Origin of the sequence: Ruminococcus sp. RTP21484sp1_RTP21281st1_A8_RTP21281_210402 (genome assembly GCF_040914025.1) — a bacterium.
GTDB classification, from domain to species: domain Bacteria; phylum Bacillota; class Clostridia; order Lachnospirales; family Lachnospiraceae; genus Blautia_A; species Blautia_A faecis.
In genome coordinates, this window is sequence record NZ_JBCPGE010000008.1 from 1 (window position 1) to 88,131 (window position 88,131).

Annotated in this window: 88 protein-coding genes, 3 pseudogenes and 1 riboswitch; of the genes and pseudogenes, 74 read left to right on the forward strand and 17 right to left on the reverse strand. The window is 41.1% G+C overall.

The features are described from left to right. Positions 1–208: 208 nt before the first annotated feature. From AB5170_RS05335 to AB5170_RS05365, 7 genes are all read left to right on the forward strand, one after another. Complete coding sequence (locus AB5170_RS05335; RefSeq protein ID WP_173770936.1) at positions 209–532, forward strand: hypothetical protein; 324 nt, start codon at positions 209–211, stop codon at positions 530–532. 5 nt (positions 533–537) lie between these two features. Then, positions 538–1,122, forward strand: a complete 585-nt coding sequence (locus tag AB5170_RS05340) for a hypothetical protein (protein WP_173770935.1) — start codon at positions 538–540, stop codon at positions 1,120–1,122. 502 nt (positions 1,123–1,624) lie between these two features. Next, positions 1,625–3,109: a TIGR02677 family protein gene (locus tag AB5170_RS05345; protein ID WP_173715796.1), complete on the forward strand. Its 1,485-nt coding sequence runs from the start codon at positions 1,625–1,627 to the stop codon at positions 3,107–3,109. Beyond that, complete coding sequence (locus AB5170_RS05350; RefSeq protein WP_368361356.1) at positions 3,109–4,251, forward strand: TIGR02678 family protein; 1,143 nt, start codon at positions 3,109–3,111, stop codon at positions 4,249–4,251. Before AB5170_RS05345 ends, AB5170_RS05350 begins: the two co-directional genes overlap by 1 nt. Then, complete coding sequence (locus AB5170_RS05355) at positions 4,241–8,356, forward strand: TIGR02680 family protein (RefSeq protein ID WP_227198845.1); 4,116 nt, start codon at positions 4,241–4,243, stop codon at positions 8,354–8,356. The genes AB5170_RS05350 and AB5170_RS05355 overlap by 11 nt, the downstream gene beginning before the upstream one ends. Beyond that, positions 8,334–9,632 (forward strand): TIGR02679 domain-containing protein, encoded by a 1,299-nt coding sequence (locus AB5170_RS05360; RefSeq protein WP_368361357.1) that lies wholly within the window; start codon positions 8,334–8,336, stop codon positions 9,630–9,632. Before AB5170_RS05355 ends, AB5170_RS05360 begins: the two co-directional genes overlap by 23 nt. A gap of 38 nt (positions 9,633–9,670) precedes the next feature. Beyond that, on the forward strand, positions 9,671–11,617 hold the full coding sequence (locus tag AB5170_RS05365) for a bifunctional UDP-sugar hydrolase/5'-nucleotidase (protein WP_368361358.1): 1,947 nt from the start codon (positions 9,671–9,673) through the stop codon (positions 11,615–11,617). Between the two features lie 106 nt (positions 11,618–11,723). On the opposite strand, the gene AB5170_RS05370 is transcribed toward AB5170_RS05365, so the two are convergent. Then, positions 11,724–12,056 (reverse strand): helix-turn-helix domain-containing protein, encoded by a 333-nt coding sequence (locus AB5170_RS05370; protein WP_173735011.1) that lies wholly within the window; start codon positions 12,054–12,056, stop codon positions 11,724–11,726. Between the two features lie 399 nt (positions 12,057–12,455). On the opposite strand from AB5170_RS05370, the gene AB5170_RS05375 reads away from it, so the two are divergent. Continuing rightward, positions 12,456–13,493 carry a DUF3878 family protein gene (locus AB5170_RS05375; protein WP_173770931.1) on the forward strand — a complete coding sequence of 346 codons (1,038 nt, stop codon included), beginning with the start codon at positions 12,456–12,458 and terminating at the stop codon, positions 13,491–13,493. A gap of 8 nt (positions 13,494–13,501) precedes the next feature. On the opposite strand, the gene AB5170_RS05380 is transcribed toward AB5170_RS05375, so the two are convergent. Both AB5170_RS05380 and AB5170_RS05385 read right to left on the reverse strand, forming a co-directional pair. After that, complete coding sequence (locus AB5170_RS05380; RefSeq protein ID WP_148462219.1) at positions 13,502–13,933, reverse strand: threonine/serine exporter family protein; 432 nt, start codon at positions 13,931–13,933, stop codon at positions 13,502–13,504. Between the two features lie 5 nt (positions 13,934–13,938). Continuing rightward, complete coding sequence (locus tag AB5170_RS05385) at positions 13,939–14,703, reverse strand: threonine/serine exporter family protein (protein ID WP_173715802.1); 765 nt, start codon at positions 14,701–14,703, stop codon at positions 13,939–13,941. Between the two features lie 211 nt (positions 14,704–14,914). Between AB5170_RS05385 and AB5170_RS05390 the strand changes: the two genes are divergently transcribed. From AB5170_RS05390 to AB5170_RS05420, 7 genes and pseudogenes are all read left to right on the forward strand, one after another. Next, on the forward strand, positions 14,915–16,435 hold the full coding sequence (locus AB5170_RS05390; protein WP_368361359.1) for a C69 family dipeptidase: 1,521 nt from the start codon (positions 14,915–14,917) through the stop codon (positions 16,433–16,435). A 119-nt stretch (positions 16,436–16,554) separates the two neighbouring features. Next, positions 16,555–16,908: an Hpt domain-containing protein gene (locus AB5170_RS05395; protein WP_148462144.1), complete on the forward strand. Its 354-nt coding sequence runs from the start codon at positions 16,555–16,557 to the stop codon at positions 16,906–16,908. A 145-nt stretch (positions 16,909–17,053) separates the two neighbouring features. After that, positions 17,054–17,182 (forward strand): annotated as a pseudogene (locus tag AB5170_RS05400) (AzlD domain-containing protein); the annotation flags it as partial. Positions 17,183–17,199: 17 nt separating this feature from the next. Then, positions 17,200–17,310 (forward strand): DUF6783 domain-containing protein, encoded by a 111-nt coding sequence (locus AB5170_RS05405; protein WP_368356938.1) that lies wholly within the window; start codon positions 17,200–17,202, stop codon positions 17,308–17,310. Positions 17,311–17,425: 115 nt separating this feature from the next. Then, on the forward strand, positions 17,426–18,604 hold the full coding sequence (locus tag AB5170_RS05410; protein ID WP_173770929.1) for a PLP-dependent aspartate aminotransferase family protein: 1,179 nt from the start codon (positions 17,426–17,428) through the stop codon (positions 18,602–18,604). After that, complete coding sequence (locus AB5170_RS05415; RefSeq protein WP_148462146.1) at positions 18,585–19,760, forward strand: MalY/PatB family protein; 1,176 nt, start codon at positions 18,585–18,587, stop codon at positions 19,758–19,760. Before AB5170_RS05410 ends, AB5170_RS05415 begins: the two co-directional genes overlap by 20 nt. A gap of 86 nt (positions 19,761–19,846) precedes the next feature. Beyond that, on the forward strand, positions 19,847–20,482 hold the full coding sequence (locus AB5170_RS05420; RefSeq protein WP_330382746.1) for a DUF4317 family protein: 636 nt from the start codon (positions 19,847–19,849) through the stop codon (positions 20,480–20,482). 115 nt (positions 20,483–20,597) lie between these two features. Here AB5170_RS05420 and AB5170_RS05425 read toward each other — a convergent pair whose 3' ends face one another. From AB5170_RS05425 to AB5170_RS05435, 3 genes are read right to left on the reverse strand one after another with little or no spacing between them, the layout of a single operon-like run. Further along, on the reverse strand, positions 20,598–21,047 hold the full coding sequence (locus AB5170_RS05425; RefSeq protein ID WP_118582867.1) for an HD domain-containing protein: 450 nt from the start codon (positions 21,045–21,047) through the stop codon (positions 20,598–20,600). 3 nt (positions 21,048–21,050) lie between these two features. Continuing rightward, positions 21,051–21,809, reverse strand: coding sequence for a hypothetical protein (locus AB5170_RS05430; protein WP_173770928.1), 759 nt, complete (start codon positions 21,807–21,809; stop codon positions 21,051–21,053). After that, entirely contained in the window at positions 21,785–21,928 is a 144-nt protein-coding gene (locus AB5170_RS05435) for a DUF6783 domain-containing protein (RefSeq protein WP_368356933.1), read from the reverse strand. Before AB5170_RS05435 ends, AB5170_RS05430 begins: the two co-directional genes overlap by 25 nt. A 217-nt stretch (positions 21,929–22,145) precedes the next feature. Here AB5170_RS05435 and AB5170_RS05440 point away from each other — a divergent pair, with 217 nt between their 5' ends. The 3 genes from AB5170_RS05440 to AB5170_RS05450 are packed head-to-tail and all read left to right on the forward strand — an operon-like array spanning position 22,146 to position 24,465. Next, positions 22,146–23,318, forward strand: coding sequence for a glycosyltransferase (locus AB5170_RS05440; RefSeq protein ID WP_173770927.1), 1,173 nt, complete (start codon positions 22,146–22,148; stop codon positions 23,316–23,318). Then, on the forward strand, positions 23,306–24,034 hold the full coding sequence (locus tag AB5170_RS05445; RefSeq protein WP_173770926.1) for a glycosyltransferase family 2 protein: 729 nt from the start codon (positions 23,306–23,308) through the stop codon (positions 24,032–24,034). Before AB5170_RS05440 ends, AB5170_RS05445 begins: the two co-directional genes overlap by 13 nt. Beyond that, positions 24,031–24,465, forward strand: a complete 435-nt coding sequence (locus AB5170_RS05450; protein WP_148462150.1) for a DUF2304 domain-containing protein — start codon at positions 24,031–24,033, stop codon at positions 24,463–24,465. Before AB5170_RS05445 ends, AB5170_RS05450 begins: the two co-directional genes overlap by 4 nt. Positions 24,466–24,479: 14 nt before the next feature. Here AB5170_RS05450 and AB5170_RS05455 read toward each other — a convergent pair. After that, positions 24,480–24,533 (reverse strand): annotated as a pseudogene (locus AB5170_RS05455) (DUF6783 domain-containing protein); the annotation flags it as partial. 60 nt (positions 24,534–24,593) lie between these two features. On the opposite strand from AB5170_RS05455, the gene AB5170_RS05460 reads away from it, so the two are divergent. From AB5170_RS05460 to AB5170_RS05610, 31 genes are all read left to right on the forward strand, one after another. Further along, complete coding sequence (locus AB5170_RS05460) at positions 24,594–25,412, forward strand: glycosyltransferase family A protein (RefSeq protein WP_173770925.1); 819 nt, start codon at positions 24,594–24,596, stop codon at positions 25,410–25,412. 20 nt (positions 25,413–25,432) lie between these two features. Continuing rightward, positions 25,433–26,425, forward strand: a complete 993-nt coding sequence (locus AB5170_RS05465; protein ID WP_148462152.1) for a glycosyltransferase — start codon at positions 25,433–25,435, stop codon at positions 26,423–26,425. 89 nt (positions 26,426–26,514) lie between these two features. Next, complete coding sequence (locus AB5170_RS05470; RefSeq protein ID WP_148462153.1) at positions 26,515–27,393, forward strand: glycosyltransferase family 2 protein; 879 nt, start codon at positions 26,515–26,517, stop codon at positions 27,391–27,393. 106 nt (positions 27,394–27,499) lie between these two features. Then, the gene (locus AB5170_RS05475) at positions 27,500–28,294 is read left to right on the forward strand and encodes an ABC transporter permease (protein WP_148462154.1); all 795 of its coding nucleotides are present in this window, start codon (positions 27,500–27,502) and stop codon (positions 28,292–28,294) included. 17 nt (positions 28,295–28,311) lie between these two features. Beyond that, positions 28,312–29,613: an ABC transporter ATP-binding protein gene (locus AB5170_RS05480; protein WP_148462155.1), complete on the forward strand. Its 1,302-nt coding sequence runs from the start codon at positions 28,312–28,314 to the stop codon at positions 29,611–29,613. Between the two features lie 16 nt (positions 29,614–29,629). Next, positions 29,630–31,303 (forward strand): glycosyltransferase family 2 protein, encoded by a 1,674-nt coding sequence (locus AB5170_RS05485; protein WP_148462156.1) that lies wholly within the window; start codon positions 29,630–29,632, stop codon positions 31,301–31,303. 2 nt (positions 31,304–31,305) lie between these two features. Then, entirely contained in the window at positions 31,306–32,202 is an 897-nt protein-coding gene (locus AB5170_RS05490; RefSeq protein WP_173770924.1) for a glycosyltransferase, read from the forward strand. Between the two features lie 19 nt (positions 32,203–32,221). Further along, on the forward strand, positions 32,222–33,676 hold the full coding sequence (locus AB5170_RS05495) for a glycosyltransferase family 2 protein (protein ID WP_173770923.1): 1,455 nt from the start codon (positions 32,222–32,224) through the stop codon (positions 33,674–33,676). A 17-nt stretch (positions 33,677–33,693) separates the two neighbouring features. Next, positions 33,694–34,530, forward strand: coding sequence for an NAD(P)-dependent oxidoreductase (locus AB5170_RS05500; RefSeq protein ID WP_148462159.1), 837 nt, complete (start codon positions 33,694–33,696; stop codon positions 34,528–34,530). Positions 34,531–34,630: 100 nt separating this feature from the next. Beyond that, positions 34,631–35,902, forward strand: coding sequence for a methyltransferase domain-containing protein (locus AB5170_RS05505; RefSeq protein ID WP_325064494.1), 1,272 nt, complete (start codon positions 34,631–34,633; stop codon positions 35,900–35,902). Positions 35,903–35,952: 50 nt separating this feature from the next. Further along, positions 35,953–37,008 (forward strand): acyltransferase, encoded by a 1,056-nt coding sequence (locus AB5170_RS05510; RefSeq protein ID WP_148462161.1) that lies wholly within the window; start codon positions 35,953–35,955, stop codon positions 37,006–37,008. A 451-nt stretch (positions 37,009–37,459) separates the two neighbouring features. Further along, positions 37,460–38,479: an acyltransferase family protein gene (locus tag AB5170_RS05515; RefSeq protein WP_272105099.1), complete on the forward strand. Its 1,020-nt coding sequence runs from the start codon at positions 37,460–37,462 to the stop codon at positions 38,477–38,479. Between the two features lie 111 nt (positions 38,480–38,590). Beyond that, the gene (locus tag AB5170_RS05520; protein ID WP_148462163.1) at positions 38,591–38,776 is read left to right on the forward strand and encodes a hypothetical protein; all 186 of its coding nucleotides are present in this window, start codon (positions 38,591–38,593) and stop codon (positions 38,774–38,776) included. Between the two features lie 201 nt (positions 38,777–38,977). Continuing rightward, positions 38,978–39,157: a hypothetical protein gene (locus AB5170_RS05525; protein ID WP_226836596.1), complete on the forward strand. Its 180-nt coding sequence runs from the start codon at positions 38,978–38,980 to the stop codon at positions 39,155–39,157. A 218-nt stretch (positions 39,158–39,375) separates the two neighbouring features. After that, entirely contained in the window at positions 39,376–40,323 is a 948-nt protein-coding gene (locus tag AB5170_RS05530; RefSeq protein WP_173770920.1) for a glycosyltransferase family 2 protein, read from the forward strand. Between the two features lie 275 nt (positions 40,324–40,598). Further along, on the forward strand, positions 40,599–40,835 hold the full coding sequence (locus AB5170_RS05535; protein ID WP_173770919.1) for a hypothetical protein: 237 nt from the start codon (positions 40,599–40,601) through the stop codon (positions 40,833–40,835). Between the two features lie 212 nt (positions 40,836–41,047). After that, a complete protein-coding gene (locus tag AB5170_RS05540) occupies positions 41,048–42,976 on the forward strand; it encodes a DUF2142 domain-containing protein (protein ID WP_173770918.1) in 1,929 nt (642 codons plus the stop codon). Between the two features lie 20 nt (positions 42,977–42,996). Beyond that, positions 42,997–45,201 (forward strand): Ig-like domain-containing protein, encoded by a 2,205-nt coding sequence (locus AB5170_RS05545; protein ID WP_173770917.1) that lies wholly within the window; start codon positions 42,997–42,999, stop codon positions 45,199–45,201. Positions 45,202–45,349: 148 nt separating this feature from the next. Next, complete coding sequence (locus tag AB5170_RS05550) at positions 45,350–46,318, forward strand: beta-ketoacyl-ACP synthase III (protein WP_173770916.1); 969 nt, start codon at positions 45,350–45,352, stop codon at positions 46,316–46,318. A gap of 282 nt (positions 46,319–46,600) precedes the next feature. Continuing rightward, positions 46,601–46,825, forward strand: coding sequence for an acyl carrier protein (gene acpP / locus AB5170_RS05555; RefSeq protein ID WP_118578781.1), 225 nt, complete (start codon positions 46,601–46,603; stop codon positions 46,823–46,825). A 145-nt stretch (positions 46,826–46,970) separates the two neighbouring features. After that, positions 46,971–47,909 (forward strand): enoyl-[acyl-carrier-protein] reductase FabK, encoded by a 939-nt coding sequence (gene fabK, locus AB5170_RS05560; protein WP_118578783.1) that lies wholly within the window; start codon positions 46,971–46,973, stop codon positions 47,907–47,909. Next, the gene (fabD, locus tag AB5170_RS05565) at positions 47,902–48,828 is read left to right on the forward strand and encodes an ACP S-malonyltransferase (RefSeq protein WP_173770915.1); all 927 of its coding nucleotides are present in this window, start codon (positions 47,902–47,904) and stop codon (positions 48,826–48,828) included. The genes fabK and fabD overlap by 8 nt, the downstream gene beginning before the upstream one ends. A gap of 148 nt (positions 48,829–48,976) precedes the next feature. Beyond that, positions 48,977–49,717 carry a 3-oxoacyl-[acyl-carrier-protein] reductase gene (fabG, locus tag AB5170_RS05570; RefSeq protein ID WP_118578785.1) on the forward strand — a complete coding sequence of 247 codons (741 nt, stop codon included), beginning with the start codon at positions 48,977–48,979 and terminating at the stop codon, positions 49,715–49,717. Then, positions 49,714–50,952: a beta-ketoacyl-ACP synthase II gene (gene fabF / locus AB5170_RS05575; RefSeq protein ID WP_173770914.1), complete on the forward strand. Its 1,239-nt coding sequence runs from the start codon at positions 49,714–49,716 to the stop codon at positions 50,950–50,952. The genes fabG and fabF overlap by 4 nt, the downstream gene beginning before the upstream one ends. A gap of 106 nt (positions 50,953–51,058) precedes the next feature. Beyond that, positions 51,059–51,595 (forward strand): acetyl-CoA carboxylase biotin carboxyl carrier protein, encoded by a 537-nt coding sequence (gene accB / locus AB5170_RS05580; RefSeq protein ID WP_173770913.1) that lies wholly within the window; start codon positions 51,059–51,061, stop codon positions 51,593–51,595. Positions 51,596–51,716: 121 nt separating this feature from the next. Then, positions 51,717–52,145, forward strand: coding sequence for a 3-hydroxyacyl-ACP dehydratase FabZ (gene fabZ, locus AB5170_RS05585; RefSeq protein ID WP_118578791.1), 429 nt, complete (start codon positions 51,717–51,719; stop codon positions 52,143–52,145). 36 nt (positions 52,146–52,181) lie between these two features. After that, positions 52,182–53,546: an acetyl-CoA carboxylase biotin carboxylase subunit gene (locus AB5170_RS05590; protein ID WP_148462174.1), complete on the forward strand. Its 1,365-nt coding sequence runs from the start codon at positions 52,182–52,184 to the stop codon at positions 53,544–53,546. Next, on the forward strand, positions 53,536–55,296 hold the full coding sequence (locus tag AB5170_RS05595; RefSeq protein WP_173770912.1) for an acetyl-CoA carboxylase carboxyltransferase subunit alpha: 1,761 nt from the start codon (positions 53,536–53,538) through the stop codon (positions 55,294–55,296). The genes AB5170_RS05590 and AB5170_RS05595 overlap by 11 nt, the downstream gene beginning before the upstream one ends. A gap of 99 nt (positions 55,297–55,395) precedes the next feature. Next, positions 55,396–55,833 (forward strand): MarR family winged helix-turn-helix transcriptional regulator, encoded by a 438-nt coding sequence (locus AB5170_RS05600; RefSeq protein WP_330382748.1) that lies wholly within the window; start codon positions 55,396–55,398, stop codon positions 55,831–55,833. 348 nt (positions 55,834–56,181) lie between these two features. Then, positions 56,182–57,219, forward strand: coding sequence for an ABC transporter substrate-binding protein (locus AB5170_RS05605; protein WP_173770911.1), 1,038 nt, complete (start codon positions 56,182–56,184; stop codon positions 57,217–57,219). Next, complete coding sequence (locus AB5170_RS05610) at positions 57,194–57,964, forward strand: ABC transporter permease (protein ID WP_173770910.1); 771 nt, start codon at positions 57,194–57,196, stop codon at positions 57,962–57,964. The genes AB5170_RS05605 and AB5170_RS05610 overlap by 26 nt, the downstream gene beginning before the upstream one ends. A 97-nt stretch (positions 57,965–58,061) precedes the next feature. On the opposite strand, the gene nth is transcribed toward AB5170_RS05610, so the two are convergent. From nth to AB5170_RS05625, 3 genes are all read right to left on the reverse strand, one after another. Continuing rightward, the gene (nth, locus tag AB5170_RS05615) at positions 58,062–58,700 is read right to left on the reverse strand and encodes an endonuclease III (RefSeq protein ID WP_173715838.1); all 639 of its coding nucleotides are present in this window, start codon (positions 58,698–58,700) and stop codon (positions 58,062–58,064) included. A gap of 248 nt (positions 58,701–58,948) precedes the next feature. Beyond that, complete coding sequence (locus AB5170_RS05620) at positions 58,949–61,207, reverse strand: glycogen/starch/alpha-glucan phosphorylase (protein WP_173770909.1); 2,259 nt, start codon at positions 61,205–61,207, stop codon at positions 58,949–58,951. 141 nt (positions 61,208–61,348) lie between these two features. Then, entirely contained in the window at positions 61,349–62,245 is an 897-nt protein-coding gene (locus AB5170_RS05625) for an AraC family transcriptional regulator (RefSeq protein ID WP_226836606.1), read from the reverse strand. A 370-nt stretch (positions 62,246–62,615) separates the two neighbouring features. Here AB5170_RS05625 and AB5170_RS05630 point away from each other — a divergent pair, with 370 nt between their 5' ends. The 11 genes from AB5170_RS05630 (at position 62,616) to AB5170_RS05680 (ending at position 71,026) form a co-directional block, all read left to right on the forward strand. Next, positions 62,616–63,395, forward strand: a complete 780-nt coding sequence (locus AB5170_RS05630) for an HD domain-containing protein (protein WP_325064491.1) — start codon at positions 62,616–62,618, stop codon at positions 63,393–63,395. Beyond that, a complete protein-coding gene (locus AB5170_RS05635; RefSeq protein ID WP_226814855.1) occupies positions 63,389–63,955 on the forward strand; it encodes a M48 family metallopeptidase in 567 nt (188 codons plus the stop codon). Before AB5170_RS05630 ends, AB5170_RS05635 begins: the two co-directional genes overlap by 7 nt. Further along, complete coding sequence (locus AB5170_RS05640; RefSeq protein ID WP_118578801.1) at positions 63,955–64,953, forward strand: glycoside hydrolase family 5 protein; 999 nt, start codon at positions 63,955–63,957, stop codon at positions 64,951–64,953. The genes AB5170_RS05635 and AB5170_RS05640 overlap by 1 nt, the downstream gene beginning before the upstream one ends. A gap of 103 nt (positions 64,954–65,056) precedes the next feature. Further along, a complete protein-coding gene (locus AB5170_RS05645; protein WP_330386317.1) occupies positions 65,057–66,283 on the forward strand; it encodes an endonuclease Q family protein in 1,227 nt (408 codons plus the stop codon). A gap of 60 nt (positions 66,284–66,343) precedes the next feature. Continuing rightward, positions 66,344–66,805, forward strand: a complete 462-nt coding sequence (locus AB5170_RS05650; RefSeq protein WP_173770907.1) for a metallophosphoesterase — start codon at positions 66,344–66,346, stop codon at positions 66,803–66,805. Positions 66,806–66,974: 169 nt separating this feature from the next. Beyond that, positions 66,975–67,451: a hypothetical protein gene (locus AB5170_RS05655; protein ID WP_118578805.1), complete on the forward strand. Its 477-nt coding sequence runs from the start codon at positions 66,975–66,977 to the stop codon at positions 67,449–67,451. After that, entirely contained in the window at positions 67,448–67,810 is a 363-nt protein-coding gene (locus tag AB5170_RS05660) for a CidA/LrgA family protein (protein WP_118578807.1), read from the forward strand. The genes AB5170_RS05655 and AB5170_RS05660 overlap by 4 nt, the downstream gene beginning before the upstream one ends. Further along, positions 67,807–68,499, forward strand: a complete 693-nt coding sequence (locus AB5170_RS05665) for an LrgB family protein (protein WP_173770906.1) — start codon at positions 67,807–67,809, stop codon at positions 68,497–68,499. The genes AB5170_RS05660 and AB5170_RS05665 overlap by 4 nt, the downstream gene beginning before the upstream one ends. Before the next feature lie 284 nt (positions 68,500–68,783). Continuing rightward, a complete protein-coding gene (locus AB5170_RS05670; RefSeq protein WP_148462181.1) occupies positions 68,784–69,041 on the forward strand; it encodes a hypothetical protein in 258 nt (85 codons plus the stop codon). Positions 69,042–69,051: 10 nt separating this feature from the next. After that, on the forward strand, positions 69,052–70,041 hold the full coding sequence (locus AB5170_RS05675; protein ID WP_173734981.1) for a YafY family protein: 990 nt from the start codon (positions 69,052–69,054) through the stop codon (positions 70,039–70,041). Then, entirely contained in the window at positions 70,031–71,026 is a 996-nt protein-coding gene (locus AB5170_RS05680) for a biotin--[acetyl-CoA-carboxylase] ligase (protein WP_306797064.1), read from the forward strand. Before AB5170_RS05675 ends, AB5170_RS05680 begins: the two co-directional genes overlap by 11 nt. A 68-nt stretch (positions 71,027–71,094) precedes the next feature. Here the strand turns inward: AB5170_RS05680 and AB5170_RS05685 are convergent, their stop codons facing one another. From AB5170_RS05685 to AB5170_RS05695, 3 genes are read right to left on the reverse strand one after another with little or no spacing between them, the layout of a single operon-like run. Further along, positions 71,095–71,862 carry a hypothetical protein gene (locus AB5170_RS05685; protein WP_148462183.1) on the reverse strand — a complete coding sequence of 256 codons (768 nt, stop codon included), beginning with the start codon at positions 71,860–71,862 and terminating at the stop codon, positions 71,095–71,097. Position 71,863: 1 nt separating this feature from the next. Beyond that, positions 71,864–72,358 (reverse strand): hypothetical protein, encoded by a 495-nt coding sequence (locus AB5170_RS05690; RefSeq protein ID WP_148462184.1) that lies wholly within the window; start codon positions 72,356–72,358, stop codon positions 71,864–71,866. Continuing rightward, positions 72,359–72,871: a sigma-70 family RNA polymerase sigma factor gene (locus AB5170_RS05695; protein ID WP_173718455.1), complete on the reverse strand. Its 513-nt coding sequence runs from the start codon at positions 72,869–72,871 to the stop codon at positions 72,359–72,361. A gap of 393 nt (positions 72,872–73,264) precedes the next feature. On the opposite strand from AB5170_RS05695, the pseudogene AB5170_RS05700 reads away from it, so the two are divergent. Beyond that, positions 73,265–73,915: pseudogene (locus AB5170_RS05700) on the forward strand (alanyl-tRNA editing protein); the annotation flags it as partial. Positions 73,916–74,298: 383 nt separating this feature from the next. On the opposite strand, the gene AB5170_RS05705 reads toward AB5170_RS05700, so the two are convergent. Then, on the reverse strand, positions 74,299–74,604 hold the full coding sequence (locus tag AB5170_RS05705) for a DUF6783 domain-containing protein (protein WP_325064495.1): 306 nt from the start codon (positions 74,602–74,604) through the stop codon (positions 74,299–74,301). Here AB5170_RS05705 and AB5170_RS05710 point away from each other — a divergent pair. Next, positions 74,524–74,715, forward strand: a complete 192-nt coding sequence (locus tag AB5170_RS05710; protein ID WP_325064492.1) for a DUF6783 domain-containing protein — start codon at positions 74,524–74,526, stop codon at positions 74,713–74,715. The genes AB5170_RS05705 and AB5170_RS05710 overlap by 81 nt on opposite strands. Positions 74,716–74,733: 18 nt before the next feature. Beyond that, positions 74,734–75,609 (forward strand): amidohydrolase family protein, encoded by an 876-nt coding sequence (locus tag AB5170_RS05715; protein WP_148462186.1) that lies wholly within the window; start codon positions 74,734–74,736, stop codon positions 75,607–75,609. On the opposite strand, the gene AB5170_RS05720 is transcribed toward AB5170_RS05715, so the two are convergent. Then, a complete protein-coding gene (locus AB5170_RS05720; RefSeq protein ID WP_173770905.1) occupies positions 75,590–76,747 on the reverse strand; it encodes a hypothetical protein in 1,158 nt (385 codons plus the stop codon). The genes AB5170_RS05715 and AB5170_RS05720 overlap by 20 nt on opposite strands. A 526-nt stretch (positions 76,748–77,273) precedes the next feature. Further along, positions 77,274–77,375, forward strand: a riboswitch (THF riboswitch). An 86-nt stretch (positions 77,376–77,461) separates the two neighbouring features. Between AB5170_RS05720 and AB5170_RS05725 the strand changes: the two genes are divergently transcribed. Next, positions 77,462–78,022: a folate family ECF transporter S component gene (locus AB5170_RS05725; RefSeq protein ID WP_173770904.1), complete on the forward strand. Its 561-nt coding sequence runs from the start codon at positions 77,462–77,464 to the stop codon at positions 78,020–78,022. Between the two features lie 210 nt (positions 78,023–78,232). Here AB5170_RS05725 and AB5170_RS05730 read toward each other — a convergent pair whose 3' ends face one another. Beyond that, positions 78,233–78,988, reverse strand: a complete 756-nt coding sequence (locus tag AB5170_RS05730) for an N-acetyltransferase (RefSeq protein WP_173770903.1) — start codon at positions 78,986–78,988, stop codon at positions 78,233–78,235. Positions 78,989–79,277: 289 nt separating this feature from the next. After that, positions 79,278–79,898, reverse strand: a complete 621-nt coding sequence (locus tag AB5170_RS05735; RefSeq protein ID WP_173770902.1) for a GDSL-type esterase/lipase family protein — start codon at positions 79,896–79,898, stop codon at positions 79,278–79,280. 274 nt (positions 79,899–80,172) lie between these two features. On the opposite strand from AB5170_RS05735, the gene AB5170_RS05740 reads away from it, so the two are divergent. The 10 genes from AB5170_RS05740 to AB5170_RS05785 form a co-directional block, all read left to right on the forward strand. Beyond that, entirely contained in the window at positions 80,173–80,682 is a 510-nt protein-coding gene (locus tag AB5170_RS05740; protein ID WP_118578012.1) for a prepilin peptidase, read from the forward strand. Then, the gene (locus AB5170_RS05745) at positions 80,679–81,692 is read left to right on the forward strand and encodes a hypothetical protein (RefSeq protein WP_118578011.1); all 1,014 of its coding nucleotides are present in this window, start codon (positions 80,679–80,681) and stop codon (positions 81,690–81,692) included. The genes AB5170_RS05740 and AB5170_RS05745 overlap by 4 nt, the downstream gene beginning before the upstream one ends. Further along, positions 81,689–82,882 carry a CpaF family protein gene (locus tag AB5170_RS05750; RefSeq protein WP_118578010.1) on the forward strand — a complete coding sequence of 398 codons (1,194 nt, stop codon included), beginning with the start codon at positions 81,689–81,691 and terminating at the stop codon, positions 82,880–82,882. The genes AB5170_RS05745 and AB5170_RS05750 overlap by 4 nt, the downstream gene beginning before the upstream one ends. Beyond that, the gene (locus AB5170_RS05755) at positions 82,879–83,631 is read left to right on the forward strand and encodes a type II secretion system F family protein (protein ID WP_173719046.1); all 753 of its coding nucleotides are present in this window, start codon (positions 82,879–82,881) and stop codon (positions 83,629–83,631) included. The genes AB5170_RS05750 and AB5170_RS05755 overlap by 4 nt, the downstream gene beginning before the upstream one ends. Positions 83,632–83,634: 3 nt before the next feature. Then, a complete protein-coding gene (locus tag AB5170_RS05760; protein WP_173770901.1) occupies positions 83,635–84,651 on the forward strand; it encodes a type II secretion system F family protein in 1,017 nt (338 codons plus the stop codon). 79 nt (positions 84,652–84,730) lie between these two features. Next, positions 84,731–84,910 carry a Flp1 family type IVb pilin gene (locus AB5170_RS05765; protein WP_118578007.1) on the forward strand — a complete coding sequence of 60 codons (180 nt, stop codon included), beginning with the start codon at positions 84,731–84,733 and terminating at the stop codon, positions 84,908–84,910. A gap of 44 nt (positions 84,911–84,954) precedes the next feature. Next, positions 84,955–86,454 (forward strand): DUF5702 domain-containing protein, encoded by a 1,500-nt coding sequence (locus AB5170_RS05770; RefSeq protein ID WP_173770900.1) that lies wholly within the window; start codon positions 84,955–84,957, stop codon positions 86,452–86,454. Positions 86,455–86,534: 80 nt separating this feature from the next. Continuing rightward, complete coding sequence (locus AB5170_RS05775) at positions 86,535–87,332, forward strand: hypothetical protein (protein ID WP_173770899.1); 798 nt, start codon at positions 86,535–86,537, stop codon at positions 87,330–87,332. 28 nt (positions 87,333–87,360) lie between these two features. Continuing rightward, positions 87,361–87,771 carry a prepilin peptidase gene (locus AB5170_RS05780; RefSeq protein WP_173770898.1) on the forward strand — a complete coding sequence of 137 codons (411 nt, stop codon included), beginning with the start codon at positions 87,361–87,363 and terminating at the stop codon, positions 87,769–87,771. Further along, positions 87,768–88,131, forward strand: a 364-nt coding sequence (locus AB5170_RS05785; protein WP_368365047.1) for a TadE/TadG family type IV pilus assembly protein, incomplete at its 3' end; no start/stop codon positions are given. The genes AB5170_RS05780 and AB5170_RS05785, both read left to right, overlap by 4 nt.

Sequence of the window (88,131 nt, forward strand, 5' to 3'; positions counted from 1 at the left end):
ATGTAACACCCAAACTTTTACTCAAGGATATTCCAGAGTTAGTCTCAACGAAGTCTCATGATATTTGAGACTTGGTGAGACTACATAATATGGCAGAAAAGCGATAAAATCGGCATTGGTGGTTGAATTGTATGAGTACAGTCTCAAGTCAGTCTCATTTTTGACACTGTTTGTTGAGACTAACATGAGGCTGAGGAGGTTTAAAATCATGGACATAAGCAAAAAAGATTGGAAATTATTTCGAGAAAGATTATCAGGATGGCAGGAAAATTATATGGAAGGTCTTGTTAAAGAGTATGCAAATTTTCTGAATGATGATAAAAAGCCTGCATCAGAAAGATTCTGGGAACTTGAAAAACGGATAAAAGAAGATAAGCGCCATCCGGGTGTTATCATGGAGATGAGTAAATCAGAGGCAATATGGGATATTGTTCGTCTCATTAGACTGAAAGTAATTACATATGATGATTTATCAGACTTTAGTGATGAATTACAGAATGAAGTAAAAAGAATACTTGAGATGAGCAGGTGATACATATGGAGATTGGTGCAACAAAAGCAGTTCAAGATCGACTAAAAACAACAAAGATTGAAGAAAGCAAAGGTGCTTCACTTGTGTTCTGCTGGGACACACATTTGACGAAAATAAAAGGAAGAAATGTTTTGTTTATTGTGAATGCCAGTAATCGTTATACAATAGCAATGACAGATATTGAACCAAGAAACTGGAATTACTATACAATGTATATCCGCAGTGTGATTCATGGCGTGATGCAGGAAATGGGATATTCCGAGGAACAGATAGGGCAGTATTTTAAAATGTCAGGCGATACAACTGTAACCAAAACTCATGGTAGGAAATCGGTTGGTGGCATTAACAGAATGGTAATGGATGCACAGTATTTTGGTAAGAAGCTGGAGAAAGAAGCAAAGTATCAATGGGAACTTAGTGAGTATCTGAACAGAGATATTTGCCAGCCAGAGGGATTTGATGCGTATGGATATCCGAGTGAACTTTTTAAATTAGACATGGAACGATTAGGGATTGCTGCTAAGAGAGAGCAAGCAAAGGTAATTGATTTTGCTCAGTACATAGAAAACAATCGTGGTACTAACGACTAGTACAACAAAATTTTTTCTTGCTGAAATATCGCTTGGACATTATAATTTCCATAGGTGGACAAGTAAGTCAGCAGAAAATTATTCTGTGAATAGTAAACAAACCTGCAAGCCACCAGAACTACACACAATAATGACAATATAGCAATGGTACTGGATTGGTACTAAAAATGTGTGAAACGAAAAATAATGTGTGGAAAAGATACAGTTTATCAATACACAATAGTATAGATAACTGTATTGAAATAATCTGAATCAAACCAGACTCTGCGAGTTCGAATAAAAAAGTGAAATAAACAAAAAAGCGAAATTGGCTGTAGGATAGAATTCCTGCAGCCTCTTTTCGTGCAAAAAAATAGCAGCTTTTACAGATTAGGACTGGTCGACTGGCCAACGTCTTGATACAATGTAATCGGTGAAACAATCCGCAAGTATCGTAGTCGGGGACTTTTGCCTCCGACATTATATATAAGTAACCCCATGTATAAAAAGAAGGAGAGGCCTCATGCAGGTATCAGATAAATTAATCAAACCACTGACAGAAGCGAAATATTTAAATGCAGATAATGTAAGCAGATATCGCTGTATTATGCGTATTTTTTTTGAACATTACGAGAAACTGAAATACTGGTTGTACCAGGAAGAGGTTTACGAAGAAATGATAAAGGATCCTTTTTTTGCAGATTACAGACCAGAGCAGTGTCAGCAGGATCTTACAATGTTGACAGAATGGAAGAATCTGAATACGATCCAGGATACGAAAAAGGTGGCATCGATTGAAGAATTTAAGAATAAAAAGTACCGCTATCAGATGACGGAATATAGTGTAGAGATAGAACGTCTGGTGCTTAGACTTGAGAACCTGTTCATTGAAGGTGCATCCTTAGAGCCCACATTATTGGAGCGGATACGAAGAGGTATAGAACGGTTTCCGGAGATGGTGGAAAGAGATAAAAATGAAGTATATACCTGGTGGACAGATCTGAATAATGATTTTGTACGTCTGAATCAGAATTATCAGGACTATATCAGAGATCTGAACAGTGTGCGGGCAGAAGAAATGATGCATACGAAACAGTTTCTGGTGTTTAAAGACCGGTTGATCGAATATCTGCGCAGCTTTATTAAGGGATTACAGAGAAATGTAGGTGTGATAGAAGAAAGCTTATGCATGCAGAAGGAAGAGATGAAAAATCAGGTATTTGAAAAAGTAGTTGATTATGAATTGTCGATACCGCGAATGGATGTGGAAGTATCGAAGGAAATGATCTGGCAGAAAGTAAAGGGCCGTTATCAAAGTATCTATGACTGGTTTGTAGGAAAGGAAGGTCAGGAGAATGAAGCGGGAAAGCTTTTTGATGCAACAAATGATATTATTCGCAGGATCACAAGATATGCAGCGCAGTTAAGTGAAAAGAATGCATTAGGTGCTAACAGAAAAGAAGAATACCGCAAAGTGGCAGAATTATTTTTGAAATGCCAGGATATGGAAGAAGCCCACAAAATGTCTGCAATGGTATTTGGCATGGAGTGCCCGCAGCATATTGCCGGAGATCTGGTACGTGAAACGGATAGCATGAATATCGGAGTATACGAAGAACAACCCATGGAAATCAGTTTAAAGCCAAGGATACGTACATACAGGGAGAAATCCAGAAGAAGTGCGATCCGCGAATCAGCAGAGCAAAAGCAGGAAACAAGACGTAAAATGCTGGAAAAACAGAGAGAAGAAATGGAAAAATTGCAGGCGTTGGAAGTAAATGGAAGGATTCATTTTGGAGAATTACCGGTGCTGGAACCAAGAATCAGAGAGATCCTTTTGAAATGGCTGTCGGATGCCATGGAATCTGCGGATTTTTCTGCAAGAACGGATGATGGAAGAAGATACATATTAGACAGAAGCCGGGCAGATGAGACCTGTGTTGTGCATTGTCTGGATGGTAATTTTACTATGCCTGATTTGTCAATTGTATTTCAGGAGGAAACGTGATGAAGGAACTGGAGATCCTGTTAAATAAAAGATGGGTATTAAAATCCAGAGATAAGGAAACCTATTATAAATTAAGAGATGCCCTTGGAGAACTGCGTAAATTTACTACAGAGAAAATGGGCTGCCAGATCATTGACAATTCACTTCTGATAAAGATGGAGAAGATTCCGGTGATACCGGAAAGCTTTATGGGGATCCAGAAATTTTCCTCAAAAGAAGAATATGCATATCTCTGTATTCTGCTGATGTTTCTGGAAGACAGAGATGCACAGGAGCAGTTTATCATATCACAGCTGACGGAATATATTACAGCAAATCTGCCTGGGGAAATCTCTGACTGGACATTGTATACGAACAGAAGAAAGCTGATTCGTGTAATGAGATTTGCAGCAGATCAGGGGCTTATTGGAGTTACAGATGGAAAAGACGAGGCATTCATGGACGATGAAGGAGGAGAAGTGCTTTATGAAAATACAGGGGCATCCAGGTATTTTATGAAGAGCTTTTCAAAAGACATTATGGAATATACGAAACCGGAAGATTTTCAGGAAAGTGACTGGTTTGAAGTGGATGAAGACCGAGGCTTTGCAAGAAGACACAGGGTTTATAAAAGACTGATTTTTGCACCTGGTATGTACAAAGCGGATGGCTCATCGGAGGATTTTGAATATCTGAAATATTACGGACGCAGATTAAGCGAAGAACTGGAGCAGATATTTGACTGTCATGTGCACATTCATAAAGGAAGTGCATATCTGCTATCCGGAGACGACTGCAGGATGGGAACGGTATTTCCCGGCAATAATTCCATATCCGATATTTTGCTTTTGTGTTTTCGTGAAATACGCAAGAAAATTGAGAAGGGTCAATGGAAGACCGGATTGGATGAAACCTGTCTTATAGATCAGATTGAATTTGAAAATATGATAAAAGAAATGAAACAGGAATATGGAAGTGGATTTTCGAAAAATTATCGCGAGATGCCGGAAGGGGAATTTGTAAAAAGTGTGTTGGATGAGATGGAGTTGTGGATGTTCATAAGAAAAGAAGAACTCGCTCATCAGATAAAAATATGTCCGCTCACCGGAAAAATACAGGGAAGTTATCCGGAGGATTATATGGGAGGAAGAAATGATGAATAGCAGATGGCAGGCAAATAAGATCGGGCTGATTAATTTCTGGTATTATGACGAACAGGAATTCCCATTTGTGAAGGGAAGAATGCTCCTTCGAGGTTCAAACGGATCGGGAAAATCAGTAACCATGCAGAGTGTGGTGCCCCTTCTTCTGGATGGAAATATGAGTCCGGAACGACTGGATCCCTTCGGTTCCAGGGATCGTAAGATGAGCAGCTATCTTCTGGAAGAAGATGACGGACGTGAAGAACGCACTGGCTATTTGTATCTGGAGCTTAAAAGACAAAACAGTGACACATATTTGACCATCGGAATGGGTATCCGCGCAAGAAGAGGAAAGAATCTGGATAAATGGTATTTTAGCCTGACCGATGGAAGACGTATCGGTAAGGATTTCTTTTTATACAAGGATTCAGGAGAAAAGGTTACACTTTCCAAAAAAGAGCTGGAAAACAGGATTGGGGATGGCGGCCGCGTTATTGACAGACAGGTTGATTATATGGAATATGTGAACCGCCAGATTTTTGGATTTGAGACAACAGAAGAATATAAGGAAATGATAGATCTTTTGATTCAGCTGCGTACACCGAAGCTTTCCAAGGATTTTAAGCCATCTGTAATCAATGATATTTTAAGTGATTCCCTTCAGCCCCTGTCTGATGATGACCTGCGTCCTATGTCGGAAGCCATTGAAAATATGGATACCATGACCATGAATCTGAAAAACAGGAAAGAAGCCAGACAGGCAGCAGAAAAAATCCAGGCAGTATTTTCAAAATATAATCAGAAATTATTATATGAAAAAGCAGAACGCTGCGAACAGGCTGGACTAAATTTGGAAAATGCAAGGACGCGGCAAAATGAACAGGAGAAAAAGCTACGTGAATGCAGACAGAAGATAGAAGACTTGAAAATAGAACATCAGAATCTGGATGTGAAACGTGAGTCCATGGAGAAAGAGAAAGAATCTCTGAACAAAAGCGACGCGGTAGCATTGAAGCGAAGAGAAGCGGAGCTGATTACAGAATTAAACGGACAACAGAAAAACCTGGGAGAAAAGCAGAGATTCCTGGAGCAGAAACAGACTCAATATCAGGATGCACAGAATCAGATTAAAACAGAAGAAGACAGGAAATATGAGAAAGAAAAAGAACTGGAAGAGCTTATAGAAGAGATGCAGGATGAGGCTGATACCATGGCCTTTGAAGAGCATGCATTTATGAAGGAAGAGCTGGAAAAACATCCGGAAGAACCATACAAATTCAATTTACACCAGCAGCAATTTGATAACACAAAAGAAAAAATTAATGAGGGAACAGAGATACTGGCAGAGACAGATCGTCTGGAAAGACAGAAGGATGATCTGATAAAAGAAAGAGAAAGACAGATTCGTGAACTGGATACGCTTCAGAGAAAAGTGTCAGAACTGGAATCTGTATTTGTGCAGACACAGAATGAATGGAAAGAAGCATTGTATCAGTGGAACGGTGCAAACCAGGAGCTGGCATTAGAAAAAGAATTATTAAGAGAATTAAGTATATTTGCCGAAACGTATAAGGAATCCTCTGATTTTGCCGAGGTTCGTCAGAGGATTGCAGATGTATGGATCAAGAAAAATGGGGAAATCGAATCTGAACTTTCGGTAAATGATACAGAGAGCCAAAATACAAAAAAAGAGTTGGAAGAAGTAAGGGCAGATCTGGCCGAATGGGAGAATCAGAAAGAACCACAGCCGGAACGTTCAGAGGCAGTCATATGTAACCGCAAGAGACTGGATGCTCTTGGAATTCCATATCAGGAATTTTACAAGGTTATAGAATTTGGAGATAATCTGGAAGAAGAAGCCTGTAACCGTTTGGAAGAAGCTTTATTAAAGATGGGAATTCTGGATGCACTGGTAATAGATGAGCAATACAAAGAGCAGGTTTTGAAAACAGAACAAGGATGTGAAGATCATTATCTGTTTATCTGCAAGAACAGTCAGAAGAATCTGCAGCCAGATAGAAGTCTGTTAGATGTATTGGAACTGAATGAAGAAGTGAATGACATATTTTCCAATCAGCGTCTCACCGGAATCCTGGGAAGCATTGCATATGATAGTGAGAGCTTGTTTACCGTTGCAGAAGATGGAACCTACGGAATGGGAGTGCTTGCCGGAACTGTAACAGGAGAATATGAGGCAGGATTCCTTGGAACAAAGGCCCGTGAAAAACACAGACAGGCAAAGATAGAAGAGTGCAGACAGAGAATCACAGAGTTGGAAACCGCATTACAGCAGCTGGAGGAACTGCATAGAAAGCTGTCTGACAGAAAAGTTATTCTCAGAAAAGAATACGAGAATCTTCCGAAAGACACAGATATGAGAGAAGCACTTCGGATGCTGCAGGCCGAGGAACGAGAGTGCGAACAGCTGAAGCGCGAGAGTGATAAATTGGAGTGTCAGATCCGTGAACTAGTGGAGATACTGAAAGAAAAGAAAAAGAAAGCACTGGAAATTGCAGAAGCATTATATCTGACCTGTTCTTATGATATATTTAAAGAAGCAAAAAAAGCAGCAGAGGAATATGGAAAGCATTTGATCAGCCTGATTGCCGCACACGAAATGTATCTTAGAAGTCTGATGTATCTGAGAGAGCGAAAAGAACATTTGGAAGATTTGGATGCAGATATGGAACAGATACGGTATGATCTGCAGGAGATTCAAAAAGAAATCAGGAGAAAGACAGAAGAACAGGCTTCCATTCAGGAACAATTGCGTCTGACTGATTACGAAGAAATTAAAGAACGGCTTGATGCATGTATTAACTGGCTGCAGGAGTATCCGGAGCAATTACGTGTATGCGTAAGCAGACAGACGCATGAAGAAGACGAAGTAGGACAACTGACACTGCGCTTAGATGAAAACCAGAAGAAAATTGAAGAATATGAAAAGAAAACGAAATATTTTTCAGAATGCTATGATATGGAAAAGGCTTTGCATTATGTGGAAATACCAAAAGAGATACCGGAAGATGCCGCACATATCAGAAGTTATCTGGAATCAGATGTAAAAGCGCTGGACAAAGACAGTGTGATCCGTGATCTGAATAAAGTATACTTTGAAAACAGAGGCTTTCTTACAGACTATCATTTAATGCAGAATGAGCTGTTTACTGAAGAAGAACAAACGGAATTTCCTGCAAAGCGACTGGATATTTCAGCCAGATACCAAGGTGTAAAAATATCATTTGCCAGTCTCCTTTTGCATCTTGAAGAAGATATCACAGAACTGGAGAATCTGATCAAAGATGGAGACCGGGAGTTGTTTGAAGACATTCTTGCCAATACGGTAAGCAGAAAAATCCGTGGAAAGATTAACAGTTCCAATACATGGGTACAGAAAATGAATTCCCTGATGAACGGTATGAATACCTCCAGCGGATTAAAGCTTAGCCTTAGATGGCGAAGTAAGACTGCAGAACAGGAAGACCAGCTGGATACGAAAGAACTGGTAGAATTACTGAAGAAAGATTATCGGCTGATGAGTGAAGATGAGGCAGCCAGATTGTCTGCCCATTTCCGTTCCAAGGTGGCAGAGGCACGAAGAAATGCGAAAGACAGTGCAGGAATGGTATCCTTCTATCAGATCATGAAGGATACGCTGGATTACCGTAAATGGTTTGAATTCCAGCTGTTTTCCCAGAAAAACGGGGAACGTCAGAAGGAGCTGACAAATAGCGTATTCGGAACCTTCAGTGGCGGAGAAAAGGCAATGTCCATGTATGTACCGCTATTTTCAGCAGTTGTGGCCAAGTATCAGGGAGGAAGGGAAGATGCACCGAGATTGATATCTCTGGACGAGGCATTTGCCGGAGTAGATAATAAGAATATTCGTGATATGTTCCGTCTGATGACAGAATTCCGGTTTGATTTTATTATTAACTCACAGGTTCTGTGGGGAGATTGTGATACGTTGGACGCATTGGCAATCTATCAGTTAATCCGTCCGGGAAATGCGAAATTTGTAACCGTTATGCCTTATTTATGGAATGGTCACAGGAAAGAATTGTTAGAACACGAGGAAGAAGTTGAACAGAGAGGAATAGAGCTTGGACAGGCAGAAGGAGTATAAATTTGAAAATAAAATGAAAGACTGTCTGGCTTATTTTCACCTGAGCCCAGTCTGGGAGAAGGTGCTGAAAGGCTTCCGGGAGAAATATATTTCTTACGGAAGGTTTGGTGGGAAAGTAATTCTGAAGAATCTGAAACCAACAGATATTGAAGAACTGGAAGGATTTTTTGGAAAATCTTTTCACAGTCAGAAAAGTGTAACGGTGTCCTCAGAAAAATTCAGACAGGCGCTGGAAACAAGCAGATATAAAGAGATAACGCCGGAATGCCTGTTGGAGAATTTTTTTGAAGAGCCACTGCTTGGAAGACAGGAGCAAAAATCCTTACGGGAACAGGAAAAAGAGCGTATATGGGAGATTTTTCAGAGAGACTATGAAGGAACTCCTGTAGAGACAGCCTTAGAATCGTTGCGAAGCATTGTGAAAGACAATGGGAATCAGGAGCTGGCCAAATGGGACAGGACGCTGCGGCTTGGAGCAGAAATCTATAACAATCTGCCATATCGCAACACAAAGATGTACCTTGCCGTATTTGCAGCTATGCTGACAGGTAATCCGCATGCGTTTGATATTGGAACAGCAGATGGTAATTTTTTATATCAGATCATACAGATGGATTTGGAAATACGAAGAATTACAGTAGAGACATGTGCAATATTTCCTGCGTATAAGCGTCAGAAAAGTTATCTGCTGGCAGGAATCATGCTGGATGATGTTTCCAATTATACCATGCTGTATCAGGTGCAGGCTGTGAAAAAAGATGGAAATTATCATAAAGGTATGGCAGGTTTTGCGAAAGAACAGCATATTGTACAGGTTCCTCTTGCAGTGCTTACAGAATGGGATGCACTCTATTGTCCCCAAAATGAAATATATATTGTGGAAAATCCTTCGGTTTTTGCCATGCTTTGCGGAAAAGAAGAAACAGATCATAAGGAAAAAGCATATATGTGCATGAACGGTCAGCCAAGACTGGCAGGTTTGATGGCATTGGATTTACTTGCAAAATCCGAAACACGGATTTATTATGCAGGAGATCTGGATCCGGAAGGTGTGTTGATCGCACAGAAACTGTCACAGTATTATAAGGGCGAATTTTATTACTGGCATATGGAAGCCACGGATTACGAAAGATGCAGGTCCAAAGAGGTCATATCACCTAAGCGGCTGAAAATACTGGAACGAATAACGGATGAAAGGTTAAAGCCGGTGGCAGCGCTGATCGGAAAATACAGGACAGCCGGATATCAGGAGATGCTGGCAGAAGATATGCTATAGAAATCAGATGAAGATCTTTTGAATGAAAAGGAGAAGTTATGAAGACACGGAAACGAATTTTGTCAATTGTATTAACAATTGCAACACTGCTTCTGCTTGTACTGGATATTCCTGTGACAGCAGCTGGGACGAAAAAGGTAGACGTTTTGTTTACCCATGATACTCATTCCCATTTGGACAGCTTTTCAACAATTGTAGATGGACAGCAAAAAGAAGTTGGCGGTTTTGCGAAAATAAAAACCCTGATGGATGAAAAGAAGAAAGACAATCCAGATACCCTGGTATTGGATGGCGGAGATTTTTCCATGGGTACACTGATCCAGACCGTATATGATACGGAGGCAGCGGAGCTTCGAATGCTGGGATATCTGGGGTATGATGTGACTACTTTTGGAAATCACGAATACGACTACCGGTCAAAGGGACTGGCAAATATGCTGAAAGCAGCCATAAATTCCGGTGAGACAGTGCCGGAGATCGTAGTGTGCAATGTGGATTGGGATGCTATGGAGAAAGATGGCTTAAAAGATGGGCAGAAGCAGATCAAAGAAGCGTTTGAAGCGTACGGCGTGAAAGATTATGTTGTGGTTCAAAAGGGTGATACGAGAATTGCTGTGGTTGGTGTATTTGGAAAAGATGCCCTGGAATGTGCGCCTACATGTGAACTTCTGTTTAAAGATCCGGTAGAAGCAGTAAAGCAGACGGTAGCTGAGATTAAGAAAAACGAGAATGTGGATATGATCGCATGTGTGTCTCACGGCGGAACCTGGGAGGACGAGGATAAGTCAGAGGATGAAATCCTTGCAAAAAAGGTGCCGGATCTGGATCTGATCATCAGTGGACATTCCCATACAGAGCTGAATGAAGCCATTAAGCATGGGAATACATATATTGTATCCTGCGGTGAGTATGGGAGAAACCTTGGATCACTTTCAATGACACAGAAGGAGGAAGGGCGTTGGGAAATGACTTCCTATGAGCTGATTCCTGTGTCTGATGAGATCAAGCCGGATCAGGAAACACAGAAACGGATTGATGAATTAATGGATACAGTAGACACCAATTATCTTGCAGATTTTGGGTACACCAGGGATGAAGTTCTGGCTCAGAACGATATTGAATTTAACAGTCTGGAAGAGATGGGAACAAAGCATGAAGAACTGAATCTTGGCGATATTATGTCTGATGCGTATGTATATGCTGTGGAAAATTCAGAGTATTACGATGGGAATCCGGTAGACGTAGCGGTTGTGCCAAGCGGAACGGTCCGTGACACATATACAAAAGGCAATATTACAGTAGAGGATGTTTACAATTCTTTTTCTCTGGGAATTGGAAAAGACGGTGTGGCAGGATATCCTCTTATCAATGCATATCTGACAGGAAAAGAATTGAAGCTGGCAGCAGAAGTAGACGCTTCTGTTTCGGATTTTATGACAACTGCAAGATTGTATTGCAGCGGACTGAATTTTACATATAATCCTCATCGAATGATTCTGAATAAGGTGACGGACTGTTATCTGACCAGAGAAGATGGAGAAAGAATTGAAATTCAGGATGATAAACTGTACCATGTTGTGACTGACTTGTATACAGGACAAATGCTTGGCTCTGTAATGAAAATGTCCTATGGTCTGTTGTCTCTTGAACCAAAGGATAAGAACGGAAATCCAATTGAAAATCTGGAAGATCAAGCAATCATGGAAGATGGCAGGGAATTGAAAGCGTGGGATGCTATTGCAAGATATATGCAGTCTTTTGAAGATATAGACGGGGATGGAATTGCCAATGTACCGGAATATTATGCAGTCACTCATAACCGTAAGGTTGTAGATGACAGCACAAATATTATTGATCTGGTGAAAAATCCCAATAGATTCTCAGTAATGATCGTGCTGATCTGCCTGCTCTTCCTTGTAATTATTATTCTTATTGTAGTCCTGATCCGAAAACTGGTCCGCAAGGCAAAAAAGAAAAGTATGTGATACTATCACAGAAATGGGGGGGAATAAAATCTGATATAATACTATAAACACCATAAAGTTACAAAAGGGGCTGTCAGGAAATAGACAGCCCCTTTTACGTTCAGAATCAATCTTCTTCCATCCATACCTTCATGGTTTTCAGAAGCTTTTGTTTCTCTGGAATACTCATTTTATGTACCTGCTCGGAAATCTCGCGGTCCAGGGCAGTTTCACGGTATTCAGAATCAATTCTGCCAATCAGGGAATCCAGGGAGATGTTCAGCAGTCTTGCATAATAAATAAGGATACGCAGGGACATTGCAGTACGGTTATTCTCCACGTTGCTGATGTAGCCAGGAGTTACATTCAGAGCTTTGGCAACTTCCGCCTGGGTAAGCTTCATTTTGATTCGCAGTTCTTTCATTCGGGATCCTAAGTTTTCGTAATCAATCTGATTCATATTCGTTCTCCAATCTTTTTAACAGGTGCCGAACTGGCTTACCTGTGATTTTACACGCATTTAAGCTGCTTTCCAATTTGAACAAAATCTTCTGCAAATTCTGACGCACATCTTGCAGAAAACCCTTTTCAAACAGTTTCTTCAAACATGCTCTGGCAATCTATGGAACGGTTTCACCGCTTCCTGATTGCCTGCGGGTTCTTATATTATGGAACGACAGCTTCTTTATCCATAATATAAAGTATATAGAAAATATATGAAAAATGTAAGCTGTAAATTGTATGCTATTTATTTTATAGCTATATATCTGTTGTCGTTATTTTGACATTTCTGTCAGATACCCATATAATAAAAAGTGAAATTGGAAACAGGAATCGAACAGTTTGAGGTAATCATAAGATGCAGGATACATTTGAAATGCTGGAGGAGCTTTTGGAACAGGAGCAATTTGAATTGCTGTTTCCGAAAGAAAACGGAGCACAGGCTGAATGGGAATGTTATGAGACATATGAAAATAATGAGAGAAAACAGGGCGAAAAAGACAGCCTTGCCAGAGTGGGAAAAGAGAAAAATCCAGGTGATATCCGCCTTGTTTATTTGATGAATGATGCCGTAGAAAGCTTTCTCATTTTCCGGGACGCCAGACTTACAGGCTCTTATCTGGAGAATTATGAAGGTCCTCTGAAATCATCCTTAAGTCAGGAAGGGGATGAATATATACTGGTAGTATGGCAGGGGGAGAACGTAGTCACCCTGTTTTTCAGAATGCTGGATCTGGAGGTTTATCTTTATAACTATGGGGAAATCGGTCATTTCTGGGTACCTGGGTATGAATATCTGCGTCAGCTGGAATATCGGATCGCCATTGCAAGAGATAAGCTGGAATATCTGGGAGAAGAGTTTTGCACAGAAAAAGAAAGGGCACTTGTGCAGCTGGCGGACTTTCCACCGTTGAATTATTGCTGTTATCCTGCAGTGCCGAAACAGTATATTGTGCCAAAGGAAGACCCCTGGAAGCCGTCTGCAGCAGCATTTCAAGTAATGGAAGAGCTAGCAAAAGAAGCTCGGGATTTTTCTCTGCTTCGGTTATTGCATGTTTATAAGAAATTTCCAGCTCCATTTATCGCCAGGATTTTTGCCAGGGTATTGCACAAGAATAAGCATAGTGCAGTGATTGATCTTCTTACCGGAAAAATAAAAAGCGCAGCGGCGGCTTATCCTGACCGGACTTTTGGAAATGAGGCTGATCAGCAGTTAAAAAGCCTGCTGTCAAAAGCGGGAAAACTGCAGGAAAAACTGACCCGGGACGGAATCCATGCAGAGATATTAAGAGAAGAGCCCTTTACAACAGCCAGAGACAGCCTGGATTTTCAGGTTTTTCTCATGGTTTGGAAAAAGGGCTGGCGGAATCGCAAGGTGGAAATCCGGAAACTGTGAATAAGAAATTATCGTGCTTTAACACTTCTCAGAAAATAACAGATCGCCCACGCAATACTCATCCCCGCGGCGATTCCAAATGCAAAGAGAAAGGTGTCCCTCCCATATTTAAGTGCCTGCATGGGATTTCCCTCTACAATACTGCTCATGCAGTAATAAAGGGTACTTCCGGGAATTAATGGAATCACGGAAGTAACGAAAAAAGAAGTGGAAGTTTCCTTGCAGATTCTTGCCAGGATTTCCGCATACACATCTGCAATAAAACCAGCCAGCAGTGCCGGAAGAAAAACACTTCCCCACAGACTCTTCCCAAAGAGAAAGACCAGCCAGCTAAGAAAACCACCGGCAGCAGCCAGCGGCAGATATTTAGTTTTCATGTGAAAAAGAAGACCAAAAGCCACAGATCCGATAGCTCCGGTAATCAGCTGTATAACCGTCATTGTGATCAAAGTCCAAACCTCCCAAAAAGAATAATTGCGCCCATAAAACCAAGTGCCAGTGCTGCTGCAAGAAGTAACGCGGCGATCAGCCTGATAATACCCGAAAGGGTATCACCAATGAGTACATCGCGGATCGCATTAGTTGACATAAGTCCTGGAATCAGAAGCATAATATCACCAATCATGATCTTATCCATGTGAAGGAAAGGACAGAGCAAAGTAAATCCGCAAATGGCGCAGCCTGTGAGAAAAGACGCTGCAAATTGGAAAGTAACCTCGTTCATACATACTGGTCTTAGATATTTTTGCAGGCTCCATATCAGGATTGCAGCAATGCCGGCAGTAATGGCATCCGGAATAGTGCCGCCGTAGAAAAGGGCAAAACTGCAGGCTGCAAGAACGCTTCCAAGCAGTTTCCAAAGAGGCTTAGGTCTGTTTGCATTGATCTTCTCAAATTCATTTCGCAGCTCCGCAGCAGAAACCGGATGACTGCAGAAACGGCGGCTCAGGTCATTGAGCTGCTCCAGCTTGGTGAAATCATTCCCCCCACATTCATGAATGCGCCGTGTCTGCGTCCGTGCGCCATCTCCGGGAAATTCCATAGTAATAACAATGCTGGACGTGATGACAAAAACATTCATATGGGTAGCACCACAGGCATAGCCCATCCGGTTCAGGGTGTCCTCCACCCGGAAAATTTCTGCGCCGCTGTTTAACAGTGCGTCGCCCATATCAAGAAAAACATGCAAATAATCTTTAGATGTCTGCATAAGGAATGCTCCTTTAAGTTATAGAAAAGCCCTGATGGGCAGGATTCTTTCGCGAATCATTTTGCTACGGGAATAAGATAAGTATAAAGCTTAATGGCAGGCAATACAACCGTTAAATAATTGATTTCCGGAATCTTGTATTCCATAAAATGCCCGATTGTGCTAACATAGAGCATAGTAGATTACGAAATATTTTCAGGAGGAAATTTAAATGGGTTGTACTACAATTTTAGTTGGAAAAAAGGCATCTTATGATGGTTCTACCATGATCGCAAGAAATGACGATTCCGGTTCCGGTCATTATATGCCAAAAAAATTTGTGGTGGTTCATCCGGAGGAACAGCCGCGGAAATATAAATCTGTGATTTCTCATGTGGAAATTGATCTTCCAGATGATCCAATGGGCTATACATCTGTGCCAAATGCAGTAGACGGCGAAGGAATCTGGGCAGCTAGCGGTGTAAATGAGGCAAATGTGGGAATGACTGCTACAGAAACGATTACCTCCAATCCCCGGGTACTTGGCGCGGATCCTCTGGTAACCTATCAGCCTGCAAAGGACGGTAAGGAGGAAGCAGCCGGTGGAATCGGAGAGGAAGATATTGTATCCATTGTTCTTCCATACATCCATAGCGCCCGCGAAGGGGTAATCCGCCTTGGAAGCATTCTGGAGAAATACGGAACCTATGAGATGAATGGAATTGCTTTCCAGGATCAAAACGAAATCTGGTGGCTGGAAACCATCGGCGGCCATCACTGGATGGCAAGAAAGGTTCCGGATGAGGCATATGTAGTAATGCCAAATCAGCTAGGAATTGATAAATTTGACTTGGAAAAGGCATTGCGGGATCAGGAAAAATATCGGTGCCCATGTGAGGAATATGCGGATCTGGAATACATGTGTTCCGCTGACCTGAAAGAATTTATCAGCAAAAATCACCTGGATCTTTCCATGGATGGTGTACTGAATCCAAGAGATGCGTTCGGAAGCCATGACGATTCCGACCATGTTTATAATACTCCTCGTGCATGGTATATGCTGAGAAAACTGAATCCGAAGACAAAAATCTGGGATGGCGTAAATGCAGAATTTACTCCATATTCTGATGATCTGCCATGGTGCATGATTCCGGAAAAAAAGATTACTGTAGAGGATGTGAAATATGTATTGTCCTCCCATTATCAGGGAACCTCTTATGATCCATATGCTTCCTATGGAGAAAAAGAACAGCGCGGAGCATTCCGTTCTATCGGTGTGAACCGTACAGATTTCCTGTCTCTGATCCAGATGAGACCAGGCATGGAAAAGGACTGCAATATTCTGGAATGGGTTGCATTTGCATCCAATGCATTTAATGTGCTGGTGCCGTTTTATGCCACAATTGATACCACTCCGGACTATTTTTCCAGCACCACCAGGGAAGTAACCACTGACAGCTTCTACTGGGTAAGCCGCATGATCGGTGCCATGGCAGATGCTTCTTATAAGAGCTCCATTTTCCATATTGAACGTTATCAGGAGCGTGTAATGTCAAAAGGCCACCAGCTGATTGGCAAATATGACGCTCTTCTGGAAAAAGAGTCTGACGCAGCGAAGCGAATGTCCCTTCGCCATCAGGCCAACCAGGAAATTGCGGATATGGTGAAAAAAGAGGCTTCTGACACACTGAATAAAGTGCTTTATGAGCTGAGTAATCAGATGAAGAATGCTTATTCCAGGTCTGATGCGTAATGTCAGAGCCTTTTTCAAACACGCTCTAGAAACCTGTGGACAAATTTCTTTCAATTTAATATAATAAAGTGCAGAAAGCAGTTACATAGGGAACCGGAATGAAAATTAAGGAGGCTGGAATGACAATAAAAGAATGTTATGAGAAAGTTGGCTCAGATTACGATGGAGTTCTGAAAAGACTGGGAAGCGAAGCACTTGTGAAAAGATTTGCAGTAAAATTTCTTAACGATCCAAGTTTTCAGGAGCTGACAGATGGTCTTGCCGCACAGGATGGAGAGAAAGCATTCCGTGCAGCCCATACCCTGAAGGGTGTGTGCCTGAACCTTGGATTTACAGAATTGTATAAGGTCAGTGCAGAGCTTACGGAGGTATTAAGAGGAAGAGAAACCGCAGGAAGTGATGAGCTTTACGCGCAGGTGAAAGAGCAGTACACGACCTTGACAGATGCTATCAGGGAACTGGCCGGTAATTAATGCCTGCTCCTATTCAGCAGATATCATCCCAAGAGATATTTTGTGAACTTCGTTTACAGAAAACCCAAGAAGTACGGTGCGAAAACATGGGAAACATGATTTCTGTGCATCGCGAAGAGTGTAACTATGAAGGAACGGAAGCGGACCTTATGGGCTGCCAGAAGCCATTGCGATTTTGTTTATCGTATTTTTGCATAAGTGGAAAAAGAATACACTGCTTAGTATTGGCGGTGGAACGATTTTGTATATGCTGCTGGTGCAGAGGGTGTTTTAGACCGTGTTTGAAAAAGTATTCCCGCAAATTGTGACGCACATCTTGCAGAAAGCCTTTTTCAAACACGCTCTGAAATTGGCAATACACCAAATCTAACATATCTAATCAGATATAGCAATATTCTATAACGAACTCAAGGTAAAATGAATTATACAAAATCCTCTTATCTTGCTATGATATGTTCAGACAAAAAAGAGAGAAAACATTTCTCTGAACGCGATCATACGAATCTGGAGGAAAATCATGGCAAGAGGAATCAATACAAAATGTTTACATTTGGAAGAAGAGGAAGGCTGTTGTAACAATTATGGCTCTATCAGTTTTCCGATTTATCAGACAGCAACATATGAGCATCCGGCAGTAGGCCAGAGTACAGGCTTTGACTACAGCAGACTGCAGAACCCGACCAGAGAGCATCTGGAAAAAATTGTAGCAACTTTGGAAAACGGAATCGATGCACTGGCTTTTTCCACTGGAATGGCAGCAATCACTCTGGTAATGGAGCTGTTTAAACCAGGAGACCATCTGATCATAGATGCAGACCTGTACGGCGGAAGCATCCGGCTTTTTGACAATGTTTCTTCGAAAAACGGGATCCATTTTTCCAGAATCGACTGTTGGAAAGAAAATGTGGAAAGTTATGTAAACGAAAACACAAAAGCAATTTATATTGAAACTCCAACCAACCCCATGATGAATGTCACTGATATTGCGGCACTTGCGGAAATTACAAAAAGACATAATCTCCTTCTCATAGTAGACAATACATTTTTATCTCCATATTTCCAGAATCCACTGGAACTGGGAGCGGACATTGTAGTGCACAGCGGAACCAAATTCCTGGGCGGACATAATGATACCCTGGCAGGATTTCTGGTAACCAACAGAGCGGATATCAGCGAAAAGCTCCGTTTTCTTATTAAAACCACAGGCTCCGGCCTGGCTCCTTTTGACAGCTGGCTGATCCTCCGCGGTATCAAAACTCTTGGAATCCGCATGGAGCAGGCACAGAAAAATGCTTTCAAAATCGCAGAATGGCTGAAAACAAAGAGCGCAGTGACCAGAGTAATCTATCCGGGATTACCAGATCACCCGGGATATGAGATTATGAAAAAGCAGGCCAGAGGATTTGGCTCCATGCTTACCTTCCAGCTGGAAAGCAAGGAGTTTGCCCTTTCTGTTCTGGAAAAAGTGCGGATGATCAAGTTTGCAGAAAGTCTTGGCGGTGTGGAGACGTTGATCACATATCCAACTACCCAGACGCATGCGGATGTGCCGAAGAAGATACGGGAACGCAACGGAATTACAGAGGCAACCCTTCGCCTCTCTGTTGGAATCGAGGATGCCCAGGATCTTCTTGATGAATTTGAAAAAGTATTTGCAGAAACAGAGGAAGAATTATATGGCGGAAAGAAATCTTGATTTTGATAAAGTGATTAACAGAAAAAATACCAGATGTCTGAAATATGATTTTGCAGTAAAAAGGGGCAAGCCGGCAGATGTGCTGCCTCTTTGGGTCGCAGACATGGATTTTGAGACCTCTTCTTATATTGAGGATGCGCTGGTAGAGCGTGCAAAAGAGGGAATTTTCGGATACAGTGAGGTGCAGACCCCTTATTTTGAAATCTTGGCAAACTGGATGAAGACTCATCACAATTGGGACGTCCGGGAGGATTGGCTGATTAAAACGCCAGGAGTTGTTTTTGCCCTGGCTATGGCGGTGAAAGCATACACGCAGCCGGGAGACAGTGTGCTGATCCAGCTTCCCGTTTATTATCCTTTTTCAGAAGTTATTCAGGATAATGGCAGAAAAGTGGTGAGCAGCAACCTTTATCAAGGAGAAGACAACCGTTATCACACCGATTTTCAGGATTTTGAGAAGAAAATCGTGGAGGAAAATGTGAAACTGTTTTTCCTGTGTAATCCCCACAATCCGGTGGGAAGAGTGTGGAGCGCAGAAGAATTGGAAAAATTAGGAGATATCTGCGTAAAGAATGGTGTGACCGTTGTCAGTGATGAAATCCATCAGGATTTTGTTTTTAAGGGAAAGCATCAGGTGTTTGCCGGTCTGAAAAAGGAGTTTCAGGATATTTCCATTACCTGCACTTCTCCAAGTAAAACTTTCAATCTTGCAAGTATGATGATTTCCAATATTTTTATTCCCAATCCGGAGCTTCGCCGAAAATTCCGGAAGCAGCTGGATGCGGCAGGAATCAGCCAGCTTGGGGTTCTGGGACTGGTGGCAACAGAGGCCGCTTATTCCAAGGGAGAAGAGTGGTACCAGGCGATGCATGCTTATGTGGAGGCGAACATCAACTACACAAAAGAGTATGTGGAAAAATATCTGCCTGGGGTAAAGATGACAGATCTGGAAGGCACGTATCTGGTGTGGCTAGACTTCCGTGAGACAGGCCTGACTGTTGAGGAACTGGAGGATTTGATCCTTAACAAGGCCAGACTTTGGCTTGACAGTGGAAAGATTTTCGGAAAAGCAGGCGAAGGATTCCAAAGGATTAATGTGGCGTGTCCAAGGGCAACGCTGACGGAGGCGTTGGAGCGGATTAGAAAAGCGTTTTAAATGGAGATATTTTTACTTTCAGTTGTGTATAGCGCATAGGAATGGTAAAATAGAAAAAACATTTTGCGTATACACAGGAGAAAACCATGACCAACAAAATCGACCGTGAAGATATGCTGGCGCTGACCAGGAGGATGAATGTTGCCCGGAGTTCTTTTACAAGGATTGCGGGATGTTATGTGGATAAGGACGGGGACTTTGACGGCAGCTTTAACGTGAATTTTTTAAAGCTGTCTGCCGCAGAAAAGAAGAAAAACATTGAGCTTGCCAAGGTAGTTCCCTTTGCAGCAACAAATGTAAATCTGAAACGTTATGAATTTGCAGATGCAGACAGAAGGCCAGGAACCGTGTGGCAGCTTTTGATGGCAATCCGGGAATGTGGGCTGAAAAACGATGCTCTTATGGACAGCTTCTATGATCTTGTAATGGAGAATTATAAAAGCAGGAGACCTTATGCAGTTTATATTTTCCACGACAGATATGATATTCCGGCAAAGGCAGCAGATAAGGAGCGGCTGGGGGAATCAGAAGCTGTTTTTGAATATCTGATCTGTGTAATTTGTCCTCTTGCAGATGAATACGAGCCAGGTGAGCCGGAGTGCGGCTTTCTTTTTCCGGCATATACAGATGGAGGCGCAGACCTGAACCATGTTGCCGTGTTCCAGAAGGATGCAGACAGACCGCATCTGGAACTGGTGAGGTCGATTTTGCGGGTGAAATAATAAAAATTTAACAGTTGCTTTTGCAAAATATAAAAAAGGTACTCTGTTATATTGGTATCAACATAATTGATATTAATATAACAGAGTACCTTTTTACATAGTCTGGAGTTCTACTTTATGGGATATTTTCGTATTCCCGTATGATCTCCTTTGCAGCTGCATACTTCGTCCGCCAGTGCTTTAGCTGCATTGGATCCGGCGTGACGGAAGAAAGCCGTGTTTCATCTGAATTATGGGCGAGATCCGCAATCTTTACCTTACGAGCCAGCGGATTTTCGCAAAGTCTGCGCACATAATCCAGATAATCATCGGAAGGAGCGTGTGTAAGCAGCTGGACTGCCTCTGTGATCTCTCTTGGAAATTCCGCTTCCAGATCAGGAAGAGTCAGGGCAGTATCTTCCAGAACGTCATGAAGCAGGGCAATGCAGGTGGTAGTTTCATCTGTCATTTGTTCTGCAAGATGAACCGGGTGAAGAATATAAGGAACCCCACTCTGGTCGTATTGTCCTTCGTGTGCTTTATATGCAATTTTTATAGCTTTTATGGTTAAGGGAGTATAGACCATAGTTTATTCTGCAGGTGCAGCCTCCGTGTCTGTATTTAATGGAGTAAAAGCTGCCAGAATTTCATCTGCTTCTGCTGTGGTATCTGTGGTGTATGATAAAATAATGGAGACAAACTTTCCTCCCTGTTTGCGGGTACAATATTTCTGAAGAATTTCATAGTCATTGACTGCCACACTTGTTTCCATAACACGGAAATCCTGCCCGGCAATCTGTATATCTGTTACGTCCGAATAAGTATAGCCCATCCCGGTAGCATCCAACATCTGCTGTGCAGCCAGAAAATACTGGTCAACAGTCATATTCTCCAAAGAAGCATCCTCGACAACTAAGGAAACATTAGGAAAACCAGAGATGGAAGAAGCCATCATTTCATAAACAGTGCCGGACAAAGCATCCTCTCCAAGTTCCACCCCGGAAGCTTCCTCCAGAGTAGTCTGGCCCTGCTTCATAACAGACTGAAGCTCTTCCTCTGTATTCATGACTACTGTTTCCGGCGGTGTGAATTTCAGATTCAGCCACTCACTCTGAAAATCAGTGTCTGTGATGGTGCCTTTTTCATAAGGGATATCAGAAGTATCGGTTGTCTCCTGTGCAGTGCCGTCAGTGCTGCCCGCTGATGCCTCTTGTTCATTATCTGTATTTGTCATAGCTGCTGCATCAGCTGTCTGTGAGGTCTCCTCCGCCAGTACTGGAACAACAGCACCGGTGCAAAGGGAAAAAGCCAGCACAGCCGGTATTAGTAAGCTCTTTTTTCTTCGCATGAATTCGGTATCCTCCTAAGATTTATAATGCCAGAAAAGTTTGATGCATTCATTGAATAAAGAGGGGGATAAAATATCCCACAAATTGTGACGCACATTTTGCAGAAAGCCTTTTTCAAACATGCTCTGATGTCGTGAAACTATTATAGCAAATTCGAAATTACTTTCCTAGTGATAAAAGGTAGAAAAAAACGTGAAAAAATTGTGAAGGGTTACTGTTCGCTGGTGATTTGCTGTGGGGAGTTGCGTTTCCTGTCATATTTCGTTATAATAAAAACCAAAGACTCAAAAACAGATTTTTACCGATTGACAACTTATTATACAAGGAGTTTCTATATGAGCTTTTGGAATACCCTGAAACAGAAATTACGAAGCTTTATTCCGGTAAGCCGCACCTATATGGACAATAAGCTGCGTGAACTGGAAAAAGAGAATAAACGCCAGGAAAAAATCCTCCTGGAGCTTCAGAAAAACAGCCAGTCCATGCTGGAGCTGAAGGAATATGTGTCACAGGAACTGCATCGCCGGGACGACTGGGGAAAGCGGGCTGCACAGGTGCAGCGTGAAGCGAAAGAACGCCAGATCTGGGTGATCAAATGTCCTGCTCCTGAGGAAAAAAAGATCCGTTGGGGCGATTATGCGTATGCAGTTGCCTTGAAACGTTACCTGGATCGAATGGGAATGTACACTATAATTGACCTGCACGAAGACTGGGACTGTGAAGTAAACGCAGATGTGGTTCTTGTACTTCGAGGCTGCGAATTTTACCGTCCGGATCGCCGGAACACCAAATGCCTCTACATTATGTGGAATATCAGCCACCCGGAAATGGTTACTCAAGAAGAATACCAGCTCTATGATATTGTATGCGTAGGTTCCCGCCATTATGCCAGGGAGCTTCAGGCGAAGCTTACGGTTCCTGTTTATCCATTGCTTCAGTGTACAGACACTGAGCTTTTTTACCCGGATCAGGAAGCTGAATGCAGCCGTGGAAAAGATTATTTATTTATTGGAAATTCCCGTGGTGTGGCCCGCCCATGTGTATTATGGGCAGCACAGGATAAACTTCCGCTGAAAATCTGGGGTGCCGGCTGGAAAGCCATGTTAGGTTCGGATAAGACCATGGTACAGGATGTTTTTATCGAAAACAGCCAGATTCCCGCCCTTTACCGAAGTGCCTGCGTCACCTTGAATGACCACTGGAAAGACATGCTGGATTACCAGTTTGTGAATAATCGCATTTTCGATGCCCTGGCCTGCGGTCTCCCGGTAATATCTGACTGCTGCGATGAGCTCAGAAAAATCTTTCCGGAAGCAGTGCTGTACTATAGCAATAAAGAAGAATTCCACCAGTGCGTGAAGAAAATTGAGAACAACTATGAAGAAGTGAAAGCAAAAGTTGATAAGCAGTGGCCGGTGATTAAGGAGCAATATTCTTTTGAGGCGAGAGCACGGGAACTGGTGGAGATTGTGGAGAAACACAGAACGGAGAATTCATGGCTTCAATAAAAACAATATCAAAAATTCTGATCATTATACCAGCTTACAATGAAGCTGGATGTATAGAAAAGGTAGTAGACAACCTGGAAAAGAATTATCCTCAATATGATTACGTGGTGATCAATGATGGCTCCACCGATGACACCCGTAAGATATGCGCCCGCCGCGGTTATAATTTCATGGATCTTCCTGTAAACACCGGACTTTCCGGCGCGATCAAAAGCGGTATGCGCTATGCGAACTATTATGGATATGATTACGTTCTCCAGCTGGACGGCGATGGTCAGCATGATCCAAAGTATATAGAGGATATGATTACGGAGATGGAGCGGACCGGTTGTGACATTGTGATCGGGTCCAGATTTAAAACCCAGCGGAAGCCTGTTAATTCCAGAATGATTGGAAGCCAGCTGCTTACCTACGCCATCATGATAACCACAGGCGGGAAATATATTGGAGATGTAACTTCCGGAATGCGCCTTTTTAATAAGCGCATGATCAAACGCTTTGGCTACGATATCAATTACAGTCCGGAGCCGGATACCCTGGCATACCTTTTGAATTGCGGGGTAAAGATTGAAGAAGTGCAGGTAGAAATGCACGAGCGAATTGCCGGAACCAGCTACCTGGATTTCAAAAATTCCATTTGGTATATGATGAAAATGTTCTTTTCTATTTTTATTTTTCAATGGGTGCGTAGACGAGAGAAAGGAGACAAAAAATGAGCGACACGCTGAAAGGTTTACTTATTATTGCCTCTGTTCTGACTGTTGGATGGATTCTTCGAAAAATCCGAAAAAATAAAGTCAAAATGGAGGACGCTATTTTCTGGATTTTTTTTGCGGCCATTTTACTTTTGCTGGCAATCTTTCCGGAAATTTCCTATGAATTGTGTCGTATATTCGGAATTATGTCACCAAGTAATCTGGTGTTTCTGGTGATCATTTTCCTGCTGGTGGAAAAAATATTTACCTTATCTATTATTGTATCTCAGCTGGAAGACAAGATTGGAGTGTTATCTGCAGAAGTTGCGCTTCGTTCCAAGGCTGAGAATAAGAAGATTGATAAAGTAGATGAGAAAGAGACGTTATTGGAACGGGAAGAAGTAGAAAAGCAGGAGATAGAGGCAGAAATTGGTATTGGAGAAGGAAGATGACCAATGGTTTCCTTGAAAATCATTCCAGCAATCTGTACTCCCCACTTTGGGGTATATTTTGCAGAAAGCCTTTTTCAAACATGTTCTGGAATGCATATATCTAAAAGTTTATAGAAAAAATGAAAAATATGGGATTAAAGAATTTTGATAATAGTAATAAAATAAATCTTCATACATTTGCGGTATGCGCGTACGGTGAGAGTCCGTATTTGGAAGAATGTGTACAGTCTCTTCTGGCGCAGAAAGTCAGAACCAGAATTCTGATCGCGACTTCAACTCCCAATTCATATATATATGGAATTGGTGAGAAGTATGGAATACCTGTTCATATAAACCACGGTGAAAAAGGTCTTGCCGGAGATTGGAATTTTGCCTATAGCTGTGCAACAACACCGCTTGTAACCCTCGCTCATCAGGATGACAGATATTATGTAAACTACACGGAGGATGTACTGGCAGCTGCGAAGAAATGTCATCATCCTCTTATTATTTTTACAGACTATAATGAACTTCGAAATGGAAAAACGGTGACAACTAACCGGCTTCTTAAGGTAAAACGTCTGCTTCTGACTCCTCTGAAACTGACTGTCTTTTGGAAAAACCGTTTTGTTCGGAGGAGAATTCTCTCCATAGGATCGGCTATCTGTTGCCCTGCAGTCACCCTTGTAAAAGAAAATCTGGACAGTTTTTCCTTTAAAAATAACATGAAAAGCAACATTGACTGGCAGGCATGGGAAGAAATTTCCAGGCGAAAAGGCGAGTTTGCATACACTGCAAGGGCAGGAATGGAGCACCGGATCCATCAGGAATCCACAACCTCGGAACTGATTGAGGAAAACGGAAGAAGAGCGGAAGACTTATATATGTTCCGGAAATTTTGGCCGGGGTGGGTTGCGAAAATGATTGAGAAGGTTTACCAGAAGAGTGAAGAATCTAATGAGGTGTGAAGAGAATTAAGGAGAAAATCATGCCGGAAGTATCTGTCATTATTCCAGTATATAATAGTGAAAAATATGTAGAAAAATGTATCTGCTCGGTTATGGCGCAGACTTTACCCGAACTGGAAATCATTATAATCAATGATGGGAGTATAGATGAAAGCGGGAAAATTCTGCGTAAATTGGCGCAGAAAGACAGCCGGATTATTCTGTTAGAACAGGAAAATAAAGGCGTGGCAGCAGCCAGAAACCTGGGTGTAGAGAAAGCGACCGGAAAATACCTTACATTTGTGGATGGAGACGATTACCTGCAGGAAGACTATATTGAAAAAATGTACAGTCTTGCGGAAAAAGAAACTCTTGATATGGTAATATGTGGCCTGACTTATGTGGACGAAGGTGGAAAAGAGCTGAATAAGATTATTCCGGGTGTGTATAAACGTTTGGAAAATGAGGAGTGGACATTCCGAATTTCAGCAGTATGTTCCCATTTATACAAACGGGAACTGTGGGAAAAGTATGACGTGAAATTTCAAAGCGGTGAGCGAGGGGAGGATATGCCGGTTTCTTTGTTTTTTTCTGCTGTATGTCCAAGAATCGCTACCTTGCCGGAATGCGGGTATTATTATGTGCAGCACGCATCGTCAGCGATTCACAATTTCAAAGGTTTGGAAAAATACTCTCTTCCGTATAAAGGCCTGGAAAATACTTTAACCAGAGTAAATAAAATTGGAATTCAGAACAGTCCGGAATTCTATGAGCTGTTTGTTATGAGGATTTTTGCAACCTGTCTGTTTCAGCTCGCCCCGGGAGCAAGATGGGAGAAAATCAGGGAATTGTGCGATTATATCAGCTGTACGGTAAATATGTATTTTCCAGCTTATTGGAAAAACAGTAAAGCAAAGCTAAATGCAAAGGTGGACATTCCATTTACGCAGAAAGCAGCAGTAAAAGTATTGATTCTTTTATTAAAAACGAAACTTCTTAGGCCCTTTGGCTGGCTGATCAGTAAAAAAAAATAACAAAAAAGATTGTGTGGCGTGCTATTTCCAATGCTTCATATTTTAAATGTTGAAGTAAAATTTCAGTAGAAATATTAAGAGGAAAACAAATGGAATACGTAAGCTTTGTGATATTACATTATAAAGATTATTCAGTAACGGATACCTGTGTCAGGTCTATATTGGCAATGGAACAGCAGGAACGTATCCGGATTGTGATCGTAGACAACGACATTCAGAAAAAAGAAAAAGACAGACAGGAACTGCTCCAAAAATATCAGGGGAATTCCAGAATCAAGGTTTTGCAGATAAAAGAAAATGGCGGCTTTTCTTATGCAAATAATCAAGGGTATCAGTACGCCAGAGAACATTTTGGGAAAAGCTATATCATTGTTTTGAATAATGACATTGAATTTACACAAAAAGACTTTATCAGCAGACTGGAAAAAAGTTATGTAAATAATCAATGCTATGTTCTGGGTCCCGATGTGATCAGGCAGAGTACCGGTGAACATCAGAACCCAATGGATACCAGACTTAGAACCAAAGAAGAAGCAGAATATACTATAAAAATGAACCGCCTGGCGTTACGTTTTTATCCAGTCATGTATCCTGTTGTTTACCATATGCTTCAAAAAGCGGAAAAAAACAAGATAGAAAATCAGAAACAACATATGACACTTTATAGTCAGCTTCAGAAAAATATTGTCCCTTTTGGCGCCTGTCTTATTTTTACTCCATCATTTGTCGAAAAAGAAGAAAAAGCCTTTGAGCCGGAAACCCGGTTTTTCTACGAAGAATATATACTGGCGCTGCGCTGTCAGCGAAAAGGCTATAATATTGTGTATGATCCTTCCATGTCGGTGAAACATGAAAGCGGTGCAGCAACCAAGAAAAGCTATGGGACAGAAAAGAAGCGGATTCGGTTTATGATGGAGAAGACTGTGGGGGCGTGTGAGGTTTATTTGGAGATGCTGGGAGAAGAGTAAGTCTGAGAGATACTTTTTCATGTGGTTTTCTTGCGTTTTATATACATATATGATAAGATAACTTCGATTTAAAAGGACAAATATTTGAAATGATCAGGTGGAATACATGAAAAAATGGTGTGAGAAATTGAAAGGAAATTTATTTTTTGTTAGTCAGTTTGCATTGGATGATTTTAAAACAAAATATGCCGGTTCTGTGTTGGGATTTTTCTGGGCATTTGTTCAGCCGGTTATTACGGTATTAATATACTGGTTCATCTTTCAGATTGGATTCAAAAATGGAGATGTAGACGGCTATCCATTCATATTATGGCTGGTATCCGGCTTATTGCCATGGTTTTTTGTAAGTGATTCTATTACAAATGCAACTTCAAGCTTAGTAGAATACAGTTATCTTGTAAAAAAGGTTTTGTTTAATATTAATATATTGCCAGTTGCAAGAGTTGTATCTGTGTTTTTTGTACAATTATTTTTAATTGGTTTTACAGCGATATTATTTATCGTATATGGACAGATGCCAAGTGTGTATTGGTTACAGTTAGTTTATTATATTGTCTACATGCTTCTTGTATGCATTGGAATATCGTATTTCACTGCATCACTTTTTGTTTTTTTTAGGGATGTCGTTCAAATCGTATCCATTGTTCTACAGATTGTTTTCTGGATAACACCGATTGTATGGCAGATGAGTATTTTTGATGAAAAGGTACAGTGGGCACTGAACTTTAATCCTTTGTTTTATCCGGTACGAGGCTATCGTGACGCATTGATGAGTGGAAAATGCTTTTGGGAATATGGATTCGGATGGAATTTGTATTATTGGCTGATTGCGTTGGCTTTTTGTTTAATAGGAATGAGCTGCTTCAAAAAATTAAAACAGCATTTTGCTGACGTATTATAGAAGTGAGGATATTAGGAATGCAAAATTATGCAGTGAATATAGAAAATTTGAATAAAACATATCGCTTATATAATAAACCGTCTGATCGTGTAAAGGAAGCGTTAGGCTTTGGCAAGAAGCAGAGTAAAACTTTTGAGGCGCTTAAGGATGTAAGCTTCAATGTGAAAAAAGGCGAGACAGTGGGGATTATCGGAACGAATGGTGCCGGTAAATCTACTTTGCTGAAAATTGTAACCGGAGTTTTAAGTCCGACAGCAGGAAATATTCAGATAGAAGGTAAGGTTTCTGCTTTATTGGAACTTGGAGCTGGCTTTAATGAAGAATATTCTGGAATAGAAAATATATATTTGAATGGCCGTATGATGGGTTATTCACGTAAGGAAATGGATGAGCGCCTTAACGGAATCGTAGAATTTGCGGATATTGGAGACTTTATCAATCAGCCGGTGAAAACTTACTCAAGCGGTATGTTTGCACGTTTGGCTTTCGCAGTTGCGATTAATGTGGAACCAGATATTCTTATTGTAGATGAAGCACTGAGTGTTGGAGACATTTTCTTCCAGAACAAGTGTTTTAAAAAATTTGATGAGTTAAAACGAAATGGCGTTACGATTCTTTTTGTATCTCATGATATCGGAAGTGTACGCCAGATGTGTTCCAGAGTTTTATGGCTTGATCATGGTACGGTCAGAGCCTTTGGCGAAGCTGCGCATATTTGTGATATGTATATGGACGAAAAGCGAAAATCAGCAGAATATGTGGCCGGACATATTCAGGATGAAGTTGCAGGGAATGTCTTCATGGAAAAAATTGATGAAGAGAGAAAATATCCCAAGATCAGTTTTGTGGAGGATCGTTTTCACAATGACAGTGTGGCAATCCGTTCTCTGTTTTTTACAGATTCCGAAGATAAAGCGGTAAATCGACTGTACGTTGATAAAACTTATCGAACTCATGTAGTAATTGAGTGTATGAAAGATGCACCAAGCCTGATTGTTGGATTTGTGTTGGAGAATAATAAAGGACTTCCTCTGTTTGATATTAACAATTTTATTAATCAGGGCGAAGTGGTCAACGGAAAGAAAAATGACATTATTGAGATCGTGTACGAATATACATTGCCGCGTATCATGAATGGTGTTTATCTGGTAGGAGCAGCGGTAGGTCAGGGTACACAGTCTAAGCATGAAATGCTTACCTGGCTTCATGGTATTATGGAACTGGAAGTCGTAAATCAAGGTTACAATTCTTCTTATATTGAAATTCCAAGCAAGATCAGAGCCTTTTCCAATCGACAGGAAAATGTAATGTTTCTATAGAATTTGTGGGTAAAATATGGATATTGTAATTGTTACATATAATTCTGAAAAATGGATAAAAAGGTGCCTGGATTCTCTGCTGAAGGCAAAGGCACTTTCTTCAGATCTGAAGTTGTTTTTTGTGGATAATCATTCCAGTGATCAGACGGTAGAATTGCTGACTGCTTATGAAAAGAAAGACGACTTCAGCCGTTTTGAGATTATTCAGCAGGAACAGAATCAGGGTTTTGGAAATGCTAACAATCTAGGAGCATCCTTTGGAAAGGATGAAATTGTTTGCTTTTTGAACGTTGATACAGAGGTATTCGAAGATACTTTTAAGCGGCTGGAAGAGATAATTGCAGAGTCATCGAAAGAAATCGGAGCCTGGGAATTCAGACAGCTGCCATATGAGCATCCCAAAATTTATGATCCTGTTACTGGCATTACAAGTTGGATGTCCGGAGCAGCATTTGCAGTACGCAGAGAAATTTTTGAAAAACTTCAGGGGTTTGATAAAAATATTTTTATGTATGCGGAGGACGTGGATTTCAGTTGGCGTCTGAGAGCATCCGATTACAAAATTAAATATTGTCCGACTGTGAAAATAATGCATTATTCGTACGAAAGCATTGGAGCGGTGAAGCCGGCGCAGTATGTAAATTCTCTGATTAATAATCTGCTGCTGCGATATCGTTTTGGCAGCTTTTCCGATGTGATGAGAGGCTATTTTCAGTTTGCAATAGTGTTTTTTTTACATCGGGCCCCCTATCCGGGAGCAAAAAAACAATTGCTTCAGGCTTTTGCGGCACATTTTTCATGTATCTCTTCTTTTAATAATAAAAGTTATGCCAGGGCGCAGGTGGGACAGTTCCTGGAGTGGGATTATGAAATTACGCGTGACAATAAAATCCAAACACAGAAGGATTGTGAATTTTGTCCTTTGGTTTCCATTATTGTGCGAACCTGTCAGCGTGCAGAAGTTTTAAGAGAAGCGTTGATCAGCATCCGAAATCAGACGTATTCCAATATAGAGGTTATAGTGGTGGAAGATGGTGAGGCTTCTGCTGAAAAAATGATCGTAGAAGAATTTTCAGATTTGAATATCCGATATTATTCCACCGGAAAGAAAGCCGGACGTTCAGAAGCGGGAAATCTTGCATTATCGAAAGCAGCCGGGGAATATATTAATTTTCTGGACGATGATGATATCTTTTTTGCGGATCATGTAGAAACCCTGGTACAGGCTTTGGCGCAGAACAGAAAATATCTTGCAGCATATGCATTTGGATTTGAGACTCCGGTTGTTGTAGAAAGCACCTCTCCGTACAAATACCATATTAAAGCTTATAATAAGCGATATACGACTGCATTTGATGAAGTAGAGCTGTGTTATCATAATTTTATACCAATACAATGCATTATGTTCTCGAGACGTCTTTATGAAGAATTTGGGGGCTTTGACAGCTCACTGGATTATCTGGAGGACTGGGATTTATGGGTAAGGTATGCACAAAGGACAAAGTATATTTGTGTGGAAAAAACAACATCTTTGTATAGAGTTCCTTTTGAACAGAAGATTCAGAAAGAACGACAGCATCAATTAGACGAGGCATTAAAAACAGTACGAAAAAAACACGAATCCTATGAGATTCCTGTGAGTGCAGCAAGACTGGCTGTATATGGAAAAAAACGAATATGGGAGAAATAATAATGAAATTACAAATTCAATCTGTAATTTATGGAAATCAGGTAGACGCTTTGGTGAAAGCAATGAAAGCCCTTCAGCAGGCTGTAAAAGTCTATCACAGACGCGTGGGAGATCTGCAGGTGAGGCTTATTTATGGTGACTCTACACCAACTCCTGTTCTGGATGAAAAAACACAGAAAGATATCCGTGAAATGCTGAAGGCGGAAATTGAATTTGAATATAAAGTATTTGGATTTAATTCCGGAACTGCCAAAGGTCATAATCTGATGGCTGAGAATACAGATGCTGATATTATGATGATCATGAATCCAGATGTTATTTTGGAGCCAACCTGTCTGTGTAAGCTGATGGAGCCTCTTAAACTGAAAGAGGTTGGAATGGTGGAGGCAAGACAGACTCCGCTGGAGCATGCAAAGGAATATAATACAAAAACAGGAGAAACGGAATGGGCATCTACTGCCTGTACTGTGTTTAAAACAGAGGTATACAATAAAATAAATGGTTTTGATGCAGAAACCTTCTTTTTATATTGTGATGACCTGGATTTTTCCTGGCGTGTGCGCTTGGCTGGTTATAAAATCATTTATATGCCGTCCGCTATTGTATATCATGCTAAAAATCTGTCCTTATCAGGAACCTGGCAGCCTACATCCGCAGAAATATATTATTCTGCAGAAGCAGCCATGCTTCTTGCCTATAAATGGTCAAATCCGGAAAGAGCAGAAAAGCTTTGCCAGCAGTATCTGACTCATGGTGGTGAAAGCGAAAAAAAAGCAGCGCAGGAATATCGTAAAAGAGAAAAAGAGGGTACTTTACCCAAAATGATAGATCCAGAACATAAAATCGGAAGATTTTTAGGGGATGAATATTGTAAGATGCGATTTAAGTTTAATCACTAATTGCTTTGAGGAAATGAGTATGAATAATAAAAATAATAATAGCTGGAAAGATATTATTGGTGAATTTTCAGCGAACAGTAATGTTGGGCTGTATTTAAAAGGATTAGAGCATTTAAATACAGAAGAAAACCAGAAATTATACGAAGAGAAATATCTTCCTGTCATTCAAGGTGAAAAAAAGGAAAATTCTCCTTTTTTAAGCGTTATTATCCGTACGCAGGGAAAGAGAGAGCAGGGATTGCGCGAAGCCCTGCTGTGTCTGCAGGCGCAGGAATGCCAGGACTTTGAAATATTATTGATTGCGCATAAAGCTGATGAAGAACATAGTAAGCTGATCGAAGAAATTCTGGAAGATCAAGAAGAGGAATTCAGAAAGAAAATAAGATTCTTTCGTCTGAATGAAGGAACCAGAACAACTCCGCTGAATTATGGCTTTTCCCATGCGTGGGGCAAGTATGCAGCTGTTTTTGATGATGATGATATTCTTTTCTCAAACTGGGTAGAGGAATTTAAAAAGTGTGCAGAAGAAAACGAGGGCCGTATTCTTCATTCTTTTGCATTTGCACAGGACTGGGAAAATCTGGAAAAACTGGGATATTGTGCAGTGGCTGCTCCGTCTGCAAACTACTGTGTTCCCTTTAATTTGATCAATCAGTTATCTGTTAACAGATGCCCATTGATGACTCTGGCGTTTCCTGTAAATATTTTTCAGAAGGCAGGAATTATATTCAACGAAAACCTTAATGTGACAGAAGATTGGGAATATTTTATGAGAACCGCTTTTTTATGCGGCGTTTCCGATATTGAAGCACCGACAGCAATCTACAGATTCTGGAAAAACATTGAAACATCTGCCACCTTGCATGATCAGGAAAATTGGGATGCAACGTATCATTCTGTACAGGAGACTTACAACAGTCAGAATATTATTCTGCCAGCAGGAAATATCAGAAGAATCATAGAGCTGTCAACAGCTGGTGCAGCTCAGAATCTTGTAAATGCCAATGGCGAAATGGTAAGTCAGCTTTTCTTCAGTAAAGGTGAAAGGTTTAGCAATAATCAGGTGATTCAGGCCGTGAATAAGGCAGAAGCACCGCAATTTGACATCTGGTTTTTATTTGAAGAAAAAACAAATGATTTAACAGCAATGCGATTCGATTTATGTGAAGAAGGACTGTTTATGCTGAAAAATTTCAGTGTGGATATCTGGTTTACAAACGGAGAGAAAAAAGTACTTACGTTAGAGGATTGTGTACATAACGGCCTGGAGACGAAAGAGGGAGTATTTTTCATTAACTCAGATCCGGAAATTGTGTGGGAACTTAAAGATAAAAGACTGCTCGATGTTGTGAATGTGAAAGGGGAATTTGAACGGCGGATGAAAACCAAAGGATGGGTGAATATGCTGCTGAATATTTTCCCGTTGAAAAAATGTTTTAAAAAGAGAAAACTGCATAACAAAGGATATTTTTAGATTAGGAGGGTAAGACAATGAAAGTATTGGTAACTGGTGCTGCCGGCTATATGGGAAAATATGTAGTAAAAGAACTGCTTGGAAAAGGCCATGAGGTTTATGCAATTGACTTTAACCATAAGGAAATTGATTCAAGAGCTGAAATTCTGGATGTGGATATATTTTCCGGTGATGACAGAATTTATGAAAAGGTAAAATGTCCTGATTTATGTATTCATTTAGCATGGCAGGATGGATTTGTGCATAATTCACCAAAGCATATGGAAAACTTATCAAAGCATTTTACATTTCTGAAGAATTTAATTGATGGCGGCTGCAAAAGAATCGCAGTTATGGGAACCATGCATGAGATTGGATTCTGGGAAGGTGCAGTGGATGAAAATACTCCGTGTAATCCATTATCACAGTATGGTATTGCAAAAAATGCATTGAGACAGTCTCTTTTACTGCTAACCCAGAATTCAGATGTGAAGATTTACTGGTTAAGAGCATATTACATTCTGGGAGATGACAGACGAAACAGTTCTATTTTCACAAAGCTGCTTCAGGCAGTAGAAGATGGAAAAGAAGAATTTCCATTTACTTCAGGTGAAAACAAATATGATTTCATTGACATAAAAGATCTTGCAATGGAAATCGTAGCTGCAAGCACACAGGATGAAATTACTGGAATTATAAATGTCTGCACAGGAAATCCAGTTGCTCTGAAAGATAAGGTGGAAGCATTCATTAAAGAAAAGGGACTTCCGATTAAATTGAAATATGGAGCATTTCCTGACAGACCTTATGATTCCAAGATTATTTATGGCGATAGCACGAAAATAAATAAAATTTTAATGACAACAGGGAAATAACATTATAAAAGGATGTGATCGTGTGGAATTCGGAAATGGAAAAAAGAATCAGTTAGTATGGCGCTCGTCTGAAAACAGATATCATAATGAGGAATTCAAAGTGAATGAAGATAATGACAATGTAAATGTTGCGATACTTGCACGCCAGGTAAATGCAGAAAGTACAGTGCTTGATATTGGCTGCGGTGAGGGCAAATTTGGTGCTATGCTACTGAATAAAAAATGCCAATTATATGGAATCGATATTGATTCAGAAGCATGTCGAAATGCATTGGAAAAATATAAATATAATAAGATATTCTGCACAAATATTGAAGCGCCTGATTATACGGATGAAGGATTTGCAGAATTAGAAAGCCTATCTTTTGAATTTGATTATATTGCCTTGATCGACATTCTTGAACATGTAATAAATCCTACAAAGGTTATTGAAAACTCAGTCAGATACTTGAAAGATAAAGGGAAAATCTTGATCAGTGTTCCAAATGTGAATAATGCAGATATATTTTTAAATTTGCTTAATGATCATTTTAATTATCGCGAAGCTGGTGTGCTAGATAATACACATACGAAATATTTTACTAGACATTCTTTTATTGAATGGATTGAAGATATTAACAGTACAGCAGATTTTGCTCTGGATTGCGAATATATAGGAAGTACTTTTGGTGAAACCGAGTTTATGCAGGAAGTGGAGAAAAAGTATCCAAACGTGTATGAACTGATTCAGTTAAATCCATGGTTTAATGCAATTCAGCATTTGTTTGTGCTGACCTATTATAAAAACAAAAAAGAGGCAAACACTAATCATCTGAAAGTACTTTTACAGGAAAAGGGTAATGACCTTGTAGAAAAGCTGAATCAGGTGCTTGATTTTTCCGGGGCAGATTTGCAGGAAAAGGATTTTTCAATGCTTCCAAATGAGAGAAGAACTTTAAAAGAGCAGGTCTTTGTATCAGAAGAAGGATGGAAAAAGTGTGCAGACGAGTTAAAGAAAGCGAAATCTTTTGAGGAAAAAAATCAGCGAGACATTGATGAATTAAAGCAAGTATTAGAGCAATCGCAGCAAATGGTGAGTGAAAAAAATGCGGAGCTTAAAAATGTAGAGGATAAATTGGCACAAAGTACAGCCGCACTGGAAGAAACTCGTGTTGAGTGGAAAAAGTGTGCAGGGGCATTGGAAGAAACCCGTACCGAATGGAAAGAATGTGCGGAAGCATTGGAAAATGCGAAAAAAGGCTGGGGAGAATGCGCGGAAGCATTAGAAAATGCGAAAAAAGGCTGGAAAGAATGTGCGGAAGCGTTAGAAAGTGCGAAAAAAGGCTGGAAAGAATGTGCGGATGCATTAGAACAGGAAAGAAAATCAAAGTGATGTATCCACATAAGTGAAATATAAGAGGAAATGGAGAAAGAAATTATTTAATGGCGAGGGAGAAAAGAGACAATAATTTTAATATCATTAGGTTTGTTGCTGCAATAATGGTTATGGCTGGACATATGGCATATATTGGTGGCTATACCCTTCCTACATTATGGGGAGAAGGAATTCAGGCGCTCGGAGTAAAAATCTTCTTTTTGATTGGTGGATTTCTTATTGCGAAAAGCTGGGAATCAGATTCTAATCCGGTACGGTATATGACGAAAAGAGTTTTTAGAATTTTTCCTGCGCTTATTGCATTTACATTAGTTGCTGCTTATGTGATTGGACCAATCCTGTCAACACTTACAATCAACGAATATTTTCAGTCACCACTGGTTAGAAATTATCTGCGAAATATATTGTTATTTCCAGCATATTCACTGCCAGGAGTGTTTGAAACAAATCCATATCCCAATGCAGTAAATGGTTCATTATGGACTCTGCCTATAGAATTCGCAATGTATATTTTGGTTCCGATTATTTTGATTCTTGCAGGAAAAAAAAAGGAGAAGAGATATTCTTTTGCTTTTGTTTCTGTGATTACCGTTGTATTATGTTGTCTACAAATGGTAAAACTTTTGTATCATCCTGAATGGCGTTGTGTCATATATGGGACAGATATATGGGCTGCGATGGAACTGATTCCGTGGTATCTGATTGGAGTGTTATTCACTTTTCCATGTATGCAGAAATTGTTAAATATTCAGGTAAGTATTTTGGCAGTCTTCCTGTTGTCCTGTCTGAACCCAGGATCGCTTACCTTTTGTATATTAAAATATGTGACATTTTCATATACAATATTCTCCTTTGCATTGGTGGAAAAACCGACCTTTGCAAAATGCTTTTCGCAGGCTGATATATCATATGGATTATATTTATATGGTTTTTTTGTGCAGCAGATCGTAGTATATCTGTTTAATAAAAGCAGCATTGTAATAGGAGAAATTTGGTTATTGGTATTTTGTATTGGCATTACATGCATAATAGCGCTGCTTTCTTTTTTATGCGTAGAAAAGCCGATGCAGCAGTTAAGCAAGAAAATATTGGTCAGATTATAGAAAATGCATAATTATATTAGACTTTTGTTCGTCGATTATTTATGTAAAAACTATTTAGTAATCGACGCTGGTTATTATGGATAGCTCTGTAAATCTTGAAAGTAGTACACTTTTTCCTATGTTTACATGAATTAGAATACAATGCTGATATGGAATAATTTGATTAATTATACGATAGGGGTTGGAATGATAATTGAAGAATGTAATTTGACATTTGATCCCGATATGCTGGTGAATATCAACTCGTATAGAGAATATCATCCCAAAGAACATTTTTCCACTCTTGCCCGCCGATTACCAATGTAGTAAAATAAACCTACATGGTAATCGGCGGTTTGTTATTATGGAGGGGTTATTTCATGGGCAGATTTGTAAATCTTGGCAATAACGCGTTTCAGACTGCACTTACTATTTATAGTCACAAATTTATTATATGCAACGTATTCAATGAATTGATGTTGCAAAATGTTTTGGAATGTTTTTTATTTATTTAGGACACTATGGAGTTGTGACAGGAAATGCATATAATTGGGTTTTTAGTTTTCACGTATGTTTATTTTTTTATTTGTCTGGATGCCTTGAAAATTTTAATCATAAAACAATATTAGAAAATATTCAAAAAAAGGTTATTAATATTTTAATTCCTTTTTTCTTTTTCGCTATATTAGGCATTCTATATAATGCTGTATTGAGAAATACAAATGTTTATATACACGAGAATTTAATGCTTTTATTAAAAGGGGATATTCGAAATCATATAAATTTTGGGGGCGGATTATGGTTTCTTTCTTGTCTGTTTGTTATTGAAATATTATTTTCTTTTATAAAGAAAATGAATAAAAAAATTATTATATTTATTACATGCTTAATTTTATTTATGTTCTCACAGTTTTTGATTTCTCCACCTCCCACCGTACAACCAAGTTGGTATTGGAATATTGATAGTGCATTATACTATACTATTTTTTATTGTATAGGATTTATTACATATGAGCCGGTCCTTAAACTTTTTAGAAGTAAGAAATCACTTGTAAAATGGATTTCAAATATTGCTCTGCTATTATGTTTTATATATTCGTTTTCCCTATTTTGGCAAAATAATTTATTGTCTAAAATAATTGGATTAAATGATATAATTGGAAAGATGTTTGAAATTATCACTCCGCTTCCTTCTATATTTTTAGTTCTTAGAGTTTCGTATTTTCTATCGGGTGTAGAAATATTGGAACGATTAGGAAGAGCATCTTTGTATTTGTGTGGAAATGAATTTATAATAAAGGAATTGGTTCCGCAGATTCTTGGTATATTCAACATTTCAATAACTATAAGTACTACAATTCAAGCATACATATATTGCTTTTTGCTATTATGTCTTGTAGAAAAATTGTTAATGCCATCTGAAAAATTAATTATAGAAAAATTGCAAAATGAAACTTCTTCTTTAGTTAAAATGTTGTTACAGTGTAAATGATTGTAAGTGTCTTAAAACATGGTGTAGTGACTCCAGACGTTTCTCCTGATATAATGTAATATAGTGGTTTTGAGTCACTTACGAAAAATCACACGTCGGAAAAAGAAGGGAATGAAGGACTTTATCCGTGGAATCATAGAGGAAAATCAGGGCGGTTTTGAGAACAGCCGGGGGAAATATGTTGACAGGTATGATGTATACGGTATGATAGTGAAGCGTTTTTTATGCGAGGGAGACACGAAAAAAAGGAACTTTCATATTTATTACAGTGACGGAAAAGCTTACAGTAAAAAGTAGGAGATCAAGCCCTGGATGAAAAGATTGAACGCAGATAAGCATTCCCCCGCTTCAAGTGTGCGGAGCACTAAGCAGCAGGTGAGGGGGATGCTTCTGTCAGTGGGAATTGAAAGCTCCCACTGACAGATCGCGAAGCGACTGCGTTCATGAGCAAGTAGAGAAGCGGATTGCGAATGTACGCTTTACAAAGTGGAAGCGGATGTGATCGCAGCGAAGAAAAGATATGACCATGCAACCGCAGTTTTGAAAGAGCTATTGGACAAGCGGGATACGATAAGGAAAGATGAAATCCTGTCAGCAATTGTAAAGAGTGGACGGTCTTATGAGGAGATAATGAACTTCCTGAATGTGGAAGAAACTGAGAGAGAAACAAAGGAATAGACAAGGAATGCACCACAACTGCGGCTGTGGTGCGAGTTTTAGGCGGAAAATTTCTGGAGGTTCACATTGAGGGGAAAAAAGTATTGATCGGATAGTTTGGGGAACAATCCCCTTGCCCGCCGATTGCCTATGTAGTAAAATAAAGCTACAAGACAATCGACGGATTTTTTGCGTAAAGAAAACTTACTTAAGAATCACCGGAAAGGAAAACATTTAAAATGGATAAAATAGCAGTACTAATTCCCTGTTACAACGAGAGCAAAACCATAGAAAAGGTTGTAACCGATTTCAAGAAAGTATTGCCGGAAGCGGTAATATATGTATACGATAATAATTCCACTGACCATACAGATGAAATTGCCCGCAGAGCAGGAGCTGTAGTCAGATATGAATATCAGCAGGGCAAAGGAAACGTTATTCGCAGAATGTTTCGTGAAATTGATGCACAGTGTTATATCATGGCAGACGGAGATGATACTTATCCCGCAGAATTTGCCCCTTCAATGGTTGAGAAAGTATTGAATAAAAAAGTTGATATGGTAGTGGGAGATCGTCTGTCCTCCACTTATTTTACAGAGAACAAGCGACCATTTCATAATTTTGGAAACAGTCTGGTGCGTAAATGCATTAACATTATGTTTAAAACCCAGATAAACGACATCATGACAGGCTACAGAGCATTCAGCTACCAGTTTGTAAAGTCCTTCCCTGTATTATCCAAGGGGTTTGAGATTGAGACTGAAATGAGCATTCACGCAGTTGATAAGAACATGTATATCGAAAATGAAGTGATTGAGTACAGAGATCGTCCCGAAGGCAGTGAATCCAAACTGAATACATATTCAGATGGCTTCCGGGTACTGAAAACCATAGCCAAATTATACCGCAATTATAAGCCAATGGCATTCTTCGGACTGGTGGCAGCAGTGCTTTTGATCCTTGGAATTGGATTCTTTATCCCGGTATTTGTAACCTTCCTTGAAACCGGACGCGTGGGAAAAATTCCTACTCTGATCGTATGTGGTTTTGCTGTTTTGGGAGCAATTCAGTCATTGTTTTCCGGACTGGTCCTGCAGACAATGGTTCAGAAGAACCGGCAGGACTTTGAAATGGAACTGCAGAGGATACAGGAGCAGTACAATTACATTGTTGAAGAAAAGAAATGACTTTCAGCAAACAATTTATCATAATGGACCAGCCCTTTTTGGGAAATGAAAACCGGATATGAGGTGAGTCAGTTGATTCTTGAGATGGAACAGCAGTCAGATGATGGTCATCGGTTTAATAAGATAGTCACTTATTTTAAAATTATATTGCAGAATTTGGAGCGAACCTATGATGGCGCTTTTGGAGTATAGCGGTGTTGATTATAAGGCGTTTACCGTGGAACATAAAATATATCAGAATTAGATGTAGAGCCCCTGTTCAACTGGCTACGCTTATGGGAAGAGAATATCACTTCATAAAAGAAAGAGAAAGATTGCGAGGGTGCGCCAGACATTGTGCAGGTATGGCGGTGGATGAGAACCACAATTTTTATACATATGGTCAGTATCTTCAGGTAGAAGAGAGAAAGACGGTGTTTCGTTCCGGAGTGTTGGAATGTGTACATTACAGCATTTACAACTGGGTAGAGAAATCAGGTTTTCAAGTGGAAAAGTACAAAAGAAATATGTAAATATCCGTTGTCGAAAAGACTTGCAGGATTTTTTGCAACTTATTTTAAGTATATGAAAGCCTACTAGAATATCAAATTGTCGGTTCGTTTTTACCAGGAACAGCGAGTTGGTTGCTGGCTTTGTTTGGATGAAGTAGGGAAGCTGAAGGAGAGTGTACGTTTTATTAAGAAAAAATTACGGAGAAAAGAATAATTTGAATAAAGAAATAAACATGGCAAAAAAAAATGAGATATGGCGGAAATCTTCAATTATTCGCTTTATTATAGAGATAATAGCAGCTGCTTTGATCACTATATTTGTGGAACTGGCTTTCAATTACCATGCATTAACAGCTGGTTATGAACCGGTTATGATCAGTGAGAATACTATAACTTCTAAAGGTAAGCTGATTTACCAGAAAGAACTGGAAGAACCAGTTTACATAAAGAAACTAATCTTGCAGGGAACTGCAGATAAGAAAAACACTTATCATATAAAAATAGTAACTGTAAATGATTTTGGAAAAGAGAAAGAGGTGAAATTGAAAGATTCCATGTATCCTGAACTGGATGCAGCTTTTACCAATATTAACCAGAAGGTAAAGCAAATTCAAATTACATTTAATCATCCTTCTAAAATCCATCTTACCAGTATTTCTTATTCCAATGAAGTGAATTTTAATAAGATCAGAATGTTCTTTTTCTGGCTGGTGAGTTTTCTTGGCATACTTATTTTGTTTGAAAAGCGGTTGCTATTGAGGAATATCTGGGCAATTTATCTGATTGCGGCATTGGGATTTGGGAGTATCCTTGCAGTGACCTCCGGGGCTTATGCAGTGACCTGGGATGAGGAAGTGCATTATTCTACGGTACATAATACTGGTTTTTCCTCAACTATTCAGCTAAATTCGGCTGTAGCATTTAATTTTTCCAGAAATAGCTGGACCTCTGCGAATACTGCCGAGGAACAATGTATGATGAAAAATTATCTGGATGAAGAGGCAAAAAAGGATGCAGGAAGTTATGAAGTCCCTAGAGGAATTAAGAATTATATTACTCATTTTCCAATGATTCTTGCTTATCATTTTGGAGAAAAAATAGGGCTTTCTTATACCGATAATTATATTCTGGGACGTATGGGCAACCTTATTTTCTGCGCTGCAATAACCGCTTTTGCAATTTTTATAGCACATCGCAAAAAAATTCTGATCGCAGTTGTGGGAATAATGCCTACTGTGATTTTCCAGAGCAGCATGTATACTTATGATGGAGTCTGCTTCTCCTGTATTACTTTGGGCGTTGTGCTTTGTGTGAATGAACTTGAAAGAAAAAAGGAGACCAGGAAAGTGAGAAACCTGGTTGTTTCTGCGGCATTTATTGGAATGGGTTGTGTGGCCAAACCGGTGTATTTTCCCTTGATGTTTCTTCTTGTTCCATGTATTTGGGAACGAGTGAAACCGCTATTGAATTCAAAGAGAAACCGCCATATATGTGTGCTGATTCTTGGAATTTCTATTTTGCTGATAGCTGGAGTGGCGACAATAAAAATGAAGCCGTTACTGTATAATATGGCAGAGGGAAATCTTAATTATCTGGGAGATCCGAGGGGCGGAGATACAGGAGTGTCAGGTCAGCTTCTGAATATTGCAGAGCATCCGTTAGCTTTTGGAAAAATGCTCATTCAAGAGATATTTTCCTTTGATAATTTTCGAAATGCCGGAGATGAAGTTGAAAACACTACGCTGGTCTGCAATCAGATGTTTTTGAATTTGTATATTCTTGGAACCTTAAAAGAGGTTTGGGCACTGATATTACTGCCCTTGCTTCTGCTTATTTTTCTTGTGGAACCACAGGGGGAACCCAGATTCATTTATAAAAAAAGAACTTTTCGGGGGTATTGCATTGTAGCAACGGTAGCATCTGTAGTGCTTGTGTGGCTTGCTATGTATCTTACTTTTTCGCCAATAGGTGAAGACTGCATTCAGGGAGTGCAGGCTCGGTATTTTTTGCCTTTGTTCTTACCATTTGCTTATGCACTATGGGGTGATCGAATACAGGTGAAAATGACAAGAACGTATTATTATCAGGTTTCGCTTGGTGCTGGATTGCTCTTATGCAGTGAATGCATTTATAAATTTTTGATAGTTGGAAAAGCTTTGTAATAAAGAAAAAAAGGAGTAAAATGAGAAATAAGAAAAAGGGAATAGGTTTGCTTCTGGCTATATTTCTTTCAATGGATCCGGGAATTGCCCTAGCTGAGGATTGGATCGATGAAAGTTCTGGCATAGAAGAATTTGTGTCAGAAACAGATTCCGAGGATTTGGGAATTGAAAGTTTTGTCAGTTCTGAAGAAATTCATGCAGAAGATGAAAAACAGATTGTGAGCGTAGAATCTGGTGAGATCATCTCCGGTGCTATTGCGGGAGATTCCGTTGACAGCGGCATCAGCCTTTTTTCTCTGGACTATTACACGGACAGCTATGGTGCCCAGCTGGATGGAAATGCAAAGGCCTTGTATGATCTTCTGGTGCAGAATTATGTGGTGGATTACAGCCAGTATCTGGACAGTGTTGATTTTCCTTTTGAATTTCCTAATACCATTACATTTGAAGCAGTTGTTGAGGATGGCAGTTTTCAGAGAAAAGGAGAAAGCTATGTACAGGCTACCAATGATGTGAAAACAGCCATTCAGGCAGCTTCAGATGCTTTTTCCTATGATTATCCACAGGCATTCTGGTTCAGGGGCAGCAACTATGGATACCGGGTCAGCTGTGTTCGGGATGGGTCCTCTTCTACCGGATACAGGGGAACCTTTAAGAATTTCACCTTCAAACCGGCGAACAGGGAAATCAGTGAGAATTCCCATACTCGAATGGGGGATTTTATGGGTGGTGTTCAGAGTGCTGTTGCAGAGCTGAATGAGCAGACTGTGGGCATGGATATGGAGCAGAAAATAAAGCGGATTCATGATTATATCTGTCAGAGAGTTACTTACAGGAACGATAATACTTTGTGGGTGCATTCTGCCGCCTCGTTGTTTCTGGATGCAGATCCTGCATTTGTCTGCGAAGGCTATGCGAAATCCATGAAAATTTTCTGCTATTATATGGGAATAAATTGTGCCTGTATCAGCGGAACAGCCAGGGGGACTTCTTCAGGAACTCCTGGAGCGCACATGTGGAATTATGTACAGATGGATGATGGAAACTGGTATCTGGTGGATGCCACATGGGATGATGTGGGAACCTCGCCATCTTCACGATATTTGCTGGTAGGAAGGGCTACAAAGGGGCAATATATTACCATTGGTGAGGAGCGTGTGGAGTATACCAGTTTTTCTACTACTTCAGCAGAAACGGCTGGTCCTGTGTTTATTTTGCCGGTTCTGGCAGAAGAGAGTTATGCAGATAATAAGGGGAAAAATGAGCCCGCAGTTACAGTTGTGCCTACAGTGACACCAACTGCGGCGGTAAGTGCGGAACCGACCCCGACTGTAAGTGCGGAACCGACCCCGACTGTAAGTGCGGAACCGACCCCAACCGTAAGCGTGATACCCACTCCAACCGTAAGTGCAGAACCGACTCCGACCGTAAGCGTAGAACCGATTCCGACTGCAAGTGCGGAACCGACTCCGACCGTAAGCGTGAAACCGACGCCAACCGTAAGTGCAGAACCGATTCCGACCGTAAGCGTAGAACCGACTCCGACTGCAAGTGCGGAACTGACTCCGACCGTAAGCGTGAAACCGACGTCAACCGTAAGTGTGGCTCCGACCCCGACTGCAAGTGCGGAATCGACTCCGACCGTAAGCGTGAAACCGACGCCGATCGTAAGTGCGGAACCGACCCCAACCGCGAGCGTAGCACCGATACCCACTGTAAGCGTCACTCCAATCCCGACTGCAACCCCAGTGCCGACTGCGACACCCGTGCAAACTACCACCACACTTACCTTACGGGTAAAACAAACCTACAAGTCCGGTGGTAAAATAAAGTCAGTCCGCACCACCAATAAGAAAATTGTCAAAGTGGATAAGAAGGGCAAAATCACTGGGAAAAAAGCCGGAAAAGCAACGGTAACTATCACTTATACCAACGGAAGCCGCAGGATTTTCCAGGTAAAAGTGCAGAAAGGCATTGTAAAAACAACGTCTGTTTCCGTGAATAAACGGAATATAATCCTTGCCAAAAAAGGAAAAAGCTTTCAGCTGAGAGTCACTCTCACACCAGTCACCAGCCAGCAAAAAGTAACTTATAAAAGTTCCAATTCCAAAGTAGCAGCAGTAAATTCAAAAGGAAAAATAGTTGCGAAAAAGAAAGGAACAGCTACAATTACAGTGAAGTCAGGAAACAAAAAAATTACCTGCAAAGTCAAAGTAAAGAAATAACCCCAAAATACTGTCAGAACCGAAACAAAATAAAGTTTTGGTTTTGACAGTATTTTTTTATTGACAAAGTCCAAAAATGTGATATACTTTGATAATCAAACTATTTTAAATTAAAAATAAGAACTACACAACATACCTGGAGGGTATTATGGTTGGAAAAATAAAGGGAACCGGTTCCTACAGGCCGGTTCAGGTGTGGGACAATGACAAACTGTCCCACATGATGGATACAAGTGATGAGTGGATTCGTGGGCGAACCGGAATCGGTCAAAGACATATTGCAAGCGGTGGAGAGACCGTTGCTTATATGGCAGCTCGTGCGGCTGAGGAAGCTCTTTCAGATGCAGGAATGCGACCGGAAGAGATTGAATTGCTCCTGGTGTCTACCATGTCATCTGAAAGGATTATGCCATGTGCTGCCTGTGAAGTGCAGAAACTGATCGGTGCAGTGAACGCAGCCTGCTTTGATCTGAACGGTGCATGCACAGGATTTCTGTTGGCATTGAATACAGCTCAAGCCTATCTGGGGCAGCAGATTTATCGCAAGGCATTGGTAATCGGTTCAGAAACTCTTTCCCATCTTACAAACTGGGAGGACAGAAGTACCTGTGTATTGTTTGGCGATGGTGCCGGTGCGGTGGTTCTGGAAGCGGAAGAAAATGCAGTCTATATCCAGGCTGTTCATTCTATTGGAAGCAGAGGCAAAGCCCTTACCTGTGTCAGCCGCAATCAGCAGCAATTTATAGAAAAAGACGCAGATATTTCTTCAACATACATGCAGATGGATGGAAAAGAAGTATTCAAATTTGCAGTTTCCAAAGTTCCGGAAGTGATTATGGAGGTGCTGGAAAAAGCAGGAAAAACAAAAGAAGAAATCCGCTTTTACATGCTTCATCAGGCGAATAAAAGAATCGTTGCTTCAGTGTCAAAACACATGAACGAACCTTTGGAAAAGTATCCGATGAATATAGAAAATCTGGGAAATACATCCTCCGCAAGCATTCCGCTTCTCCTGGATGAGTGGAATAAAAAAGGCAGATTAAATTCAGGAGACTGGATTATCCTTTCAGGATTTGGCGGTGGACTTACCTATGGAGCCAGCCTGCTTCAGTGGTAAAAATGTGTATCAGGGCTTTGAAAAATAAAACTATAGCAGATAAAAAAGCTGCTTTGCTCTGGAAATAAGGTAATTCAGGCTGATAAATACAGGTTGTTAGAGAGCGTTTTGAAAATCATTTCCGCAATCTGCGCGCCCTATTTTACAGTATATTTTGCAGAATGTCTTTTTCAAACACACTCTGGTCATATAAAGTGAACAGCAACCATGTAAAGCTTTGAATCATAAAAAGTTGAAAAATGGATTTGAAAATCTAAAAAACAAAATAAGGAGAACAAAAAAATGTTAGAAAAAATCAAAGAAATCGCAGCAGATTCATTAGGAGCAGACGTAAGTACAATGACAGCAGAAACATCTTTCAAAGAAGATCTCGGAGCAGATTCCCTTGATCTTTTTGAGATGGTAATGGCACTGGAGGAAGAGTTTGAGGTAGAGATTCCTACTGAAGATCTTGAGAATATTAAGACCATCGGTGATGTGGAAAGCTATCTTCAGAGTCGCCAGTAATTTGAAAATTTTGTATTCAGACTTTGGCAGTATATAGAAATAATCAGCCGGAATGTCAGGAAATATAAGTTATTTAAAGGATGATTCCGGCATGTATTTGCCATAGGCGGGCATGGTATAACGGAATTACAGAATGGAGAATTTCATGAAAACAGAAGTTACAGAATTACTTGGAATTGAATACCCGATCATTCAGGGCGGCATGGCCTGGGTGGCAGAATATCATCTGGCAGCAGCTGTTTCAGCAGCTGGCGGACTGGGGCTGATTGGAGCCGCAAGCGCTCCTGCAGACTGGGTTCGTCAGCAGGTACGGGAGGTAAAAAAACTGACCGATAAACCTTTTGGTGTGAATATTATGCTGATGAGTCCATATGCAGATGAGATTGCACAGGTAATTGTGGAAGAAAAAGTTCCAGTGGTTACAACCGGTGCAGGAAACCCTGAGAAATACATGAAAATGTGGAAAGAAGCAGGAGTAAAGATCATTCCGGTTATTGCTTCTGTGGCTCACGCAAAGAGAATGGAGCGATGCGGAGCGGATGCTGTAGTGGCAGAAGGATGTGAATCCGGCGGCCATATCGGTGAGACAACCACAATGGTTCTGGTGCCTCAGGTCGTAGATGCAGTGAACATTCCGGTTATTGCAGCTGGTGGAATCGCAGACGGAAGAGGGATTGCAGCAGCCTTCATGCTTGGTGCAAAAGCCGTTCAGATGGGAACTCATTTTGTGGCAACCACAGAGTGCTGGGCACATCAGAATTACAAAGATATGATACTGAAAGCAAAGGACATTGATACAAAGGTAACCGGTCGTTCCACCGGTCATCCGGTACGTGCTCTCCGCAATCAGATGACAAAAGAATACTTGAAAAAAGAGGCAGAAGGAGTTCCGTTTGAGGAACTGGAGCAGATGACGCTTGGCAGCCTGCGCCGTGCTGTTGTAGACGGAGATGTGAAAATGGGAAGCGTTATGGCTGGTCAGAGTGCAGGACTTGTGAAGGAGCAGATGAGCTGTCAGGAACTGATCAGAAAGCTGGTAAAAGAGACGGATGCGTTGTTGAAAGGAACTGGAATTTATGAGTAAGATCGCATTTCTTTTCCCTGGACAGGGAGCACAGAAGGCTGGAATGGGACAGGATTTTTATGAAAAGTATCCTTCTGCCAGACAGGTTTTTGACCAGGCAAGTCAATGGCTTTCTCTGGATATGAAAGCTCTTTGCTTTGAAAAAAATGATAGATTAAACCTTACAGAATATACGCAGGCAGCACTGGTAACCACCTGTCTTGCAATGGAAAAAGTGGTGGAGGAGTGTGGGCTTCATCCGGATATAACTGCCGGATTAAGCCTTGGAGAGTACTGTGCCATTGCTGTTTCAGGTGGAATGAGTATGAAAGATGCCATAGTAACTGTGCGAAAAAGAGGAATCCTTATGGAACACGCAGTGCCGGCAGGAGAAGGCTCTATGGCAGCTGTTATAGGTCTTGATGCAGATAAGATCCAGAACGCAATTGCAGGAACAAAGGCTGAAATTGCCAATTACAACTGCCCTGGACAGATTGTTATCACAGGACCAAAACCTGCTGTAGAAGAAGCTTCTGTGAAGCTGAAAGAAGCCGGTGCAAGACGTGTACTTTCCCTTGCAGTAAGTGGCCCTTTTCATTCCTCTTTGCTTCAAAATGCAGGAAAAGAACTGGAAAAAGAACTGTCAAAAGTGGAATTTTCCGGTCTGAAGATTCCTTATGTGACCAATGTGACTGCCCAGTATGTGACAGACATCAGAGAGACAAAAGATCTTCTTGCAAGGCAGATTTCTTCCTCTGTTCTCTGGCAGCAGAGTGTGGAAAAGATGATTCAGGAGGGTGTGGATACCTTCGCAGAGATTGGCCCTGGAAAGACTCTGGCTGGTTTTATGAAGAAAATAGCGCCGGAAATGAAGACCTATAATATTCAGAATGTGGAAGATCTTGAGCAGATTTCAGATCTTATACACAGTAGAAAATAAGATCAAAAACAGTTAATTAAAACAATACAGGTATTATCAGAAGCAGCCGATACGGAGAAATTCAGAAGTGGTTAACAAGGGGAAAGTTAATGTTTGTCGTGCTGGAAAAATATGATATTCACCTGACTTTACAGGAGTAAAACAAGGAATGAATGCAGAAAAAAAGATTGCAGTTGTAACAGGTGCTTCCCGTGGAATCGGAAGAGCAATTGCTCTTGAGCTTGCTGCTAAGGGAGCATTTGTAGTTATAAATTATAATGGTTCAAAAGAAAAAGCAGAGGCAGTGAAAGCAGAGATTATTGCTGCCGGAGGTTCGGCTGAAACCAGTCAGTGCAACGTATCTGACTTTGATGCCTGCGGCGCTTTTATTAAAGAAACAGTAAAAAAATATGGACAGATAGATATCTTGGTGAATAACGCAGGAATTACAAAAGACGGGCTTCTGATGGCAATGAGTGAGGATGATTTCTGCAGGGTTATAGATACAAATCTTAAAGGAACTTTTAACTGCATTCGTCATGTGGCCAGACAGATGTTGAAGCAGAAAAGCGGACGCATTGTAAATATGGCATCCATTGTTGGCCTCGGCGGAAACCCCGGACAGGCTAATTATGCAGCCTCAAAAGCAGGTGTGATCGGTCTCACAAAGACTGCAGCAAAGGAACTTGCATCAAGAGGAATTACCGTAAATGCCGTTGCTCCTGGCTTTATCAGAACGGACATGACAGATGTACTTTCTGATAAGGTAAAAGAAGAAACCTTGAAGAATATTCCTATGGGAACTTATGGTGAACCGGAGGATGTAGCCAAGGCAGTAGCATTCCTGGCATCACCGGAAGCCAGATATATTACAGGGCAGGTTTTGTGCGTAGACGGAGGAATGTTATGAGTAAAAGACGTGTAGTGGTGACTGGACTTGGAGCAGTAACACCTGTGGGAAATAATGTGCAGGCCTTCTGGGAAAGTGTAAAAACAGGTAAGGTAGGAATTGGAGAAATTACCAGATTTGATACTGCAGATTTTAAGGTGAAGCTTGCGGCAGAAGTAAAAGATTTTAATGCAAAAGATTATATGGATTTCAAATCTGCCAAACGAATGGAACTGTTTTCCCAATATGCAGTGGCTGCAGCAAAGGAGGCTATGGCAGATGCAGGAATTGAAATGGGAAAAGAAGATCCTTTCCGTGTCGGAGTGATCGTGGGATCCGGAATTGGAAGCCTTCAGGCAATGGAATCTGCAGATCAGAGACTGATCCAGCGCGGACCATCCAAGGTTGACCCTCTTCTTGTTCCCAAAATGATCAGCAATATGGCCGCTGGAAACGTATCCATTGCTCTTGGTGCAAGGGGAAAATGCACCAACGTAGTGACTGCCTGTGCGTCTGGAACACATTGTATCGGAGATGCATTTCGTGCAATCCAGTATGGTGATGCAGAGGTTATGATCGCAGGGGGAACGGAAGGTGCGATCAGCCCGGTTGGTGTGGCTGGATTCACGAATCTGACTGCCCTTAGCACCAGTCAGGATCCATATCGTGCGTCCATTCCATTCGATAAAGAAAGAGGCGGTTTTGTAATTGGAGAAGGAGCCGGAGTTGTTGTTCTGGAGGAACTTGAGCATGCAAAAGCACGTGGTGCGAAGATCTATGCTGAGGTAGTGGGATATGGCGCAACTGCCGATGCCTACCACATTACGTCTCCGATTGAAGACGGCAGCGGAGCGGCACGTGCTATGATGGATGCCATGAAAGAAGCTGGTATACAGCCAGAAGAAATCGACTACATTAATGCGCACGGAACAGGTACACACCACAACGATCTTTTTGAAACAAGAGCCATTAAAGCAGCCCTTGGAGATGCGGCTAAGAAGGTAAAAATTAATTCTACCAAATCTATGATCGGACATCTTTTAGGAGCCGCCGGAGGTGTGGAAGCTGTTGTCTGTGTGAAGTCCATTGAGGAAGGTTTTATTCATCAGACTGTAGGCACAAAGGAGACAGAAGAAGAGTTGGATCTCGATTATTGTATCGGCGGACCAACACGGCAGGAAGTAAATTATGCTATGAGTAATTCTCTTGGATTTGGTGGACATAACGCAGTACTTTTAATGAAAAAATACAGGTAAAAGTGAGTAATATCAGTTTGCGAAGCCTGTAACTTTGAAGGTACTGAACAGCTACATTTAAAGTATGAATTGCTGCAGAAATTGCTGTAAATAAGGAGAAAAAATCATGGAATTTGAACAGATATTAAAGTTGGTTGACCATGTATCAGCTTCTCATCTGGAGTCTTTCTGCTATGAAAGTGATGGAGTGAAACTGACTTTAAATAATAAAATTGCACCTGTGATCATACCTGGAACCATGCAAAATAACATATTATCGGGTGCTGAAACAGGAGAAAAAGGTTTCGTATATGGAGAAAAATATAGCATTTCGGAACAGGTTCCAGATAGAAAAATGGCGGATAAAGAACTTTCTGCAAGTGAGAAAAAACAGGCTTCAGATACAGTGATTTCTAACGGAGAACCAACAGGAAATACTGTGAAATCTCCTCTGGTAGGAACATTCTATGCAGCTCCATCTGAGGATGCTCCTGCCTTTGTAAAAGTGGGAGATATAGTAAAAAAAGGACAGATTCTTGCTATTGTAGAAGCTATGAAACTGATGAACGATATTGAAAGCGATTTTGATGGAGAAGTTGCAGAAATTCTGGTTGAAAACGGTCAGCCTGTAGAGTATGGACAGCCGTTATTTGTAATCCGTTGATATAAAAAGAAGCTAAATTTTATAATATCCATGTTAAAAGGTCAGAATCCCTTTTGACACGCAGACCATTTTATCAAAAATAGGATAAACACATTCGTTTTTCAATGAAATAGGAGCAGATATGAATCACTTAAATATAAAACAAATTGAGGAAATTCTTCCTCATCGTCACCCGTTCCTTTTGGTTGACTACATCGAAGATTATGAACCGGGAGAATTTGCTGTTGGCTATAAATGTGTCACATTCCGGGAGGATTTTTTTAAAGGACATTTTCCCCAGGAGCCGGTAATGCCAGGCGTTCTGATCGTGGAGGCACTGGCACAGACAGGTGCGGTCGCGATTCTTTCCAAGCCTGAAAACAAAGGCAGGATTGCTTACTTTGGCGGCATTGATAAGTGCCGGTTTAAAGGGAAAGTTCAGCCTGGAGATAAGCTAAAACTGGAAATGAAAGTCATGAAACAGAAAGGGCCTATGGGTGTTGGAGAGGCTGTGGCAACTGTGGATGGAAAGGTTGTAGTGAAAGCGGAACTTACTTTTATGGTGGGCTAGATAGATATATATAACGATACTCGGAAGGGTGAAATTATGATCAGAAAGTTATTAATTGCCAATCGCGGAGAAATTGCCGTAAGGATCATCCGCGCCTGTCGGGAAATGGGAATAGAAGCAGTTGCAGTGTATTCTGAGGCAGACAAAGAAAGCCTGCATACGCAGCTTGCAGACGAAGCCATCTGTATTGGACCGGGACCTTCTGTTAAAAGTTATCTGAATATGGAAAGTATTATCAGTGCCGCCATAGTATCCGGTGCAGATGCAATACATCCTGGATTTGGCTTCTTATCTGAAAATGCCAGATTTGCCCAGATTTGTGAGCAGTGCGGCATCACTTTTGTGGGACCTCCATCACAGGTAATCCAGAATCTGGGAAACAAACAGATTGCCAGAAATACCATGGAAGCAGCAGGAGTTCCAGTAATCCCCGGCACTACAAAAGCTATTCTGGATGTGGAAACAGGAGCAAGAGAGGCCAGTCAGATTGGCTATCCGGTTATCATAAAAGCAGCTCTTGGAGGCGGTGGAAAAGGTATGAGAACTGCCTTCTCTCCGGAGGATTTTGAACTGGCATTTCTTACAGCCCAGAAGGAATCTCAGATCGCATTTGGAGATGGAACCATGTATATCGAGCATTTTGTGGAACATCCCAGACATATTGAATTTCAGATCCTTGCAGACAGTCATGGAAATGTAGTACACCTTGGAGAAAGGGACTGTTCGATTCAGCGAAATCATCAGAAAATGATTGAAGAATCTCCTTCTATGGCAGTGTCAGAAGAGCTGCGGAAAGAGATGGGAATTGCAGCAGTAAAAGCGGCGAAAGCAGCACATTATGTAAATGCCGGAACCATTGAATTTCTCCTTGAAAAGACAGGGAAATTTTATTTTATGGAGATGAATACCCGTATTCAGGTTGAGCATCCTGTGACAGAATGGGTTACCGGTCTGGATCTGGTTAAGGAGCAGTTAAGGATTGCTTCCGGGGAAGCTCTGCCTTTTTCCCAGGAAGATATTCATATTCAGGGACATGCTATAGAATGTCGTATTAATGCCGAAAATCCATGGAAAAATTTTCGCCCGTCACCTGGAACAATCACGGATCTTCATCTTCCCGGAGGCCAGGGAATCCGGGTAGATACAGGAATTTACAATGGTTATCAGATTCCACCGTATTATGATTCCATGCTTGCAAAGCTGATCGTACACGGCAATAACCGTGAGGAAGCAATTGCAAAAATGAAAAGCGCTCTGGGAGAAATGATCATTCAGGGTGTTGATACAAATGTAGACTATCAGTTTGAAATTATGAACGATCCGGACTATCAGAAAGGTGTATTTGATATCGGCTTTCTGGAGAGTCATCAGATCGGAGGAGTGAAGGTAAATGAAGCTTAGATATGCCTTTAAACGTACAATTGCAAACAAATCTGCAGGTGCAGATAAAGAAATGAAACCAGAAGTGCCGGATGGTATGCTGAAGAAATGCAATGCCTGCAAGGCCGCTGTATTTGTAGATGAGGTGAAAAAGAATGCCTATATCTGTCCGCATTGCGGCAATTATTTCCGTGTTCATGCAAGGAGAAGAATCGAAATGCTGGCAGATGAAGGAACCTTTGAAGAGTGGGATAAGGTAATGCCAATAAGTAATCCTTTGTCCTATAAAGGGTACGAAGAGAAGGTAAAAAAGCTTCAGGAAAAGACAAACCTGGACGAAGCAATTGTCACAGGAAAGGCAAAAATAGGCGGAATATCTGTAGTGCTTGGAGTGTGTGACAGCCGTTTTCTCATGGCTAGTATGGGAGAAAATGTGGGAGAAAAAATTGCCAGAGCAGTGGAAAGGGCAACACAGGAACGTCTGCCTGTAGTGCTTTTTGCCTGCTCAGGAGGTGCCAGAATGCAGGAAGGAATTGTATCCCTGATGCAGATGGCAAAGACTTCCGCAGCTTTAAAAAGACACAGCGATTCCGGGCTTCTTTATATCAGTGTCCTTACGAATCCAACTACCGGTGGTGTGACAGCAAGCTTTGCCATGTTGGGAGATATTATCCTGGCAGAACCAGGTGCATTAATTGGTTTTGCAGGTCCCAGAGTGATAGAACAAACGATCCGGCAGAAGCTTCCTAAAGGATTTCAGAGTTCAGAATTTCTGTTGGAACATGGATTTATTGATCAGATTGCAGAACGAAAGAACATGAAAGAAACACTGGCCAGACTCTTGAAAATGCATTGTAAAAATGATTGTGCGGAAAGTCTGGAAGGACAGGAAAATGCAGAGAAGATTTCAGAAAAAAAATCTGATTCAGCTGACGGCATGTCTGTAAACAACAAATTAAATGTGGATTTTACGACGAAAATCACAGCAAAAAAATCTGCCTGGGAGCATGTTTCTCTTGCACGAAGCAAAGAACGCCCAACAGGAAAAGATTATCTTCCCTGGCTGTTTGATTACTTTATAGAGCTTCATGGAGATAGACTTTTTGGCGATGATCCGGCTCTGATTGGCGGTATTGCATACCTTGCAGGAAAGCCTGTAACTGTGATCGCCCAGGAAAAAGGAAATGGTACAAAAGAGAATATTGCCCATAATTTTGGCATGGTTTCTCCGGAAGGCTACCGAAAATCCCTGCGTCTTATGAAGCAGGCAGAAAAATTCCACAGACCAGTGATCTGCCTTGTGGATACACCCGGGGCGTTTTGTGGACTGGAGGCGGAAGAACGGGGCCAGGGAGAGGCAATTGCCCGAAATCTGTATGAGCTCTCCAGCCTTAAAGTTCCGGTGCTTTCTATTGTAATTGGAGAAGGTGGCAGCGGTGGGGCCCTTGCTCTTGCCGCAGGTGATCAGGTCTGGATGATGGAGAATTCCATTTATTCAATTCTTTCCCCAGAAGGCTTTGCATCTATTTTGTGGAAAGACAGCACACGGGCAAAGGAAGCCGCAGAAGTAATGAAGCTGACAGCCGTAGATCTGAAGGACCTTGGAATTATTGAGCAGGTAATCCCTGAGAATCAGCCTCTTACCAGAGAAAATATGGCAGATACCATGGAAGAGTTGAAAAACAGAATAGAAGAATTCCTGGAAACTTATCAGTTGCTTGATCCGGAAAAATTACTGAATAAGCGCTATAAGCGTTTTCGAAATTTGTAAAATTGTAGAAAAACATATCAAATTGTGATATACTTACCGTAAATATTTGCTTGAATGTTTTATAGAAAATAATGTTGTCACATTATAGGAGAGAAAAGAGTGGAGAACAGGGAAGTTATTAATGATGTACTGGTACATCTGTTTAACGAGATTATGGAGCTGGAAGAGCAGGCAATCATTACGGAAGAATATAAGGATATCACGAATAATGATATGCATATTATTGAAGCTGTAGGCCTTGGTGGGAACAAAATGTCCGACATTGCGGCCAAACTGAATATCACCGTAGGTTCCCTGACTACTTCCATGAACAGCCTTGTAAAAAAGGGATACGCCACAAGGGAGCGAAGTGAGCAGGATCGCCGTGTGGTATTTATCCATCTCACCCTGAAAGGAAGAAAGGCATATCATCACCATGCGGAATTTCACCGCAAAATGACAGATGCAGTGCTTGATGTACTGGACGAGAAGGAAGCGCTTGTCCTTGCCAAGGCCCTGGACAGTCTGACCCTTTTCTTCAGGCAGTATAAAGCATGATATGGGTAGAACCGGATTATTTTGACTGTGACGAAACTGAATTTCTCTTTTTCCTGAATTCCATGTTTTGATCTGGATAATGATTATGACGCATATAGTTTGACTATAAATCCAAGAGACAAATATCTGACTGCTGCAGCAGTATATTTTCTATTACGGTTACTGTTCACTCCGTTCACAGTAACACGCTTCGCGATGCACAGAAATCATGCTTTGCATGATTTCGCGCCGCAACTCTCGGGTTTTCTGTGAACTTTGTTCACAAAAAACACCTCGCGGAATGTTACCAGTGAACAGTAACCTATTACGAACTGATGGGATCAGGTAAAGATCCGGAAAGGACATTCTATGAAGAGAAGAGCATTATCATGGTTTATGGCAGCTGCACTTGGTGTTGGAACAATGGCTGGAGGTATTGGAAGCGCAAATATTGTATTGGCAGAAGAACAGAATGAAGAAACGAAAGCGGCAGATGAGACATCAGAAAAGCCGGCTGATGAGACGGATTCAGACAGTTCTGTAATGAAAATTGGGGCACTGAAGGGTCCTACTGCAATGGGAATGGCACAGCTTCTGGACGATGAGAATTACGAGTTTTCCCTTGCTGCATCTCCAGATGAAATTGTTCCAATGATCGTTCAGGGACAGGTAGATGTAGCAGCTGTTCCATCCAATTTAGCCTCCGTTTTATATCAGAAAACAGATAAAAACGTCAGCGTTCTGGCAGTAAATACTCTTGGTGTTCTTTATCTGGTGGAGAATGGTGATTCCATCCAGTCTGTAGATGATTTAAAGGGAAAAACGATCTATGCCAGTGGTAAAGGTGCGACTCCGGAGTATGCGTTAAACTCTGTTCTGAAGTCTAATGGACTGGATCCGGAGAAGGATGTGACCATTGAGTACAAGTCTGAGCATGCAGAGGTTGTAGCAGCGCTTGCAGAAGACCAGACAGCAGTTGGACTTCTTCCACAGCCTTTTGTAACCACTGCACTTATGAAGAATGAGAACCTTCGTGTGGCCCTTGACCTGAATGAGCTTTGGGAGTCTTCTGCAACAGATGGAAGCAGGCTGGTAACAGGTGTTGTAATTGCCAGAAATGATTATCTGAAAGAGCATGAAGCAGATATTGATGCGTTTATGGATGCATATAAGGACTCTGTAGAATTTGTAAATTCTGATACAGAAGCAGCTGCCCAGATTATTGGAAACCATGATATTATTCCGGCAGAAGTTGCAGCAAAAGCCATTCCGGAATGCAGTATTGTATTCATGGAGGGCGACGAAATGCAGACCATTCTTTCCGGCTATCTGAACACACTAAATGAGCAGAATCCGGAAACAATCGGAGGTCAGTTACCAGATGAGGACTTCTATTATAAACGCTGATAAGGCAAAAAAATATCGGATATTTTATAAAATTGTGGCAGCTGCCGTATGGATTATGGTATGGCAGCTGACCAGTATGTATCTGAAACAGGAGATCCTTCTGGCATCTCCTGTTTCTGTTATAAAGAGACTTACCGAATTGATTGTAATGGGAGATTTCTGGAAATCTGTGGTATTCAGTTTCGTAAGGATTATACTGGGATTTTCTCTGGCTTTGATCCTGGGAATAGTTCTGGCGGCACTTTCTTCTGCTTTTTTTGCTGTGGAAGTGCTGATGGAGCCATTGATCATGGTGATAAAAGCTACGCCGGTTGCTTCTTTTATCATTTTGTGCCTGATCTGGATCCCATCCAGAAACTTATCCGTTTTTATTTCGTTTCTCATGGTTTTTCCAGTGGTATATACAAATATTCTGGAAGGAATCAGGCAGACGGACAAACAGCTTCTGGAGATGGCAGATTCCTTTGGCGCGGGTGTGGGAAAAAAATTACAATTTATCTATCTTTCCCAGGTTATGCCATATGCAGTTACTGCCTGTAAACTGGGACTTGGTCTCTGTTGGAAAGCGGGAATTGCGGCTGAAGTAATCGGTATTCCTGCTGGTTCCATCGGTGAAAAATTATACAAAGCCAAGGTGTATCTGGAGACACCAGACCTGTTTGCATGGACAATTGTCATTATTGCAGTGAGTGTGGGATTTGAGAAGATTTTTATGTTTGCGTTGAGAAGAAGTGTGGGAGAATAACCGTAAAAGGAAGCATTTTCGAGAAAATATCCGGGCGAAAATGCTTTCTTTTTATAGGGAGCTTTAAAACCTGCATATCCTGCAGAAAGCCTTTGCTTTAGTCTACTCCGTTTTTTGCGCAGATATCAGCGAGACAGCATCTGTCGCAATAAGGCCTGGTTCTGGCAGTACAGACTTCACGTCCGTGGTTTACCAGGCGGTGACAGAAGTCATTTCCCTCTTCCGGCGGAATGATTTTCCACAGTGCCATTTCAACTTTCTTAGGATCCTTGATTCCATCCACAAGGCCAATCCGGTTGGTGAGACGAATGCAGTGTGTATCAGTGACAATAGCTGGTTTACCGAATACATCGCCCATGATCAGATTGGCACTTTTGCGTCCTACACCGGGGAGGGCGAGAAGAGCGTCAAAGTCACATGGAACATTGTCATGGTATTTTTCATGCAGGATTTTCATGCATGCGCTGATGTCTCTGGCTTTACTTTTTCCCAGTCCGCAAGGCTTTACAATCGCTTCAATTTCTTCAGGGGCAGCTGCTGCAAGTGCGGCTACGTCCGGATATCTGGCATACAGATCCTGCACTACAACATTGACTCTGGCATCTGTACACTGTGCTGCCAGCCGTACGCTAACCAACAGTTTCCAGGCTTCGTCGTAATCAAGAGTGCAATCTGCCAGGGGGTATTCTTTCTTTAATCGATCTATTACTTCAAGAGCGAGTTCTTCCTTTGTCATTTTGTAAAATCCTTTCATGAATGATGTATTCATTGTAATTGGAAATCCTCGATTTTGCAAGGTTATGCTGCTTTATTTTGTATGAACTTAGGAAAAAGTTACTGGTCACGGAGTGACCAGTAATGGGAAAAAAATCACTGTTGACTCTGCAGACAGTAACAGAAAAAAAGTAGTACTTCAGAGTGAAAATGTGAATATTGTTAAAAAAATCCCGCGTCAGCTATATATACTGCCGCGGGATGCACTTTTTAGTTTAAATGCCAGATATCTTTATTATACTGCTCAATAGTTCTGTCAGAAGAGAAGAATCCGGCTTCTCCGATATTTACGAGCATTTTCTTTGCCCAGCTGCTGCGGTCTTCATAATCCGCAAATACCTGATCTTTAACTTTAATATAATCTTTGAGATCCAGCAAAGTCATAAACCAGTCTTTATTCAAAAGTTCGTTATAGAAGTTCCTCAGATGTTCCTCTTTACCAAGCTTCAGCATCGGCTCGCTGACAATAAAATCTACATACTTTTTAATATCAGCATCTCCCTCATAAATTGCTCTGGAATTGTAATCCATCTTCTCATAATGCTTGATAATTTCATCACTGGACTCACCAAAGATATAAATATTATCCTTGCCAACCAGATCGCTGATCTCAACATTTGCTCCGTCCATAGTACCAAGAGTAATAGCACCATTCAGCATAAACTTCATGTTTCCGGTACCGCTTGCCTCCTTGGAAGCCAGGGAAATCTGCTCGGAAATATCGCAGGCAGGGATCAGTTTTTCAGCAGCACTTACATTGTAGTTTTCCACCATAACAAGCTTCATATAAGGTGCTACGTCCGGATCATTCTGAATCAGGGTTTCCAGAGTCAGAAGCAGATGAATGATATCTTTTGCAATGTAATAAGCAGGAGCTGCTTTTGCACCAAAGATGAAAGTAATCGGTCTTTCCGGTTTCTTTCCGTCTTTGATTTCCAGATACTTATAAATAATATAAAGAGCATTTAACTGCTGACGTTTATACTCATGAAGTCTCTTGATCTGGATATCAAAAACACTGTTTTCATCAATCTCGATGCCAGTATTTTCCAGAACAAAATCCTTGCAGATCTTCTTTGCATTTGTCTTGATCTCAAGCAGCTGATCCAGAACCTTCTGGTCATCTTTGTAAGCCAGAAGCTTCTTCAGTTCATCGGCATCTTTCTTATAACCCTCTCCAATAAGTGAAGAAATAAACTTGGTCAGTGGCTGGTTGCAATACATTAACCAGCGGCGGAAAGTAATACCATTGGTCTTATTATTGAATTTTTCAGGATAAATTTCATAAAACTGATGCAGCTCGGAGTTCTTCAGAATCTCTGTATGAAGGGCTGCAACACCATTGATTGAGAAGCCATAATGAATGTCCATATGTGCCATATGAACCAGATTATTGCTGTCAATAATAGCAAGATTTTCAGCCGGATATTTGGCTTTTACTTTTTCATCCAGCTTGCGGATGATCGGAACCAGCTGTGGAACAATGTCTTCCAGATAATGGATTGGCCATTTTTCAAGCGCCTCAGCCAGAATTGTATGATTGGTATATGCACATACATGGGAAACGATTTCAGCAGCTTCATCAAAGTCAATTCCACGCTCACCAAGAAGGCGGATGAACTCAGGAATGATCATACTTGGGTGAGTGTCGTTGATCTGAACGACAGCATAATCAGCCAGATCATGAAGGTTGCTTCCCTTGGAAACTGCCTCATCCAGAATCAGCTGAGCGGCATTGCTGACCATGAAATACTGCTGGTAAACACGAAGCTTACGTCCATCTTCATCACTGTCGTCCGGATACAGGAACAGTGTCAGATTGTGGAGAATATCCTTTTTGTTAAAGGTAATTCCATCATGAACCATGGACTCATCTGCCAGATCAATGTCAAAAAGATTAAGGTGGATCGCTTTGTTTTCATAGCCTGCAACATCAATACTATACATGGTAGATTTCAGGGAAAAACCTCTGAAAGGAACCATATAAGTTACATCTGTAGCAGTCAGCCAGGAATCAGGAGTGATCCATGGATTCGGTACTTCATGCTGAAGATTGTCTTCAAAAACCTGTTTGAAAAGTCCAAGATGGTAATTCAGACCAATACCTTCTCCAGGAAGTCCAAGTGTTGCAATAGAATCCAGGAAACATGCAGCCAGACGTCCAAGACCACCATTTCCAAGAGATGGTTCCGGCTCAACGGATTCAATTTCTGCAAGAGATTTGCCATTTTTTTTCAGAAATTCTGCAACCTCATCGTAGATTCCAAGATTGATCAGATTGTTGGAAAGAAGTTTACCAATGAGAAATTCGGCAGAAATATAGTAAATTTTTTTCTTACCATCGTGATAGCCTTTTGCAGCTAACTGCTCTTTTGTATAGGTGAGAAGTGCTTCGTATACTTCCTGGTCGGTACATGCTGCGCAGTCTTTGTGGAACATGTTCTGGATCATAGTTTCTAAAGCTTTCATAATTATTTTCTCCTTTCGAGAGCGTGTGAATGATGCTCGTCTGAAATCCACCGGTATGCCTGATGCCGTGGACATCACCTTTGTTCGATGGTGTTATATTAGCATATGCATCTCTTAGAAAAATACAACAAAACTGTTCTGTTATGACATTTTTTTGCGGAATTTGTGAGGGGACAGCTGATTGGCTTCCTGAAATTTTTTTATAAAATAACTGGTATTGTTAAAACCTACATCTAGAGCAATGTCCGTCACAGATGCATCTGTATGCAAAAGCAGGGACTTTGCCTTTTCAAGTCTGTAGTCATTCAGGTAGGCTGCTGCTGTTTTTCCGGTATACTGTTTGAACAGCTTCATAAAATAGAATTCACTGTAATTGGAAAGACCGGACAGTTCCTTTACAGACAGAGGCTCACGGTAATGGGCACTGATATAGTCCAGGACCTTTTTTACAGATAAAAGATTCCTGTTCTGTTCGGCATCTGTAGTAATGATGTAATTTCCTGCCAGCATTTCATAAAAAAGCCCATAGAAAAGTCCTTTCAGCTTCATATAATAGAAGGGCGGTTTTTCCTTGTGGCATTTATGGATCTCGCAGAAAAGATGGAAAATATTATTATAATTTTCATTGGCAGGAGTGATCAGATGGGTGAATTCTGCCCGGTTCTCCATAAGCAGGGAGATTACTTTTTCCTGACAGAGATCCCCTGCAGGACCCGCCAGAAAGCTAAGGTCAAACACCACGCTTCTGTAATATAAAATATGTCTGGAATCTGACTTGATTCCATGCAGAACACCGCTGTTGACAATGAGAAGATCTCCCTCTTTCAGACGCAGTGTTTCCCGGTTAAGCCTTGCAAGCCCGTTTCCCTTGTCAATACAGATGATCTCCATTTCTTTATGCCAGTGGTTGTATAAGGAGCGGAAAATCTCACAATTATCTGTATAGGTTTCTACTGGCAGTTCAAAAGAACCATGGGTTTCAAGCTCCTTCATGGTTTCGTCTACGTTTGGTGAAATATCAGGTATTTTATCTGCCATGGCATCCTCCCTGAAAATGAGTATTATCCACAAGCTTCACGAAGCATGCAGAATTGTGTTATCTATGAACTTTGTTCACAAAAACGCCTCGCGGAACGTTACCAGTGAACCGTAACGAAATGTAAACAATAGCGAAATTTGTTTGCTTATAATTAATATATGTTATCATTGTCTTGTATTATACGTTATGCGTCAAACCTTCGCAAGTCTGTAGAAATTTTCGAAAATCTGACGCTTTTATTGGAAAAGAAAACCAGGTGGTTTATAATAAGGATTAAAAGAGCTGCTGTTCAGTATCTGCACATTGACAAAAGCGGTTACTTAATATTCGCTCTGGATGTGCAAAAGATACAGCGGAAAGGAAGGCATTTTGAAGATAGATTTTAAACATGCAAGAGGCGTTTTCGAGGATTATTTAAATGGATATGACAGAGAAGATGAAAAGATAAAATTAAAAATCATTCACACATATGGGGTGGTAAAAAGTGCTCGTGAAATTGGTCACAGAATGCATTTGAATGAGGAAGACCAACAGCTTGCGGAGCTTATTGCCCTGCTTCACGATATTGGAAGATTCCAACAGCTTCGTCTTTATAACAGCTTTTCACCGGACACTATGGATCACGCTGCATTCGGTGTACAACTGTTATTTGAGGGAGAAAATCCGATGATCAGCAGATTCATAGAAGACCGAAGCTATGATGAGCTCATTCGCGTGGCAATTGCCAGACACAGTGATTTCAGGCTGGAAGGAATTCAGGACGAAAGAACTCTTTTCCACGCAAAAATGATCCGCGATGCAGACAAGCTGGACAATTGCAGAGTGAAGCTGGTGGATTCTGTGGAGGCTATGATCGGTGTCCCTCAGGAGCATGCCGGAGAAGGCAAAATATCTCCAAAGGTATGGGAATCCTGCCTGAGAAAAGAGGCAGTTTCATCTCCTGACCGGATTACATCCGTAGATTACTGGGTATCCTATGCAGCGCAGTATTATGACCTGAATTTTAAGGAAACATGGCAGATCATGAAAGAAAAGGATTACATTTCCAGGATTATAAAGCGGTTGCAATATAAGGAGAAAGACACCAGGGAAAAGATGGAAATACTGGAGCAGCAAATGAACGCTTACATGGAGAAAATCCTATGCTGAGCTCTCAGATTTCCTACCAGATCATCCGCAGCAGCCGCAAAACTATGAGCCTGGAAATTAAGGCTGATGGCAGTGTTGTTGTACGCGCGCCTCTCCGTCTTTCCGAAGCAAAAATTCAGAAATTTGTGGAAGAAAAACAAGAATGGATCCTGAAAAATCTGGAAAAAATCCAGAAAAGAGATGCACAGAAGGAGAACGTACAAAAGCTGTCTGCCCTGGAAAGACAGCATCTGCAGAATAAAGCCTGCGTGGTAATTCCAAGGCGAGTGGCATATTATGCAGAAAAGTTAGGGGTAAGCTATGGGAAAATTACCCTGCGTCAACAGAAAACAAGATGGGGAAGCTGTGCCGCAAATGGAAATCTGAATTTTAACTGGCTGTTAATTCTGGCACCTCCTGAGGTGCTGGATTATGTGGTGGTCCATGAGCTTTGCCACCGTAGGGAAATGAACCATTCCCAGGCATTCTGGAAAGAAGTTGAGAAGATCCTTCCAGATTACCGGGAAAGACAAAAGTGGCTAAAAGACAACGGCTGGAGATTAATGGAGGAGGGTTTTTAATGAGAAAAAAAGGAAAAAAATGGTTCGGTTTGCTTATTGCAATCGTATTTTTATGTGCATTCTGTGTACCGGTAGCGGCTGCGTCCAAGCTTCCCAGATTACAGGTAAAAGGCACACAGCTTGTAAACAGCAGTGGGAAAAAAGTACAGCTTAGAGGTATCAGCACCCATGGTCTGTCCTGGTATCCAGAGTATGTAAATCAAAGTGCATTTACTTTTATGAAGAAAAACTGGAAGGTAAATGCAGTGCGTCTTGCCATGTATACTGCTGAATATAACGGCTATTGTACCGGGGATGCATCCAATCGGCGTAAGCTGGAAGCGTGTATTGATAACGGTGTAAAATATGCCACAAATGCAGGTATGTATGTGATTATTGACTGGCATATTTTAAGTGATGGAAACCCTCAGCAAAATCAGAAAGAAGCTTTGAAGTTTTTCAAAAAAATGGCAAAAAAATACAAAAATAATACCAATGTGATCTACGAAATCTGTAATGAGCCAAATGGAGGAACATCCTGGAGTACAATAAAAAAATACGCTGAAAAGATTATAAAAGGTATCCGCACCTATGACAAAAAAGCTGTGATTCTGGTAGGAACGCCCAACTGGTCACAGGATGTAGATCAGGCTGCGCTTTCCCCGGTTAGTAAGAAATACAGAAAAAACGTAATGTACACCCTGCACTTTTACGCAGCAACACATAAGGAATGGCTGAGAGATAAAGCACAGGCTGCCCTTGATAAAGGACTGCCGTTATTTGTATCCGAGTTTAGTATCTGTGATGCTTCTGGAAATGGTGGACTTGATAAAGCTGAAGCAAAAAAGTGGCTGACTTTCCTGGATAAAAACAATATCAGCTATATGGCATGGAGCCTGTCAAATAAGGCAGAAAGCTCTGCATTTATAAAATCCGGCTGCAGTAATACAGGAAAATGGTCCTCAAAGAATCTGACAGCAGCAGGAAAATGGATTACAAACTGGTATAAAAAGAAATAAAAAGAAATAAAAAGAACACATTGGAAAGTGTTTTTTTCTATAGTTTTGAGAATTTTGAGCAGTTGCAAATCAAAATATAAATGACTGAAATGGAGTTAATTAAGTGGAAATAATCGCAGATCTTCACATTCATTCCAGATATTCCATGGCAACAAGCAAGCTTGGAACCCCGGAATATCTGGATCTGTGGGCAAGAAAAAAAGGAATTTCTTTAGTGGGAACCGGTGATTTTACCCATCCTGCCTGGCGGGAGGAACTGAAAGAAAAGCTGGTTCCGGCAGAAAGTGGACTGTATCGGTTAAGAGATGAATATGTGCTGGAAGAGGCGAAAATGCTTCCTGGGGGAGCTCCCCGTTTCGTAATTACAGGGGAGATCAGTTCTATCTATAAGAAGAATGGAAAGTGCCGCAAGGTTCATAATGTACTTCTTTTATCCGGCCTTGAAAAAGCAGATAAAATAGCTGGGAGACTGGAAAAGATTGGAAATATTCACTCAGACGGAAGACCAATACTGGGACTTGATTGTCACGATCTTCTGGAAATTTTACTGGAAAACTGTGCCGATGGAATGTTGGTTCCAGCACATATCTGGACTCCCCACTTCGGACTTTTTGGTGCCGCCTCAGGGTTTGATACCATGGAAGAATGTTTTGAAGATCTTACTTCATATGTTCATGCTGTGGAGACGGGATTATCTTCAGATCCACCTATGAACTGGCGTTTATCTGCACTTGATGGACTTCAGCTGATCTCAAACTCAGATGCACATTCTCCATCAAAGCTTGGAAGAGAGGCTAACTTACTGGACATTGAATTGTCCTATCAGGGACTTTATGGTGCTGTCCAATATGGAAAAGGTCTTCTTGGAACACTGGAATTTTTCCCGGAAGAGGGCAAATATCACTATGACGGACACAGAAAATGTCACATCTGTCTGAGCCCGGAAGAAGCTGAAAAGTATCATGGAATATGTCCTGTATGTGGGAAAAAACTGACTATGGGAGTGAATCACAGAATTATGGATCTGGCTGATAGAGAAAATGGGTTTGTGAGAAAAAATGCCAGACCTTTTGAGAGCATTGTACCTCTTCCTGAGGTGATTTCTGCCTGTGTTGGAAAGGCTGTAACCACCAAAACAGTCACTGGTGAATATGAAAAGATGCTTCAGAAACTGGGAAATGAATTTGATATTTTAAGGGAAATTCCCATTGCGGATATTGAGAAAGAAAGTAGTCACATGATTGCTTCAGGCATTCGGAAACTTAGAAACAGAGAAGTAATCTGTAAACCTGGATTTGACGGCGAGTATGGGAAAATCTGTCTGTTTTGAGGAAAAGGCTGGGTGTTTTTTAGAAAAAAGATAGAGGAATGTGGTATAAGGAACGGTAAAATGACAGAAAATAAGAAAATTAAAATTGGGATTATTTCAGATACACATGGTCTTTTACGGACAGAAGTTCTGGACATATTACAATCCTGTGACTGCATTTTTCATGCTGGAGATGTGGACAGACCGGAGCTTCTGGATGCTATAAGATCATTGGGCGCTTTATATGTAGTGCGAGGAAACAATGATGGATACTGGGCACAGAATCTGCGAAGAAGCTTGAACTTTACAGTGGGAAATGTGAAATTCTTTATGGTTCATGACAGGAAAGATGTTGCCTGGGAGTTAGGGGATACCCAGGTGGTGATTTTTGGACACAGTCATCAGTATTTTGCAAAAGAAATTGACGGAAGGCTGTGGCTGAACCCTGGAAGCTGCGGCAGAAGCCGCTTTGGGGGAGATGTGACCATGGCAGTTATGACCGTGGAAAACGGCAGCTGGCAGGTGGAAAAAATCGTGCTCTGAACAGTTGCAATGTGGAAAAAAGGAATATCCAGAACACAGTTTTACAATTATGTTGTAGAAAAATTGGGAAAAACAGGGGAGAGAATTGTCGAAAGATGACATTGCAATTTTAACAAGATAATGTATAATAGGGCAGAAGAAAAAGCCATGAAAGAAATGAGGATTTGCAGTGGAGAAAAAAGAAATCGATGTGAAATTCATTGTAGGAATTGTCATTCTTCTGGTGATCTTTGGCGTAGTAGGCGGCTCGTTCTGGAATCTGGTTGCCAGACAGGCACAGAAAGACAAACAGGAGGAAGCCCGTCTGGAAAATGAAGCCATAAGAGCTATTTATGTGGAAGCCGGAGATATACTGAAGGAAATGGTATTCGTAGATATGGATAAAAAAACTGTTTTCAAGGCAGCGATTCCCAAGGAAGGAATTTATAACAAAAATGATAAATTAATTGCCGGGGATACCTTGGAAAATGGAGATATGGTGAAAATCTACGGTGACAGAAATATGACAAGATCCATCCCTGCACAGTATCCAGGGATTACAAAGATGAAGCGAAATGGCAGGGCTTCTCTTGAGGAGCTTCAGCCTTATCTGGAAATTGCAAATGAACTTCTTTGTGGAGACAGCGAGGAGGAAGACAAAAAGTGAAGTATCTGAGGCAATTTTGTATTATTTTGCTGGTTTCAGCGTTGGGTGAGGGATTACATATCCTTTTGCCTCTTCCGGTACCGGCCAGTGTATATGGTCTTGTGCTGATGCTTGGAGCACTTGCAAGCGGAATTCTGAAACTTGAGCAGGTAGAGGAAGCAGCAGATTTTCTGGTTGAAATTATGCCGGTTATGTTCGTTCCTGCAGGTGTGGGACTTTTGGAAGCGTGGGGTGATCTGCAGCCAATCTGGCTTCCTGTTGTGCTCATAACAATTCTGACAACCGTCATTGTAATGGTAGTTACTGGACGCAGTACTCAGTTTGTGATCAGAAAGGACAGGGGGAAAGATAAGAAATGATAAATTTTATAGAAAATTCCCTGTTTTTCGGGGCGGCATTAAGTCTGGCTGGATATGAGGTCGGTCTTTTGCTGAAGAAAAAGTTTAAAATGGCGCTGTTTAATCCTCTTTTGATTGCAATTCTATGTGTAATGGGAATGCTTCAGCTTATGCAGGTGGATTATAAGACCTACAATGCAGGCGGTCAGTATATCAGTTATCTGCTTACTCCTGCTACAGTATGTCTTGCGGTACCGCTTTACAGACAGCTTACTGTGCTTCGTAAGAATCTGAAAGCTGTCGTTATAGGAATTGTTTCCGGTGTACTTGCAAGTATGGTCAGTGTCTTGATTTTTGCAAAGCTGTTTGGACTTTCCCATTCGGAGTATGTTACTCTGCTTCCGAAATCCATTACTACAGCCATTGGAATGGGTGTATCGGAAGAACTTGGCGGACTTGTTACGATCACGGTTGCAGTTATTATTATCACTGGTGTGCTGGGAAATGTGATTGCGGAGGCAGTCCTTAAAGTGGCAAAAATTGAGGAGCCTATCGCGAAAGGTCTGGCACTTGGAACTTCAGCCCATGCCATAGGTACATCTAAGGCAATGGAACTGGGTCCTGTAGAAGGTGCTATGAGCAGCCTGGCAATTGCCGTTGCCGGACTTCTTACTGTTATCGCCGCTTCTGTGTTCGCCGGATTTATGTAAAAACATGTTTGTGGATTAACTACTATGAAAGTATAGCGAATAAATAAGCCTGTAAACATGTTCATTTAGATTTTGTAAAAAGGAAAACGTCTGGTTCTGTTTAAAACAGGTTCAGACGTTTTTTTATCACTCAAAAACGAACAGATATTCGAAAATGATGGATTCATACCGTTTTATAGGACTGATATTGTGGTAGACTAGTCTCATAAAGAAAATATGTTCGGAAAATACGTTCGGTATTTGATGGCGGATGATATTGGAGTTTGGGAAACGGAGGAGATATTATGTGGAAATCAGGCAGAAATATTAACAGCAGAAGAGCTGCCCTTGCAGAGGGATATATGGAGGATACACAGGAGAGCCGCGGCAGGAAATTTTCCGGGAGCACAGCCATGATACTGGGACTTTTTATTACGTTGGAGCTCATGATCGGGGGAGCTATGATCTTTAATTATGATTTTCATGGTGCAGATCTTATTGCTCTGCTCTTTGCTTTTATGGTATTATATTCTGGAGTCGTAGCGGTATTGACAGATAAATAGGAGTAAGGATATGCCAAAATCTTTCCAGCAGAAACTGAAAATTTTATATCTTATGCGAGTCTTTTCTGAGAAAACAGATGAGGCACATCCCATGAGTGTGAAAGATCTGATTTCCTATCTGGAGAGTCTGGGAATTCATGCAGAGCGGAAGACGATATATGACGATATAGAGACTTTGCGTGTGTTTGGAATGGATATTATGAATCGAAGAGAGAGACCGTCAGGTTTTTATCTTGCAAGCCGTGAGTTTGAGACTGCAGAGCTGAAGCTTCTTGTAGATGCTGTTCAGTTTTCCAGATTTCTTACTGTTGGGAAATCGCGGCAGTTGATCCAGAAACTGGAGCACCTTACCAGTATTTATCAGGCCAAAGACCTGCAGCGGCAGGCAATCGTACTGGATCAGGTGAAGAATACAAACGAGAGCATTTATTATAATGTAGATGAGATACACAGAGCAATTTCACAGAACAGACAGATCAGCTTCCAGTATACAGAATGGACAGTGTCCAAGGAGAAACATTTGAAGAAAGGTGGAGCTCGCTATCAGATCAGTCCATGGCAGATGATATGGCAGGATGGTAATTATTATCTGATAGGAGTTGATGAGAAGAGTGGCATTGTGAAGCATTACCGCGTAGACAAAATGTTGAAGATCCTTACAGAGAATGAAGCAAGAAATGGTGCCGAACTCTTCCGGAAATTTGACAGTGCCAGATTTGCTGCCGGTACTTTTGGAATGTTTGGAGGCCGTGAAGAGAAAGTTAATCTGGAATTTGAGAACCATCTTGTTGGTGTAATGATTGATCGATTTGGGCAGGATATTATGATCATGTCCAAGGACAATGAGCACTCCGTCACCAGGGTACAGGTGAATGTAAGTACACAGTTTTATGGCTGGCTTGCTGCCCTTGGAAATAGCGTGAGAGTGATTTCACCGGAGAATGTGCGAAAAGAATACCGGGATTTTTTAAGAAAAGCCCTGGAGAATTATGAAGGATAAAAGCATGACGGTTAAATCCAGACTTTTGGAGTTATTAGAACAGCATAAAGGTGAAACTTTATCTGGCGAGGATATTGGCAGGGAGCTTTCCTGTACACGAGCCGCAGTTTGGAAAGCTGTGAACAGTCTGCGCCAGGAAGGATACCCCATTGAGGCCGGACCGAATAAGGGATATATGCTTGCAAGAGAGAGTAATCTGATTTCAGCAGAGGGAATCAGACTTTTTCTGGAGGATCCACAGGTTGAGATAAAAATATTTGATGCAATCAGCTCTACCAATCTGGAGGCCAGGCAGCTGGCTGTGAGCGGAATGGCTGGACACGGCTCTTTTGTTGTTGCCATGGAGCAGACAGCAGGAAGAGGACGAAGAGGCAGGGAGTTTTATTCTCCTAAAGGCAATGGGATTTATCTCAGTGTTATTCTGGAACCGAAGGGGACACTGGAGGGCAGTCTTCTGATCACTACTGCAGCAGCTACTGCAGTGTATAAGGCTGTGAAAGAAGTATGCGGTGTAAAACTTGGAATTAAATGGGTAAATGACCTGTACAAGGATAACCGTAAGGTTTGTGGTATTCTTACAGAGGCGGTCACAGATTTTGAAAGTGGAAATATAGAATTTGCAATTGTAGGAATTGGGCTGAACTTGTACGTTGAGCAGGAACAATTCCCCAAAGAGCTTCAGGAAATTGCCGGAGGAATCTACGAAGATGAACAATCCTCCAGAACTGCGGACAGGAACCGCCTTGCAGCGCAGATTGTGAACTATCTTCTGGAAGAAACCCGGGAATTGAAATTGTCAGAAGAATACGTGGAACATAATATTGTTCCGGGAAATGAAATTACAATTACAGATAATAAAAGCAGCAGAAGTGCCAGAGCATTAGCGATTTGTCCAGATGGGAAATTGCTGGTTCAGGAGACTGATGGCACTCAGAGTAAGCTGGCTTTTGGAGAAATCTCAATAAAAATACCGCCGATAAAATAAATTTATCGGCGGTAAAGTTATTAGAAATATTATGTGGCAGATACCTGACTTTTATTGGAATAGTTACTCTATTTTGCAGAATTATTGTCTGGCTCAGCAGTAATGAATGGTTGAACTGAAGTAGTATCCGAAATTTTGATATCGGTATTCTTTATTACATTATCCGCATTCTGATCTGGCTGTGTTGTTGAAGACACTGTTGAGGCAGGTGCTGATTTTGTATTCATTTGTGGAGCGCTGTTATCAACAGGCTGTTGATAAGGACGATATGGCTGCCAATAATGTTCTGACACATCTTTTTTACAATCAGCTTTTTCGTCAGGAGAGATGCTTTTGATTTTTCCTGTAAGAAGCTGATAACCGGCAACGATGATCAGAATTCCAATGATAACAGAAGGAATCTGGTACATGATATCCTGTATAATAATAGCCAGAGAATTTGGTAAAATCCAGAAGAGCAGATCACGGAAACCATTCCAGAAAACAGCAACTCCGAAAACAATCAGGAGAATTGCCGCAATTTTAATATGTTTTTGCGAGAGCCTGATATTATTCTGAAATATACGGTCAAGATGCAGAATATAGTTATCCTCTATCGCGTAAAATTCTTCTTCCGGCAGTTCTTTCAAGTTATGAACATGGAAGAAACTGTAGAACCATAATACAGGAAGAAAGATAACCAGAGAGGAGATATTAAGCCCTCCGGCAATTGCGATAATAGCCCAGAATAGAGTCATAATGCTGATTCCCTGCTTAAAGAATCCCATATACATTTCTCCCGCACCAGGAATCAGGGAAGAGATAAAAAGCAGGAATCCCTTTTTTTGTTTTTGCATGTTAGTTACCTCCGTTTGTTATTGTATTTGAAATAGAATTAATGTAGTTGACAACTTTCTGGGGAGCATCAGAGATTCCATCTGTAATTCCATTTGAAAAATTACGTAATGAAGTTCTAATTTCCCGGCGCGTTTCAGATGATTTGGCTGTGGACTGCGGAAGCTGAGGCGAGACGAAGTCCATTTGCCCAAGGCTGAACAACATAACCAGTGCAAGTACGACTCCGACTACAGTGCGGAGCCCCTCATAGAAAAACCGCATTTTATAGGTGGCATCCGCTGCTGTTTTCTGTATCTGAATATCAGGAGCTGTAACACGTTCCATAATTGTTCCTTTCAGATAGGCGGGAGCTGAGGATGCATGATCTGTATATTCGTCCACAAGCTGGTTAAGACAGTAGTCGCAGTGATTCATATGTTCCAGAAATGCAATGATTTCATCAGTGTTCATCTCTTCATTTTGAAAATTATTCAGGTCATTACTATTGATATGCATTTAATCGCTCCTTTCTGCCAACATTTTTTTCAACATGTTTTTTGCACGATATAGCTGTGTCTGAATGGTCTTAGGGTTTTTGCCTTCTTTTTGCGATATTTCTGTTACGGACATTTGTTTACAGAAATGAGCAATGGCAATTTCCTTGTAAGGACTTTTCAGGCTGCTGCATATCCGAAATACCTGCTGTTCCGAATCAGACTGCAGATACTGTTCCTCTGGGGAAGAATGATTCTCCAGATCAGGAAGCTGTGAGAAATAAATATCTTCCGTTGGAATTGAACGGCGTCCGGCAGCTTTTAGGAAATCAAGGCATTTGCGTACTGCAATTTTGCTAAGCCAGGCTTTTTCATAAAGCCCATCGAAGTGGGCGAGACTTTTGTAGGCAGACAGGAATACCTCCTGAGTGAGGTCTTCTGCATCGAAAGGATTACCTACTGATTTCAGACATATGGAATATATCAGATTCTGGTATTGGTCAATCAGATATTCCAGATATTCTTCCTGTGAAATGTTATCAGCCTCCTTCCTGTCCGTTCTCTAATTATAACGCGACTGCCTGATAAAGTTCTTCAAAAATAAATAAAAATTTTGTAATTATTCAGCTGGTACTATTTTGCAAGGTGTTTTTACTATGAAAGTCCCGGATGGAAACCATGAATGAGCCATGCTTGCATGAGAGAATTCATAGATATCGGATGGGTTAGAGCGTGTTTGAAAAGGCTTTATGCAAGGTGTGCGTCACACTTTGTGGGAGATTGCGGCATATTTTGAACACGTCCTGAAATGACTAAATACAAAGAAAAAATAAAAATTGCGGGAAGAGCATAAATAGACTATAATCAGTTTCGTGAATAAAAGATAGAAATAAATCCTGCTGTTTAATTTATGAAAGAAGGAGCATTTATGTACGAGACAAAAAAGTTATATTATGAAGATGTATATAAAAAAGAATTTACCGCCAAGGTGTTGGAGTGTCGTGAGAGCAAGAAAGGCTATGAAATAATTTTAAACCAGACAGCTTTTTATCCAGAAGGAGGCGGACAGCCCAGTGATACCGGTATATTAGGCGGAATAAATGTTAAGGAAGTTCATGAGAAGGATGGAGAGTTAATTCATTATACAGATGGGCCTTTGGAAGTCGGTATGGATGTAATAGGAAAAATTAACTGGGGCAGAAGATTTGATCTTATGCAGCAGCATTCCGGAGAGCATATTGTAAGTGGGCTGGTACACGAAGCATTTGGATATGACAATGTGGGATTCCACATGGGAAGCGATGTGATCACCATCGATTTCAACGGAATGCTGGATGAAGAACAAATGGCCGAAATCGAAGCGAAAGTGAATCAGATTATCTGGGAAAACCAGGAAGTTGAGATTTTTTATCCTACAGAGGAGGAACTTAAAAATCTGGATTACAGAAGCAAGAAAGAGCTTTCCGGATGGGTTCGTATTGTGCGCTTTCCAGGAGCAGATACCTGCGCATGCTGCGGAACTCATGTGACGCGTACTGGAGAAATTGGAATGGTGAAGTTGCTTTCTGTGGTGAAATTCCGTGAGGGGGTTCGTATGGAAATGCTGTCAGGTAAGCGAGTGCTTGATTATCTGAATATGGTAAATGAACAGAATCGTCAGATTTCCGTGAAGCTGTCTGCGAAAATGGACAAAACAGCGTCAGCGGTAGCAAGGCTTCAGGATGAAAATTTTGCTCTGAAGGGAAGAGTACATGCGTTAGAAGAAGAATTTATCGTTGGCGAAGCTGCTAAATGGAAAGAAAAAGAGAATGTGCTTTTATTCCAGGAAGGAATGGAAGCAGGAAGCGTTCAGAAGCTTACAGATGCAATTTTACAGGTCTGTAAGGGGCGTTGTGCAGTATTCTCCAGGAATGCAGATGGAAGCTATAAGTATGCTATGGGAGAAAAAGACGGAGACTTACGTCAGTTTACAAAAGAGATGAATGCAGTATTGAATGGCAGGGGAGGCGGTAAGCCTTTCTTTGTACAGGGGTCTGTGCAGGCTTCCGAGAAAGAAATTCGAGCCTTTTTCGAAAATAAATAGCAGTTGTTCAGTTCCTTCGCAAAAGCACCTTGCGGAATAGCACCCGCTGAATAGTTGCAATAAATAATAAAAGAGGATTGAAAAAAATCCGTATTAGAGCGTGTTTGAAAAAGCATTCCCACAATCTGTACGCCCCACTTTGCGGTATATTTTGCCCGAATTCGGTTGTCATAGCCCGCTACGATGCCCTCCTCCGGACAAAATCTCCCACAAATTGTGACGCACATCTTGCAGAAGTCCTTTTTTCAAACACGCTCTGCGGAAGAAAGGAAAAGCTGAATTATTTTTCAAGATAATCAGTGTTATAGGAAGAAATGTTTGGAGAGTGTCATGCGCACCTGATCATGGATGGACTGAATTATAAAGATGCAATTTCTATTCATAAGGATCATGTAAACGATGAAGTGATACGGAAACATTTGAAAGCTTATGAAGAGCTGGGGATTGTCTTTGTAAGAGATGGTGGAGATGCATTAGGAGTATCGGAAAGAGCCAGGAAACTGGCACCAGAATATGGAATTGATTATCGTACTCCTATTTTTGCCATCCATAAAAATGGACACTATGGCTCTATCGTGGGAAAAGGTTTTGACACTATGAAAGAATACCATGTCCTTTTGAAAGAAGCGAAAAACAAAGGGGCAGATTTTATTAAAATTATGACCACAGGACTTCTGGATTTTAATAACCATGGACAGATTACCGGAACGCCTTTAGACAGGAAGGAAGTCTGCGAGATGGTACATATTGCCCATGAAGAAGGGATGGCGGTGATGAGCCATACCAATGGAATTTATGGTGTACAGGCAGCTGTGGAAGCTGGTGTGGATTCAGTAGAACATGGAAATTATATTGATCCGGAAACAATCAGAGAATTAGCTGACAGTGATAGTGTATGGGTTCCTACTCTTGTGACAATTCGAAATCTTCGTGGATGTGGAAGATATAAGGAATCAGTGCTTGATCCTATTATAGAACTGGCCGCAAAGAACCTTCGTCTGGCATACAAGTACCGAGCAAAGGTGGCTCTTGGAAGTGATGCAGGAGCTTATATGGTCTTACATGGGAAGGGCTTAATGGATGAATACCAGGCATTTATGGACATTCTGGGAGAATCCGGGGATGTGAGAGCCTGGCTGGCAGATGGAGAGAAAAGGATTCAGGACACCTTCAGGCGTCCTGAATCTTGATAGATGTATAAATGTTGGAATTTTTGGATTTTGTAGGATCAAAGGTAATGCAGATACCTGCGCCGGATTCCATATTACTGGTGGAGGTATCCTTTGCCCCTTCTGTAAAGCAGGTTATGGTTGCGCCATCGCCAGTTTGAAGTGTGACGGTATTTGCTGTATGGCCTATAATTGTACCGCTGACTGAGCTGGTAATTTCCCGGCTTCCAAGAGAATCCGGATCATCACCGGTGACTGCTGTAACAGTAACACCATCCAGTGAATTTCCCTGAAATTGTCCAGTGCAAGTTATGGTTACATAGGAGCCTGGTGCTGTTCCACCTTTAAAGTAAGAAGGAATCTGAGACAAGTCCACATTTATTGTGCTGTCAGAGCCAGAGGGAAGAACTGTGAGCGTATTCAGGGAAATATTCTGAATTTCTGCATGAATCTGCTGTTCTTTTGCTGAGTCATCGGCAGAAACTTGTGCAGGATCTGGTGTTGGTGTTGGATCTGGAAGTGTAAGCGGATCAATATCTGAAATGCTTAGTACTTTCAGATGACTGGCATTAAGAGAAGAACTTTGGGTATCCTGACTGGAAGCAAACTTGCCTTTAAAATGAATGTATACCCATACACCGGTGCGGATGCCATTCTGATAATATTGTTCAGTTCCAGTGATTGGATAGGTGGCTGTTTTGCCTTTTTTATTTTTTATGGTAATGGTATTTGGAGTCAGACTCTGTACTTCCCCATAGGCCTTTCGTACTTCCAGCTGATGCTTTTTGTGAAAGTCGTCTACTACTTTCAATGCTTTTACAGTGCTGGTATCTTTGTTAGAGAGCTGACCCTCATAAATGACACTGATTTCATCTCCAGTGATCATGCCATCTTCGCATTCCAAAGTTGCTTCAGAAAGATCAAAAACGTAAGTTTGTTCCTGACTTTCCATAGTCAGGGTGGCACCGGTGAAATCCTTAAGGGTTCCTTTGATTTCATCCATATAAACACGCTGTTTGGGCGTTTCTGAAGTGTTCTGTAAGGTGGTTTCACTCTGATCAGAAGTAGAAGTATAGCTGGTGATTATATCACCGGCAGTACATCCTGACAGAGAGAACAGTACCAAAGAGCCAAGTAATAGTTTTGTGAAATTTTTCATTGTTGCTTTGTATCCTCCGAATCCGGAAATGGTACAGGAAGAAAATCGAAAACCTCTCGGCATGCATTCCATTCCTCCGAGTTATCTGGCATACGATAGCCAAGTCCTGTACATTCTGTAGTAGCATTTGTATTCATGTAATTATTATAAAAAACATTGTAAGGATTCTGTAGTGGCGACTGTTTTTGGCAGGATGATTTGTTTGTGGATTTTATATTCATAGAAACACTCCTTTTTGTCAAATATTTTTCCTATATAAGGGAAGATATTCTTAGAATATGCGAAAAAGAGGAGAGTATGCACAAACATTTGTCAGTGAACAGTAACGCGCTTCGCGATGCACAGAAATCATGCATTCGCATGATTTCGCGCTAAGATTCTCGGGTTTTCTGTGAACTTTGTTCACAAAAAACACTCGCGGAACATTACCAGTAAACAGTAACGACTAATTTATTTATGTGAATATTATAACAAATACATATTGAAATTTCTATATTTTGTGCTATAATCATTTTAAATAAATAATAGCGAAGTAGGAATTTATGCGTCAAGTGTTCATTGGCTGGGGAGTCGCCGTGAAACGAAAAGCAGCAGGACTGTTTACGATATATTTTCCGCACCCGTTGCTACATGTGAGAACATCTCATAATGTGGAGGGATTATTATTTATGGTAACTACTCTGTTATTTTAATCATTATGGAGGTGTTTTTTTTATGCGTAAAAACAAACAGACATGGAGTGTTAAGACTCTTGTATTCCTTGCACTGCTGGTAGCAATCCAGCTTGTGCTGTCACGCGTTCTGGTAATTGATCTTGGTGTATATCGAATTACATTGGGGACTGTCGCCACTGTATTGGCAGGTCTTTGGATGGGACCTGTAGCTGGTGGTGTAGAAGGTGCTGTTGCCGATATTATTGGATGTTTTATGAAAGGCTATGGAGTTAATCCACTGATTACTTTATCAGCAGTTGCCTGGGGTGTGATCCCCGGACTGGCTGGAAAACTAATGGCTGAAAAGAACAGAAAAGTAAAGACTGTTGTTATGTGTGTCGCAATTGCAGTCTCTGGCGTAGTGGGAACACTTGGACTGACCACTGCAGGACTGGTAATGATCGGAGCAAACTTCTATGCAATTATGCCAGGACGTCTTGTACAGTTTGCAATCATGACTCCAATCTACTCCGTACTTACCAGTCTTCTTTATTACAGCCCGCTTACAGGCATGGTTGTAGGAAACATAAGACCTGCTAAGCTGGAGAAGAAGACCGTATAAATGGCAGCAGTCCAGGATCTGAATTATATACAAAACCCCAAATTAAATAATATGGCATAAGATGGATTATGAAGCAATGCACTTACTGGAAAGTTGATTGTTTGAGAAATCAACTTGTTGAATAAGTCAAAAAATACGATTCCCAAATAAAAGGCTGTGATCAGGATAAACACTGATCGCAGCCTTTTTTAAACATGCTCTGAAAAGTTTTCAGTTTGTATGTGTCTGAACCCGGAACCAATAGGTGTAGAGATAATGAAGTCCAAGTGATTCATAAAGATTACGTGCTGGAGTGTTTCCCTCTACTACCTGAAGATAGGCCTTAGTTGCGCCTTTCTTTTTTCCTTCTTTTAGAAGTGCAGTACAAATCTGACGAGCATAACCCTTGTGTCTGAAATCTTCGCGAACATGGATAGCGTACAATCCAATATAATTTCGATCCAGAATGCCAAGCCCGGTTGCAATAATTTTTCCGTTACTCCAGATGGAGGCGCATACGGTGTCTTTTACGATGGCATGATACATGGATGGAACTACAGCACGGTGAACAGGATTAATGGTGCCTTTCAGATCAAAAAGACTTTCAATCCAAATATCTGGAATATCGTCAGTAAGAGTTACCTGATCGCAAGGCGCAGAAAGATCTGCTCCATCCAGTGAGGCTGCCATAACATTTGTTGTATGCTGGATTTCGTAGTTGCGGTTTTCCAGAAGATAATCAAAATTCGGAGAAACCAGAGGACTGATCTTAAAAATTGCAGGGCTGCCCAGTCGGGCATACTCTGCTTCGCAGAAAGAAACCTTTTCCCTCCAGGAAAGGGTAGAAGTTCCGAACTGCTCCACACTGTTTGTTCTATGTGTATAAAAATAGGAAAAACGGAGAATCCATCCATCATAAAGCTCCATTTTATGGGAGGGCCATGCATTTAGTGACATATCTTCAATTTCTTTAATGATTTTATCCATAAAAAAACCTTCTTTTATAAGTTTAGGGTCATTATACATAATTGTATCCAGCAATGCAACTGAAAATAGTCTGTTATAAGACAGATTGCTTTTTACACATCTTGCAGAAAGCCTTTTTCAAACACGCTCTAGTACATCGTTTCGTAAATAACTATACCAATCGCGTAGGATGTGAATTCGAGTGTGCAGGTATAAAAACGCAGGCGTAGCGGGCTACGCCGAGGCTTTTATACCTGTGCAATCGGATTCACAGACAAGTGAGTGGTATAGTTATTTCGAAAACGATGTACTAGTACGGTGAATAGCCGCAAATTAATTTATACAATCTGTCTGCCAGAAATTTTTGTCCCTGCTCAGTAAGGTGAATCCCATCTGTAGTAATTTCTGAATATCCATAACGACGCGCCTTTTCATTCAATTCCTCATGCAATGTAAGATAAGGAATTTGAAACTGTTCTGATAGCTGGTGGATCATTTGTGATATTTTCTGGCGAAAAGGAAGCCAGGTTCTATAACAGGCAGGCCAGGGAAAAAGAAAAGGCTCCATTAAAATAATGCGCGAGTTTGATTTTGCTAATATTGTTATAAGATCTGCATAGCATTTGTAAAAAGAAAAAAGCATATTCCTCTGCTGAAACGGTGTTCTGTCCGTATTCATTATTAATCCAATATCATTAATTCCGATTAAAATTGTTATAATATCACTTGTAAAATCAGAATCACCCTGAATTCTCTGCAGAAGTCTGTTTATAGTAAAGCCGTCAGTGCCATAATTGCGTACCTGATAGTCTGAGCCGTCCCTTTTAAGACAGTCTGACAGCATTTTTACATAGCCATTGCCAAGGAAATCTCTGGAAAAGCAGTGTTCACAATCGGTGATGCTGTCACCAAGACATGTTAATATTGTCATAATTTTACCTCCGTTAATATTATACTGCAAGAACAAAAAGGTTTATAGTTTTTTTAGAAAAATTTGTAAAAAAAAGACTGGACAAATGGAGATAGAGAACCTATAATAAGACTCACCAGAAGTCATCTGGTATCGAAGGTCATCTTTTCAGATCGACTATTCCCTATTCTACGAAAGATAAAATACAGAAAGCCTTTCTCAAACAGGCTCTAAAATACTTCAAGATAGCCTCCTGTTATTAGTAAATCTATGTAAAAGAAGGGATGGTACGTCTATGCTTTTTTACAGAATATTTCCTGCTATAGCGGCAGGCTGCGCCGCTCTGATGGATATTCAGAGAGCGAAGGTAGACAATGGCTGGCTGCTTTTTTGTGTACTGGTCAGTTTGTTTACGCGAATATGGAAAATGGATGTTAGCAGTCTCGGATCTTGGATATGCGGTCTGCTGGTACCGATACTGATTCTGGGGATTTTATTCATATTCAGAATGCTGGGAGCCGGAGACATCAAGCTCTTGAGTGTTATTGGAAGCATGATCGGACCGACGAAAATTCTCAATTGCATTTCCTATTCCTTTCTGATTGGAGCTGTCATATCAGCTGCTCTTATGATTTCAAGCGGCATTGTCTGCCAGCGAATTCTTTACTTATTACATTACATCAGTGTTTATTTCAAAACAGGAAAAAGAGAACCCTATTACAAAAGCGGTATGCCGTTGGAAAACTTTCATTTCACAGTTCCTATATTTTTAAGTGCATTGCTTTATGCGGGAGGTGTCTATTGAAGAAGAATATTTTTGCTGTCTGTGATCTTGAGGTGGATTATGCCTTGAATTTTATGGATTATCTTAATCATAAGAAAAATATCCCATTTGAGATTCAGGCATTTACCAACGTAGAGAGTCTGATCGCCTATGGGAAAATGAATCACATAGAGTTGCTGCTGATTTCCCAGAAGGCTATGTGCCGTCAGGTGCAGGAATTGGAAATTGGTAAAATTGTTATACTTTCGGAAGGCGTGCACCCACCGGATCTGGACCGTTATCCAAGTGTGTATAAATATCAGGCCTCTTCAGATGTTGTGCGAGAAGTGATGGCGTGTTACGGAGCCGAGAAAGCAGTAGCTCCGGCTGTTTTTCCTGTACTGAAAAAGACCACGGAAATTTATGCAGTATATTCTCCTTTGGGGCGCTGCCTGAAAACATCGTTTGCACTTACATTAGGACAGATTCTGGCAAAAGAAAGAGCTGTTCTTTATCTGAATCTGGAGGAATACTCCGGCTTTGAAGAAATGTTGGGAAAAGGGTTCGCACAGAATTTAAGTGATCTTCTTTATTTTGTACGGCAGGAAAATGGAAATCTGATTTATAAGATGAACAGTATGGTACAGACAATAAACAATCTGGATTTCATTCCGCCTGTACGTACGCCAGAGGACATACGAGGAACTGCATGGGAAGACTGGGAAAAACTGATACAGGAGATTGTACTTCACAGTAATTACGAATTTGTGATTCTGGATATTGGAGGGGCTGTAGATGGGACTTTTCAAGTTCTGGATATGTGCCGGAGAATTTATATGCCAGTGCTGTCTGATCCGGTATCCATATCCAAGATTGCCCAATTCGAAAACCTGATAAGAATCTGGGATTATCCGCAGATTCTTACCAGAACTGTAAAGGTACGCCCGCCTTTTCATGGAGGAAACGTGGCACCGGAGAATTATATTGAAGGGCTGCTGTGGAGTGAACTTGGAGATTATGTCAGGGAAATTCTGAGAAAGGAAAAGGAATGAGTCAGGAAATCTTTCGCAAACTAAGACAAATGCTCATGGAGAAGCTGGATGTTTACCGGGAACTTACAGACCAGGAAATTCTGGAAACGATTGATGAGCTGATCGTAAACACTCTGCGGGAATCAGGAGTGAGCCTGAAAGAAAAAGTGCAGCTTCGCCAGGAACTGTTTTATTCCGTCAGGAAGCTTGATGTATTACAGGAATTGATCGAAGATGAAACTGTAACTGAGATTATGGTGAATGGTCCGGATTCTATTTTTGTAGAACGAAAAGGAAAACTGACAAGGTGGCCGAAGTCTTTTACAGATCAGGAAAAGCTGGAGGATGTGATACAACAGATAGTGGGAAAATGCAATCGCATTGTGAATGAATCATCTCCTATAGTAGATGCTAGACTGGAAAATGGCGCCAGAGTCAATGTGGTTGTGGCTCCGGTAGCATTAAATGGTCCAATTCTGACAATAAGACGTTTTCCGGATACTCCAATTACAATGGAAAAGCTGATTGAACTGGGAAGTATAACTCCAGAGTGCGCGTCCTTTTTGGAAAAACTGGTAAGGGCCCGGTATTCAATTGTAATTGGCGGAGGAACGGGAAGTGGGAAGACCACATTCCTGGGGGCTTTGTCAGAGTACATACCAAAAGATGAACGGATTATCACTATTGAGGACAATGCAGAACTGAAGCTTCAAGGGATTGCAAATCTGGTGCGCCTTGAAGCCCGGACAGCGACCATAAACGGAGCACCGGGAGTAAGTATAAGAGATCTTATTAAGTCTGCACTTCGTATGAGACCGGATCGAATAATCGTAGGAGAAGTACGGGGTGGGGAAGCTATGGATATGCTTCAGGCACTGAACACCGGGCATGAAGGCAGTCTTGGAACAGCTCATGCAAACAGTTGCCGTGATATGCTGGCCAGACTGGAAATAATGACATTGATGGCGGAACTGGATCTGCCGCTTCAGGCGGTAAGAAGGCAGATCGCCTCTGGCGTAGATATTCTTGTGCATCTGGGACGTATGCGCGATAAATCAAGAAAACTTCTGGAAGTTTCAGAAGTATGTGCGTATGCGGATGGTGAAATCAGGATACAACCATTGTATCAATGGCAGGATGGGTGTGGTCTGGTGCCTGTGGAGCCTCTCCTGCACAGAGAAAAACTGGAACGGGCGGGGGTGAAATTATGATCAGGCAGAAAGTTGATTATGGAAAATACAGATATTCTCAGAAAGAAATTTTAAAATATATAGGAGAAAGTGCAGCATTGTGTGGTGCTGTAGATTATTTGTTCTATCAAACACCTTGGGTAATGTTACTTGTGGTTCCGGTTTCTGTGTTCTTTCTGAAGTGGAAGAAGAAACAGATGATCAGAGAAAGAAAACGGCGCCTTAATTATCAGTTTCGGGATGCATTGAATTCTATGAGTGTGGCGGTACAGGCTGGATATTCTGTGGAAAATGCAGTTTCTGCCTGTGTGCGTGATCTAGAGCAGCTATATCCGAAGAATGAAGATATTGTAGCTGAATTTCGTTATATAGAGACACAACAGAGAGTGAGTGTGCCGGTAGAAGAATTATTTCTGGATCTTGGGCAGCGCTGTAAGGTTGAGGATATTGAAAACTTTGCTTCAGTTTTGTATACAGCAAAAAGAAGCGGTGGTGATCTTGGAAATGTAATTCAGAAAGTGGCTCGAATGCTGGGCGATAAGATTGATGTAAAAAAAGAAATTGAAGCGACTCTGGCTGCGAAGAAGTCGGAACAGATGATCATGAGTCTTATGCCGGCAGGAATTATTCTTTATCTGCAGCTGGCATCACCGGGATTTCTGGATATTCTCTACGGAAATCCATTTGGAATCTGTGCAATGACAGTCTGTCTTACAGTATATGGAGCTGCTTACTGGATGGGGAAAAGAATTGTGGAAATCGAGGTGTAGTGGATGTGGCTCCATATTGTCATTTTTGTTATATTATTGCTTTTGACCGTATGCAGTACTTTAGGTTGGATCCATGTAGAAAACATTGGTACGGTAAAAGGCAGAAAGATGTTTCTTGTGGTTGCTCTGGCAGGAAATATAACAGGAGGACTGCTGACTTGGACAAAAGGTGGCGGACAGGTATTTGAAGACGGTTATGAGTTGAAAAAGGAGGAAAATGCTTATGAAGAAAAATTTATGGTATCCGTGGAAGGAGAAGAAACAGGCAGTGTCTATGTACAGATCCCGGAAAAAGAACTGGAAAAGGAAGATACCGGGCAGCCGGAAGTGTTGACGAAAGAGGAAGACGAAGAACAGAAGCTTTTGGAATTTGTAGCAAATTATAACAGCGAACTGGAAGACTCTGAGTATTATTATCTTCCATCTGACTGGGAAGGAAGAAAACTGGAGTGGAAAATACCTTATGATACTACCGGAAACATGTTGACAGCAATTTTCCTTGCAGCAGCATTTGTCATGATTGTTATAATTGCGCGAGAAGAGCAGAAAGCCAGAACGAAAAGATATGAAGAACTGATGATGGACTATCCGGGACTGATCATGAAGTTCACCTTGTTGGTGCAGGCTGGAATGACTGTTCGAAATACGTTTAGGAAGATGGCTTCGGATTATAAAAACAAAAATGAAAAACGTATTGCATATGAAGAGATTGTTACTGCCTGCCATGAAATGGAGAGTGGAATTTCAGAAATGGAAGCCTATCGCCGCTTTGGTGAAAGGTGCGGACATGTAAAATATAAAACATTTGCAACATTATTGATCCAGAATCTTCAGAAGGGCAGCCGTCATATGGGAGAAATGCTGGAAAAAGAATCTGTGGAAGCCTGGGATGACAGGAAAAGAAAAGCAAAAGTTCAAGGAGAAGCGGCAACTACCAAATTGTTATTTCCAATGATACTGATGCTGGGCGTTGTAATGGCTATTGTTATGCTGCCGGCCTGTCTGTCCTTTTATGGATAAATCCAATCCGGAGGCCGATTTTCATATTTAAAAAGAAAAGTGCCAAAGGAAATTTTTCAGGCTGAGGGAGGTGAGAAATATGAGCGAACTGCGCAGACTGATGAGAGAATTTTTGTGGGAAGAAGATGCTGTAGGCGTTGTGGAAATTATTCTGATCCTTGTAGTTCTTATTGCACTGGTCATGATTTTTAAAGACCAGTTGACCAGTCTTGTGAAGAATATTCTGTCAAAGATCACAAAGCAAAGTAATTCTATTTAAATGATTTCCAACTAACAAAATGATTTGAAAAGGAGAGGTGCGCCATGGTAAAAAGAGGAAGTATTACTGTTTTTCTGGCCTTAACCCTTGGACTTATTCTGTCCCTGCTGAGCTCAGGACTCGAGTCAGCAAGAATGGCTGCGGCCAGAACTCAGATTTTGAATGGGATAGATATTGGACTGTATTCTTTATTTGGACAATATGACAAGTCCCTTTTAAAGGATTTTGACTTGTTCGCTGTTGACGGAGCCTGTGGGGGAAAGGAAATGAATCTGGCCTCTATATATGATAATCTGGAATCTTATATGAAGCCTGTGATGAAGCAAAATAGTCAGAAATTGTCAGTACAGCAGGGTGGCATTTCCGGTTATCTTCTGATGACAGATTCAGAAGGTGAAGTCTTTTATCAGCAGGCAGTCCAATACATGAAAGAAACTCTTGGAAGCCATGGGGCAAAGCTCCTTTTAAACAAAATTCAAGATATGCAGAAAAAGACAATTGAAGCGGAGCGACAAGGCAATGAGATAGAAAGTAAAGGAACCATTGAAAATTATGAAAGTGAAATGGATACTGCACAACAAAAAAGTCAGGCTTTGCTGGAAGAAAAAAAGAAACAGGAACAGCAGAATGGGCAGGATGGGTTTACAGATGGGAAAATGCTTCCGTCTGTGACAGAAAAGAATCCTCCTGCAAAAGTTGAAAATCCTATTCCAGTAATTCGAAAAGTACGAAAAATGGGACTTCTGGATCTGGTTCTCCCTTTTGGAAAAGAAGTTTCTGACAAAAAGGTAAAAACTAAAGAATTGGTTTCAGGAAGAAAACTTGAAACAGGATTGGCAATGGAGGATTCCGTAAAAGCAGATGGAAGTATGCTTTCTCAGGTTTTGTATCAGCAATATCTTATGGAAAAACTGGGAAACTATATAGAACCAGGAAAGAGCGGCTTAAGCTATCAGATTGAGTACATTATTGGAAAGAAAAACAGTGATGAGGCAAATTTGAAAGATGTAGCGAAAAAACTTTTGATGGTTCGGGAAGGACTTAATGTTGCATATCTGGTTTCAGATGCGCTTATGATGGGGCAGATTCATGCCATGGCAGCGGCAATTGCAGCCGCATTTCTTATTCCACCGGCAGTTGTGGTGATTGAAGGTGCGCTGATCCTATGCTGGGCTTTTGCTGAAAGTATTCTGGATGTAAGAGAGCTATTTGCCGGCGGAAAAGTGCCTTTAACTAAGAATGCCTCTAACTGGCAGCTGTCGCTGCAGGGGCTACCGGCATTGGTAGATAAGCTGGATACGGACAGGCAAAACGATGTAAACGGGTTATCCTATGAGGATTATTTGCAGATATTTTTATTGACAACTTCAAAGGCGCAAAAAGTTAAAGGGGGTATGGATATGATTGAAAGTTCGTTTCGGGAGATGGAAGACTGGAATGAATTTTGTCTGGATCATTGCATTACTGCACTGGAGGCTTCTGTGGATGTAAAGGCAAATAAAAGAAAAGTGTTTACCGTAACGCGGGAATATCACTATATTTAGCTGGAAAATAGATCGTCTTTTGCCATATTACTATATAAGAAAGGCGCAGAAGGATGCTTTCCCGGAAAGGAGATGGAAAATTGATTAAAAGAAAAAAGAGAAAAGATATACAGGCTCTAAGGAGCAGAACAAGAAGGAAGAGTTCTCTGGGAATCCGGTCTGTCAGAAAGTCCCCGTTTTCTGCCAGAAGTCTTTTCGGAAAAGTGTCTTTGTGCGCCTTTGGGAAAGAAATAAAAGAGCAGGTAAAAAAAGCCAGTCTCACGATAGAAGCGGCCTTTGCCCTTCCACTCTTTTTCTTTGGAATGGTGACAATGATACATTTTATGGATGTATACAGAATTCAGACGGAACACTTGAGCAAATTGTGCCAGAGTGCAAAGGAAGCCGGAATGTATGCGTATGTGGTGGGAGGCGACGGAGTAGAAGAAATTACGCTTCCTGATGTTTACAAATACAAGCCAATTGGCGGATTGATACCGCTTCCGGCTAAATGGCAGTATAACAAGGTGAGGGTTCATGCCTGGACTGGCGTGGACAGAGGAAATGGGAATAGTGAAGAGAATGAAAAACCGGAAAATATGGTGTATGTAACGGTTTCAGGTTCGGTGTATCACAAAAAGCTGAATTGCAGTCACCTCAATCTGTCGGTTACTAAAGTGTCGGGTGGAAATGTTTCTTCCAGACGAAATGAAAATGGAGAGAAATATCATGCATGTGAAAGCTGCAGTAGAGGGCAAGCTCCAGGAAGTACAGTTTATATCACAAAATCTGGAAACCGATATCATAATGACAAAAATTGCAGCGGCTTGAAAAGGTCCGTACGTCTGGTAAAAGAGTCGGAAGCTGGTAATCTGCATGCATGTAAACGATGTGGTTAATAAGAAGAAATGAAAGGGGAATAAAATAATGGAACGAATTTGCATTCTTGCATTTCTTGGAATTAACAGTTGGAAAGATATACGTACAAGAGAAGTTTCACTTTTGTCAATTGGTGTATTTGGAATTGTGGGAATGATAAGAGCCTGCTTTCTTGGAACTGTGAGTGTGGATTTGGTATGGAATGTCTGTATGGGGGCCGCTGTGATCGGGCTCAGTATCATCTCGAAAGGCGCTGTTGGGATGGGAGATGGTCTTTTATTTCTGTCGCTTGGGACAGTACTGCCTTTTGAGAAACTATTGTCAGCATTTTTATTGGGACTTTTTTTCTGCTGTTTTTGGGGGATTGTGGTGTTATTTCTGTCAGGCAAAGGGAAAAAGACGGAGATGCCTTTCGTTCCATTCCTTATGTTGGGATATATTGGAGGTTTGATTTATTGAAAAAGAGAATGAAAAAGGGAAGCATGACAATAGAAGCAGCACTTTTAATGTCGTTGCTTTTGCTGGTTGTGATGATAACTTTGTATTTGTTTTTTTACGTACATAATAAGGTCTGGCTCACAGCCGCGGCTTACGAAGCAGCTCTTGACGGCAGTCTGGAAACGGCACGGCCAGAAGGGAAAAGCCGTGATAAAGCATTAAAAAAAGGAAAAGAACTTGGAAACACTGGATTTTATGAAAGCAAAAACCTGAAACTTCAGGTCAGCGAAGGAAAAAAAGTGCAGGTAACGTATGATCTTGATATGTTTTCCATATATGGAGGATTTAACAGTCATTTGCAGGTAAAGGGAAGTGTAAAAG

Coding starts and splice junctions, on each gene's coding strand:
- AB5170_RS05335 (WP_173770936.1), top strand. CDS start 209: ATGGACATAAGCAAAAAAGATTGGAAATTATTTCGAGAAAGATTATCA.
- AB5170_RS05340 (WP_173770935.1), top strand. CDS start 538: ATGGAGATTGGTGCAACAAAAGCAGTTCAAGATCGACTAAAAACAACA.
- AB5170_RS05345 (WP_173715796.1), top strand. CDS start 1,625: ATGCAGGTATCAGATAAATTAATCAAACCACTGACAGAAGCGAAATAT.
- AB5170_RS05350 (WP_368361356.1), top strand. CDS start 3,109: ATGAAGGAACTGGAGATCCTGTTAAATAAAAGATGGGTATTAAAATCC.
- AB5170_RS05355 (WP_227198845.1), top strand. CDS start 4,241: ATGATGAATAGCAGATGGCAGGCAAATAAGATCGGGCTGATTAATTTC.
- AB5170_RS05365 (WP_368361358.1), top strand. CDS start 9,671: ATGAAGACACGGAAACGAATTTTGTCAATTGTATTAACAATTGCAACA.
- AB5170_RS05370 (WP_173735011.1), bottom strand. CDS start 12,056: ATGAATCAGATTGATTACGAAAACTTAGGATCCCGAATGAAAGAACTG.
- AB5170_RS05375 (WP_173770931.1), top strand. CDS start 12,456: ATGCAGGATACATTTGAAATGCTGGAGGAGCTTTTGGAACAGGAGCAA.
- AB5170_RS05380 (WP_148462219.1), bottom strand. CDS start 13,933: ATGACGGTTATACAGCTGATTACCGGAGCTATCGGATCTGTGGCTTTT.
- AB5170_RS05385 (WP_173715802.1), bottom strand. CDS start 14,703: ATGCAGACATCTAAAGATTATTTGCATGTTTTTCTTGATATGGGCGAC.
- AB5170_RS05390 (WP_368361359.1), top strand. CDS start 14,915: ATGGGTTGTACTACAATTTTAGTTGGAAAAAAGGCATCTTATGATGGT.
- AB5170_RS05395 (WP_148462144.1), top strand. CDS start 16,555: ATGACAATAAAAGAATGTTATGAGAAAGTTGGCTCAGATTACGATGGA.
- AB5170_RS05410 (WP_173770929.1), top strand. CDS start 17,426: ATGGCAAGAGGAATCAATACAAAATGTTTACATTTGGAAGAAGAGGAA.
- AB5170_RS05415 (WP_148462146.1), top strand. CDS start 18,585: ATGGCGGAAAGAAATCTTGATTTTGATAAAGTGATTAACAGAAAAAAT.
- AB5170_RS05420 (WP_330382746.1), top strand. CDS start 19,847: ATGACCAACAAAATCGACCGTGAAGATATGCTGGCGCTGACCAGGAGG.
- AB5170_RS05425 (WP_118582867.1), bottom strand. CDS start 21,047: ATGGTCTATACTCCCTTAACCATAAAAGCTATAAAAATTGCATATAAA.
- AB5170_RS05430 (WP_173770928.1), bottom strand. CDS start 21,809: ATGCGAAGAAAAAAGAGCTTACTAATACCGGCTGTGCTGGCTTTTTCC.
- AB5170_RS05440 (WP_173770927.1), top strand. CDS start 22,146: ATGAGCTTTTGGAATACCCTGAAACAGAAATTACGAAGCTTTATTCCG.
- AB5170_RS05445 (WP_173770926.1), top strand. CDS start 23,306: ATGGCTTCAATAAAAACAATATCAAAAATTCTGATCATTATACCAGCT.
- AB5170_RS05450 (WP_148462150.1), top strand. CDS start 24,031: ATGAGCGACACGCTGAAAGGTTTACTTATTATTGCCTCTGTTCTGACT.
- AB5170_RS05460 (WP_173770925.1), top strand. CDS start 24,594: ATGGGATTAAAGAATTTTGATAATAGTAATAAAATAAATCTTCATACA.
- AB5170_RS05465 (WP_148462152.1), top strand. CDS start 25,433: ATGCCGGAAGTATCTGTCATTATTCCAGTATATAATAGTGAAAAATAT.
- AB5170_RS05470 (WP_148462153.1), top strand. CDS start 26,515: ATGGAATACGTAAGCTTTGTGATATTACATTATAAAGATTATTCAGTA.
- AB5170_RS05475 (WP_148462154.1), top strand. CDS start 27,500: ATGAAAAAATGGTGTGAGAAATTGAAAGGAAATTTATTTTTTGTTAGT.
- AB5170_RS05480 (WP_148462155.1), top strand. CDS start 28,312: ATGCAAAATTATGCAGTGAATATAGAAAATTTGAATAAAACATATCGC.
- AB5170_RS05485 (WP_148462156.1), top strand. CDS start 29,630: ATGGATATTGTAATTGTTACATATAATTCTGAAAAATGGATAAAAAGG.
- AB5170_RS05490 (WP_173770924.1), top strand. CDS start 31,306: ATGAAATTACAAATTCAATCTGTAATTTATGGAAATCAGGTAGACGCT.
- AB5170_RS05495 (WP_173770923.1), top strand. CDS start 32,222: ATGAATAATAAAAATAATAATAGCTGGAAAGATATTATTGGTGAATTT.
- AB5170_RS05500 (WP_148462159.1), top strand. CDS start 33,694: ATGAAAGTATTGGTAACTGGTGCTGCCGGCTATATGGGAAAATATGTA.
- AB5170_RS05510 (WP_148462161.1), top strand. CDS start 35,953: ATGGCGAGGGAGAAAAGAGACAATAATTTTAATATCATTAGGTTTGTT.
- AB5170_RS05520 (WP_148462163.1), top strand. CDS start 38,591: ATGAAGGACTTTATCCGTGGAATCATAGAGGAAAATCAGGGCGGTTTT.
- AB5170_RS05530 (WP_173770920.1), top strand. CDS start 39,376: ATGGATAAAATAGCAGTACTAATTCCCTGTTACAACGAGAGCAAAACC.
- AB5170_RS05535 (WP_173770919.1), top strand. CDS start 40,599: ATGGGAAGAGAATATCACTTCATAAAAGAAAGAGAAAGATTGCGAGGG.
- AB5170_RS05540 (WP_173770918.1), top strand. CDS start 41,048: ATGGCAAAAAAAAATGAGATATGGCGGAAATCTTCAATTATTCGCTTT.
- AB5170_RS05545 (WP_173770917.1), top strand. CDS start 42,997: ATGAGAAATAAGAAAAAGGGAATAGGTTTGCTTCTGGCTATATTTCTT.
- AB5170_RS05550 (WP_173770916.1), top strand. CDS start 45,350: ATGGTTGGAAAAATAAAGGGAACCGGTTCCTACAGGCCGGTTCAGGTG.
- acpP (WP_118578781.1), top strand. CDS start 46,601: ATGTTAGAAAAAATCAAAGAAATCGCAGCAGATTCATTAGGAGCAGAC.
- fabK (WP_118578783.1), top strand. CDS start 46,971: ATGAAAACAGAAGTTACAGAATTACTTGGAATTGAATACCCGATCATT.
- fabD (WP_173770915.1), top strand. CDS start 47,902: ATGAGTAAGATCGCATTTCTTTTCCCTGGACAGGGAGCACAGAAGGCT.
- fabG (WP_118578785.1), top strand. CDS start 48,977: ATGAATGCAGAAAAAAAGATTGCAGTTGTAACAGGTGCTTCCCGTGGA.
- fabF (WP_173770914.1), top strand. CDS start 49,714: ATGAGTAAAAGACGTGTAGTGGTGACTGGACTTGGAGCAGTAACACCT.
- accB (WP_173770913.1), top strand. CDS start 51,059: ATGGAATTTGAACAGATATTAAAGTTGGTTGACCATGTATCAGCTTCT.
- fabZ (WP_118578791.1), top strand. CDS start 51,717: ATGAATCACTTAAATATAAAACAAATTGAGGAAATTCTTCCTCATCGT.
- AB5170_RS05590 (WP_148462174.1), top strand. CDS start 52,182: ATGATCAGAAAGTTATTAATTGCCAATCGCGGAGAAATTGCCGTAAGG.
- AB5170_RS05595 (WP_173770912.1), top strand. CDS start 53,536: ATGAAGCTTAGATATGCCTTTAAACGTACAATTGCAAACAAATCTGCA.
- AB5170_RS05605 (WP_173770911.1), top strand. CDS start 56,182: ATGAAGAGAAGAGCATTATCATGGTTTATGGCAGCTGCACTTGGTGTT.
- AB5170_RS05610 (WP_173770910.1), top strand. CDS start 57,194: ATGAGGACTTCTATTATAAACGCTGATAAGGCAAAAAAATATCGGATA.
- nth (WP_173715838.1), bottom strand. CDS start 58,700: ATGACAAAGGAAGAACTCGCTCTTGAAGTAATAGATCGATTAAAGAAA.
- AB5170_RS05620 (WP_173770909.1), bottom strand. CDS start 61,207: ATGAAAGCTTTAGAAACTATGATCCAGAACATGTTCCACAAAGACTGC.
- AB5170_RS05625 (WP_226836606.1), bottom strand. CDS start 62,245: ATGGCAGATAAAATACCTGATATTTCACCAAACGTAGACGAAACCATG.
- AB5170_RS05635 (WP_226814855.1), top strand. CDS start 63,389: ATGCTGAGCTCTCAGATTTCCTACCAGATCATCCGCAGCAGCCGCAAA.
- AB5170_RS05640 (WP_118578801.1), top strand. CDS start 63,955: ATGAGAAAAAAAGGAAAAAAATGGTTCGGTTTGCTTATTGCAATCGTA.
- AB5170_RS05650 (WP_173770907.1), top strand. CDS start 66,344: ATGACAGAAAATAAGAAAATTAAAATTGGGATTATTTCAGATACACAT.
- AB5170_RS05665 (WP_173770906.1), top strand. CDS start 67,807: ATGATAAATTTTATAGAAAATTCCCTGTTTTTCGGGGCGGCATTAAGT.
- AB5170_RS05670 (WP_148462181.1), top strand. CDS start 68,784: ATGTGGAAATCAGGCAGAAATATTAACAGCAGAAGAGCTGCCCTTGCA.
- AB5170_RS05675 (WP_173734981.1), top strand. CDS start 69,052: ATGCCAAAATCTTTCCAGCAGAAACTGAAAATTTTATATCTTATGCGA.
- AB5170_RS05680 (WP_306797064.1), top strand. CDS start 70,031: ATGAAGGATAAAAGCATGACGGTTAAATCCAGACTTTTGGAGTTATTA.
- AB5170_RS05685 (WP_148462183.1), bottom strand. CDS start 71,862: ATGCAAAAACAAAAAAAGGGATTCCTGCTTTTTATCTCTTCCCTGATT.
- AB5170_RS05690 (WP_148462184.1), bottom strand. CDS start 72,358: ATGCATATCAATAGTAATGACCTGAATAATTTTCAAAATGAAGAGATG.
- AB5170_RS05715 (WP_148462186.1), top strand. CDS start 74,734: ATGTTTGGAGAGTGTCATGCGCACCTGATCATGGATGGACTGAATTAT.
- AB5170_RS05720 (WP_173770905.1), bottom strand. CDS start 76,747: ATGAAAAATTTCACAAAACTATTACTTGGCTCTTTGGTACTGTTCTCT.
- AB5170_RS05725 (WP_173770904.1), top strand. CDS start 77,462: ATGCGTAAAAACAAACAGACATGGAGTGTTAAGACTCTTGTATTCCTT.
- AB5170_RS05730 (WP_173770903.1), bottom strand. CDS start 78,988: ATGGATAAAATCATTAAAGAAATTGAAGATATGTCACTAAATGCATGG.
- AB5170_RS05735 (WP_173770902.1), bottom strand. CDS start 79,898: ATGACAATATTAACATGTCTTGGTGACAGCATCACCGATTGTGAACAC.
- AB5170_RS05740 (WP_118578012.1), top strand. CDS start 80,173: ATGCTTTTTTACAGAATATTTCCTGCTATAGCGGCAGGCTGCGCCGCT.
- AB5170_RS05750 (WP_118578010.1), top strand. CDS start 81,689: ATGAGTCAGGAAATCTTTCGCAAACTAAGACAAATGCTCATGGAGAAG.
- AB5170_RS05755 (WP_173719046.1), top strand. CDS start 82,879: ATGATCAGGCAGAAAGTTGATTATGGAAAATACAGATATTCTCAGAAA.
- AB5170_RS05760 (WP_173770901.1), top strand. CDS start 83,635: ATGTGGCTCCATATTGTCATTTTTGTTATATTATTGCTTTTGACCGTA.
- AB5170_RS05765 (WP_118578007.1), top strand. CDS start 84,731: ATGAGCGAACTGCGCAGACTGATGAGAGAATTTTTGTGGGAAGAAGAT.
- AB5170_RS05770 (WP_173770900.1), top strand. CDS start 84,955: ATGGTAAAAAGAGGAAGTATTACTGTTTTTCTGGCCTTAACCCTTGGA.
- AB5170_RS05780 (WP_173770898.1), top strand. CDS start 87,361: ATGGAACGAATTTGCATTCTTGCATTTCTTGGAATTAACAGTTGGAAA.